Raw genomic sequence first — 115,343 nt, 5'->3', positions numbered from 1 at the left:
TCGTGTTTCATCCCCCTGCCAAAAATATTAGTCGTTTTGTAGTTCTTTATCTACCATTTCAAGTGCACTAAGTTCAGTTTGTAGTAAATTCCTGAACTTGTTAAGAAAAAGTTGATACCTTTTTTTAAGCTCACCATATTCATATGTTATTTGCAAAACTTTGCTATTTGCTTCTTCTATCATCTTTGAAGCCTTCATCTCGGCTTCTTTGATTATTGTCTCAGCTTTTTGATATGCCACCTTTTTAATCTCCTCTGCAGTTGACTGTGCAACAATCAACGTGTTTTGAAGGGTCTCTTCAATTGTCTTATAGTTTTGAATGTTCTCATTCAAAAGTGCAATCTTGTCTTTGAGCTCTAAGTTTTCCTTGTACAAAGCCTCATAATCTTTTAAAACTTGGTCCAAAAACTCTTCTACCTCTTCAACACTGTACCCGCCTATATACACCCTTTTAAAGGTCTTAGATTCAATATCTTGAGGGGTTAACATCAATATTTTACCTCCGCATAAAAATTATGAAAATCTCAAAACTTCTATACTAATTCTTCCCTTTTTCGTAGTGGACAATACCTTTTCGATTTTGAGTCGCCCATGATGACGTACCGAAACCAAATCACCTTCCTTAACAGCATACGAAGGTTTATCAATGTATACCCAGTTGACTGCTACTTTCATCTGTCTGATTAAATCTGCTGCTTCTTCTCTTGAAATTCCAAAACCGTGGCTTATTACACTGTCAACTCTGAGCGATGCAACTGTATAAACAACTCTTTTACTATTATTGTTGATAAACCATTTTATATCGATTTGACCATTTCCAACAATACTGCATTTTACTTTCTCATTGCCCATTTTGTCTATATTTGTTACAACATATGTTGCAATTTCATCTTTTACAAACACAAGCGCGCCATTTTCTTTGACCAGAATGTCACCTATTTTGTCTCTTTTGAGTCCGTTTCCAATAAAACTACCCAAAATTTGTCTGTGAGAAAGGTTATTCTTAGCTTCAATTAAAATTATTTGTATTGGATATGTGAGATTTTCTGTATATTCTTCAAAATCTCTGTTAAAAAGAGCCAATATATTTCTTTCGCTGCCTTCATACCCGCCCCAACTTCTGTGTAGAATATGATTTTGATTCTTTAGTAGGACCTCGACTGCATACTTTATTGCAAATGGTGAAAGAAAGTCAGAATATTCAATTCCCCAGCTAAGCTTTTCTATCAAGTTTTTGAGTTTCAGCACTTCATGCTTGTTCTCTTCGGGAATATAAGTCATAGCCTGGTGCCCCATTTTTCATATTAATATTATGAGAAGTAGTCGCAAAAGCCATCTTAAAACTTCTAAAAGAATTATAGCAATCATAGGAGAAAAGTCAATAAAACCTATCCAAATGTACCGTGAAGCTACCCTTCTCACAGGGTCAAGAATGGGATTCACAATAGTACCTAATATCCTTCTGTATTTATTGTATGGGTCGACTATTACCCATGACAAAATTGCATCAACTATTATACAAAATTCAACAAATGAAATTGCCTTGTCTGCAAGTCCAAATAAAAATCTTATCATAAAACTCCCCCAAAAATTTTGTCTTGATTACTTCAACCAGGCAAATACACCTTTCGACCTGAACTCTTCTTTGAGCTGTTCATCAACCTCTAAATCAATACTTCTTGGAACAACAACAAATATCTTTTTGCTCACCTTATGAATCTTGGCATCCAGAACATAAACAGCCCCGCTTACAAAATCAATTATTCTTTGTATATGCTCCTCTGCTACTTGTTCTAAATTGAAAACAACTATTTTGTTTTCTCTAAGAGCATCGCAAACCTTAACAACCTCATCAAAGAGTTTGAGATTGTATACTGTAACTTCTGTCTGGTTTGCTTTTCCGATTGTCACTACCTTTGGCGTTTCATGTTTTGGTTTTGCATTTTCATCTTTTGTTTTTGAAACCTCCTGAGGCTTGTCCTCCTCTTCAATCTCAATGCCAATAAGGTTTAAAAATTTTCTTTGAAGGTTATCAAACATGACCAAAAAACCTCCCTTATTATTTTTTTGGTCTTTCCCCAAAGATTTTAGTTCCTATTCTAACCAAGGTGGCACCCTCTTCTATTGCCACCTCAAAATCGCCACTCATACCCATTGACAGCACTTCAATGTTAACATTATTATAATTTAATTTCTTATATTTTTCAAAGATTTCTTTCATCTTTCTAAAGTACACTCTTAATTTCATTTCGTCATCTTCGATTGGAGGTATTGTCATAAAACCCTTGAGAATGACATGGGAACAATTACTGATCTTTTCAATCAAATCATCTACTTTCTCTATACTAACTCCACCCTTTGACTCTTCACCACCTATGTTTATTTCTATCAGCACATTACATGCTTTTCCTGCTTTTGCACATCTTTTTTCAAGTTCATCAATTTGTTGAGGACTGTCAACTGAATGAATGAGACTTACTTTATCATAAATGTATTTAATCTTGTTTGTTTGAAGCCTTCCTATAAAATGCCATTCAAGATAAGGAAGTTCTTGAAACTTTGGCAAGAATTCTTGTACCCTGTTCTCACCAAAAATCCTTAGACCAAACTGGTTTGCAAGCTTTATAGTCTCAACATCTACCCCTTTGGTTGCACCAAGCAGGCTTACCTCATCTGGCTTTCTACCAGCTCTTAAACAAGCCATTTCAATTCTTTCCATTACATCCTCAATATTTTTTTTAAGCGTCTCTTTGTCAACCATAAGTCATCACCCAGTTTATTCAAATATAATTCTTCCAAAATGCCCTCCAGCACCAAATTTAACGGTGTAGTCTTGATTCATAAATCTTACAAGTTTTTGAGCCACATTTTCATCAATGTTATAATTCTTAAAAGTACCATTATTTAGAGATTTGATAAAGTTTATCTCATTTCCAAAAACATCAATTATTTTTTGGAATGTCTTTTGCCCAAATCCCTTTACAAGTTCAAAAGGGAATGTGTAAAAATAAGGTGGTTTTTCAATAGGATTTTCTGTCCTGCAAAGCCAAGAAATTCTGTCCTCAACACCAATTACAATGTCTCTACTTTTGCAAAATGGACATAATATTGCATTTTGGATTTTTAAATTAAATGAACTGTTACATCTATTGCAATACGATTTATGATATTTTCCAAGTTTTGGGTTTATGCCATAGTTTGCCTTTATTCTGTTTTCCTTTAAACTTTTTATAACATCTTTTGCAGAAACATTTTCAACCTCAATTTCGTTAAACTCTCTTGCAATATTTTTTAAAGAATGAGCGTCTGAGTTAGAAAGAAGACTCCTTTTTTGGACATCGCAAAGATAACTTACCATTTTTGAGTCTGCAGAAAGACCAAGCTCTATTGAAAAAACCTCTATCTTCTTAAAAACCTCCTCAACTCTTTGTGCGACTGAATAAAAACCTTTATATGGTGTAAATGCATGTGCAGGCACAGTTAAAAGTCCAAAAGATGATACAATCTTTTCAAATTCACTAATTTGGCCTCTGAAGACCGGGCAGCTAAAATCAATTTGATTAAAGTAGGTCTTAATTATTTTTCTAAAGTCTTTTAACTTTTCATAATCTTCGAAAAAGACAAGACAGTGAAAATCATTTGAACAAAACCTCAATTCAATCTCGGCTGCAGGTATTATCAAAAGCCTTTCAGAATACAAGCTTCCATCTTTCAATTCAAGCTTTCCTTTATCTAATAGCTTATCAGTTTCTTCAATTACATCCTTGCAAAAAAAATCGACAATACCAATCACATTAAGTCCTTTTTCATCTTTTGCTGTTTTTATAATATTCTCCAGTGTAAGGGTTTTTGAAGAAGGTACCTTTATATACCTTCCATTAGAAAATCCAATGTGGACGTGCAAATCGGCATATACCCTCATTTTATCAAACCTTGCTCCTGCAAATACATATTTGCAAGAAGAAGTCCTATTATTGTCTTTGCATCCCTAATCTCACCTTTTTTGACCATCAAAATAGCATCATTCATCTTAATTTTTAGTACTTCCACAAATTCATCAGCATCTGTATGAACCTCTCCTTTGAAAAGGCCTGTTGCAAGGTATACATGTATTACTTCGTTTGAAAATCCAGGCGTTGTATAAATCTCGGTAAGTTTTATTAATTCGCTTGCTTTATAACCTGTTTCTTCTTCAAGCTCTCTTTTGGCACATTCGAGTGGATTTTCGTCTTTGTCAAGCTTGCCTGCAGGAAGTTCTATTATTACCTTTTCAATTGGTTTTCGAAACTGTTTTACAAAGATGACATTGTTCTCATCATCGACAGGAACAACTACAGCTGCACCCGAGTGAAGTACAATAGCACGCTGAGAGATATTGCCGTTTGGAAGTAAAACCTTGTCCACTTTTAATGATATAAATGAACCGTCATATATCAATGTAGAGTCTATGGTCTTTTCATAAAAATCCATCTTTATTCTTCATCTCCTTTTAAGTTTTGTCGAAACAAATTCAGCTGTAGCAAAAAGTTCTAAAAAGTATTCACAATCTTGCTCATAACTTCTCCCCATTGTGCTCATGATTGACTTATATTTTTCAACTATCATTTTATCTATTTCGTTTACCACAGCTACAGTATGCTTTGCACGATAATTGTTTAATGTCTTATATATTTTTGCGAAAAATATTTTATCCTCGAAATCAAAAATTGGAATTTCTACGGAACAATTGACATAATTTAATATTGTAAGAGAATGATGACTTATAAATCTGTGCCGCTGTCTTTTTTCATTTTTCGATACTCTCACAGGAAACACTACTCTACCGCCAAATCTAACTACATCCTCAATAACATGGACAGCCTTGTAACTACTGAAACCAAACTTTGTTCCTGTTCCCACAATTCCGGGCAGGGGAGAAATTATAGCAACATCACATCCCAAGCTTTGAGAAAAAATGAGAGAATTTATTTCGTTTATACATTCAAATTCACCATTGAATGCTTCCTGGCATGTTATTATGTAGTCTACAAATTTGTTTTCTTTTAAAAATTCTAAGTTATGTGAAAGCTTTGCATTTAACATTCCCCAGTCATTTAATATAACAGAAATCTTTATTCCTTTTACTTTTTCTTTAAGGTAAATACATAGAGGCAAAAGCATGCTGTGAAGCTCACATACAATAACAATTATATCATTAAAATTTGGAACTTTATCAAAAAGGTCAGGATTTTTTTCTTCTTCTGTCAACACAGAAAATTGCAGCGGCGTGTATCTGAGCTTCATTATATGACCTTTTGACAGGTTTTTAAAAGCATCAAAAGGTAAAATATAATCATACCCACCCGTTCCAAGCTGAAGCACTCTTGCTGTTGTATTCACTAAAACCTCTTGTCCCTCTTCTACTTCGTGATTTATATCCAAAAAGTTTACAGCAATGGACACATCGCCGTCGTGATATTTTACTTCAACATACTGGCAAAATCCTGTGGTATTTATCTTTCTTGTCACAATCCCTTTTTTTATTTCAAACACTTTATCTTATTGCTCCCCTTTTATCATACTTCTTGCAATTCTATCACAAAGATTATTAAGTTCATTGTCAGCATGGCCCTTTACTTTCTCAAAAGTTACTTTGTGAATTTTCATAAGCTCTACAAGTTCATTCCACAAATCAATGTTTTTGACCTCTTCCTTTTCAGATGTCTTCCATCCATTTTTTTGCCATTTTTCTATCCAATTTTGATTGACAGCATTTACAATATAAGCAGAGTCTGAATAGATTACTACTTTGCATGGTTCCTTCAACGCCTTTAGAGCTTCCACAACCGCTTTGAGCTCCATTCTGTTATTGGTTGTATACCTTTCAAAGCCTTTTAACACCTTCTTGATTCCTTTGTATATGAGTATAGCACACCATCCGCCTGGTCCAGGATTTCCGCTGCAAGCACCGTCGGTGTAAATTGTCACTTCTTTCATCACTTTAACACCTACAATATATTTTTGGCTCTTTCATATGCTTTGAGTATCCCATCTATTATTGCTCCTTTTACTGCTCTTCTTTCAAACTCCACAAGCCCTTCAATTGTTGTACCTCCAGGAGATGTTACCATATCCTTTATCTGTTGTGTAGTTAACATATTATTTTTCATGTTAACAACAGTACCTTCAAACAATGCCAAGACCAAGTTTAAACTTTCTTGTCTTGAAAATCCGAGTTTGACTGCTGCATCTACGCAGCTTTCAATAAAGTGTGCAACAAATGCTGGACCACTTCCAAATAAAGCTGTTATTGCATCCATATGTTTTTCATCGGTAGCTATAACCTCACCCATATTTTTAAATAGGTAGAATAATTTTTCTTTTTCGTCATCTGATACCTTTTCAGAAAAACATATTCCCATAACGCCTTTCTGTACGCTTATATTTACATTCGGCATTACTCGCACTATCTTTTTGTCCCCTACAACCTCTTTTATTTTTGAAATTGAAATTCCTGCTGCAATAGAAACTATTATTTTTTCAGAAATACAATCTTTTATTTTCTCAAGCACATCAAAGATGTCTTTTGGCTTTACAGCAATTATGATTATGCTGCTGCTTTCTACAGTCTCAATTTCACTATTCATCTTGGTGGCAGCATAAACTTGGGAAAACCTATTAGCCTTGTCAAGGTCTATGTCATAGCAAAAAAGATGAGCTTCAATAGATTGTTTTATTGAATGTGCGATTGAACTTGCCATGTTTCCGCAGCCAATTATTCCTATCTTCATTTTCTTTTCACCTCAAGTATAAATTCCTTTATTGTTGAAACCTTCAAAATACCGAATACAAATGTACACATAAAATATACACATACACAACAAGTTATCATAACTACACCTTCGATAAAGACAGAGGATTTGAGAATGTTAAGTATTGCTCTGCCTACAATAACCATTATAACACTTGAAAGGACAATATAAAACATCTTTAGCATATTAAAATGGGCAAAACTAAAGGATTTTAACTTATCTAAGTTTATCACAAACACCACAAAGTAACACATGATATTAGCTAAGACAAGCCCTGATATGTTTAGATTGTATATTACAATAAACACAAACATGCATATAATCTTTATAATCAAACCCGTCAGGATACTTTTTACAGGTGCTACAAAATGTCCAGTTGCTTGCAGCACCGACGTTGTAAACTGAACAAGAGAGATTAAGATGGTAAGAAAAGCAGAGATTTTTAGCACGCTATCCCCTGTTGCAGCGTTGAAAAATACAATTTTGAATATGGTATCAGAGAAAAAATAAAACGCTGCACAACAAGGTAGTGTCACAAGAATGATGTACTCAAAAGCAGTGCAAATGAGCTCTGTTTTTTCTTTTTGCTGTTTTGCAGCCACAACATATGAAACTATGCTCACAGCCATTGACACACTGAATGTAAGTGGCACATGTATGAGAGTCATTGCCTTTCCTGAAAATATTCCAAACAGCTGTGAGATTATTCTATCCTGATACCCTCTTATATGCATGAAATATGGAAAAAGCAAAGAGTCAACAATTGATATTACTGACATCAAAAATGACGACAGTGAAAAATAAATAGTAAGCAAAAGAATATTTTTAGATTCTAAGATTATATCACGGTATACTTCTTTATTTTCGGTATTGTTTTTGGTATTATTTATAATCTCATCTTTTTGCAAAGCAAAAACAAGATAGATTAAAGAAAATAAAGCTCCCATACTGCTTCCTGCAAGTGCCCCTGCAACCGAAAAGTGCACCCCTTTTTTTAAGAGAAAAATGCATATCAAAAGGCCAAAGCAAACTCGTCCTATCGACTCTATTATTTGCGAGATTGAAACAATAGTCATCTTTTTGACACCGTTAAAATACCCTCTGTATGATGATTGTACAGAGACAAGAAAAAGTGCAGGTGCTAACGACAAGTATGGAATATAAGCCTCTTGTGGCCACTTGAAGATTTCTATAATCTTTTTGGATAAAAACACATATGCAAGTGAAAATATAAAAGAAATAGCTGTTATAACAATCAAACTTGTGTAAAATGTGAGTTTACAAGCCCTGTAATCTTTTTCTGCATGAGAGGAGGAAATCTGTTTTGATACTGCGAGTGAAAAACCTGTCATTGTAAAAGTCAAAACTGTAGTATAAATGGGATAAGGCAGCTGATACAACCCTATCCCATAATCGCCAACAATATTTATAAGAGGAAGTTTTAAAAATACACCAACAAACTTTGCAAAAAGTGACCCCACTGTTAAGATGATTGCTGAATATATTAATCCTTTTTTCATAAACTTAAGCTTTCACATCAAATTGTTGTTCCATATTAAAAGTGTATGTAAATTATCCTGTTTTAAATCCTCGTTTATTTTGCTTGGGAAGACTTCTTTATCTTGAGTCTTAACTTGTCGCTTATCATGGCTATAAATTCAGCGTTAGTAGGCTTTCCTTTATCCTGTGACGTGGAATACCCGAAATATTTATAAAGTGTTTCTGCCTTGCCCCTTGTTGCTGAAATCTCTATTGCATGTCTTATTGCTCTTTCCACTCTGGTTGGTGTGGTGTTGTATTTCTCTGCAATCATAGGGTACAAAACCTTTGTGATACCATTTAAAAGGTCTGCATCCATAGTGGCTAAAACAATTGCATCTCTCAAAAATTGATACCCTCTCACATGTGCAGGAATTCCAACCTCTTTTAGAATTTCTGTGACCTCGGCTTCTATGTCTAATTCGCTTACAGGTTTTTTCTCGGCAGGTTTTGAAAAATTTATCTCTGCAGTCTCTGACTTTGAAGATGTACTGATTAAAAGTTGTCTCACTCTTTCTATCATAATATTCAAATCAAAAGGTTTAACAAAGTAGTATAGAGCTCCCATATTAATTGCTTTTTGCGAAATATTTTCCTGACCAACTGCAGATATGACAATTATGTTTGGGCGTTTTTCCACACTTGAAAGATTTTCTATTACACCAATTCCATCAAGGTACGGCATTATGATATCCAGCATCAAAAGGTCCGGTTTCTTTTCTTCAACAACTTTTAAGGTTTCAATACCATCGTAAGAATTACCAACCACCAAAAAATCTGGCTGGGAATTGAAAACTTCTGTTAAAAGCATGTTAAATTGTCTGTTATCATCTGCAATCACTACTTTTAACTTTTCCATATATCTCCCTCATTTTGATGTGTTATATACATAAAAATTCAACAGCTAACCGAAACTTCCTTTTAGTATTTTTAAATAAATTTATTTGATATATTTTGTGATATTTAGCATATTATCAATAAAAACACCGTATCCTCTTTCTGGTTCTTGCAAAAAAACATGAGTAATAGCTCCGACAAGTTTATTATCCTGAATAATTGGAGAGCCACTCATTCCTTGAACAATTCCAGATGTGAGCTGAAGAAGTCTTTTATCAGTAATCCTTATAACAAATGCTTTTGTCGAATTTCTATAAAGAGGCAAAATTCTTTCTATTTTTATTTCAAACTTTTCAATATTCCCTGAAACTTCACTTAAAATATATGCACTACCTACGTGAATATCCTGAAGTCGGGCAATCTCGATACTTTGAAGGCTATCCCAAAAACCATTTTGAATTATTTTACCATAAATCCCGTATGGAGTATTAATAATCACATCGCCAACTACACAGTTTTCATTGATTTTGCCAACAACTTCGCCAATCTCACTTTTATCGTTTTTTCTTATATCAACTATTTCGGCTGAATAAATTTGTCCCTCTTTCACATCCAGAAGAATACCTGTGTCTATGTCTGATATACCATGGCCAAGAGCACCAAAAACCTTTCTTTTGGTATCTACAAATGTAACTGTTCCAATGCCACTTGTACCATCCCTGACCCACAGTCCTATTTTGTATACACCTTCGTTACTTAGAAGTGGTTTTACTTTGAACTGTTTATAGGTTTGTCCTCTTTTGATTACAAAAACTAAGGACTTGCCACCTGATGAGTTTATGATTTTAAAAAGCTGATTGCAGTCTTTTACCTTCAGCCCATTTACATATACAATCTTATCACCTATTTGGATACCTGCTTCTTTTGCAGGAACTCGTGAAGTTGAATTACTACCATTACTTACGTAAGAATATCCTATAACAAGTATTCCATCTGTCATAAGCTTGATTCCTATAAATTTCCCAGAAACCCAGACCTTGTTTGATTCAAGAATAGAGATTCTTACCTTTTTGAGCGGTATTGTACCAATTTTTAGCTCGCATAAAACTGAAGAATGCTTCTTTGGAATATAAATCTTATTTGTTCTGTAAAGAAATTTTATTTGTGTTCTGGTTTGAACATTTGAAGGACTTAGATTAACATTAACAAAAATAGGAGTTTTAATAGTAATAGCTTTGTCTGAGCTGTAACAAGTAAGACAATCAGGAGTAATGTAAAGATAGATGACTAAAAAGGTGGTAATTAGAATATAGAAAAGAAAAAGTCCACCCGCCAGTTTTTTCAATTGTTTAACACCTGTCAATTTAAAATTTCTAATAAATTATCCTCTCCACTACCCTCTTAAAATATTCTTGAATACTTCAAATAAACTGAGATTTTAACTGCTTTGCATGAAGAAGAGAACTTTCTGTAACATTTTCTCCAGAAAACATTCTGGCAATCTCTCTTAACTGTTCATTCCCTTCAAGCTTTTTGATATTTGAGATTGTAAAATTATCTTTAACTTCTTTATATACGTAATAATGTGTATCTGCGGCAGCAGCAACCTGGGGCAAATGCGTAATACATATAATTTGGTGTTTCTTTGATAGTTCTTTTAAAAGTTTTGCAAGTCTGTTGGCAACAACTCCACTCAGTCCGCTATCTATCTCATCAAAGATAATCAGCTCTATATCGTCTTTTTCTGCCACAATAGATTTTATTGCAAGCATTATTCTTGAAAGTTCCCCGCCTGAAGCAATTGTAGAAAGTGGCTTTAGCTGCTGACCAACGTTTGTTGATATCAAAAATTCTACTTCGTCAATTCCTTCTTCGTAAAGCTCTCTTTCAAGAAAATTAATATAAAAACTTACATTCTTCATTTCAAGTTGGGAAAGTATCTCTAATACCTTTTTTTCAAACTCCTCAGATTTTCTCCGCCTGATATTCGACATCTTCTTAGAAATTTCCTCAAGTCTTTCTTTAGTTTTGCTCAAATACTCTTTTAGTTCAAAAGCTTGTTCGCTACTACTCCTAATTTTTTCCCTCTCTTCTAATAAATTTTTTCTGTACTCCAGTATCTTTTCGATTGTGCTTCCATATTTCTTCTTTAATCTGTTTATTTTATCAAGTCTGTCCACTATTTGTTCTATTTCATCTTTATTCAATTCGTAGCTCTGGCTTTTTTTGGATATAGAAAATGAGATGTCTTCTATTTCATAATACACGTTGTTCAGTCTTTCAGATATTGCCTCAAATTCCTTGTCAAACCTTGAATTTTCGTTAGCAAGTCTGATACACATCTCAAGAGAGTCTATAATTGTATTATTGATAGTATCAAGCATTTTTTCACTGTTGTGCTTGAGTTTCCAGCTGTTTTGGATAATCTCTTTTCTTTTTTCAAGCTCTGTATCCTCACCTATTTGGGGTTTTACGCTTTCAATCTCATTTATTTGGTAGTTTAGTAAATCAAGTTGTCTTTCCCGCTCTTCTTCTTTTGTTATTATCTGTTCATAAAGCCTTTTTTTCTCTTGGTAATCATGGTACAAATCCTTATATTCAGCTTTTAACTCTTCAAGTTCTCTCCCACAGAACCTATCTATGTACAAAAGTTGAATCCTTTTATCGTTTAAAAGATGAGTCTCATTCTGGCCATGAATTTCAAATATATGCTTAGTTATTTCTCTTAATGTTGAGAGTAATACAAACTGATTGTTAACCCTGCAGATGTTTTTGCCACTGCTGTACACTTCACGACTAACAATCAAATAATTGTCTTCAAGAGAAATTCCCATCTGAGTCAATCTCTCAATAGTACTCTTTTTTTCGATTTCAAAAACTGCAGATACGCAGGCCTTTGTACATCCTGTTCTTATAATTTCTTTTTTGAATTTTGTTCCAAAAAGCAAAGATAAAGAATCAATGATAATAGATTTACCTGCACCAGTTTCACCTGTTAGTATAGTCAGACCTTTGTCAAATTCAATGTCAAGTCTATCAATTATAGCAATATTTTCGATTAATAATCTTTTTAACATGATATCTACTCACCTTGGCTTATTATAGCTTTTATCCTCTCAACTATCTTATCAGCTGCTGCACTGCCTTTAGTTGCTATGAAAATGGTATCATCACCTGCAATTGTTCCCACAACCTCAGGCCAACTCAACGAATCAATGGCAGCAGCAGCACCCTGTGCAGCACCTGTAATTGTCTTTATAATAACCAAGTTATCAGCAGTGTCATATTTGACTATTGACTCAGAAAAGACCTTGATAAGTTTTTCGGTAATATTTGCTTCTGGACCTGATAAAACTGCATATTTGTACTTTCCTGTTTCAGTCAAAACTTTGGTAAGTCTTAGCTCTTTTATATCTCTTGAGACCGTAGCCTGTGTCACATCATATCCAAGTGCCTTGAGTCTTTCAACAAGCTCTTCCTGTGTTTCTATATCTTCATTTTGAATTATTTCTAAAATCTTCTGTTGTCTCTCAGATTTCATAGCAAAATTTCACCTCTATCCTTTTATATTACTCTTTTATTTTTTCTCTAAGAATTTCATAAAAGTTCCTTTGCTTAAGCCTTATAAGTTTTAAATTGTGTTGAGAAATCTTACATTCAACAAATTCTTCTGGCGCAAGCTCATCTACAAATCTGCCATCTACTACTACCTGAACATTTTCAGAAGATGAATTTTCCACTTTTATAGTTCTTGCGCTGCCAAGTACAAGACTTCTTGAACTCAAAGAATGAGGACAAATAGGGGTGACTAAAATCACCCCCAGCTGTGGCTCAACTATAGGTCCACCTGCCGAAAGTGAATATGCAGTCGACCCAGTAGCTGTTGCAACTATAATACCGTCACTTCTATACTCCTGGGCAAACACACCGTCAATGTAAAGACACAGGTCCACTATGTTAAAAGTATTTCTGACAATACAAACATCGTTCAGAGCAAAGAAAACCTTCTCTTTTACCTTTGCTTCAACAATGTGTCTCTCTTCAATAAAATACTCTTTTTTTAACAGATTGAAAATTGCCTTTTCAATATCATCTCCTACCTCTTCAGTAAGATACCCCAGCCTTCCACAGTTAATGGCAAGAACTGGTGTTGCTTCTTTCGAGGCCTTTTCAACCACATTCAGAAGTGTGCCATCTCCTCCTATTGTGATAAGGAGGTCAAAATTTTTGGTTTTTTTGTTCTCTTCATTTACCAGTAGCCAATTAACGCCGTTCTGGTTAAAAATGGATACAATATTTTCTAAGATCTCACTGCTACGTTCTTTTTGAAAATTTACAAAAATTCCAACTTCCATTTGCAAAACCATACTCCTTTATTATTGCCCAAACAAATTGTTTATTTAACCAGCTGGCCAGGAAAATTTTCTGCCGCCAAGTAAGTGAAAATGCAAATGGTCAATAGTCTGGCCACCATCAGCTCCACAGTTTACCACAATTCTATATCCTTTTTCATCAATTTCAAACTTTTTTGCCAATTCTTTTGCTACAACAAATACATGACCTATAAGTTCTTTGTGGTGCTGCTGTACATCATTTAAATTTTCTATATGTGTCTTAGGAACAATAAGGATGTGCACGGGTGCAGTGGGATTTATGTCTTTAAAAGCACAAACAAGCTCGTCTTCATACACAATCTCAGATTGAATTTCTTTATTTAAGATTTTACAAAAGATACATTCACTCATTTTTGAGCACTCCCCTTTAATATATCTTTCAAAATATTCTCAGCTGTCTGCACTGCCATATCTATCTTCGATATATCATTTCCACCGCCTTGGGCAAAATCTGGTCTTCCACCGCCTTTTCCACCAAGCACTGAGCATATTTCTTTTACCACTTTTCCACAATCAACTCCCTTTTTAACTGCCTCTTTTGAACATGACATGAGTACAGTAACCTTACTACTCTGCTCTAAGATATTGAGCACAATTGCTTTTGAATCTTTTTCTTTAATCTTGTCAGTAAGAAGTTTTACATAATCCATATCGTCAGTCTTTTTTCTGTTTACAATCAACTTGAACTCACCATAATCAACCGCTTTACCAAAAAGCGATGAAAGTTCATTTTCAACAACCAAAAGTTTATATTTCTCTATCTCGACTTCAAGGTTCTTTATTTTGTTCTCAAGCTGTTCTATCTTCGATATTATCTCAGAATCAGTGCTGGCTTTCACTTTGCTTCTTAACTGTTTTAACGTCTGCTGAGTATTTAGAATAAACTCATAGACCTTGTTTCCAGTAATTGCCTCAATTCTTCTAACACCTGCAGCTACACTCGACTCAGATATTATCTTAAACATTCCTATCTGACCCGTGTTATCCACATGTGTTCCACCGCACAGTTCCATACTAAAATCGCCTATTTTTATAACCCTTACCACATTTGAATACTTCTCGTCAAACAGAGCAGTTGCACCCATCCTCAAAGCACTGTCCAAATCTGTTACAATCTTTTCAACAGGGATAGCCTGTTGAATAATGTTATTGACCATCTCTTCAATTTCAATTAGCTGCTCCTCGGACAGTGGCTCATAATGAGCAAAGTCAAATCTGAGTCTGTCAGGGGTAACCTGTGAACCACTTTGTTGTGCGTGTTGTCCCAATATTTTCCTTAGTGCACTGTGCAAAAGATGTGTTGCTGTATGGTTCTTCATCGCAGCAAGTCTTAGCTCTTCGTCCACTTTAGCAACCACACTTGACAAAACAGTTATCTCACCTTTTAAAACTTTTACCTTATGAAGAATTGTTCCCCTTGGTCCTTTCTTGACATCTAAAACCTCTGCTAAAACTCCTTCACCTTCTAAAATGCCCTTATCTGCAACTTGTCCACCACTTTCTGCATAAAAAGGAGTTTTGTCTAAGATAACAAAACACACATCTTCCTCTTTTGCATATGCTGGTTCTTCATTGTCCAGAAAAATCTTTAGTATCTTCGCCTCTTGTTTTAAAGTATCATAACCAACAAAAATTGTTTCAATATCCTCATCAATGACAATGTTTATATCCTTCCACCCAGCATTTTCAAGTTCTTTTTGAGCAGCTCTTGCCCTTTCCTTTTGCTGCTGCATAAGCTCATCAAATCTCTCTTGGTCAATAATAATCCCCTTTTCTGCAGCTATCTCTTTTGTGAGGTCAAGAGGAAATCCGTAAGTGTCGTACATCTTAAATGCAATTTCACCATTTAAAACTGTTTCCTTGTTCTTTTTAAGCTTCTCAATCTCACTCTCAAGTATCTCAAGCCCAACATCAATTGTCTGATTGAACCTGCTCTCCTCGTTATAGAGCACTTTCTTTATATACTCAGCTTTTTGAACAAGTTCCGGATACGGATTTTTGTAAGACTCTACAACCGTGTCTACAATGAGGTGCAGGAACGCTTCTTTTTTACCAAGCATCCTACCGTGTCGTGCAGCACGCCTTATAAGCCTTCTCAAGACATACCCTCTTCCTTCGTTTGAAGGCAAAATACCATCACCAATCATGAACACTGTGCCGCGAATATGGTCTGTGATGACACGAACCGATACATCTTTTTCTGCATCTTTTCCGTAGTCATAGCCTGTGACTTCACATACCTTGTCACGAATAGCCTTCACTATATCAATGTCAAAAAGAGAGTCAACCTCTTGCATAATTGCTGCAATTCTCTCAAGCCCCATACCTGTGTCAATATTTGGATTTTTTAACCTGTGGTATACACCATTTTCATCCTTATCAAACTGAGTAAAAACAAGATTCCAGAACTCAACAAATCTGTCACAATCACATCCGATACCGCAAGTGGGCCTGCCACAACCCTTTTCCTCGCCTCTATCAAAGTATATCTCAGAACATGGTCCGCAAGGTCCTGTTCCTATTTCCCAGAAGTTATCCTCTTTACCCATTCTTTTGATTCTATCTGGCTCTAAGCCTACCTCTTTGTGCCAAATTTCAAATGCCTCGTCGTCTTCCTCATATATTGTAACCCATAACCTCTCTCTTGGAAGTTTTAAAACCTCTGTAACAAACTCCCACGCCCAGATAATAGCTTCTCTCTTGAAATAATCACCAAACGAAAAATTACCCAGCATTTCAAAGAAAGTAGCATGTCTTGCTGTTTTACCTACTCTATCGATATCTGGTGTTCTTATGCATTTTTGGCATGTGGTAATCCTTCGGCGAGGAGGTTCTTCAATTCCCAAAAAATATGGTTTTAATGGTGCCATTCCAGCGTTTATCAGAAGAAGACTCTTATCATTTTTAGGAATAAGCGAAAAACTTGGCAGTCTCAAATGACCTTTTGATTCGAAAAATTGGAGAAATTTTTCTCTTATCTCGTCTGTAGACATGTACATCTTTCAATCAGCCTTTCCTTTTGATATTTTTTAGAAGGTAGTTTTTATAATTTTTCAATACAATCAAAATTTTATTAAAGCCAAATTACAAAGTCAACAATATTCACTCAATCTTCTCAGATTTTATCCTTTTCATGATATTAATAAATATAATTTTTATTACTGCAGCAATAGGAATAGCAAAGAACATTGCAATAAACCCAAATATTTTGTTTGCTAAGATTATAACTATAATTATGGTAAGAGGATGAAGCCCGACTTTTGAACCAATAACTCGTGGGGATATGATAAAACTGTCAACTTGCTGAAGTAGGACTAAAAAAATCACAACCAATATAGCCTTTATGTAAGAGTCAGAAAGTGCTATTATCACTGCTGGAATACTGCTAAATATTGGTCCAAAATAGGGAATCAAATTGCCAATACCAGTTATTACACCCAAAAGAGCTGCATATCTTACAGAAAGCAGAGAAAATCCTACAAAGCTGAGCAGTCCAACTATAAAGGCATCAAGAAGCTGCCCTCGAATATACTGATGAAGAACCCTATTTATATCAACAAAGATATAAAGTCCTTCTTTTCTGTATTTCTCGGGTAATAACCATTTTATCCACATGACTAACCTTTTCCAATCCCTCAGGATATAAAAAGATATAATAGGAATAAGAAGATAATACAAAATGTTAGAGGAAATACTCTTTACAATGTTTAAAAATATTGATAATGTTTGTTTGGAAATTCCTTCGATATTGATTGAATTAGCGTTTAGTATTTCTTTAATATCAATGTTTAGTTTATTCAAAAGTTTAGAATCAATCTCAAAAAACCATTTTTGAATTAGTATTATATAATCAGGAATGTTTTGGATAAGCTGCTTAGTTTCGCTAACAAATAAAGGAATAAAATATACAAATACCATAATGGTGATACCAAAGATTATTGCAAACGAAATCAGGATTGAGATATCTCTTGACCGAATCTTTGTTTCTAAAAAATCTACGCAAGGTTTTAAGAGATATGACAAAAATAGTGCAATCAAAAATGGAATCAGAATCGGCCAAAATGCCTTCATATTAGTAAAAAAATAGATAACAATTGCAATTAGAGCTATGAACAATATATCTGTAAAATATCTTTTGACCAATTTTATTATGTGCACTTTTTAACACCTCAAATAGAATTATTCTTATCCCTTAAAATATTAAAAAAGTAGGGAAGAAAACCTTCCCTATCACAAAAGCTTATTTAGCATAGCCATCAGCTTTTTAGTAATCATTCTTTTTAAAAGTTTATTTTTCATTCTCCTTGGAGATGCCTGGGACAGCATGGCAGATATAATCCCGCCTACTATGCTTCCTATCAATACATGTTTTGCAGAAATTCTTTTCAAGATTTCACACCTCAGCTTAATATTTTATTTTCTCTTAATATTATTTCCTCAGGGCTCAATATTATTTTTTTATTTTTTATATAACTCCAAATACTCTCTGAAACCTGATATTCTACAATTTTAAAGTTCTCTGCGTTAAATATAATGTCAATTACAATCCCTATCAAAAACCCATTTTCGTCTATTACTTCTTTCAAAAAAATTTCTTGTGCTCTTAAAAATGGAAAGCTGTCAATGGAAGTATGAATGCTGCGGACAATCATAAGTTGATTGTTTATAGACTCAATGTCCTCTGTCGGCACATATGCGCACGATGGTATTTTAAATGAATTTTTGACTCGTACTTTAAACCCAATCACCTTGTCATCTCTGAGTAACATGTCTTCTACTTTTCCTGTTATCTTGTTATCTAAATTAAGGACGGGTTTGTTTTTCAAGATAGAAAATGAAATCTTCATAGGCTCTTAAAAGATCAAATTTTATTGTTCTAACTTTATATTCTTCACAAAATCAGCGAGTGTTATCACAAAGTCTTCATTATGCTCAGTATCTATGTTTTCTTCTTCGTGCAAATCTTTTAAAGACAACGCAATCCTTCGCTTTTCTTCATCAATCTCTATAACCTTTGCTCTCAAGCTATCTCCAACTTTATACAGGTTATGTGGTCTTTGGTTGTATCCAAGGGGAATATTTGAAACGTGAACAAAACCATCAACATCATGTTCTGTAATCCATACAACAAGTCCAAAAGGTAACACCTTTGTCACTTCACAGTCAACAAGCATTCCCAAATACAAGTTTTTAATCTTTTTTATCCACTCATCATCTTGAGTCTTTTTTACGCTAAGATAAATCTGTTTTTTATTCTTGTCTATATCAAGAATCTTCACCTTGACTTTTTCGCCAAGTTCAAATAATTTTTTAATTCCTGCACCTTTTTTCAAATATCCAATTTCACTTGCAGGTACAAAACCTCGTAGGTTCTCAAAATTTACCACAATGCCTTTTTCTCTTATCTCAACTACAGTGCCCTCGTATTCTCTGGAAAAATCTAAAGAATTAATCTGTTTAATAAATCTCTCCTCTTCTCTTTGTTTTAACAAAGATTTTCGACTTCCAAAAGCGATCTTTTTTTCTTTGCTGACATCTGTGATTTCTATTTCAAATATCTTTCCTATATCAGAAGTTTGAACATCTTCACCCCACTGAGAAATTGGCACATAAACATTTGTACCTCTAAAATCACAAACAATGCTTTTTTCTTTAATTGACTTAACAATTACTCTTACAGTTTCTTTATTTTCATATTTTGAAAGCAGCTCTTCAAACCCGTGAAGTATATCTGCCCGATACTTTGATAAAACCACATTTCCTTCTTCATCTGACTCTTTTATCACTACTGCTTCAATTACCTCACCTATCTTAAACAGGTCCTTCAAATTTACATTTCCATTCTTGATAACCTCGTCTTTGTAAATTATACCCTCTGCCTTGTAACCAATATCAACAAGTAGATAATCTTCCTCAACTTTTATTATCCTGCCATTTACAACTTCACCTCTTTGCACTGTCAAAAAGCTTCTATCAATAAGTCTCTCAAAATCTTTCAGATTCATCTCATTAAACTTTTCTTCCAGATGTTTTACCACCTCTTCAATCTGTTCAGGAGAAGTGGAAGCACCTGCTGTCACCCCAATGCTTTTTATATAGCTATCTAATTTTATTGAATCTAAATCTTCAACTTTTTCAATAAAAAATGTGGGTTTTATCTCCTTCAGAAGCTTATACAATTTGTTGGTATTAGAACTTTTCTTATCACCGACCACCAACATTATGTCTACATGCTGGGCAAGCTCTTGTGCTTCCTTTTGCCTGTTTATTGTTGCTTTGCATATGGTATCGAACACTTTATAATTTGTATGAGACTCTAAAAATTCTCTTATTTCACTCCATTTTTTTCCGTCAAACGTGGTCTGACAGACAACTGCAGCTTTGCCTTCAATTTGATTAATCGCTTCTTTTACTTTTTCAATGCTATCTACAACAAAACATTTTCTATTATTTCCAACATGCCCAACAATTCCTTTTACTTCAGGATGGTTCATATCTCCAACAACAATTATATCATACCCGTTCACTGAATGTTCCATTACAATCTCGTGAATCTTTTTAACATATGGGCATGTAAAGTCATAAACTTTATCTGCCCTTTTTTCAATCTCGGCATACTCCTCCATTGAAACACCGTGAGAACGAATAAAAATTATATCTTCTTTCCCAATTTGCTCAATATCCTCTACAACTTTTACACCTAAATCTTTCAATTTATCTATAACATAACTATTATGTATTAACATTCCATACACCTTTATAGATTTTCCCTTATTTGCTTTCGCCCATGCCAAAACGCCTTCTACTGCCCTTTGAACACCAAAACAAAATCCAGCGCTTTGCGCAACCTTAATAATCATTCTTTTTACTTCCCCTCTTCCTTTATTTTAGGATAAGTTCTTTAATTTCATTCATAATTGTATCAACAATCTCTTGATTATCCATACTATTATCTCTAAATTCCATTGGCCTTCCGATTCTCACTTTTATCCTACCAAATGGAACTACCTTTCCAGAAATACCAACTGGTAAGACCTTTGCACCTGTTGCTTTAATTACAGTTGCAACGCCTTTTTCACCTTTTAAAATAATTTCTTTTGTCCTGTTTCTTTTTCCTTCTGGGAAAATACCCAGAATATTGCCAGACCTTATAACCTCTATAGCTTTTTTTATTGCTCCAATATCGCTTTTGCCACGCTTGACAGGGAAAGCTCCAAAAGCTTTGATGATTGGTGCAAGCCACCATATTTTAAAAAGTTCACTTTTGGCCATAAAATATACTCGCCTGTCGAATATAAGTATAATCAAAACTGGATCAAGATAACTTCTGTGATTTGCGCAGATAATAAAAGGACCTTCTGGTATATTTTCTTTCCCTTCAACTCTTATGAAAAAGATACACTTTAAAATGATAAAAGCAACCTTCCGAATAAGGTTGAGAAAAAAATTATACTTCATTTTTGACCACCTTGTAAAAAAGCTCTAAAACCTTTTGCAAGACCTCTTCAATTGAAAGAGAAGTCGAATCTATGACAATGGCATCCTCAGCTACTCTCAAAGGGGCAAACTCTCTTGTCATATCATTTTGATCCCTTTTCTTTATTTCATCTAAAAGTTGATAGTAATCTACATCATAGCCTTTTTGCTTCAGTTCCAAAAACCTTCTCTTTGCTCTTTCCTCTGCCGTGGCTGTTAAAAAGATTTTTAGCTCAGCATTTGGTAGAACATGAGTTCCTATATCTCTTCCGTCCATTATAACCCCTTTTTGTTTTGCTAATTCTTGTTGCATCTTTACAAGTCTTTCTCGTACTTCTCTTATTTTTGACACGTCAGATGCATACATTGAAACCTCGGGCTGGCGAATTTTTTCTGTGACATCTTCACCATCTAAAAAGACAAGCTGCCTGCCATCCACAAGTTTTATTTGTATATCAGTTGAGTTTAAAATCTCAACAATTTTTTTTCTGTCATGCGGAGAGATATTGTTCTTTAATACTTTGAGCCCCACAGCTCTGTACATTGCCCCTGTATCAATATGAATATATCCAAGCTGGCTTGCTAAAAGCTTTGAAATTGTACTTTTTCCTGCTCCTGCAGGACCATCAATTGCAATGTTAATCTTCTTCATAAATCTTCACCTTTCTCGCAAGTTAAGTCTTCCCTGAGTTTTGTTGCTTCTTTCAAATAAACATGTTTAGGAGTAAAGCTATTATCTCTTTGGACAAGCATAAGAAGCCTAATACATCTACTTAGCGCTCCTTCAATGTCAAGCTCTTGAGCACATATAAGAGGAATATCCACAAATCCCATGAGTCTTGCTGCATATGCTGGAAAAGCCGATTTTAGGTCTTTGGTCATTGTAAACAAAATAAAAACAATCTCTTCTTTTTTAAGATTGTTTCTAAGTATAATTTCATTCAAAAGTTCTTGAGTACATTTGACAATCTCCTCTTTGCAATCATTCTCAACAGTTGTAGCACCTCTTATTGCAAAAACCAAGATTATTCCCCCTACTAATTCTTTCATCTTTTGCACAAAAACTTTTATATAACTCTATGACCAAGTCCTATTGCCACCTCATTTAAATGTAAAAGTCCTATCCCAAAAAATATGGCAACTGCAACATGCTCTTCAAACCTTGCAATGCCAATCTTCCCACCCACATTAAGGCCAATTGCTTTTTGCATAATTTGAGATATTGCTTCTCTTGTTGCTCCTGCAACAGCTCCTTCCTCTTGATGTACCTCGTTTATAACACCTTCTCTCTTGGCAGCAACAACTGCTTTTTCAACAATTTTCATAACAGAGGTTATAAATTCTCCACCAAAATCTACTGCTGCACATCTTATTCCTATTTTAGAAAAATCTTCTTGAATCTTCTTTTCTTCTTGTCTATTCTGGCTCAAGGCCATCAAAATAGCTGCTCTTGAAACATCCTTGCTACCAAACTCTTTTTTTTCCACCACTTTATATACCCCACTTTTTATTTAAATTATTGGACGAACGTGTTCTGATGTTAAATGAGACATATCATTAAGAAGACTTAACATTGTCCTTTCTCCTTTTATATCAACAATACTCAAACTTGCATTCCCAATCCAGCACTTTTTGTAAAAATCAAGAGGAAGGTTCAAAAGATGTATGATTGAAAGTTTTACTATCCCACCGTGAGTAACAACTACAATATTACTATAATCTTTCTGCAAAACCTCATCATAAAAACTTTTAACTCTTTTCATAACAACATTGAGATTGCCTTCACCTGGGAATATGGCCTTATCGGGATTGTCTTTCCACATCAAGTATGTCTGAGAGTATTTCTTTTCAAGCTCCTCAAAGCTCAAACCTTCCCACTCGCCAAAATTTATCTCATTGAGTTTTTCAGAAGTTTCAAATAAAGTTTGGGGATGATAAGATTTTATATAACTTGCCGTAGTATAAGCCCTTTTTAATGTACTTGAAAATATTATATCAATCTTCTTATTTTTAAGCCTCTCAGCAATCTTTTTTGCCTGTTCAATACCAGTTGAATTAAGCTCTGTGTCAATTGAACCTTGAACAAGGTTGAGCTTATTCCAGTCAGTCTCACCATGTCTTACCAAATAAATTCTTTTCAAGCTGCATCACCTGTTTTCCTTTTCATATACCTGAAACTCGTCCCATATTTCTTCAAGTTTTTCAAGTGTCTTTGCAACCTCTTCTTTTTTCCTAAGACCTGTCGCAACAATTAATGCGTTTATTACACTCAGCGGTGCTACCAGCGAATCAGCAAACGACACCATATCACTTCTGCAAATAAGAACATAGTCACTGTACTTACATAGAGGTGATATTTTGCTATCTGTAAGTGAAACTATCTTAGCACCCTGTTTTTTTGCATACTGCAAAACCTTTAAAGTGCGCTTTGAATACCTCGGGAAACTAATACCAATTATTAAATCATCACTTGTAATTCTAAATACCTGTTCGAAAATATCACTGATGCCACTTGTTGTGATAACCTTGACATTGTCCAAAATCATATTTAAATAAAAACCTAAAAAATCAGCCAATGCTGCTGAACTTCTAATTCCAATAATGTATATCCTTTTTGCATTTACTATCTCATCCACAACATGGTTGAAAACATTTTCGTCTATCTGTTCTAATGTCTGCTTTATCTTGTCCATGTCAGAAAGGAGAACACTTTTTAAAACCTCTTTTTCGTTTATTCTACTTGCAGAAAGTTCTACCCTTTGCACTGACGTAAGCTTGCTTTTCATAAGCTCTTGTAAAGCTCGCTGGAACTCAGGGTAACCTTCAAAACCAAGCCTCTCAGCAAATCTTACAACAGTGGATTCACTTACACCAACTGAATTGCCAAGCGCAAGTGCTGTCATATATGCTGCTTTTTCTCCATGTTCTAAAATAAACTGAGCAATTTTTTTCTGCCCTTTACTAAACTCTGGCATAAGCTCAATTATCCTTGCTTCTAAATCATAAGTCATTTTGCATTTCTCCTTATGTTTGGTATATACTTATAACAATCTTATTGTGGTTTCTTGAAAGCCCCACAATAATATTTTTGTCTTTCAAACTTTTATTAAGAAAATCTATTATTTTATAGATTGGAACATTTTCTTCAAATTCCATTGAAGAGATAAGTTCAAGCTTTTCGTTTTCCATTTTTAAATCCCACATCCTATTCGTTTTTTGTTATCTTTTTAATTAATTATATCACAATGCTTATATTCTTATAAGAGCATTTTATAAAGAAAAAAAGGAAGAACACTATTTTATGTCCTTCCTTATTTTACACAGGATACACTTTGTTACCCTGAACAAGATCAGCGTCAACCTTGTATTTTTTTGCGAACCTTAATTTGAAAAAATTTTCTGCAAGTTGAGGGAATAAACAGTAAGTTACCACATCAGTATCATTTTCAATATACTCCTTAATCTTTTCTTTTGCATTTTCAAGCTCTGGCAAAATCAAATCTGCAGGTCTGCAGGTTATCTCTTTTTCGTCTTTCAAGATTTTTCTTTTTACCTCTTCATTCACAGGAGCTGGAGGTTTCCCATACTCACCTTTAAAATATGCTTTTGTTTCTTTTGTGACAAGTTTGTATCTCTCACCTGCTATAACATTCAAAACAGCTTGTGTTCCCACAATTTGACTCGTAGGAGTTACAAGTGGCGGATATCCAAAATCTTTTCGAACCTCAGGTACCTCTTTTAAAACCTCATCTAACTTGTCTTCCTGCCCTTGTTCTTTTAGCTGAGAAATAAGATTTGATAGCATTCCACCAGGTATTTGATAATGAAGAGCGTTTATATCAACACTTAATACTTTCGGGTCAAGAAGCCCTTTTCTTATATATTCTTCTCTGAGTACTTTAAAATATTCGCTTGCCTCGTTGATCTTTTCTAAATCAAGTTTTGGAGCATATTCTGTATTTTCAAGTGCATATACAATTGTTTCGGTTGGAGGCTGGGATGTGCCCAGTGCAAGCGGAGATAAAGCCGTGTCAATACCATCCACACCTGCTTCGACAGCTTTCAAATATGTCATTGATCCAAATCCTGTGGTGTAGTGTGTATGAAGATGAATAGGAAGTTTTACCTGCTCTTTTAACGCTTTTACAAGTTTATAAGCATCAAATGGAGAGAGAAGCCCAGCCATGTCTTTTATACAAATTGAGTCTGCCCCAAGTTCTTCTATTTGTTTTGCCAAATTTACATAGTTTTCAATAGTATGATAAGGTGAGACAGTGTATGATATGGCAACCTGGGCATGTCCTTTTTCTTTTTTTGTTATTTTTAGAGCCATTTCAATATTCCGGATGTCATTAAGTGCATCAAATATTCTTATAATATCAATGCCATAGTATATGGCCTTTTTTACAAACTCTTCAACAACATCATCAGAATAATGTCTATACCCAACAAGATTTTGTCCTCGAAGAAGCATCTGGAGCTTTGTCTTTTTAAAAGCAGTTCTCAGTCTTTTTAATCTTTCCCATGGGTCTTCATTGAAAAACCTCAGACACGCATCAAATGTAGCACCGCCCCAGCACTCAACCGAATAATAACCAACTTGGTCAAGCACAGGAGCAATCTCAAGCATCTGTTCAGTTGTCATGCGGGTTGCAATGAGTGACTGATGAGCATCTCTGAGTATTGTTTCTGTTATTTTTACCCCCATTATTTTTAAAACCTCCAGAAAATTTTTCTTACTCTATTTCAAATAGCAAATCTCCTTTTGCTACCTTCTGCCCTTCCTTTACATGTATTCTTTTAATTTTTCCTTTGACAGGTGCAGTTATTTCATTTTCCATTTTCATGGCTTCAAGAATTAAAACAGGTTCATTTGCATCAACAACATCACCTTCACTTTTTAGCAGCCTTACAATAGTACCCGGAAGCTGGGCAACAACCGAATTTTTATCAGAAGAAAGTACAGGGCTTTGTTTTGTTTTATCCTCATGTTTTTCCTGTTTTGGCTCAAAATGGCCAATCTTAGGCCTTGGCACGACAGAAGTAGCATTTTCAACTCCTATTTCTTCCACTTCTACAACAAATTCTTGGCTATTGATCTTCACCTTGAACTTTCTCATCACAAGCTTTACCTCCATCTATAAAACATCTGTGACTGATTGAGCATCATTTCTCTTGCACCTTTGACCCACTTGTTTTGCTGTTTAGTTATGTTGGTAATTTTATATTGACCTTCACCCATCACAATGTGCAGACATGCACAAATACAAGCAAGTTCTTCTTTTGTAATGGTTGAAATAGTACTGACCTGAGCATACATTTTTAAAACACTCTCCTTTTTTTACAAAAATACATTTTATAATGGAATATTGCCATGCTTTTTTGGGGGCCTTTGCTCTCTTTTTGTAATGGAAATTTTGAGCGCCTCAATGATTTTGTTACGGGTAAGCTGTGGCTCAATCACATCGTCAACATACCCACGGGCAGCTGCAATGTATGGATTTGCAAACTTTTGAGTATACTCTTCTATCCTTCTTTTTCTTTCCTCTTCGGGATTTTGAGCGCTTTGTATCTCTTTTCTAAATATAATATTTGCTGCGCCATCTGGTCCCATAACAGCTATCTCGGCAGTTGGCCATGCAAACACAAAGTCTGCACCAATGTGTTTGCTGCTCATTGCAATGTAAGCCCCACCATATGCTTTTCTCAAAATTACATTTATCTTTGGAACTGTTGCCTCTGAGTATGCATACAAAACCTTAGCCCCATGACGAATTATTCCATTGTGCTCTTGGTTAACACCTGGCAAAAATCCAGGCACGTCTGTAAATGTTATTATGGGAATATTAAAAGCATCACAAAATCTTACAAATCGTGCTATCTTGTCAGACGAATCATAATCAAGCACTCCAGCGTTCACTTTGGGCTGATTTGCTACAATTCCTACGCTAAAGCCCCCTATTCTACCAAATCCTACAACAGCATTTTGAGCAAAATAAGGTTGTACTTCTAAAAATTCTTGGTTGTCTACTACTTTATAAATTATTTCTTTTACATCATAAGCTTTGTTTGGCTCTTGCGGAATTATATTTTCGAGCTCGGGAACAAATCTTTTTTCTGAATCAGATGACATTATAAAAGGTGGGTCTTCCATGTTATTTGAAGGTATAAACGACAATAAATACTTTATCATATCAAGTAGGTGATACTCATCCTCTGCAATAAAATGAGCAACTCCACTCTTTGAGCTGTGAGTGTAAGCGCCACCAAGCTCTTCAAAGGATATCTCCTCTCCAGTCACAGCTTTTATAACCTGAGGTCCTGTAACAAACATTTGGCTGGTTTTGTCCACCATAAAAATAAAATCCATAATAGCAGGAGAGTATACAGCTCCACCTGCACAAGGTCCCATTATAGCTGCAATTTGTGGAATTACACCTGATGCCATGGTATTTCTATAGAAGATTTCACCATATCCTGCTAATGCATCAACACCTTCTTGAATTCTTGCACCACCAGAATCATTTATACCTATCACTGGACAACCATATTTTAATGCTAAGTCCAAAACTTTACAAATCTTTTTTGCATGCATCTCGCCAAGAGAACCGCCTATCGAAGTAAAATCTTGAGCATAAACAAAAACTTTTCTGCCATTGATTGTTCCATAACCCGTTACAACACCATCACAGGGGACAAATGTATCTTTCATATCAAATTCTTGACATCTGTGTTCAACAAACATATCTATTTCATTGAAGCTTCCAGGGTCAAGTAAATATTCTATTCTCTCTCTACAAGTAAGTTTTTTGCTATCATGCTGTTTTTTTATTTTATCTTCTCCACCAAGCTTTAGTATTCTTTCTCTCTTTTGCTTGAGCTCTCTGAGCTTGTTTGTCATTAAAAATCCTCCTCAAAGGTGATTTATCATGTAGTATTAATATCTGGTATTAATATATTATGCTAATTTCTATTTTATAACATCCAAATATTTTTAGCAAGAAAAAAATTGAAAAAACAAAATGAGGGTGTGGACTTTGAAAAAGTACTATTTTATAAGTGGTCCACACCCTGTTATTTTTTAATGCATAATTTATACTTTTTATTCAATCATCAATATCAGCTCTCTTACTATCTTTGCAGCAAGTAGTGCTGTTCTATCAGAAATATCATAATATGGAGCAACCTCTACTATGTCTGCTCCTATTATGTTAAGGTCTTTTAATTTAAGTAAAATCTCAAAAAAGTCTGAAGATAAAATTCCGCCTGGTTCTGGTGTTCCTGTACCAGGGGCAAAAGCCGGATCAAACACGTCTATATCTATCGAGAGATATACCTTCTTACCATTCAAATCTTTAATAACATTATTAATATCATTCCACTTGTTGATAAAATAAAGATTGCTATCTCTTCTTGCAAATTCAATCTCTTCTTTAGACCCCGACCTTATACCAAACTGGTATATATTCTTAAAACCTATTACCTCACCCACTCTTCTCATAACAGTTGCATGCGAAAACTTTTCGCCAAGATACTCCTCTCTCATATCAGCATGAGCATCAAAGTGAAGAACATAAAACTCTTTACCATTTGAATTTGCCGCCGCTTTTATGAGAGGAAAGCTGATTAGATGTTCACCGCCTAAGAAAATAGGAACTTTATTATCTTCAAACAACTTACAAGCAAACTGGTATATTGTCTCAATACTTTTTTCGATATTTCCAAAAGGAAGCTCTAAATCTCCCATATCACAAAAGGTCTTATCATACAGGCTTTTGTCTTGATAGATAGAATACTCTTCCAGCTCTATTGACACTTCTCTTATTTTTGCAGGAGCAAAACGCGAGCCAGGTTTAAAGCTTACTGTGAAATCCATAGGAATTCCTGCTAAAACTATGAGACTATCTTCGTACTTCTCTGAAGCACATAGGAAAAAGGGTTTGTAGAGATTAAAACTCATTCATTTTAACCCCTTTTTTACTTTATAATTTCTTGAACAAAAGTTGGCAGTGCAAATAGAGCTTTATGCAACTCTGGATTGTAATACTTTGTATCAATCCTTTTTATCCTTGAAACATCTACCTCAAGTGGGTCATACTTTTTAGAACCAAGAGTAAAACTCCAAAGTCCGCTCGGATACGTTGGAATAAATCCAAGATAAAGTCTTGTTATTGGGAAAATGGACTTCACAGCGTGAAATACATTTTTTATCAGGTCCTGATCATAAAAAGGCGACTCGGTCTGTGCAACAAAAAGCCCATCTTCTTTTAAGCATTCAAACACTGCCTTATAAAAACTATCTTGAAAAAGTCCCACTGCAGGACCAACAGGGTCTGTTGAATCCACAATTATAACATCAAACATATTTTTGTTCTCGGATACAAATTTTATTCCATCGGTTATAATGACCTCTGCCCTTTCATCATCAAGCGCACAACTTATCTCAGGAAGGTATTTCTTGCTTGCTTCTATAACTTCTCTATCAATCTCTATTAAATATGCCTTTTCAACCTCGTCATGTTTGAGAATTTCTCTAATAACTCCTCCGTCTCCCCCACCTATGACAGCAACCTTTTTGGGATTTGGATGGGTGAATAAAGGAACATGAGAAATTAACTCATGGTAACAAAATTCATCTGCAATTGTTGTCTGAACAGCACCGTCCAGTACAAGCATCCTGCCAAACTGTTTTGTTTCAAGTATTGCTAAGTCTTGGTATTGAGTCTTTGCTGTGTAGATGGTTTTTGTTATCTTGCATGTAAATCCCAAGTCAGGAGTCTGTTGCTCGGTAAACCAAAGTTCCATCTCAGCCAATTTCTATTTACCTCCTTGCCGAAAACTTTAAACAACAGTGAATATATTACAATATCCGAAAAATAAATTCAAGTTATTAATTTTTTCGCCCTAACATATCTATTAAATTTAAAAGTGTATTTTTTTCAATAACCTTTGAAAACGAGATGTGTTCAGATAAAACATTGAGTCCGAAAACAACTACAAACGCAACCCATATCAAAGGCGAATTGTAAGTTTTTGAATAGCTATTTGTCAAAAACAGAAAGAACAGATACCCTATCGCATTAGAGCCGGCATCTCCAAGCATATAAAATTCTCTTAAATCACCTATGAAAAACGGAATGGTTAAAGCAAAAAGCACAACTGCCGTACTGTCAAAATGCATAAAAAAACTCAACAACATAACAAATATCCATAGCACTTTTATGCATCTGCCAGGTCGAAGGTCAAACAGGTTAAAGAGATTAACACACAGTGAACCGAAAATAGCATAAAACACTGATTCGACTATTTCTTTTTGCAAAATGACGCTTGACATAAAAATTACAACTGGCACTGACACCATTTTTAATAGTCCAGTTGAAAATTCACCATCTTTTATAAATCTTATAACATGTCCTTTAAAACCTTTGCTTTTATTGTCACCAAAAATGTCGTCCAACAAACCTATAAAGGATATGAACCACATCGAAATAGCTAAAACTAACCATTTTGCATTTGAATTATGAAAAAATATCTGTAATAAATATATAACCCAACTCAGCGACAAAATAATCCCCATACAACACGGGATTTTCTTACCTCTAAAATTTTCTTTCAACAAAAGATTGTATTTTTTAAGATAAAAAGTGGAAAGAATTAGCATCGCTATTTCGAAACCACAAAAAATTAAATAATCCTTTACCAGATTTTTCACGCCCTCCATTTAGTAATAAAAACCCAAAATATATCCTTCATCTGTCGAATTTTATGTAATAAATCTTTCAAACTTTTTCCCTTTTCGTCGTGTGAAAAATCAAACTCAACCTCTTTTATCTCATAACCCATCTTAATAAAATCAATTAACATTGAAATATCTACTCCATATCTGTTAGGAATATATTTAATATCTTTTAAAGCAGAAAATGGAATTATCCTCTGACCACTGAGACAATGATCAACCTCTTTTCTGGTATAAATTCTCACTACAAACTTAGCAAACTTTTTGACAACTCCAAATCCCTTTTTTCTCACTTTTACAGGATAACCAATTACCACTTGTTTATCATTTAGAATAAATACGTTCTCGCAAAATGCTTGCAGATCTTCTTTATTTACTTTTATATCTCCATCTAAAAGTATTATTTTATCAAAATTCTTGTTTTTGAGATATTCAAATGCTGTTTTAAGAGCCGCACCTTTGCCTTTGTTTTTATCATGTTTTAGTATAGTACACTTATCACACTTTAGTAAATTTTTTTTCTCAGAACCATCATCAATAACAAGTATATTTTTTATAAACTTTATGTTAGATAAGTCCAGAAGAAGCTTTTCAAGAGATTGTGGAGGATTATATACAGGAATTACCACAACTATATTCAATTGTTTTCTTCCTCTCGTAAGAAGTTTGCAAACACTAACTCTATTGAATAATATTTGCAGACTGTAAACTTTGATATTGTTCAATCAAACTTTCTCTTCTTTTTTTCAATGAATTTTCAGAAACATCAATACTTGTAAAAGTATTAGGCATCAGAAGGTTTGCTTCTTTTTTAATACCATAATTGCCATTTCCGCCTCTTATAAGCTCAATAAGTGAAACTTTTCCAGTCAGTTCATCAACGTTATCAACTGTATCTAAGCCCATGCTTTTGTACTTTTCACAATAGTTTATCTCACTGTATGATTGCTCAACCCCAATAATGTTGAGATCATTTATATTTCTCAACTTTTCAATAAATCTTCTATCAATTGCGTTAAAAGTATCGTTCTGAATGGTATTTCCACCTGCTATTAAAATTGTATCGGCAATTTCTCCTGATAGTCTATTTATTTCTGTATATCTTTTTTCTGTAAGTTTTGATAAAAGTTCACCCTTCATATCAAATACCGCATACAATATTAGAGTATTTATTGCATCTTCCGGAAGTTTGTATTCCGGAAAATCGTTTGTCTTGTTATTCAAAACGTCCACAAACGTCCGTTTTATTTTAACAATTCTTGCTAACTTTATTTGGTTTTTTCTCAAAAAATCTATTAGGTCGTTGTATGAATAATCTGTTGATGTTAAAATGAGACTCACAACTGCATTACTTTTGCATGTTTTAAGATATGCATTTACAAGAGTGTTATTTATTTTTCCCAGTTGATTTATTTGTGTTTTGTACTCATCGATCTCTTTTAAAAGCCTGTCATTTTCTTTTTTTAACTCAACTAAATTCTTATCTATAAAGCTTAACTGCTGCTGAAACTGTTTTTGAACAAATTTTTCACTATTTACAGAAAATCCAATAAGAATCCCAACTCCAAGAGCAACAAAGATAGAAGCAATAGTAATAACGAAATACTTTATACTCACACCATTCATTCTTTCCTACCTCAAGATTACTCTCAGTTTTAGTTGAATTAAATAGAAAAAGTATTGAAAAGGCGGAGTTACCATCAGGATTGCAAGTATAGGAATAAGTGCAGAAAACAACAAAACCCCAATATACTTGAAACTTACCTTTTCAGTATAAAGCTTGGATACACCTCTTGCATCCACAAGCTTTGAACCTATTTTTAGCCTGACCAGAAAAGTGCTTGACATTCCTTTTCGACCTTTCTCTAAAAAATCAAGCATACTGCTGTGAGAACCAACCGAAACTATAAGTTCTGCCCCCTTTTCATAAGCCAAAAGCAAAGCAACATCTTCACTCGTACCAGGGCATGCTATTGTTTTTGCCTTAAGTCCTAAAGCCTGTATTTTTCTTAGCCCTGGTGCATATCCATTTGGATATGAATGAACAATTATCTCGTCACATTTGTAAAGACTTTCTTCAGATACACTATCCATATCCCCAATTATAATGTTTGGTCTTATCTTTTCCTCAAGCAATGCATCAGCAGCGCCATCAACTGCAATCACAACTGGTTTTACCTCTGTAATATAACCTTTTATTGCTTTTATATCTTTTTTAAAACTGCTTCCTCTTGTCACAACAAGTACATGTCTGCCAGCAATTTTAGTTGAAATATCAGGCATTTCAAATTGTCCTAAGATAAATCCTTTTTCTTTTTTTGCATACTCCAATGTATTTTCTATAAAATCTTCCAAAAGATTTTCCATTTCTTTGAAACTCTTTTGATAAAATGATTCAAATTCTTCTTTAGTAAGATATTTTGCAATGCATAGATAATTACCATTTAAAAATATCTTATCATCTTCGATTTCTACAACGTCCCCTTCTCTTATTCGATTAAATACATCTTCCCCTAAATTATCAATTATGATCACATCATGTGCAAGAAGAATCTTTGCACCAACTGCTGGAAATTTCCCTGTAAAAGATTTAGCACAATTGATTACAACCCTCACTTTTTTCTCCAAAAGAGAATATGCAGCTACCTCATCAATATCCTCGTGCATTATAACAGGTATTTCACCTGGTCTTAGTCTTCTTACCAAGTTTTTAGTTCTTCTATCAACTCTAACCTTCCCTTTTATCATCACTTATCACTCTTGTTTTTTTGCAATTTTGGATTTACAATTTCACGCCATGATAAGTCTCCTCTATCAAGAGCTTTTATCAAAAGTTCGGCTGTTGCAATGTTTGTTGCAAGAGGAATATTATGGACATCACAAAGACGCAAAAGTGCATTTACATCTGGCTCATGAGGCTGAGCTGTAAGTGGGTCTCTTAAAAATATCACCATGTCAATCTGATTGTATGCAATCAACGACCCTATCTGTTGGTCCCCTCCGAGCGGACCTGGAAGAAATCTATGAACCTCAAGTCCTGTTGCTTCCTGAATTAATCTTCCAGTGGTTCCTGTTGCATATAATGTATGTTTTGACAGTATAAACTTATAAGCTATTGCAAACTGAACCATGAGTTCTTTTTTCTTGTCGTGGGCTATAAGTGCTATATTCATTCTCTTCACCTCAAAACATAGTTTTTATATTTTCCTTATAAATGCTTTGCACTATTCCAAGTGATGCCATGGAAGTAAGCATCGAACTTCCACCATAGCTTACAAAGGGCAAAGGAATTCCAGTCACTGGCATTATCCCAAGAGTCATTGCAATATTGACAAACATCTGAAAACCAAACATTCCTGCAACTCCAGCAACAATATAAGAACCAAGTTTATCTTTACAAGTGGATGCTATTTTAATAAGACTCAATATAAGCAGTGCATATATCACTATTATAATTATACATCCTACAAATCCAAGTTCTTCACCTGCTACGCCAAATATAAAATCAGATTCTTTAACTGGAAGATAATCAAGTCTGTTGATTGTTCCCATAAACAAACCTTTCCCAAATACTCTTCCTGACCCTATAGCTATCTGAGAGTATATTACCTGCCATCCTTTTCCCATCGGGTCAAGCTGGGGATTCAAAAATATTCTTATTCTATCTTTTTGATATTCATGAAGAACAAATTCCCATGCAATAGGAATAAAAATCAATAGTGCACCAATTGCTGCATAGAAATATCTCAAGTCCAGCCCTGCAACAAATAAAATTGTAGCAATTATGGCGATGAACACAGAAGCTGTTCCCAAGTCAGGTTGTTTTAAAACAAGAACTATAGGAATTGCAGTGAAAATTAATGCTTTTACCAATGTTTTGAATTTATTAATATTTTCCTGCATTGTAACAACTTTTGCAAAAAATATTACCATGAGCAATTTAGAAATCTCAGACGGTTGAAACGAAAATGGTCCAATTTTTATCCATCTCTGACCACCAAGCACATTTATACCTTTTATGTCTACATACAAAAGCAGACTAACCATTATCATATAAATAATAACATAAAAGTTTGCAAATATTCTATAGTCAATTAACGAAAAAATGAAGTACAAGCTCAGTCCCAAACAAAACCAGATGACTTGCGAAATGACCAATTTATATTTTCCTGTCTCCAGAACATTAGTTGCACTTGCAATTAGAATAAAACCAGTAAGACAAAGAATTATCACTAAAATGGTTAAAAAAGCATTGAACCTTTTTTTTATCGTTTGTTCGTTTTTGACTATCATTTTAGTCGTCAGCCTCGTTGTTTAAAATCTCAGTTTTCTTTACAGATTTTATAGGAATGTTGGCAATAAGTGCAGGAACAAATTCGCCTTTCTGCTCAGACGGTGTTCTGGTTATTTGAATTTCCAAGAGCTTGTCGTCAATCACTATGTATTTTTGTATAGCTTTTAAGATTTCATTTTTTATCAACTCTAAAAGTTCTGGAGACACGTTTGCCCTGTCGTGAATAATAACAAGTTTTAGCCTCTCCTTTGCAATGTCTTTTGAAGCCTGTTTGTTAAAAAACTTGTTAAAAAATTCAAACATTCTTATTCCTCCTAAGAATTATTTAACCCAAAAAGCTTTTTTAGCCTGCTCAAAAATCCTAAATTTTCTTCTTCATTCACAATAGGAATATTCTCTCCCAAGATTCTTCTTGCTATATTTCTATACTCTTGTCCTGCTCTTGATTTTTCATCCATTACAACAGGTTCTCCTTTGTTAGTAGATATTATAATCTTTTCATCGTCAGGTATTATTCCAAGAAGTTCTATCGAAAGAATTTCAAGAATATCATCAATATCCATCATATCTCCACGTTTGACCATATCAAATCTTATCCTGTTTATAATAAGCTTAGGATTGTGCAGTTCATATGCTTCTAAAAGACCAATAATCCTGTCGGCGTCACGTACAGCAGATACCTCCGGGGTTGTTACCACAATTGCTTTTTGTGCACCTGCAATTGCATTTCTAAAGCCTTGCTCAATTCCTGCAGGACAGTCAATCAAGATAAAATCAAAATCGTCCTTCAACTGTTCGCACAAAGCTTTCATTTGCTCAGGCGAAACAGCAGTTTTGTCCTTTGACTGGGCAGCAGGAAGTAAGTAAAGTCCATCAAACCTTTTATCCTTAATTAAAGCCTGTTTTGGTTTGCATCTTCCTTCTACAACATCTACAATGTCAAATACAATTCTGTTCTCAAGTCCCATAACAACATCTAAATTCCTAAGACCTATGTCAGCATCAATCAAAAGAACCCTTTTCCCCAAAACGCTTAAATATGTTCCTACATTTGCAGTAGTTGTTGTCTTCCCAACTCCACCTTTGCCAGATGTAATTACATAAACCTCTCCCATCTTCTAAAACTCTCCTTTTTTGGTTATTTTAAAATTGTGTAACAGGCTTAACGACTATCACATCATTTTCTATATAAGCTATCTCAGCAATTGATTTTTCACGTTTATTTTCTTCATCAGGTGATCTTGCAATTATATTGGCAATCCTAATTTGAACAGGGTCCATCTCAAGCGCAAAAACAACAGCATTTTTGTTCCCTGAAATGCCTGCATGTGCAATTCCTCTGAGAGCTCCCAGGACAATAATGTTATTTTTAGATATAACCTCAGCTCCTGGATTAACATCCCCTATAATTATTAGATCAGACTCTGAGGTTATAACTTGTCCTGAACGCAGAGTACCTTTATGCACCTTTGCATTGAGCTTTTCTTCTTTTATATCTTCAACTCGTTCCTCTGAAGTTGAAATAAGATTATGAAAACTAATCTCATCCCATGGGAATATTATATCATGCACCCCTCCAAATGTCTTCATTATTTCTATTAGTTTTTGTAACTCATAACTATTAAGTCTTCTCCCAATAAACTGAATAGGAATTTCATATCCCGAAAAGAAATTTTTTCCGTTTATAACTTTTTGCTTAAAATAGTCACAGATTATATCAAAATCACAACTGCTGTCTAAAATCACAGCTATTCCTTTCCCAAACCCTTTCAAAACAACAGGTTCGTTCAAAATAAATCCTCCCCCTTTATTGCAACTTTTTCTCTTGTTGCTGAGGTAAATCAAAATAGGCATCTATTATATCCCTTGCAACATATGCTGCATATGAACCATGTCCACCGTTTTCCAAAATTATAGCAAAAGCAATCTGGGGGTCATCATAAGGTGCAAAACCAACAAACCAAGCATGTGCAGCCGATGAGTTTGAATACTGTGATGTTCCTGTTTTCCCTGCCACTGTAAACGGCAAATCCTTGAATGCTTGTCTTGCAGTTCCACCCTCTTCACTTGTAACACTTTTCATTCCTTCAAAAACAGCCTTTTTTGTTGATTCATACATCTTCACCTTGCTTAGTACTTTTGGTACAGACTTATAGATGATTTTCCCATTGGCATCCACAATCTTGTCTATGAGGTTCACCTGATATCTTGTCCCTCCATTTGCAACAGTTGCAATAAAACTTGCCATCTGAATTGGTGTAAATGCATTTATAGACTGACCAATAGCTGCTAAAACGGTATCACCTGGATACCAAGGTTGATTAAATATTTTCTTTTTATTTTCTTCATTTGCAAGTATACCGTTCGACTCACCATCAAGCTGGATGCCAGTTTTGCCACCAAGTCCAAACAGTGTAGCGTATTTATCAATTCTTTCTATTCCAAGTCTTCTACCTGTCTCGTAAAAAAACACATTACAAGAGACCTTTAATGCATCTTCGACGTTCACCCATCCATGGGTCGTGTGGTATCTATTCCATATCCAGCAGGCAGGTGTAAATCCTGATTTTGCATAGTACAAATACCTACCTGTATCCAATATTTTTTCATCCGGCTTGATGACACCTTCCTGAAGACCTGCAATTGCTGTCAGTATCTTAAAAGTTGAACCAGGAGGATATACCCCGGCAATTGCTCTGTTAAACATTGGCCTTGTAGGATCATTAATCAGCTTATACCATTCGCTTGCAGTGATGCCTTTTATAAATACATTAGGATTATATGAAGGATAACTTGTGAGAGCAAGAACATTGCCTGTTTTGATATCAATTACTACCGCTGCACCACTGTTTGCTTTTGGAAATTTTTCACCATAATCACCGTTTCTTATCTTTTGTAAAACTTTTCTGAGCGATTCATAAGCAACTTTTTGAAGTTTAGAATCTACGGTCAGATAGACATTTGCACCCTTTGTTGGCTGTTTTTCTATCTTGACATCATTTATCCTTCCAAACTTGTCAACCTCGATGAGCTGAAGTCCATCTTTACCACGTAAATAATCTTCGCACCTTTTTTCTATTCCCTCAACACCAATTAAACTATCCTGGGAGTATCCTTTGTCTTTTAGCTTTTCGTATTGTTCTTGAGTTATTTTACCTATCCTTCCTACCACAAACGCATTGTATATTGCATCCTTATAAACTCTCACTGCCTTTGCTTCTATGTTTACAAATGAAAACTCTCTACGTCTTTCTTCAATCTCAGCAATTGTCTTCATGGAAATATCAACTGCAATTGTAACAGGTTGATACATTTGATAATAGTTATAAAATAGCATATCCTCAATAGCCATGACCTGAAGAGTTGTTTGTAAGTCAAGATTTTCTGGAATATAAAATTTCTTTCTCAAAAATTCAAAAGCTTGCTGTGCAGAAAAATTCAAGGGAATGTCTCTGTCTTTTTTCCATTGTATTTCTACTTTTTTTGCAAGTTTCTTGTCTGTAATACCAAAGTTAAATCTGATTGGATTTATGTCAATTTTAAATTGATTTATAATTTTGTCTCCATTTTTATCTAAAATGTTCACAATTTCTATTATCTTTTTTGTGAAGTCTCTTTTTTGATTTTTTGTTCGAAGCTGCTGAGTTTTCATAATCTGGAGAACATAAGCAGGTCTGTTATCAGCAAGTGGTCTGCCATTTCTATCATAGATAATACCCCTTGGCGCTTCCAAGCTTGCTTTTTGCATTAATTTCTTTTCTGAAAGCTCATAGTAATAATCTCCCTTTATAATCTGCAAATAACTCAATCGCACAACCAAAATAAACACAAGACATATAAAAAGTATGTATAAAAAAGTCCACCTGTTAAATACATTTTTATCTCTTAACTTTTCTATAAATAACATCTTCATTCTTCTTTCAAATTTCTCCCCTTTTTGAGTTTCAGTAAGTATTTACTCTCTCTCGACACAGTAAAGTAAATGAATATTCCAAATATTGAATTTAGTATAAATTGAATTATAGAATTACTCAATAATACTGAAAGAACTGGTATTTCATTGAAAGCAATACCTATTGCAGTATATTGTGATAAATTTAGGAAAAAGATGTAGATTAAAAGAAATAAGAGAAATATCTCAACTCTTTGCAGATAAATCTTCTCCTTTAGTCTATTTGAGATAATTACAAGTAAAACCATTAAAAAGAGGTTTAAGAAAAAGTTGTTTGTAAATAAAAAACAAAAAACAAAAATGATAAACAGATTAGCTATTATTGCATCTAAAAAATCAAAAAATACAGCGTTACTAACAATGAGTGGTAAAAAAAGTAATACAGTGTTTCCTTTTATTTGAATAACCTCTTGCAGCACTGTTTGAAAAATAATGGCAATAACAATATTTATTCCATGTAAAATAAACTTATTCTTGAGCAATTTACTTAACACCTACCGATAAATTTATATCTTTTACCTGTTTTATTACCATCACATATTCTACGTTTTCGATGTCAGCTAAAGGTTCTATTAAAATGTTTTTAGTAAGCTCAAACTTGTCGTTTTTTATCTGCACAACCCTGCCAATTGCAATTCCTTTTGGAAATATCTCTCCCATCCCAGAGGTTATAACGATATCATTAATTTTAATCTTTGAATCTTTCGAGATATACCTCAACTCACATAATCTCTTTGATAAAAGATTGACACTACCTCTTACAACACCAATTTCCCGTGTACGAACAACCATAGCAGATGCTGAAAAGTCAGGGTCAAGCAGCGTCACTACTTTTGCCCAGTTCGTTCCTGTATCCACAATATATCCTATCAGCCCCTGATTGTTGATAACGACCATGTTTTTCTTTACACCATCTTTTTCTCCTTTATCTATGATAAAAAAACTAAGCCATGCTTCTTGAGCCCTCTGAACAACCCTGGCAATCTCAAAACTTGCAGCCACCCCAATTTGTTCTTTGAGCCCTAAAAGTTCCTTTAATTTTATATTTTCACTTTTTATCTCCTCAATAGTAATTTTATCAGTCTTTAGTTTATTCAGCTCTTCTTTTAATCGCTTGTTCTCAGCGATGATTTGGTTGAGATGAAGTATCCCGCTTATATATTCTCTTATATCTCTTATAACCTTAACTACTTGGGAATTTGCAGGAATATATCCCTCTTTCAATTTTCTCGAGACAATATTTGAATCATAGTTTTTGAGGGATATTACAGTTGCAGCTATACTAAATAAAAATGCAAACAAAACAATAATAGTTAATAAAATATTTTTTTTCAATATATTTCATCCTCCACTACCTTGAGCTCCTGTTAATCATTACCTTTTGCAAGGTTTCAATTTCTTCCAATGCTTTTCCAGCACCTAATGCAACACAATCAAGAGGTCTTTCAGCTATATGAACAGGAAGACCAGTTTCTTTGCTTATAAGTTTGTCAAGCCCTTTTAAAAGCGCACCACCACCTGTTAGCATAATCCCTCTTTCCATAATGTCTGCTGCAAGCTCTGGTGGAGTTTTTTCAAGAGTTTGTTTTATCGCATCAACAATTGCCATAACAGGTTCCTTTAAAGCATCTCTTATTTCTGTGGATGAGACCTTTATTGTCTTTGGAAGGCCTGTTATAAGGTCTCTTCCTTTTATTTCGTACCACTCTTCCTTTTCAAGAGGATATGCAGAACCAATGTTTATTTTTATCTCCTCTGCAGTTCTGTCGCCTATCATTAAGTTGTATTCCTTCTTTATATAGTTTGAAATTGCTTCATCAAACTCATCTCCAGCAATTCTGAGGGATTTACTGGTGACAATTCCACCTAAGGATATCACAGCAACCTCTGAAGTGCCACCACCAATATCTACCACCATGCTACCAGACGGCTCCTCAACAGGAAGACCCGCACCAATTGCTGCTGCCATAGGCTCTTCCATTATATAAACCTCTTTTGCTCCTGCCTTGTAAGCCGATTCTTCCACAGCCCTTCTCTCAACTTCTGTTACACCTGATGGAACACATATTACAACTCTTGGTCTTAAACCAAGAAACGATTTTTTGTATGCTTTTTCCATAAAATACTTTAACATAACCTGAGTTGTATAAAAATCAGCAATAACTCCATCTTTCAATGGTCTTATTGCTACAATGTTGCCAGGTGTTCGGCCAATCATCTCTTTTGCTTCATTTCCAACCGCTAAAATCTTTCCAGTGTCTTTTTGAACAGCCACAACAGACGGTTCATTCACAACAATGCCTTTTCCACGTAAATGTACAAGAGTGTTTGCAGTGCCCAAATCAATTCCCAAATCTCTGTAGAATGATTTTAGAAGTCCCATCACAACTCTCCTTTCATTAAGTCATATCCAAGTTTTTGTAGCATGATGTTTAGCCTGTACAAAGGAAGACCAACTACATTGTAAAAACAGCCATCTATCCTTTCAACAATTAAGCTTCCAAAACCTTGGATTGCATACGCCCCTGCTTTATCAAAAGGTTCTTTTGTTGAGATATATCTTAATATCTCCTCATCGGACATATGCTTTATATAAACATTACTTTTTTCGTATTCTACCAAAATTCTCTCCCTTGGTCCATCAATTATACATACACCGGTGTAAACACTATGCCACTTACCACTTATTTTTCTGAGCATCCAGAAAGCTTCATCTTCATTTGAGGGCTTCCCAAGAATAACTCCTTCAACAAACACCAGAGTATCAGCTGCAATAACCAAAAAATGTTTATTTTCTTCCCTAAGTTTATTAAAAACCTCTTGTGCTTTCTTTTTAGCAAGCTGCATTACATTTTCTTCAACCGAAAGACTTTGATCTATACTTTCATCAATGTTTGATGGAATTATTTCAAACTCAATACCAAACTGCTTTAAAAGCTCTATTCTTCTGGGTGATGAGGATGCAAGAATTAATCTTTTCAATTTTGCTAAATCTAACCCCTTTCCTCTATTGTAGTGAATTTTGCGCAGTCTTTCTTGGCTCTCTGATATTCTATTATATCATTAATATGTTACAAAAAAAATAACTTTTGATAAAAAAAGAAGCTGGCAAATCAGTATTACCAGCTTCCTTTTCTTAAGGTTTAAATTAAGATCAGTATAGTGGTCTTTTTTTATAGTGTGTATGCAGAATATGATGAGCTTTTTCACTATTTGGATGGTCTAAAAACTCTTCATATAATCTTTTTACAGCAGGGTTTTCATGAGACTTTCTTATTGGCAGGGACCTATCTTCGTCGTATATTGCGCTTGCTCTGAGTTTTGCAACATCTACTTTTTCTTTTACCTTTGCAGGAACAATTGGCTGTCCACCACCCATTATGCAGCCACCGGGACATGCCATAATTTCTATAAAATGATACTCTTTTTCTCCGTTTTTGACCATCTCAAGAAGTTTTTTAGCGTTTGCAAGACCATGTGCAACAGCTGCTTTAATCTTCATAGTGCCAACATCAATCTCAGCCTCTCTTATTCCTTCAAGGCCACGAACTTGAGTAATTTCGACATTTTCAAGTGTTTTTCCTGTTAGCACTTCATATACAGTTCGCAGTGCTGCTTCCATTACACCGCCTGTTGTTCCAAAGATGACACCTGCACCTGTTGCATCTCCCATTGGGTCGTCAAAGTGGCTATCTGGCAAGTTCACAAAGTCAATTCCCGCTTCTTTTATCATTCTTGCGAGCTCTCTTGTCGTCAATACTGCATCAACATCTGGATATCCACTTGCAGCAAGTTCTTCTCTTTGAGCTTCGAATTTCTTAGCGGTACATGGCATGACAGATACAACAAACATATTCGCAGGGTCAATTCCCATCTTCTGTGCAAAGTATGTCTTTAAAATAGCACCAAACATCTCATGTGGTGATTTGCAAGTTGATAAGTTGTCTAAAAATTCTGGAAAGTAGTGCTCACAGAACTTTATCCAGCCTGGTGAACATGAGGTTATTAGCGGTAACTTACCACCGTTTTTAATTCGGTTAATAAGCTCTGTACCTTCTTCCATAATGGTAAGGTCTGCGCCTGTGTCTGTATCAAATACTTTGTCAAACCCAAGCATCTTGAGAGCAGTTACCATCTTGCCGGTAACTCTTGTACCAATTGGTAGTCCAAACTCTTCACCAAGTGCAACTCTCACAGCTGGGGCCGCTTGAACAACAACATATTTGTTCTTGTCTGCTAAAGCCTTCCATACAATGTCTGTTGAGTCTTTCTCTCTTAAAGCTCCAACTGGGCAAGCCTGAATACATTGACCGCACATTGTACATGCAACATCATTCAAACTTCTGTCAAATGCGGTGGATATAACTGTTCTGAAACCTCTGTAATTTGCATTAATAACTCCAACCTCTTGAACATTCCTGCAAACATTTATACATCTTTTGCAAAGTATACATTTATTTGGATCTCTTACAACAGAAGGTGAAAAATCATCGAGAGGTCTTCTTATATTTTCACCTTCATATCTAATCTGCTTAACATTTAAATCTTCTGCGAGTTTTTGAAGTTCACAGTTTCCACTTCTGACACATGTCAAGCAGCTCCTGTCATGATTTGAAAGAATAAGTTCAAGATTAACCTTTCTTGCTCTTCTTACCCTTTCACTGTTTGTGATGACCTCCATGCCTTCTGACACAGGATAAACACAAGCAGCCTGCAAGCTTCTTGCCCCTTTTACTTCAACAACGCACATTCTGCAAGCACCAATTTCATTTATACCTTTTAGATAACAAAGGGTTGGAATCTCAACTCCTGCTTCGCGTGCTGCTTGAAGCACTGTATAATCCTTTGGCACCTGAATCTTCTTGCCATCTATTGTTATATTCACCATTTCCATTTGTCATACCCTCCTTTGATTATGCCTTCTTGGAGATTGCTTTAAACGGACACTTCTCTATGCAAACACCGCATTTAATACATTTGCTCTGATCAATCTCAAAAGGCTTTTTAATCTGTCCTGTGATAGCATTTGCAGGACAATTCTTAGCACATATGCCACAACCTTTGCAAAGGTCTTTATCTATCACAATCCTGAGCAGTGCCTTGCAAGCACCTGCTGGACATCTTTTTTCTTTTACATGCGCTTCATACTCATCTCTGAAATATCTCAGCGTGCTTAAAACAGGGTTTGGTGCAGTCTGACCAAGTCCGCAAAGAGCACTGTCTTTAATTGAGTATGCAAGTTCTTCTAACTTTTCTAAATCCTCTTCTGTGCCATTTCCGCTTGTTATCTTCTGCAAAATTTCAAGCATTCTTCTTGTCCCTATTCTACATGGTGGACATTTTCCGCATGACTCGTCAACTGTAAATTCTAAAAAGAATTTTGCTATATCAACCATACAGGTATCTTCATCCATTACAATCATACCGCCAGATCCCATCATTGTACCAAGTGCAGTCAAAGAATCAAAGTCAATTGGTGTGTCCATGAGCGATGCTGGAATACATCCACCTGATGGTCCACCTGTTTGAACTGCCTTAAATTTCTTGCCGCCAGGAATTCCACCACCAATATCCTCAACTATCTCTCTTACAGTTGTTCCCATTGGTACCTCAATGAGACCTGTATTGTTAACCTTTCCAACAAGTGCAAAAACTTTTGTCCCTTTGCTCTTCTCTGTTCCAATTGATGCAAACCACTCTGGTCCCTTTAGAATTATCACTGGAATGTTTGCGTATGTCTCAACGTTATTAAGTAAAGTAGGTTTTCCCCACAAACCTTTTACAGCTGGGAATGGTGGTCTTGGTCTTGGTTCTCCTCTGTGCCCTTCAATTGATGTCATCAGCGCTGTCTCCTCACCGCAGACAAATGCACCAGCACCAAGCCTTATCTCGATATCAAATTCAAATCCTGTGCCGAGTATATTCTTACCCAAAAGTCCGTACTGTCTTGCTTGTTCAATAGCAATTTCTAATCTCTTTACTGCCAATGGATACTCTGCTCTGACATAAACGTAACCTTGCTTTGAACCAATTGCATATCCAGCGATAGCCATTGCTTCAATTACAGAATGCGGGTCACCTTCTAAGATGCTTCTGTCCATGTACGCTCCTGGGTCACCTTCGTCTGCGTTGCAAACAACATACTTAACATCACCTGGAGCTTTTGCTGCAAACTCCCATTTGAGTCCTGTTGGAAATCCACCGCCACCTCTTCCTCTAAGACCTGACCTTTTTACCCAGTCAATCACCTGTTCAGGTGTCATTTCTGTAAGAACCTTTGCCAAAGCCTTGTATCCATCATATGCAATATATTCTTCAATATTTTCTGGATTTATAACACCGCAGTTTCTAAGAGCAATTCGCATCTGTTTTTTATAGAATTTAACCTCATTTAATGATTTTATCTGACCTTCTTCTATGGATTCTTTATACAAAAGCCTCTTTACTATTCTTCCTTTTAAAAGATGCTCTTCCACAATCTCTTTTACATCAGAGTCTGCAACTTTGCTGTAAAATGCTCCTTCAGGATAAACAATTACAATTGGACCTTCCGCACAAAGACCAAAACATCCAGTGCGAATTACCTGAACTTCATCTTTTAGGTTTTGTTCTTCTATTTCTTTAATGAAAGCATCATAAATTTTATCTGACCCACCTGATGTACAACCTGTCCCACCACATACAAGAACATGCGATCTGTACAATGGCATGTTAGCCTTCCCTCCTTTTAGTTATTTGCTTCTTTATTTTCTTCATAGCCAATTGTATACTCATAAACCGGCTTTCCATTTACCAAATGCTCTGCAACAACCCTTGTGACCTTCTCAGGCGTCATCTTGACATATGTGACCTTTTCTTTATTTGGTTCATAAACCTCTACAATTGGTTCATACTTGCAAAGTCCAATACAACCAGTTTGAACAACTGTAACGTTTTTTAAATTTCTTTTTTGAATCTCTTCAATAAATTTTAGCATAACAGGTCTTGCACCTGCTGCTATTCCACATGTTGCCATACCAACAACAACTCTTATACCTTCGCCTTGCTGTTTTCTGAACTCAAGCTCTTCTAACGCTTTTTTCCTTATTTCTTCAAGCTCTTGAATAGATTTAATCATTTATTATTTGCACCTCCGGTTAAATTTGATAAACCTCTTTCTAACTGACCACGTATAAAGTCAAGAACGCTCAGAGTATTTAAAGGAACATTATTGCCCAAAATCTCTCGAATGCTTTTCGTATCAAAAGTAAATTCACTTTGATTGTTTCTGTAACAAAATGTAAAATCTACATTTGGTGCTCCACTTATAAGTGCAAGTAGGGTCTCTGCAATATTTCTAAGAGGAGGTCTGTCTATATGAGAATGTTTCAGTTTTAGCACTATTTTAGTGCCTCTTTCGAGCCTTTCAATATCAAAGCTTCCTTCACAGTCCATTGCAAGTTGTTTTGCTAAAGAAAGACCAAGTCCTACTTTTCGCGTTTTTCTTGTAGTGTAAAAAGGGTCTGTTACTTTATCAATAACATCCTTGGGAATACCTCTTCCGTTATCCTCTATTGTAATGGTAAAAAGGTCCTCTTTCAAATCTTCGACAATTTCAATCTTAACTAAACTTGCACCTGCTTCTATCGAATTTTGAACAAGGTCAAGGATATAAAGCGAAATCTCGTTCAATTATATCACCTTATATTTTCTTACCATTGTCAATTTGTTAAGTTAATATCTTGACAAAATATCTTTAACATCATCCACACTCAATTTCCCGTAAACAGTATTGTCAATCACAACAACTGGAGCAAGTCCGCAAGCTCCTAAGCATCTTGTCGCTTCAATCGAAAATTTTCCATCTTCTGTTGTTTCACCTACATCAATCTTTAAAAGTTCTTTTAACTTATCCAAAATTTTATCTGCACCTTTAACATAACAAGCTGTACCCATGCATACACTTATCTTATGGTCACCTGTCGGCTTTAACGTAAAGCGCGTATAAAATGTTGCAACACCGTAAACCTCCGCCATGGGTATATTGAGTCCTTCTGCTATTCTTTTTTGAACTTCATAGGGCAAATATCCAAAAAGCTCCTGTGCCTCATGTAAAACTGGAATTAAAGCCCCTCTTCTTGATTTATTTTTTTCAATAATCTCATCAAGTTTTTTGAAATTCTCTTCTGTCAGATTCTTACCCTGGCAACAAGACATAAATCTGCATCCCCCTTCTATTGTTAGAAATTTAACATATGGAGTTAAAACCACTGTTAATATTGTAGCATACAACGGGTTATAAATGAAGTATAAATTTTGGAGAATTTAATTGAAAAATATTGTATACAGTATATCACTTTCAATAAAAAATTCCCTTTCATTTATCTCCCATAGATGATGGGCATCTGAGGAATGGAGAAAAATATAATCTTTGTTTTGAGGGAGAAACTTGGTAAATTCTATTTCATTGGTGCCAGATAACTCTAAAAAGGTCAAATTAGTTAGCTCTTCAGGCAAAAAACCAAGCCTTCCAATTACACCAAAAGATTGTCTGTCTATATGAGCAGGTATAAAAACCATGTTGTAGAATTTGGAAACCTCATAAACCTGTTTTAAGTTTAGAGTAAGTGGTTGGAGAAGAAGTTTTTCATAGCTTCCAATTATATTGTCCTGTGTATCAACAATGTATTGATTACCATAAATATCTTCTCTAAGCTTAACAAAAGGTAAATGTTTGTCAATAATGCCCTGAAATTCTCTGATAATTGAAACATCTTTGTGCTTAAAATACAGCAGAACATGAATCTCCTCTTCTGTTTCAATCTCAATTCCAGGTATAAACAGAATGTCAAGTAAACTTGCCACTTCTAAAAAATTTTCAAGGTTTAATGTGGAGTTATGGTCTGTAACAGATATAACATCTAATCCCTTTAACTTTGCCATATTTATTATATTATGTGGTGTCATATCATTATCTGCACACGGAGAAAGCAACGAATGAATATGAAGGTCATAATAAAGCTTCATTTTTATCTTCCTTTTCTTTAAGAATCAACAACCTTGCTGTTTCAAAATGTGAAAGTTCTGTTGTAAAAATTGGAATTTGCTGCTCTATTGATTTTTGAAGCATATCAGCGTCGGGCTTTACTCCTTCTGTCAAGATTATTGCTTTTACTTCTCTGAGAGTTGCTATAGCAACCACATTTACATTGTTTTGAATGGTAATCCATATACTATTGTCCTTAATATGCGATATTGCAAAACTTAAAACATCTCCAATGTATACATTTTCATACTGTTCATCCTTTACAGTCCCATTTGCCAATTCAAAATACCTGCATAAATCTAAAATGCTTGGCACTACTCATCATTCCTTTCAAGTGATGGTGGTAGTTTATTTGAAAGCTCAACCATCTTGTTTGCGAGCTCTTTTATGCTTTCTCTGAGAATAAAAATACAATCTGTATCATTGGCAAAACCACGCACTATATCCTCGGCAAGAGTTTTGCATGTAGGTGAACCACAAGCACCACAGTCCAAACCCGGAAGTATACTTAGGATATTATTTGCCTTTTCAAACTTTTCTATAGCTCTTTCAATATCAGAGTCAAGTTCAAGCACAGGATTTGTCTCCAACTCTTTTTCAAAAAGAACATCCTCAAGCCTGAGAGAAAAACTATTAATAATTTCCGCTGTCCACGCTGAAAGACTCTCTTCTTTGTCTTTTAATTTGGAAGACAATCTTTTAATACGATTTTTGGCAACATACGGATTTTCTACTGCAAGAGGCCCTCCAACACACCCACCAGTGCAAGCAAGACCTTCAAAATATGTGATGTCTTTGAGCCTGCCATTTTCAATCTCTTCTAAAACTTTAACTACGTTGTGAATACCATCAACGTTTATATACTCTTCAATTTCCAACGCCAAGCTTTCGCCACCTGATGCTGCCCATCCAATACCTTTGCCTGAGGTAATTGAAAGAGGCTTTATAACTTTTATTTCTCTTAGCTTACTTCTTACAAGTCCATAAATATCTTTTATCGCTATTACTCCATCCACGTATGAACGCTCAAAACCAAGAGGATTATTTATATATGTCATCTTTGCTGCACATGGAGATATAAAAAAAGCGCCTATTTTGTCTTCATCAATTCCTTTTTCTTTATGTATCTTTTTCTTAGCAATATATGCAGCAACTTCCATAGGTGAAGCAATTGGCAGAATATTCTCGATTAAGTCCGGAAATTTTGTTTGAATAAGCCTTACAACTGCTGGGCATGCAGAGGAAATTACTGGTTTTTTGTTTTTATCAGAAAGAATAAACTGCTTTGTAAAGTGGGTTACTATCTCAGCTGCTTTTGCTACCTCAAATATATCATCAAACCCAAGGTTAAGCAAAGCATACAGAAGCTTATTCACATCATCAACCTCAAACTGAGCGTAAAACGAAGGGGCTGGCAGTGCAACTTTATATTGAAATTTATTGATTTCCTCTAAACTGTCAGTAATGGCATATTTCGCATGGTACGGGCATGTCCTTATGCATTCTCCGCAGTCTATGCACCTTTGGTCAATAATCCTTGCTTTTGAGTTTCGAACTCTAATGGCTTCAGTTGGACATCTTTTAATACAGTTTGTACATCCTTTACATTTTTCTTTGTCAAGCATTATAGAATGTAAATTTTTCATTTATTATTCACTTCCCTAAATATTAAAGATAGTCATTTATTGTAAATAACCATATATACCCTTGTACCTTTTCCTTTTTGTGATTCAATCTCAAAATAATCTGAATACTTCTTCATGTTTGGAAGACCCATACCTGCTCCAAATCCCAAGTTTCTTATCTCTTCTGGAGCGGTGGAATATCCTTCTTTCATAGCAAGCTCAATATCTTCAATGCCAGGTCCATCATCTTGAGCTACTATTTCAATCTTATCTTTTGAAATTACAGCTTTTAAAATCCCACCAATAGAATGTATAACAATATTCATCTCTGCTTCATAAGAGACAATTGCAACTTTTTTAAGTATCTCTGGTTTTACACCAAGTTTCTTTAGAGTCTCCTTAATCTTAGAAGAAGCTTCCCCTGCTAATATAAAATTACCTGGCTCAATCTCAAATTCCAGCTCAAGCAGCATCTTTCTCAGCAGCACCTTTCTTTCCCAAGTCCGTTTTCATAAAGTATTCCACATGCTTGAAACATTGGATAGTCAGTTCCAAGAAGAGCTATACACTTTTCTTTTGCAAGTTTTAACATTTCTTCAGATGGTTGTTTCCCTCGAACAATTATCACAGCTTTTATATCCATCATCTCTGCAGTCCTTACCACTTGAGGATTTACAAGACCTGTCAATAAAATCACCTTTTCTTTTACAAATGCCAAAACGTCACTCATAAGGTCAGAGCCACATGCATTTAAAAATTCTTCGTTACATAGATCTTCAGGCTCGAAATAAACCCTGCAATTTAAAAGTTCCTTAATCTTTGTTAATTTCATAACAAATAACCTCCAAATTTTTACTTTTTCTGACCAAATGTTTCAAAGGCTTGGTTGACAATTTCTTCTATCGTAATGTCAACTATGTTATTTTCGGTCTCATCTTCCATTTTAATATAGAGAAGATACTCTATATTCCCCTCTGGCCCTGTGATTGGCGAATATGTCAAACCCTTGATTGAGATTCCGAGAGAAAAATAGTGATCAATTACCTTTTTGATCACACTTTTATGAGTTTCCTTAGACTTTACAACTCCTCTTTTTCCAACCTCCTTTCTTCCTGCTTCAAACTGGGGTTTTATTAGTAAAATACCTTCTGTGCTGTTCTCCATGAACTCTTTTACCTTCTCTGCAATTAGGTTCAAAGAAATAAAGGAGACATCGCATACTATAATATCAATTTTATCCTGAATACTTTTTCTGTCAAAGTACCTAAAATTAGTCTTTTCAAAATTTACTACTCTCGGGTCCTCTCTTAACTTCCATGCAAGCTGACCATATCCAACATCAACACAGTAAACCTTTTTAGCGCCATGTTGGAGCAAACAGTCTGTAAACCCTCCTGTTGAAGCACCAATGTCAAGGGCTATTTTGCCTTCAACCGAAATTTTAAAAAAATCTAAAGCCTTTTCAAGTTTAAGACCGCCTCTACTGACATATTTTAGTGGCTCTTTAATTATTATCTGGCTCCTTTCATCTATCATTTCCCCTGCTTTTTCTATTTTTTGATTATTCACATATACGTTACCACTCAAAATTAACGCTCTTGCCTTTTCACGTGATTCTACTAGACCTTTTTCAACAAGAAGTAAATCAGCCCTCTTTTTCAACTCTCTATCAGCTCCATAACAATTTTTGTTAAGTTTTCTCTATCCATCCCGAGCATAGAATAAAGCTGAAAAATTGAACCATGAGGAATAAATCTATCAGGTATAGCTATGTGCTTAATCTCTACTGATTTTTCTTCAGCTATAATACTTTTTATTTTTTCACCAAGTCCACCGATAATACTGTTGTCCTCTACAATTAAAATCTTTTTATGTGTATTTACTATTCTTTTTATAATCTTGGTATTCAAAGGTTTTATAAATCTTACATTTACCAGTGTTGCATCCAACTTGTTTTTGCTAATAATATCATACAACATTGAAACATGTCTTCCAATAGAAAATATAGCCAGATTCACTCCTTCTTTTAATATCTCTGGTTCAGAAAGTTTAATTTCATCGTAAAGACCAACTTGCTTACAGCTCCCGCGTGGATACCTTATTGCAATAGGGCCGTCCTGGTAGAAAGCTGCAAATTCCAACATCATTTCAAATTCTTTTGTATCCTTTGGCACCATCAATGTCAAGTTTGGAATTAGGCTCAAATACGATATATCAAAACTTCCATGGTGTGTTTCTCCATCCTCGCCTACAAGACCTGCTCGGTCTACACAGAAGACCACATTCAAATTTTGAAGACACACATCATGAATAATCTGGTCAAAAGCTCTTTGCAGGAAGGTTGAATATATAGCCACAAATGGTTTAAATCCCTCTTTAGCAAGAGCACCTGCAAAAGTGACCGCATGTTCCTCTGCTATTCCAACGTCAAAAAACCTTTGAGGATACATCTTTGCAAACCTGCTAAGACCAGTACCATCTGGCATTGCAGCGGTAATTGCTAATATCTTTGGATTGCGCTTGGCAAGCTCGCAAAGCTTATCACCTAAAACCTCAGAAAATGTCTTTGAAGTATTGTCAGATAAGTGATTTCCTGTTTCTATGTCAAATGGTGGAACACCATGGAATTTTTCTGGAAATCTTTCAGCATGTTCATATCCTTTACCTTTTTGTGTAACAACATGAACCAAAACAGGTCTTTCAAAATCTTTAACACTTTTGAATACCTCACAAAGTCTTTCTATATCATGACCGTCAATAGGTCCATAATATTCAAATCCAAGAGCTTCAAACAAAGTCCCAGGAAAGAAAAAATATTTTAAACTTCCTTTTACTTTTCTCACAAACTTGCTTAAGTTTTTACCAACAATCGGAATTCCTTCTACCAAACTATCAGCAGCCTTTTTCAATTTAAAATAACGTGGTTTTGTTCGTACCTTTGATAGATATTTTGCAATCGCACCAACATTTTTGGAGATTGACATGTCATTGTCATTCAAAATAACAAGAAGTTTACCATTATATCTGCCTGCATTATTGAGCCCTTCATATGCAAGTCCTCCAGTTAAAGCTCCATCTCCTATTACCGCAATCACATCGTAGTCTTCGTTTTTAAGATCACGTGCAACTGCAAATCCCAATGCAACAGAAATAGAAGTAGAACTGTGTCCAGTATCAAACGAGTCATAAATGCTTTCTTTTGATTTTGGAAAACCGCTCAAACCACCAAATTTCCTTAAAGTGTTAAATTTTTGCTTTCGTCCTGTCAAAATCTTATAAACATAACATTGATGTCCTACATCCCACACAATTTTATCTTTTGGTGGATCAAATACTTTTAACAGAGCAAGAGTTAGCTCAACAACTCCCAAATTTGCCGCCAAGTGTCCACCTGTATTGGCGATGTTATACAACAGAAATTCTCTTATTTCTTCAGCAAGTTCATAAAGTTCAGATATACTCAATCTTTTTATATCTTCAGGATAGTTTACTTTTTCTAATATACCCAATACCTCTCACTTCCCAAGTTACATTTTTAAAAATATTCCAAGTACTTTTCCACATATTTTTACAATCTCATTGCTCTTTTGGATTGCAAAATATTTTCCGATTGACTTGCCAGATATTGTTATAGCAGCAACTATTGCAGTCAGAAGTATAGAAAGAAGAATGGGATTGGCTTTGCTATTTTTTGCCATATAAAATACAATACTTGCAGAAAGTGCTCCACTCAATATTCCGCATATATCTCCTATAACATCGTTGCAAATAGAAGACACTTTGCTTGCATTTTTTATGAGCCATACACTCACTTTTGCCCCTTTTACTTTCTTTGCAGCCATCGCGTGAAAAGGAACCTCATCAGCTGCGGTTGTAGCAATCCCTATTATGTCAAAGATTATCCCTAATAAAATTATGCAAAATAAAAGTATAAATGAAATTATTACAGGTAATCTTTCTGATACATAGCTTGAAATGTAGTTTAGAGTAGCAGACAATAAAAACGATAAAATAAACAATTTTAATGTCCATTTGAAATATTCTCGTTTTCTATTCTGAATTTTTTTCTTATTTTTCATTTTTCATCTCCTAAGACATACTATTTGAAAAATACATAAATTTATTGGGATAGGGTGATTTTACGAAGGGTAAATTTTGCGGCTTAAGGTCTGGTAGGATTTCCCCCAAACTTACCTCCCGTCGCCAGGAGGCGGTTTCCCTTTAAAAGTTTGGGTGTGCGGTTGCCCAACACACAACCAGATCGCCACTTAGTCCGCACTTTAATCCCCTTCGTAAAGCCAAATACTTGGCACAGCCTAGGAGCTTTCCTCGACAGAGGGCATGCTTTCTAGCCTCTTTTGCGAAATAGATTTCAGGCCCCAAGACCTTCCTAAAAACGGGCCCTATTTTTAGGAAGGCCGGAAATTCGGCCATCCGTCTATTCCGCTCAAGGCAGGCTACACTACCCCAAGCACATCCTTTTTTAAAAGGACGCACCTGGCAGTAGGTTTTACTAACGCACAAAAAGCTTCTTTCTTTTTGTGCGTTAGCCTCCACGGGAAAAGGGTTGCATCCTGCATGCCATTGCAGGACTCCCTTAACCCTTACTCCCAGCTCCAACCCCTGACTGGGCGTCAGAAGCCGGAACCAGGAACTTCATCGGTGTGCCCTTTGGCGGATTTTTAGGCCCGCCTTCGAAAGCAGCCACTCTGACTAGGATACTGCATCACCCTATCCCATTTAACATTCTTGGATTATTCAGTTTTCAGAATATTATTATATCACAGCTTTTGTTTTGCTTCAAATCATTATTGTGGCAATTAATATTCCAACTATAGCTCCTGCAAAGACTTCTGTAGGTTTGTGACCTATGAGCTCTTTTAGTTTATATTGAGGCTTGTAATGTGGTGAAAGATACATCTCAATTATTTCATTTAAAGTCTGTGCCTGTTTCCCAGCCTCTCTTCTTACTCCTGCTGCATCGTACATTACAATTAAAGTGAATGTTAATGAAATAGCAAAATTGGTTGAACTAAATCCATCTATAAGTCCTACAGCAGTTGAAAGCCCACATGCAAACGCTGAATGAGAACTTGGCATTCCTCCAGAGCTTATAAACCATTTAAGATTAACTTTTCGTGTCATGATAAATGCTATCACAATCTTTAAAAACTGTGCAACAAACCAGCTGACAACACCAACCTCAAGCGCCTTATTCTTTAAAATCTCTAACACAACCTCTTTCATCTTTCCATCAACCAATCCTCTTGAGATTTGCATATGACAGAAGCAACCTCTTCTGACCAATCTCTTCAAACTCTACTACTACCTCTTTCATATCGTCTGAAAGCCAAATAACCTTCCCAACTCCAAACTTGCCATGCTTAACCTTGCTCCCCACATGCAGATTGCTACTTGATATATTTTCTTCCTTACCATTTTTGACGGCAAAATTCCCTTGAATTTTAGTAATAGGATTGTGAACAACCTGAATGTACTTCTGCGGAATCTCTTCAATAAAACAAGACCTTTGTCGTGAAGAAAACTTGCCAAATACTCTTCGATTGTTAGCATATGTCAGAACAAGAAGCTTTTTTGCTCTGGTAATTGCAACATAACACAGTCTTCTTTCTTCTTCAAGTTCCTTTTCAGCATCAATGGGTTCTTCTGCCCTAACAAGTGGAAACAATCCTTCTTCAAGTCCTGTGAGAAAGACAACTTCAAATTCCAATCCTTTTGCAGCATGAACTGTCATAAGTGAAACTTTCTCTTCTTTTTGAGTATCTTCATCTTCAGAACTCAAAGTAATAGAGTTCAAAAAATTTTGCAAGGTTGGCTCTTCATTTTCTTCTTCAAAAATAGCTGCAGTGCTTATAAGCTGTTCAATATTTTTAGCTCTTTGAAACTCCTCTTCACTTTTGCTACTGAGCAAACTTTCTAAATACCCTGTCTTGTCAAGCACAAGTTTAATGGTCTGAGTTACAGACAAATTTTCTGCCTCAGCTTTTAAATCTTCTATTAACAAAGTGAACCTATTCAGCTTTTCATATATCTTCTTGTCAAAATCAATCTTTGCTCGCTCGAGTAAAACTGTATACGCTGAAACGCCATACTCTTCACTCAAAACTTTTATTTTCTCTAAAGTACTGTTCCCAATTCCTCTTCTGGGAACATTGATAATCCTAAATAGACTCAAATCGTCATGCGGATTTGTGATAAGTCTCAAATAAGCAATTATATCTTTTATTTCTTTTCTTTCATAAAATCGCAAAGCACCTACAACTTTATAGGGTACAGAATAAGCTGAAAGTGCATTCTCAAAGTTTACAGATTGAGCATTTGTTCGGTAGAGCACTCCTATTTCTGAGGGGGAAATCCCGCTTTCAATAAGATTTTTCACACTCGATGCAACAAACTCCGCTTCATTTACTTCGTCAAAAGCTGAGTACAGAAAAATCTTTTCGCCATCAATGTTATCTGTCCACAATTTTTTAAATTTTCTGTAATTGTTGTTTTTTATAACCTCATTTGCAGCTGATAGTATTATCTTTGTAGACCTGTAGTTTTTTTCTAATTTTATCACCTTGGCATCGCTAAACACCTTTTCAAATTCCAAAATATTTTTTATATTTGCTCCTCTGAAACTGTATATACTTTGGTCGTCATCACCGACAACACAGACATTTCTGTGTTTCTGTGAAAGTAAATAAATAAAATAAAACTGAGCGCGATTAGTGTCCTGGTACTCATCTACCAAGATATATTTAAACTTGTTTTGATATTTCTCTAAAATATCAGGGTTTGTTTCAAAAAGAACTACAGTGTAATACAAAAGGTCATCAAAGTCAAACGCATTGTATTCTTTCAGAAGTTTATTATAAAGTTTATATACTTCAACAACACGACCATCAACATTACCGTATCTGTATACATCAGAAGGCCCAATTAACTGATTTTTGAAATTGCTAATCTGCCTTGATACATATCTGATATCAAGCCTCTCTGTGTCGATGTTTAGCTTGTCAAAACACTCTTTCAAAAGCTGGTTTCTATCCTGTGCATCAAATATTACAAAGTTGTTTGAAAACCCTATATTATGAGCTTCCATTCTCAAAATCCTTGCACACGCAGCATGAAAAGTAGACACCCACATCTCTGAAAATGATTGGGTGCTAACAAGCCTTTTTATTCTTTCTTTCATCTCATCAGCAGCTTTGTTTGTAAACGTAATTGCAAGGATATTAGCCGGATTTGCTAATCCCATATTCAATATATATGCTATTCTATATGTTATGACACGAGTTTTCCCTGAACCTGCACCAGCCAATACTAAAAGCGGCCCTTCTGTTGAAAGAACCGCCTCTTTTTGCTGATCATTTAATTCTTTTAGCCATTCCATATCTTTCTACTCCCGCAAACTTATATTGTAGTTTTTAAGCTCATCTAAAATCTTCTCTTGAATCTGGTTAATATCACTATCTGAAAGTGTTTTTAATTTTGACCTGAAAACTGCTCTATAGGCATAGCTTTTGAAACCTTGCTTTATTTGTTGTCCCTTGTAAACATCAAACAGACGAAACTCTTCTAAAATGTCAGAGCTATATTTTTTGAAAATTTCTTCAATAACCCTGCTTTCTACATCATCTGGTACAACAAATGCATAGTCTCTCTCAATAGCTGGATATTTCGGAAGTTGAACATACCTCTTTTCTTCCTTCTCAGCCTCAAGCAGCTCATCTATAAAAAGTTCTGCATATACAACTCTTACAGGTATGTCAAATCTTTCTAATATATCCGGATGGACTTCTCCAATGTAGCCTATGAGAAAACTTTCCTCGGTATAAATCTTTGCTGAACGTGTAGGATGCAAATTTGAATTTTGATGTTGCGATGAAAACTTAACATCTTTTATTCTAAGCATGTCAAAAAGATTTTCAAGTACACCCTTTAAAGAATAAAAATCCTGAGCCGAACTTCCTATTGCTAAAACAAGTTTTTCATGCGGAAGTTTTTTATTAGATTTTTTAAATACTGTAGATAGCTCAAATACTTTTACGTCTTTTATATTTCGGGATATATTGAGATAAACTGTTTTTAATACAGAAGACATAAGCTGCATTCGCATGATAGAAAAATCTTCACCGAGTGGATTTAAAATCTTGACAGCATCATCCAAGTTATACCCTTTTAAAATCTCATAAACTTTTGGCGATTCAAATGAATATGAATAAATTTCATAATAACCACTGTTGGCAAGAAAAATTTTTATATTGTTTACTATTTTTTGCTTTTGGGTGAGACCAGACGAAATAGCACTTCCCATGAAAACCCTTGAAGGTAGTTTATCATATCCATATATTCTTATAACTTCTTCAGAAATGTCAGCCATATCTTCAATGTCAGTCCTAAAAGGTGGTGCTATAAATACATCTTTTACTTCGTCATATTTTATTTCAAGTCTGCTAAGAATATTCACCACTTCATCTTTTTCAATTCTAAGACCAAGAAGTTTTTCTATATATGAAAAATCAGCTTTTACTTCTACTTGCTGCCATGGGTCAACATAGGTATCTACAGCTCCTTTTACAATCTCGCCTGCTCCAATTTGTTCAATCAAAGCGCACGCTCTTTGAATTGCGAGTTCTGCAAAGTATGGGCTCAAACCTTTTTCAAACCTGTTTGAAGCCTCTGTTCTAAGCCCTAAATATCGTGCTGTCCTTCTTACCATTGCGGGATTAAAAGTTGCAGACTCTAAAAGTACAACTTTTGTACTCTCATCAACTTCAGTATCTAATCCTCCCATCACACCTGCAACTGCTATGGCTCTGTTTTCATCTGCAATAACAATGTCAGATGACCGCAAAACCCTCTCTACACCATCAAGAGTTATAATCTTTTCACCATCACTTGCAAGTCTTACAAAAACATTTCTGCCACAAATCTTGTTGAGGTCAAACGCATGAAGAGGCTGACCCATCTCGAGCATTACATAATTTGTCACATCGACAATATTATTTATTGGTCTTATACCGCAAGCCACAAGTCTTCTTCTTAGCCACAGAGGTGACTGTTCAATCTTTATGTTTTTTATAACTCTTCCGATATACCTTCTGCAAATCTTTTTATCCTGAATTTCAATATTATCTATATAATTTTTTATCAATTCATCTGTCTCTTTGAAACTTACATTTGGAAACTTCAGAGGTTTGTTTAAAATAGCAGCTATCTCTCTTGCAATACCCACAATGCTCAAACAGTCGGGCCTGTTTGAGGTTATCTCAAAATCAATTATCACATCATCTATTCCAAGTGCAATCTTTATGTCATTCCCTATCATGCTGTCATCCATACCTTCAAGTATAAATATACCATTCTCATCAGCATATGGAAACTCTCCGCGGGTAAGTCCAAGCTCTTCCAGCGAACATAACATTCCTTCCGATAATATTCCCTTGAACTCAAGAACATCAATTGTTTTACCATTTTCTAAGACAGCACCTGGTTTTGCTACAGGAACATATAAACCTTCTTTTACATTCTTTGCTGCAGTTATTATTGTAAGTATTTTATCTTTTATATCTACTTTACAAACAAAAAGATTCTGGTTATGAGGGTGCAAAGAAATTTCTAAAATCTTACCCACTACAACATTTTTAATATTCTCAAGTCTCTTCTCATATCCCTCAACCTTTGTTCCGCTCATAGTAAGTTTATCAACAAGCTCATCTACCGAACAATCTATATCAACATAACTTTTCAACCATTCTAATGAAACCTTCAATATTCTTCACTCCTTCTGTATAAAGTTTTATCTGAATTGTTTCAAAAATCTCAAATCATTTTCGTAAAAGAGCCTAATATCCTCAATCTCATATCTCAAAAGTGCTATTCTTTCAACACCCATACCAAATGCAAAACCAGTATATATATCTGGATCAATCCCACAGTTCAAAAGAACCTTTCTGTGAACCATTCCTGCACCAAGTATTTCTATCCAACCTTCACCCTTACATGTTCTACATCCTTTCCCACCACAGAAGATACATGAAATATCAACCTCGGCCGAAGGTTCAGTAAACGGAAAATGATGTGGTCTGAACCTAACCTTGGTCTGTTCACCAAAAAATCTCTTTGCAAACACTTCAAGTGTCCCTTTTAAATCAGCCATTGTAACACCTTTGTCAACAAATAGTCCTTCTATTTGATGAAAAATAGGAGAGTGTGTGCTATCTACCTCGTCCGACCTGTACACCCTTCCAGGAGAAATTATTTTAATTGGAGGCTTTTTACTTTTCATAACCCTGATTTGAACAGGGGAGGTATGCGTTCTCAAAAGTACGTCTTCAGAAATATAAAAAGTATCTTGTGTATCTCGTGCAGGATGGTCAGCTGGGATATTAAGTGCTTCAAAGTTATAATAATCAAGCTCTACTTCTGGTCCCTCCGCAATTTCATACCCCATATTTAAAAAGATTTCTGCTATTTCATTTTGAACCTGAGAAAGAATATGAATGGCTCCTATTTCCACTCTTTTGCCAGGTATAGTAACATCAATGCGTTCACTTTGTATCCTCTTTTGCTTCTCTTCCTCTAAAAACCTTTTTCGCTGGATAGCAATGCTTTCCTCAAGGTACTCTCTCAGACTATTTAATTCTTTTCCCACTTGAGCACGAATTGCTGGTTCAAGTTTTGATAGTTCTTTTAACTTACTTTTCAAAATGCCTTTTTTACCTAAATATTTGACCTGAAAATCTTCAAGTTCCTGTAAACTTTTGATTCTTGATAGTTCTTCTATGCATTGGTTTTTTAAATTTGCTATGTCAGTGTTCAATCCTACACACCACCTTTTTGTATTTTTTATTGAATTATTTCTCCTTTAACATATTGTCTATAAGCCTGTGTAATCTTAACTTTGTAAATTTCCCCATGTACTATCATATGACTTTTCCTTATTAGAGTACGGATATAATTTCCTGAATACCCTTCATAATATCCGTCAAAATCAGAATCCTGTTCAATCAAAACTTCTAACGTCTTCCCAACAAACTTACTATGAAATTGATATGAAAGGCTTGCTGCCACTTCTTTCATTATCTTGCTTCGTCTTTCTTTTTCTTTGCTATCTACTTGGTTTGGCATCTCATATGCTTTAGTACCCTTCTTTGGAGAAAACCTGAACACGTGAATTCTTGAAAAACCTATTTTCTGAACAAAATCTAAAGTAGCGTTAAAATCTTCTTCTGTTTCGCCCGGAAAACCCACTATAATATCAGTAGTAAATGCTACATCATCCCATTTTTCTCTTATTCTATCTACTATACTTTGATACTGTGCTGTAGTGTAATGTCTGTTCATAAGTTTCAATATTTTATCACTGCCACTTTGAAGGGAAAGATGCAAATGATGGCACAGTTTGTCAAAACTAAGTAACCTCTCTATAAATTCACCATTCATTATAACCGGTTCTAATGAACTCAGTCTGATTCTTTTAACACCTTCAATCTTATTTACCCTCTCAATAACATCTATAAGTGTAACCTTCTCATCCAAATCCTTCCCATAAGATGAGATGTTAATTCCTGTAATAACAAATTCTTTGTATCCCTTCTGAACAAGCCTTATAACCTCTTCTTCTATACTTTTTAAACTTCTGCTTCTAACTGCTCCCCTTGCATACGGGATTATACAATAAGAACAAAACTGGTCACAACCTTCTTCTATCTTTATGAAAGCACGGCTACGCTCATTAAATTCTGATATCTTAAGCTCTTCAAATGCTTCTCTTTTATAATCTTCATTTATTGCTACAATTTTCTTTTTGTCCTCCAAATATTGTCTAACATAATCAACAATCTTTTGTCTATCTTTTGTTCCAATTATGATATCTACATCTTCTATCTTTTCAACCTCTTGGGGATACACTTGCGGGTAACATCCCATTACAACTACGATACTTTGCGGAGAAAGTTTTTTAGCCTTTTTTATTGCCTGTCGTGATTTTCTATCGCTTATGTTGGTAACTGTACAGGTATTTATCACGTACACGTCTGCTTTGCTGTCAAAGTCGACAATCTCAAACCCGCTTTCTTTAAAAAGTTCAGCTACTGCCTGGGTTTCATACTGATTGACCTTACATCCAAGTGTATAAAAGGCAATCTTCAATTTAATTTGTTCACCTCCACATTTAAGTTATATTATAATATTTAGCAGCCAATTAGTGAAGAGCTAAAAATATATCTTTAATTGTTATTTTTCTATGAAAAAAGGGTATAGAAAATGTGTAAGGAGTTAATTGATTTAAAGCTCATAAACATGATATGATAAATAATGAGTATTATTTTTGTTGTGAAGGGAGGAATTTAAAATGAAAACAGTAACAGTAAAGCTGAACACAATTGATGCTGTCAAGAACTTTGTCAACATTGTTAGCAAGTACCCATTTGATATTGACCTTACATCAGGAAGGTATGTTGTTGACGCAAAATCTATCATGGGTATATTTAGTTTGGACCTTAGCAAACCAATTAAGGTAGAAATTCATTCAGACAACTGCGATGAACTGCTCAAAGAGCTTGAACCGTTTATGGAAAAATAAGAAAAAATAAATTTAGCGTGGATTTTTCGTCCACGCTAAATTTATTTAATTCTATTTTCAAATAATTTTTCTTTTATTCTGTCCCATAAAGACTTTCTTGGACATTCTTGTAATGCAACAAGTGGGAGGCTCTGTTTTTCATTTTTAAGATACACATTCAACCTACCAATCACCTTGTTTTTTTCAATAGGCGCTTCTGCTACCTGCAAAATTACATCTAATTTTGGCAAACAACTTGATTCCACTACCCAATAACATTTATATGTTGTTCCAACTTTTACCCAATCACTTTTTCCGTTTTTAACTTTTACATAACCCATTTCATCAGGTAGTAGTTTTACCACTTTAAAGTTGTTATAACAATAGTTGAGAATCTTTTGCGTATCATTCCACATATCCGGAGCATTCAAAACCACACATATGACTCTAAAATCATCTCTGCAAACAGAAGTGACAAGACACCTACCCGCCTTTTTTGTAAATCCAGTTTTTACACCATCAGCACCAGGATATAATCTTAACATCTTGTTTTTGTTTCTTAGAATTCTATTGTAAGGTCTTGTAGTCCATGGTACTTCTATATCTTTGGTTTTTACTATCTGTCGAAATATTGGATTTCTCATAGCGTATGCGGTAAGTTTTGCAAGGTCGTGAGCTGTTGTATAATGCTGACCTTGTTCCAAGCCATGTGGAGATGAAAATACAGTATTTGAAAGGCCAAGATCTTTTGCTTTCTTGTTCATAAGTTTAACGAATCTTTTTACATCACCAGCTGTTGCTATTGCCAAGGCGACAGCAGCATCATTCCCAGAAGAAAGCATAAGTCCATATAAAAGGTCTATTATTTTCAGTTTTTCTCCTTTTTCGAGGTACATAGATGACCCTGGAACTCCCACAGCCTGTGGCGGAATTTCAATTTCTTTATTTACATCACAGTTTTCTAACACCAGGATTGCTGTCATTATTTTGGTTGTGCTTGCCATTGGAAGTTTTAAATCCTTGTTTTTTTCAAAGAGAATCTTCCCTGTTACCCATTCAATAGCTATTGCAGATTTAGAGCTCAGTTGTGGTAAATTCTTTTTTTCATTTGCATAGCATATCTTACCAAATGCTGTAGTTATTATTAATGCAAATATAAGAACAAATACCCTTGCTTTCATTACAAATAAACACCCCCACATCTAATTAGTATGCCCATGGATGTGAGGGTATATGTATTTTTATCCTTTATTATAAATTCTTTTGAAAGTTTCTAACATAGTCTTAGCAGAATCTCCTCCTAACCTTTCTATTAAAGCATTTGCCAGAACATACGCAATTGCCGCTCTCATGACAATACTTCCTGCCGGCACAGCACATATGTCAGACCTTTCTACTGCTGCCTCAGCAGGTTGAAATGTTCTTATATCTACACTTTTGAGGGGCTTATATAGAGTTGGAATTGGCTTGAAAGCAGCCCGAACAACAATATCCATGCCGTTTGAAATTCCGCCTTCTATACCACCTGCATTGTTTGTCTTTCGATAAAAACCTTTCTTATCATCATAATAAATTTCATCATGAACTTCAGAACCAAACCGCCTTGCCGCTTCAAATCCCATACCAATTTCAACACCTTTTACAGACTGAATACTCATTACAGAGTGAGCAATCTGGGCGTCAAGTTTTCTGTCCCAGTGAACATGGCTACCAATACCATATGGAACATTTTTGCAAATTACCTCAGCAATCCCCCCCACGCTATCACCTATTTGTTTTGCTATATCAATCTCCTCTTTCATCTTCATTTCAGCTTCCTTGTCAATACAAAACAGATCTGAAGAAGATAAAGCCTGTTCAAAAAGTTCTGTGTCATCAAATGAATACGATTTTGTAAGCCGTACCCTACCAATCTCAACAACGTGGTTGTAAAGTTTAATGCCAAACATTTTCAAAAGTTCTTCACAAACAGCTCCAACTGCTACTCTTATAGCAGTTTCTCTTGCACTGGCTCTTTCCAATACATTTCTTGCATCATCAAACTCATATTTTAAACAACCAGCCAAATCTGCATGACCAGGCCGTGGAACTGTCACTTTTTTGGTATCTACATCACACTGCGTTGCATCCATAAAACTTCTCCAGTTTTCGTAATCCCTATTTTCAATCATCAATGTAATAGGGGCTCCTGTGGTAAAAGAGTTTCTGACTCCTGATAAAATTTTTACTCTGTCCTTTTCTATTTCCATTCGCTTCCCTCTTCCATAACCCCTTTGACGTAGTTGTAAAAGATGGTTTATATTTTCTATATCTATTTTTACATGTGCAGGAAATCCTTCTATTATGGCTATCAAAGCTTTTCCATGTGTTTCACCAGCATCTAAAAATCTCATTGTTTCACCTCAGTTTCTTTTGTTTTTTGTATCAAACAAATTACCCTTCTTAAATATAATGATAATATACTAAGCATTATCGTTTTTGAGTAGGTAGAAAAGATGAAAAGAAGACTTGTTCGCATACTTTTTACATTATTAGCAGTTTATATTATCTTAAGCATATTTATCATTAAAAATTCGGATAAACATATATACGTGTACCACGAGCCTTCCAATTTATCCATCCGCTATGGAGAATCACAATATTCAGTGATAGTACAGAATATAAAAGTAAGTCTTGAAAAAGTGACAAAAGAAAAATTTTATATCACATACTCTCAGATTACCAGAAATCAGAGTTACTTTGGTTTAACACTTATCATAGAGAACTTAGAAAAAAAGAAGATTAATAAGACTGCCTTTGAATATATTTACATTGAAGATACAACCACAAAACAAAAATACTATCCAATTCCTTATTTTGAGATAGAAAATTTTCCTCAAGACCAACCTCTGTTGTATAAAGCAAAATTCTACGCTAAATTTCAGCCCTTGCCACATGATACTCATACAATAAATATCTACTTTAAATTTGCAGGTAAACTGTTTACTCTTAAAAACGTTGATATAAGATAAACTTTCTCTTTAGTAATCGTTCAACGCAAGGCTGAGAAGGTACCTCAGCTCTTCTAAATTTGAATTGAGGGCAAATAACCTTTCTGGAGAAATAGCAGAGTTTTTTATACCTTCTTTTAGTCTATCCAGTTCATATTCAATATCCTCAATCTGAGCAAGTACTGAAAGATTGATAAATGAAGGAAGTTCTGAGAACAACCTTTCACTTTGTGCAACGTACTCAGGTGCAATTTCATACATCTCGCCACGCGCAGGCACAATGACATCAGTGTTAAACCTGTTTTGGAGCTCCTTAGCAAATTCGAGCTGAACTTCCTTCTCGCCATGGACCACAAAAATCTTCTTTGGTTTTTGATTCATCTGTTCAATCCACGAAAAAAGCCCACTTTTATCTGCATGACCAGAATATGCCTCGATATACTCTATCTTTGCTCTTACTTCTACCTCTTCACCAAATATCTTTACCTTCTTCTGTCCATCCAAAAGCCTTCTTCCCAGCGTGTTTGGTGCCTGATAACCGACAAAGAGCACAGTGTTTTTCTCATTCCATAAATTATGTTTAAGATGATGCTTTATTCTTCCTGCCTCACACATCCCACTTGAAGAAATTATTATACAACTTTTGTCATACTCATTTAACCATTTTGACTCATCCACAGATTTTATAAACCTCAAATTAGGTGGCTCAAGAGGATATATACCATTTTTTATAAACATAGCTGCCTCTGTATCAAAATAATCTATATGTTTTTTGTAAATGGCAGTTGCAGAAGTTGCAAGTGGGCTGTCAACAAAAATCTCTACATTTCTTATAATTTTAGCCTCTTCAGAATCAGTGCTAATTTCTTTTGCAATCTCATATAATATTTCCTGTGTTCTCCCAACTGCAAAAGATGGAATTATAACCTTTCCACCATTTGAAATAGTTGTACTAATTATATTTATAAGTTTTTTAGATTTGTTTTCAACGTCTACATGAAGCCTATTGCCGTAAGTACTTTCAATGAACAGATAATCGCAATCATCTATTATTGTAGGGTCTTTCAAAATAGGAACATTTCTGTTCCCTAAATCACCAGAAAAAACAAGTTTGTACTCCTTACCATTTTCTTTTATATAAAGCTCAACTATAGCTGAACCAAGCATGTGTCCTGCATCTTTAAAAACAAAACTCAAATTTTTGTCTATTTGAATTTTCTGCCCATATTTCACGCCTCTGAAATGTTTTAAAACATTTTCTGCATCTTCTAAGGTATAAAGCGGCACCAGTAGCTCTTTTCCTTCTCTTTTCCTTTTTCTATTCTTCCATTCTATCTCGCTCTCCTGAATATGAGCGCTGTCTGGCAACATAATACTACACAGGTCCATTGTCGCATCTGTTGTATAAATTACTCCTCTAAAGCCATCCTTGTAGAGTTTTGGAATTCTTCCACTATGGTCAATATGGGCGTGAGAAAGAATGACAAATTCAATTTCTGACGGATTAAAAGGAAATGCTTCATAGTTGAGCAGTTCTTCAGTCAAACCACCTTGAAACATACCACAATCTACCAGAAATTTTTTGCCTTCAAGATCAAAAAGGTAGCATGAACCTGTCACACTTTGAGCTCCACCTATGAAAGTTATCTTCAAATTTTCTCTCTCCTCTCATTCAAACTTAACCTTACCATACTGCGGGACAATCTCAAACCATGTGTTCCCTTTTAAAAGCTTAATCTCTTGCCCATTTTCATCTTTTAATATAAATGAATTTTTCATATTAAATTCATAACTTATTGGAATAGTTTTTCCCATTTGCAGAACATACCCTTTTCCTTTTGAAAAATCCACTTCCTGTCTACCTTTGTCATCGTTTTTTATTGTGTCATAGTGAGCAAAAATTATTACTAAGTTTTTTGCAGTCAGTACAGCACCTGTCTCTTTGTTGAGATGAGGTTTTTCTTTTATAAACCTTTTGTAAACTTTTTTCTGTTCATCATATTCATATCTTACATAATACCATCCTGAAAAAGTAATTTTTATTTTGGTGTTTTCTGAATTCCATTTATTCACTACTTCATCTGTTAAAGGATATGTTTTGTAAGTTTTCTGCATTTTGTAACCCTTTTTATCAAAAAAAGCTGAAAGCTTCTCCATAGAAGAATAGAGATTATGCGGTGCTTTTCTATCTGAGGTCCTGAAGAAAATTCCGCCACCTGTGTAAATAGCATCAATATGAGGTATAAAATTCTGTTTGAAAAGCCTGTAAGCTTGTGGGCTACCACCACAGTGTACAAAGTAAGCATTAAGTGACTTTGCTATCTGCATAAAATACGGTCTTGCACTTCTTATAGGACCTACTTTTTTAGGATATGTATGGTGATATATTGCCATAATTCGTGTTGCTCCACCCTCAATCAAAGCTTCATAAAGGTACTCAGCCTGATCTAACGAAGATTGAGGGATTGCTCCTGGTTCGTTATTAATCATAACTGCGATTACTTGATGTTCATCTTTTTGGTAAATGGCCTCTCCGGTAAATTTGCAAAGATAGTCAAATTGTTCAGTTTGAGCATTTTTCTCCTTTTCTTTTTTGTTTACTTGCAAAGCTTTATCTGCTTTTGAGATATTAACTTTTTGAGTATTTTTCTTACCACACGCTGATAAAGAAAAAAGTAGTATTCCTACTATTATAAGTGTTAGAATCTTTTTTAAACAAGGTCTTTTCTGGCATTTCATAAAGGTCCCTCTTTCACTTTATTTTGAATATCAAAAGCGTTACAAGGATTCCAATAAGTGCACCTACAATTGTTTCCCAAACTGTGTGAATCTTTGCTTCTATCCTGCTCTCAAGTACCAATAAAGCCATAAAAACAGCAAGTGACACTATAATGAGGTTGTTTGTGAGCATTAAAATAGCAGTTGCCGCAGCAAAAGCTAAAGCAGTATGACCACTTGGCATTCCACCTTGCATGAATTTTGTTCTGTTTGTAACAGCTTTTACAACTATTATCACCATTGCTACAATTATAAGGGATAAAAACACTACATGAAAAGAAATACCTCTTATATGTTTAAGTGTTAATTCTATTGGTAGCTTTATTTTATCATAAAAAAGAAAATACCCTATGGTTAATGACATCAAGGCAGACACCAAAACAGCTCCTGCTGCTACGTCTTTTGCAATTTTTGCTTTCGGTTCAAACTCTTTTGCTATGAGGTCTATAGTATTTTCTATTGCAGTGTTTATAAGTTCTGTTGCAATAACTAAACCAATACAAATTAGTACTAATACTGTTTCGATCTTATTAAGTTTAAAGACAATAGTTAAAAAGAGAATTGTAAAAGCTATTATAAAGTGAATCTTCATATTTCTTTGAGTCTTAAAAGCAATTATTATTCCATTTATTGCATTGTCAAAACTCTCCAGCAAGGTTCTTCTTTTGTTCATCTTGTCAACCCCATGCTCTGTAAAATTTGCTCTTCATACTCCCTCATTACTTTTCTATCATCCTCTTCTATGTGGTCAAAACCCAAAAGATGTAAAACAGAATGCACAGTTAAATATGCAATTTCTCTTTCCAATGAATGCCCAAATTCTTTCGCCTGCTGTGCTGCCTTTTCGATTGAAATTACAATGTCACCAAGAGGAATTTCATCTTCCATAATCACTATATCTTCTAAAAGCTTCCCATTTTTAAATTCGAATATAGGAAAAGATAGTACATCTGTTTCTTTATTGACATTTCTATAATTTCTATTGAGTTCCTTTATGAAGCTGTTATCAACTATGAGTACACTTATTTCAAAGTTCTCTTCTTCCAAGAAAACCTTAATGGTATTTACAATCGACTCTTCAATTATCTTTGAAATGTGTTGGTCAATATCAACTTTATCTTGCTGATTTTGAATGAATATTTTCACTTCTTACCATCACCTCATCTGATTTGTTTGAAGAATCTTCAAATATATTATAACTAACCCTCTTGTGAAAAACACCAGTCAAAACCTTGATAAAATTTTCCAATATAATTTCAAGTTCTTTAAATGTCAAATCGCTGTTATTTAGCTGCCCATCAAGAAGTTTTTCTTGAATTACATTTCTTATAGTAGCTTCAATCATCTGAGGCGTCGGAGAAGAAAGAGCCCTGACAGCTGCTTCAACAGAGTCAGCCAACATAACAATTGCAGCTTCTTTGCTCTGTGGAATTGGTCCATCATACCTAAACTTTTCCTCACTCACTTGCTGATTTTGACTTAGCGCTTTTCCATAAAAAAATGCCACCTTAGTAGTACCATGGTGCTGTTTTATAATGTCAAGAACCTGTCTTGGCAGCCTATATTCCTTCCCAATCTCCACACCATCTTTTGTATGTGAGATTATTATAAGAGCTGAAAGAGTAGGAGTTATCCTGTTGTGAGGGTCTTCTTCAATAATCTGATTTTCCTTAAAATAAAAAGGTCTTTTTAGCTTTCCTATGTCGTGATAATAAGCGCCTATGCGGGCAAGAAGATAATTTCCACCAACTGCTTCACATGCAATCTCGGCTAAATTCCCTACTATTAAACTGTGATGATAAGTACCTGGAGCTTCAAGTAAAAGTCTTTTAAGTAATGGATGGTTGGGATTAGAAAGTTCCATAAGTCTAATCGGGGTGGTAAAATCAAATAAGTACTCCCACACAGGCAAAGTTCCATACGCAATAATAAACGAAAGTGCCGTACCAATAAAAGAGTTTGCTGAAGTGGTCAACACCTCAGCTTCATTCATTTTAAATACTAATTCAGTTGACAAAACAAAAAGTGAGGATATTAAACTGGCCAAAAATCCGTGGGATATAAATTGAAGCCTATTGTTAATACTGTGTGATACAATTGCACACAAACTTCCTGTCACAAAAAGATGAAGAGCAAAACTAAGGTTATTCATTCCCACAATTAGCAGGGTTACAATTGAAAGTATTACATTAAAAATTATCGAAACTCTTACATCAATCAAAAGCGAAATCAAAATAACTCCTACAAAAGCCGGCACAGCATATGTTGGTATGGGAAGAAGAAACTTTATTAAAAGAAGATTTAGAGCTATAATGGCACTTGTTGCTGCCATATCCCTGCAGTTGTCTATAAATTTTCTTTCAAAAAGATATAAATACACTCCCATTATGAGAGAAAGTATCAAAATTAATAAAATTGCAGCTGATAAATCACCGTCTATTCTAAATTTAGAATATTTTATTTCAGGATTAAAAAACCGAAAAATTTTATTCCAAATTATAGGTGTTTCTTTTCTTTTAGACAGTGCTATCAATAGCGACGAGGTCCCAAAAAAAGAGAAAAAAAGAATAAATCGATAATAATAAATCCTTTTTCTCTCATGCCATCGTTCAAAAATTTTTAACATGGTCTATGCTCTTTGTTTCTCCTTTCGTTTTTCTTCATACCTATTGTAAGCATTAATAATCTTTTGAACAAGTTGATGACGAACAACGTCTTGATAAGTCAAAAAAACAAATTCTATTCCTTCAATATCCCTAAGTATCTTCGTTACCTGAACAAGTCCAGACTCAATCCCACTTGGTAAGTCAATCTGAGTAATATCACCAGTCACCACTGCCTTTGAGCCAAAACCAAGTCTTGTCAAAAACATCTTCATTTGCTCTGAAGTAGTGTTTTGTGCCTCATCTAAAATTATAAAAGCATCATCTAAGGTCCTTCCACGCATGTATGCAAGCGGTGCAACCTCAATTACTCCTCTTTCCATATACCGTTGGTAGGTTTCTGTGCCAATTAAGTCATGAAGTGCATCATAAATTGGTCGCAAGTATGGGTCTACTTTTGTTTGCAAATCTCCAGGTAAAAATCCTAATTTTTCACCTGCTTCAACAGCCGGTCTTGTAAGAATAATTTTGCTTACCTCTTTCTTTTTGAGGTAATGAACAGCCATTGCCATAGCCAAGTAAGTCTTACCTGTACCTGCAGGTCCAATGCCAAATACAATTGTATTGTTCATAATTGCATTTATATATCGTTTTTGGCCAAGAGTTTTAGGTTTTACCTGTTTGCCTCTGTGAGTTATAAAGATAACATCATTTTCTAAACTTCTTATTTCTTCATCTTCTAAAGTCTCTACTATATAACGTATAGTATGTTCATCAATATCTAATTTTTTCTTCTCCATGTCATGTAATATTTTTATCGTTTTTTCTGCTTTACTTATATTTTCTGGATTATTGCCTATGATTTTTATACCATTGTCTCTAAACACAATATTTACATTCAAAAGCTCTTCTAAAGTCTTAACTTTAGAATCAAACTCACCAAATATATTCCAAAGTTCTTGGGTGTCTTCAATGCTTAAAGTTGAAATGAGTCTTTCTTCCAAATATTTCTAACCTCCTAAGATTTTATTTTTTAACGCCAATCTCTTCTAAACATTCATAATTTCTTTGGCATTCAATTTTCCTTATCTCACCTTTTTGCTTTATCACTTTTATATATGTGCGAACTGACAAAACATTTAATATCTTCTTATTTTTTGTAAGTGACATAAACTTTTGGTCACATTCTCTTTTAACCTTTTCCTTTATTTGATCAAACGTAGGCACAAATCTTTTTAGCTTGTATCTTTTGACTTCATACACTCCCACCCAAATAGCCAAAGGTGAAAGTTTATACTCTTTTATTTTAATTTTATCACAATTCTCGTTTTTAGTAACTATATTTTTAAGTTTGATTTCATAATTACCAACTTTTATGTATGGTACTGTTGCTTTTGAAATATATTCTTTTTGATATAAAGGAATAGTAAAATCTGCAGGGACGGTGTAAAATGTGATTCCTTCAATTTGGGCATTTGCATCTTCAAAATACTCAATTCCATCCTTGGAGAACACTTTATTATCTACAAGAAGCTGCCCATATACTACAGTATCACCTTCTTTGACAAGTAAATTCCCAGATTTTAAGATTATTCTTTTAATAATTCCGCTACTTGCTGCAAATATCCGTCCTTTCTTGTTTTCTATTTCTGCCATTTCTCTTTTTACATACTCTACAAACAGACGAACACCTTCTTTTTTTACATTTACCCACATTAAATCACCTAACTCAGTAAGAAGTTTTCTTTCAAGTATTTTTTCGTCAATTTTATTTTTCAGTATAAATGGCTTTATATTGTACTGGTAAAGTTTTTCTTTTATTTTTTCATTTAACAACATATCTGCAGAACCATGGTTTAAAATAGCTATGTCAAAAATAAACTGATTAAAAACTATTAAAATAAAAATACATACTCCAACTGTAATTACTTTCCATAACGTTAGCTCCTTTAAATAAAAATACATTCCATTTTTCTCTAAAATGCTTATTTTGCACTTTGTTTTTTTTGCTATCTTTATTACTTTTTTAAAAATTTTGGTTGATATACCTATAATTATGGTATTATTCTGTTTAGAATACAGTTTAAGTAAAATCTTATTGAAAATAAGCATATTTAAAAATTTGTTTAAATTCTCTCCTTCTACTTTTAAAACAAGTCTTCCACTGCACATCTTTCAATCACTTCTCCCTTGTTCGGGATCAAAAAAATATTTTACATATTTTATTCTTCCGCTTATAATAATTGTTTCGCTGTCCATTCTTTCAATTACAAGTTTATCTCCTTCAATTGCAAGAGGAGATATATTTGTGTTTATTTTAACAAAAGTGTCTTCATAACAAATGAGTCCTTTATGGTTCTCAATAATAATTTCTTGGTCACCAATTAAAGTAATTCTTGGCTGGTCTGTTATAACTTCTTGGGGAAACTGAGATAACAAAGCAAACTGCTTTAAATTTTTCTTTGATATCTTCGGCATAAATGCCCTATTTAAAAATTAAGGTTCACCTCTATTTTATTTTCCCTCAAATTTTTTTATAACTTATCCAAAATAAAAAAGTGACCTTCTGCTTTTGCATCAAGAAGGCCACTTTTTATCTTTCAATCTTTCAATTATTTTATTTATTGTTGTAAATATTTTTTAACAATCTCACTTACAACTTTTCCATCTGCTCTGCCACTTACCTTTTTCATAACCTCTTGCATTACTTTGCCCATATCTTTTATTCCATTAGGTTTTATAATTTCTATAGTTTCCTTTACAAGCTGCTCTATTTCTTCTTCGCTGAGCATGGGTGGAAGATAAGAAGTCAAAATTTCAATCTCTCTATTCAACTCATCAATCAAATCCTGTCTGCCACTTTTTATATATTCAGGTAAACTATCTTTTCTCTTCTTAATTTCCTTAGCAATGACACTCAGAACTCCACTATCGTCAAGAACCACCTTGTTGTCCTTTTCAAACTGCAATATTGCAGCTCTCACCATACCAACAACATTTTTTCTAACAACATCCTTTTCTTTCATAGCAGTTTTATAATCTTCAAGGAGCTTATCTTTGAGACTCAACAAAAACGCCTCCTACTCCTTATCTGCGCTTTCTCCTACGTGCAGCTTCTGATTTTTTCTTTCTTCTAACGCTTGGGCTTTCATAGTGCTCTCTTTTTCTGAGTTCAGCTAAAACCCCAGCTTCTGCACATTTCTTTTTAAATCTTCTGAGGGCACTATCGAGTGATTCATTCTCACCCACTCTTACTTCTGACATCAATTTCCCTCCCCTCAAACCAGGCTCAAAAACACTACCTCAGGATTATGGTATTATTATAACTCACTTAATTAAGATATGTCAAACAGTTTTAAATATTACAATTTGTCTTCAAACCACAGCTTTTCAAAATTCAAAAACAAATCCCTGTTTTTTTTCTGCAGATTTATTGGTTTAAAATTTTTATCAACAAAGGCATGTTCAGTAAAACCTGTTGCACACAAAACTCCATCCTTTTTGACTTGATAGTAAAATTTTATTCTTGTAGGTGTTAAATTATTAACCTTTGCACTCACCGTTATCTTATCTTCGTAAAAGCAAGCTCTCTTAAAATCGCAAGAACAGCTTATAAGTGGCAGGTACACTCCCAGCTCATTTTCAATCTGCGAATAGCATATACCAACCTTTTTTATAAGTTCTGTACGAGCTGCTTCGAACCACACAAAATAATTTGAGTGATGCACAATACCCATTCTATCTGTTTCTGCATACCTAACTACTAATTCTATTTCTATCATTATTCGTTACCCCTATATAAACTTTTATTCTTCTATCTTCTGCTCTCCACTAAATACTATTCCTTTTTGAGTATCAATTGTAACTACAATCCCTGTTTTTAATATCTCCAATGCATTTTTAGCATCTGTTATTACAGGGATATCAAGTGCAGCACCTACAATTACTGCATGAGAGTTCTGTCCACCCTCTTCTGTGATAATTCCCGAAGCCCTTTTCATATAAGGTATAAACTCATTATTTGTCTGGCTTGTAACTATTATATCTCCATCTTCAAAATTCTGCTTAAGTTCATTAATGCTTTTAACAACGCATACCCTGCTTGTTACCTTTCCGCTTCCCCAACCTCGCCCTTCAACCAAAACATGTCCAACGACATGAACTTTAAGTATATTTGTTGTTCCACTCACGCCAACAGGAACTCCAGCAGTAATGACGACTAAATCTCCGTTTTTTACAATCTTGGATTTTACAGCTATCTCAACAGCATGGTCAAATATATCATCGGTCGAACTTTTGTATTCTGCCAAAAATGGATACACACCCCATGACAGATTCAGCTGTCTCCTAACCTTCTCACAAGGTGTGGTTGCAATAATCGGACAAGCAGGTCTGAATTTTGAAACCATTCTTGCAGTGTTACCTGACTTTGTTACAGTTATAATAGCTTTTGCACCAAGGTCATGTGCAGTTGTACAAGTTGCGTGCGAAATAGCATTTGTCACATTAACTGGCATATCAAATACCTGAGATTGAAATCTCTTGATATAATCAATCTGATTTTCCACTCTTTCGGCAATCTTTGCCATTGTAGCAACACTTTCAACAGGATATTTGCCCATTGCCGTTTCGCCAGAGAGCATTATTGCAGAAGTTCCATCAAATATGGCATTGGCAATATCGCTAACCTCTGCCCTGGTAGGTCTTGGATTTCGTATCATAGATTCAAGCATCTGTGTTGCTGTTATGACAGGCTTTCCTGCTTTGTAGCATTTTTCAATGAGCATTTTTTGAACAAGGGGGACTTCCTCAAAAGGAAGTTCCACCCCTAAATCTCCTCTTGCAACCATAATTCCATCTGCAACTCTTATTATTTCGTCGCAGTTTGCAACACCTTCTTGAGTTTCTATCTTGGCAATTATTAAAATGTCCTTTCCACCATTTTTGTTCAGAAACTCTCTAATTTCAACAACGTCACTTGCCTTTCTTATAAATGAAGCTGCAATAAAATCTACATCATTTTCTATCCCAAACAGAATATCCTCTTTATCCTTCTGGGTAAGTGCAGGAAGCCTAATGGGTATACCCGGTACGTTTACCCCTTTCTGGTTGGTTAAGACTCCTCCATTTTTTACCTTGCAGATTATATTCTTTTCTGTCTTGTCCTCAACAATAAGCTCAATAAGTCCATCATCTATCAGGATTTTATCACCTGGTTTTACATCCTCAACAAGTTCTTTATAAGTGATACTAACAATCTCTTCATTTCCCAAGATTTCTTCCACAGTCAGAACAAATTTCTGACCTTCTTTCAATTCTACTTTGCCATCTTTAAAAAAACCTATTCTTATCTCTGGTCCTTTTGTGTCAAGCAAAATGGGAATAGGCTTGTCAAATTCTTCTCTTATTTTTTTTACCATGTCAATCTTTTTCTTATGCTCTTCATGAGTACCATGAGAAAAATTTAACCTCACAACATCCATCCCATTTTCAACAAGTTTTCTTATTATCTCCTCTGAGTCGGTCGCTGGACCTAATGTACAAATTATTTTTGTTTTTCTCAAACTTAAACCCTCCATAAAAAGTTATAAAGAAAGGATAGTAGCTAAATTGTACATGTATTCATCAATTGTCTTTTGCATAGAAAGTGCTTCGTCAATATCATAATCAACAATCTTTCCATCCTTCATTGCAATTATCCTGTTCTGCTTCCCTTCCTTGATAACCTCAACAGCTTTTGCCCCCATCAAACTTGCAACAACTCTGTCATACGCAGTAGGCGAGCCACCTCTCTGAATATACCCAAGGATGGTCGCTCTTGTCTCTATTCCAGTCGCTTCTTCAATCTCCTTTGCAAGCTCTGTTGCTCCACCAATTCCCTCAGCCAATATGATCAAGTTGTGAAGCTTTCCTTTGTTTTTTCCATCAATTATTCTTCTTATTATCTCATCCTTGTCAAGACCTTTTTCGGGAATTACGATCGACTCAGCACCGCCTGCAATGCCACTATAAAGAGCAATATATCCCGCATGACGTCCCATTACCTCAAGAATACTAACTCTTTCATGAGAGGTTGCTGTGTCTCTTATCTTGTTAATTGCATCCTGGACAGTATTCAATGCTGTATCAAAACCAATAGTGTAGTCTGTACATGCGATATCATTGTCGATAGTTCCGGGAATTCCAACAACGTTGATGCCAAATTTACTTAAGTCTCTTGCCCCTCTGAAAGACCCGTCTCCGCCAATTACAACAAGAGCATCTATTTTAAAGATTTTACACATTGAAGCAGCTTTTTTGAGTCCATTTTCTGTCATAAACTCAGGAGACCTTGCAGTCAAAAGGATTGTTCCACCACGTTGGATTATATCTGAAACAGACCTTAAGTTCATCTCAAAAATATCGCCTTCAATAAGACCATTATAACCTCGTCTTATACCCATTACTCTAAATCCATAGTATATACCAGTTCTCACAACAGCGCGAATAGCAGCATTCATTCCTGGTGCATCGCCACCACTTGTCAAAACACCAATAGTTCTCACTTCTGGCATATATTCTGTTCCCCTTTCTTTTTAGTTTAAAATCCTTTTTCAATTATTATGTTGTGTGCTTCATTGAGCTCTGTTTCTGGCACTATTATCTCAAAATAACCTTCTTTCCCTTCTTGAGAAATAGATTTAACCTTTGCAAGAATCCCTACCTTCTCAAGCTCCTCTTTGATTTTGTTAGCAATCTCACTATTTGAGGTTATATAAACAACTTCCCACATAAAAACACCTTCTACACCATCATTTATTCTGGGACTCTGAAACAATAAGCCCAAACTTTGTATAGATCTCAGCCCTACCTCTTACCTTAATTGCCGACGTAACTTCAGTAAACTGAGCAAGTAAAACTTCACCACTGTCAAGTTTCTCTGTGTGATGAAGTTTTGTGTCCTTGCCTCTTGTAAGCCCTATGACATTTACTCCGTTTTCAAGTGCTTTGACCACTATATAGTCACCATTTTTGTATTCGTATACATTTTCATTTTCCATATTTCATCTCACCTCTTTTCAAATATTATAACAAAACGGTCTAAAAATCAAGAATCTATATCTTCTATCCAAACATTTTCATCGCCAAACCACTCTTTGAGCTGTTCAATCACAGTAGGATTTATTTCTATACATAAGTTTGACTTGGAAATTAGCCTTTTTTGATTATAATAAAGAACTATTTTTGACTTTCCTGAAAAGAACTTTATAAATGCTAAGAACTTTTTTGACTTTAATATTGTATCATCACTTACCCTTATTGCGATTGCTTTTTCACCGCTTCCCTGACCTTCCTGATGCTTCTCACCCAACCTGTCTACTTTTTGAGCAATAACTTTTACTCCTTCATCCTCTCTGAATGTTGCCTTTGCCTCCATTATCACAACCATATCTTCCTTTATCAAATGAGAATACTTCTCATAAACGTTAGGAAAAAATAACACCTCAACAGAGTCTGTCAAATCCTCTAATTTTGCAAATGCCATTGTCAGGTTGTTCTTTGTAAGTTTTACTTTTACTTCTTTTAATATTCCACACACAAGTATTTGTTCAAATTTGTATTCATCTTCTTCAGACATAGCAGATATCTCAGAGAGAGGAGTTATATTATATTTTGAAATTTCCTCTGTATACTTTTCAAGCGGATGACTGCTTATATATACTCCAATTGTATCCTTTTCCATTTTCATGAGTTCCTGGGCAGTTGGTTGAGGCATATTTTTGTATACAAAACTTTCATTTTCGTTACCGGATATCTCAAAAAAACTAAACTGATTTGCATTCTTCTTTTTAGTTTGTTTTATAGCAAGAATATCCTCTACTGAAGCTAAAAGCGAATTTCTATTTAAACCTGTAAAGTCAAATGCACCCGAACGTATCAAATTTTCAATAATCCTTTTGTTTACAGTATTTGTATCAACCCTCATTATAAAGTCATATAAATCCTTAAATTCTCCTTTTTTCTCTCTCTCTTTTAAGATGTGGGCAATGACATTTTCTCCCAAGCTTTTTATAGCTCTTAGTCCAAACCTTATACTATTTCCTTCAATTGTAAAGTCATAACTACTTTTGTTTATATCAGGTGGCAAAATAGATATTCCAAATTTTCTGCACTCTTCAATATACATTCCAACCTTCTCATTCGAGTTCATAACACTTGTAATTAAGCTTGCCATAAACTCGATGGTATAATACTTTTTCAAATATGCTGTCTGATATGCTAATATAGCATATGCGGCAGCATGTGATTTGTTAAATGCATAACTTGCAAAATCTTCTATAATGGCAAAAATCTTTTCAGCTGTTTCTTTATCTATTCCATTTGCCATAGCTCCTTCAATGAATCTGTCCTTTTCTTCCATCAGTATATCGGCTTTTTTCTTTGCCATTGCTCTTCTCACAAGGTCAGCTCTTCCAAGCGAATATCCAGCAAGTGTTCTGAAAATTTGCATAACTTGTTCTTGATACACAATACATCCATAGGTGACATTCAAAATTGGCTCAAGGCTGGGATGGAGATATTCAATTTTTTCTCTGTTATTCTTGTTTTGGATATAAACTGGAATCTGGTCCATGGGGCCAGGTCTAAATAGGGAAATTCCTGCAATAATATCCTCTAAGTTTTCAGGTTTGAGTTCTTTCATAAACTGTTTCATGCCACTGCTTTCAAGCTGGAACACACCGTTTGTGTTTCCTTCTGATATAAATTCATAAACATTTTTGTCATTATAGTCTATCCTGTCTAAATCAATCTCTATGCCTCTATTTTTCTTCACAAGCTCCAACGTATTTTGAATTACAGTAAGTGTCCTTAACCCAAGAAAATCCATCTTCAAAAGTCCAAGTTCTTCCAACGTTGTCATTGGAAACTGAGTAACAATAGCATCATCTGTCCTTGCCAACGGCACTAAATCTGTAATTGGACAACTTGAAATCACAACACCGGCAGCATGAACAGACGCATGTCTTGGCATACCTTCAAGATTTCTTGCTGTATCAATTATTCTTCTCACTGTATCATTTTGTTCATAAATCTTTTTAAGGTCATGGTTTATCTCAAGTGCCTTGTCAATGGTCATCCCTGGAGAAAACGGAATCATCTTTGCAATTTCGTCCACCTGAGAATATGGAACTCCCAGAACCCGTCCAACATCTCTGATTGAAGCCCTTGCTGCCATTGTTCCAAAGGTTATTATCTGACTCACTCTATCCTCTCCATATTTGCGAGTGACATAGTCAATCACTTCCTGTCTTCTTTGATAACAAAAGTCGATGTCTATGTCAGGCATAGATACTCTTTCTGGATTTAGAAATCTCTCAAAAAGAAGGTCATACTTTATTGGGTCAACATTCGTAATACCCAGACAATATGCCACAATACTTCCCGCTGCAGAACCTCTACCAGGACCTACCATTATGTTGTTTTGTTTAGCATAGTTTATAAAGTCCTGAACTATTAAAAAATATTCGACAAATCCCATATCTTTTATCACTTGAAGTTCCATCATAAGCCTGTCATATGCAGCTTTGTCGTCATTTTTATATCTCTTTTTGAATCCTTCTAAAGCCAACTCTTTAAGGTATTCAAATGCGTCACTTTTGCCTTCTGGCAGTTGAAATTTCGGAAGGTTAATCTTACCAAACTCAAACTCAACATTACATTTTTCAGCAATCTCCAACGTGTTTTTCAGTGCTTCCGGAATGTAACCAAAAAGCTGTTGCATCTCTTCGGGTGACTTGAGATAAAATTCATCAGTTGGAAACTCCATGCGATTAGAGTCACTTATAGTTTTTCCTGTTTGAATGCAAAGCAAAATATCATGAAGGTTTCTATCTTCTCTCCTCAAATAATGAACATCATTTGTTGCCACAAGCGGAATTTGATATTTTTTTGATAGCCTCATAAGTTCATTATTTACAAATCTTTGCTCATCAATGTAATGATATTGAAGTTCAAAGTAAAAGTTTTCTCCAAACACCTCTTTATAAAAATTAATTGCATCATACAGTTTTTCCTTTTGCTCTCTCAAAATCAGTTTAGGAATCTCCCCTGCAAGACAACTTGTAAGAGCTATAAGTCCTTTTGAATATTTGCTCAAGACTTCTCTGTCAACCCTTGGTTTATAGTAAAATCCTTCAACAAATCCAATTGAAACTATCTTGGAAAGATTTCTGTAGCCATCATTGTCCATAGCAAGAAGGACAAGATGGTGGATATCATTGTCGATATTTGGTTCTTTATCAAAGCGAGTCCGTGGAGCTAAATATACCTCACATCCAATTATAGGCTTGATACCATTTTCCTTGGCAGTTTTGTAAAAATCTATAACACCATACATTGCTCCATGATCAGTTATTCCCACAGCGTTCATATTTAAATCTTTTACTCTTTCAAAAAGCCTATCAATCCTACAAGCTCCGTCCAACAAACTATACTCAGTATGAAGGTGAAGATGAACAAAACTCATTTCTCTTTTGCACCTTTCTTCTTTCCTGGTTTCATATCTCTAAATCATCTAACACATCAACAATATAATAGTGGAAATTCAAAGCCAAATCTATATCCTTGCGAAATGCAAGCCTTTTACCTTCACTATCATAAAAAATTCTAACAATTGGCCTTGATGGAAACTTGGGGTTATTGTGAACAACTATTCCTTTTTCTCGAGTATTGAGTACAACCGGTGTACCAATTTGAAAAAGAGAAATAAATGTGACAAACTTGGAAACGATATAACTATCAAAATGTGTTGAACATGAATTTAGCAAATATTCAATTGCCATGTGAGGTTTTAATCGCTTTCTAAACTCTCTGTCACTAACTAAAGCGTCAAACACATCTGCCACAGCTACAATTTTAGCCATTTGCGGGATTTCATCTCTGGTTTTGCCAAAAGGATAACCACTGCCATCCAATCTCTCGTGATGAAAAAGTGCAATCTCTGCAACATTTTGGTCAAATTTGTACTCAGAGCTTAAGATATCATATCCAACAATTGTGTGCATCTTTATCATCTCATATTCCTTTTCCTGAAGAGGTCCTCTCTTACTTAAAATATTTCTGGGAATTTTTATTTTACCAATATCGTGAAGTAAAGTGCCCATACCAAGTACCATGAGTTTATCAAAATCATATCCCAGCTTTATCCCAATCAGAATTGAGAGCACTGTTGTGTTGAGTGAATGAAAAAGTGTGTAGTTCCCAACTGTACGTATATCACACAGGTTTAAGATAACCTCTTTTTGGTTCAAAAGAGAAGAAATTATTTTGCTAACAAGCTCCTTTATTTCAGGAGTAATCTCTTGCGTATTTATATATTTTGACGTAAAAACACCATTTACAATCTCAAATGCTTTTTCTTTTATCTCTTTGGTTATAACATCCTCTATGTAAATCTCGGTATTGTCATCTACAATGTAAATGTCATAAACTCCAAATTCTTTTAACCTTTTTATAACACTATTTGTGAGTTTCTGACCACTTGCAATTAAAACTTTGCCATCCTCACTGTATATGTCCCGTGCAAGCACCATACCCTCTTTTGCATTTTTAAGTAGTATCCTTCTCATCACATTCTCCCCTATATGCATTTTTTTGCAACAAGACAAGCCTGTCAGTCACAATTACATCAAGCTTTACGTCGTGCTCATTTGCTTTGATTCTTTTTACCTTTTGAAAATGGTATGCAATCCCAACCTTCACACAATGTTGGGCTACCTTTTTCAAAAACCTATCATAGTAACCTTTGCCAAACCCCACCCTGTTTAAATCTTTGTCAAACGCAACAATAGGTACTATACAGACATCTATTTGTGATGGAGGTATCTGCTGCTTGCTTGACGGCTCCAAGATACCAAGCTTATTTCTGTGAAGCTTATTCTCTCTTTTATACTCACACGCCACCATTTCTGCACTATTTACAATCTTAGGCATACAGACCTTTTTATTTTTTTTGATAAGATATTCAATAATTCTTTTGGTATCAACTTCATATGGAAGGCTCATGTAAATGAAGACGGTTTGAAACTCAAGGGTTGAAAGAAGTTTTTTTAGGTTTCTGTATACCAATATATCAAGATATAACTTTCTCCTTGGTTCAACTAATTTTCGCCTGATTCCGATAACCTTTCTTATTTTTCGTTTGACCAGTTTTTATCACCCTTTTCTATTAATTTATCATTTTTTCATTACAATTAAAATACCTTTTATGTACCCAAAGCAAAATAGCCCTGAAAATAAATCAGGGCTATTTTGTTAGTCTTGGTTTACAACTTTTCTATTTCTATAATACCCACAATTTGGACATACCCTGTGAGGAAGTTTCATCTCATGACACTGTGGACACTCTGTAAGATTTGGAATTTCCAATTTCCAATTTGCTCTGTGTTTGTGTGTTCTTTGTTTTGACCATCTTCTTTTTGGTTGTGCCATTTCATTTTACACCTCCTTTTTCTCATCTGTCTCAAGCTCATTAATAAGTGTTTTTAAAATACTCAATCTTGGGTCAATATCATCTTTTTCACATGAACATGAACTCACATTTAGGTTTGTCCCGCACACAGGACAAAGCCCTTTGCAGTCTTCCTTACACAGGTACTTCATCGGCAGATACAGAACAATTGTTGCAATTATACTATCATCAAATTCAATGACATCATCTTCAAACTTAATTACCTCATCATCTGTAGTGTCTTCTCTATTTGAGTACTCTTCATAAAAAGGAACGTCAACTTCAACATAAGCATCATCTGTGCATCTGTAACATATAGTTTTTAGTTTTGTTTTAACATTGCCACTGACCTCAATTAAATTTCCCTTCTTTGTAGCAACTCCGTAAAAATAGATAGGTTCTACAAAAAATAAAATATCACCTCTAAATTCAAGCTTTTCCCAAGATTCACAAAATTCAAACTCTTCAGAGTCACCATTTGTTTTTAACTTTGATACATCTAATCTCATCTTTACAGTCACCTCGTATCATAACGGTTGTATTATAAACTTTTATTTGAGTTTTGTCAATTAATTTATTGCACTGTGATAGAATCCTTAATACTCTCGAATATCTTCTCCCCAATACCGTTTACGTTTTTTATCTCTTCAATACTTTTAAATGGTCCATGCTTTTGTCTATATTCTATTATCCTTTCAGCAAGTTTATCACCAATTCTATTAAGAGTTTTCAACTCTTCTTTGGTAGCAGTATTTATGTTAATTTTTCTTTCATCTTCAGAAATAGTTTCTTGTTTTGTTCCACCCGTTGAAGAAGACAAACTACTTTGCGACTGCACTTCGCCTATCTTTGGAATATAAATCTTTTGCCCATCAGAAATTTTCTCAGCAAGATTAATTGAATTCAGGTCACTTCCAGGTAGAGCTCCACCCGCCAAAACCAAGGCATCGTTTATTCTGCTGCCTGGTAAAAGCTCATAAACTCCTGGATTTTTTACGTTTCCGCACACATAAACAATGCATTTTTGCTGAAAATCTTGAATATTTGTCTCAGCTGTTTCTTTACCTTCATTGTTCGCAATGTCATTGTCGCCTTCTTGCGACTCAATGGTAACCACTTCCCCAGTGCTTTTGTCCGAAAGACCATTGTGCGTAAAATACTGGTATACATTGAGCATAAGAAGTACACCAATAATCACAATCATAACCTTTTCTCTTTTTGTAAATACAGGCATCTTATTTCACCTTCTTTTTTTTTGGTTATGGTATTTGATAAATAAATAAAAAGTTTTGCCAGAAGCTTAGTGTAAAATATTTATAGGACATTGGATGGAAAAAAGCTCCCTCCTCTTGGTAGAAGAGAAAAAATGAAGTAGAATATAATGATGAAAAAATAAAAAAAGAAAAAGGAAAAACAAACCAAAGGAGGGAGCAAAATGACTGAAAATATTGTATCAAAAATAGAAGAACTTTTAAAGACTTTTGAGGAAGGATTAGAGAAGATAGTGAAAAGGGAGAAGGATTTAGCGGAATATTCAATTGAACTTAAGAAGCAGTTAGACCTGATAGGCAAGGAGATGATAAAGGAAGCATGTGAACTTATAGATGAATCATTGAAAGAAAACGAAGAGAGGAAGAAGAGGTATGAAGTTGTGAGGAGAGACAAGAGGGGTTTAAAGACAATATTTGGTGATATTGAATATGAGAGAACATATTACAAAGATAAGGAAGGCAAAGGATATGTTTATTTAGTTGATATAGTTTTAGGGATAGAGAGATATCAAAGGATAGACAATGCGGTAAAGGGAGCGATAATAGAGAGAGTAGTAGACATGTCATATGAGAAGGCAGCAAAGGAAGTATTAGGGGAGGATAGGATTAGTAGACAAAGTGTAATGAATATTTTGAAAGGGATAGATAGTAAAGAATTAGATGAAATCCAGCATAGCAAGAGTGTAAAAGGAGAGAAGAAAGTTGTAAAAGAGCTTTATATCGAGGCGGATGAAGACCATATTTCATTACAGAATGGGAAGAAAGAGATAGCGAAGCTTGCTTACATAAATACGGGATATAAGGAAGAGAAGGGCGTTGTTATTAGGAAGGAATTAAAGGATTTGCATTATTTTAGCAGTGTAAAAGAGGATGCAGATGATTTTTGGGCAAAAGTGGGTAAGTATATTGAAGAGAATTTTGAAGTTGAGAAGATAGAAAACATATATCTTTTAGGAGATGGAGCTAATTGGATAAAGAAGGGATTAGAGTGGATAGATGGAGCGGAATTTGTATTAGATAAGTTTCACTTAACGAAGGAGATAATGAAAATAGCAGGAGGGGATAGAAAATTATTTAATGAGATTTTGAAAGCATTAAGAGAGAAGGATAGAGAGGGATTTGAGGCATTAGTAAAAGAAAAGATGGAGGAGGTAAAAGAAGATGAGTTAGCTAAGAGGAGGATAAAGAAGGGAAGGAGATACATACTTTCGCACTGGGATAATATAGTATTAGAAGCAGCGAATGTTAATATAAAGGGATGTAGTGCAGAAGGGCATGTAAGTCATGTATTAGCAGAGAGGATGAGTTCAAGACCAAGAGGATGGAGCGAAGATATAGCGGAGACCATGGTAAAGTTATTGAGTTTAAAATATAATGGTTTTGAACTTATGAATGTATATTTAGAGAAGATAAAAGCCAAGAAGTCAGAAAGGCAAGAAGTTAAAGAAATAGCAAAAGGAATTATAAAGAACGGGAAAAGAGTACGAAAAGGTACGGAAAAGTGGAATAATATACCAGTTATAGCAAATGGTAAAGTTAACCAGTTACGAAGAGCATTAAAGTCTTTGATTAGTTGTAGCTTCTATAATGCAGGTATATTCTGATAAAAATTTTTTCCTACAAACTCTTGACACTATCGCCAGAAGTCCAGCAATTGACATAAAAGCTGGTCATAATATATACTTATTTTATCACATGCACACAAATCTTTTGAAGGCGGTGACAGTATTTAATGTCTCAGTTTCTAAAAAAGGTAGCCTTATATCTAATTATTTCAGCTCTTTTTTTTGCAATACTTTTTACATACCCCTTGTATACATACTCACAGCAAGAGTCCACAGACAAACTTGGCTTGAGCGCAAAGTCAGCCATTTTGGTTGAAGCACATACGGGGCAGATTTTATTTGAAAAAAATTCTAATTTAACATGTTTTCCTGCAAGTACTACCAAGGTTCTCACAGCACTTGTTGCTATATCATATGAACATAATCTTAACAAGATATTTAAAGTTTCTTCAAAAGCAACAATGATTGAACCAGGAAGTAGCAGTTATTATTTGAATCCAGGTGAGACTATATCTTTCCAGGACCTTCTTTACGCAATGCTTTTGATATCTGCAAACGATGCAGCTAATGTGATTGCTGAAAATATATCAGGTAATATCCCCGCATTTGTTGAGAAAATGAACCAGTATGCAAAAAGTATTGGTGCCGAAAATTCTCATTTTGTAAATCCTAACGGACTTCACTCTCCTCAGCATTATACAACTGCTTATGATTTGAGCCTTATTGCAAGACAGGCTTATCAAAATGAAATTTTGAGAAAGATATTTTCTACAGTTGAATATAGAATAACCACTGCTTCAATGCATAAAAAACCTGAGTGGCAGATAATTTATAATATAAATAAGCTTTTGCGAAAAAACTCTAAATATTATTACCCATATGCAACAGGAATAAAAACAGGTTATACAGCCCAGGCAAAAAGATGCTTAATTGCCTCCGCTAAAAAAGACAACATAGAACTTATTGCTGTTATTCTCTCTTCTGAAGATGCTTTTTCAGACGCAATTAAGCTGTTTAATTATGGCTTTAACAATTTTAAAAGAGTGAAACTTTTTTCAGAACATCAAATTGTCGGAAAGGTATTAATAGACAAAACAAACCACAAATGGCTGGATGGATATCTCAAAACCCCTGTTTATGTTCTTCAAAATGTTTATTCACCAGCAGAATCTGATTTAACATACACTATAGACTTTTTAAAGGACCTAAAACTGCCAATATACAAGGACACAGTAATCGGAAATGTGTATGTGTACAGCAGGGGATACCTCATCAGTTCCATTCCTGTTCTTTCATATGAAAGCTACGAAATGCAAACTTCAAAAAAAATTTTACAAAACGTAAAAAAGGATTTGATAAAGGGTACTAAGCTTGTTATAGAAATCTTGGCAGTAGTTGTTTTATGTGCGTTTCTATTTACAGTAATAACTATAATCAGGTTTAAGCGAAAAAAAATGAAACTAAAACTCAGGTCAACAAAAACAATAGATTTTACAACACTGCAAAAAAGAAAATTAAAATAAAGAGGGCACATCTCAAAATGCCCTCTTTATTATTTCACCACAATGTTAACAAGTCTATTTTTCACATACACAAACTTGACTATTTCTTTCCCATTCAAAAGAGCTTTAAGTTTCTCGTCACATATAACTGCCTGTTTCACTTCTTCTTCTGTCATATCCACAGAGATGTTCATCCTTGACCTTACCTTGCCATTTATCTGAATAGCAATCTCTACGTTCTTTCGAACAAGAGCAGCTTCATTGTACTGAGGCCAGTTTACCTCTTCAATATCATTACCATACCCCATAATCTCCCATAGCTCACATGCAATATGAGGCGTAAATGGATAAATCAATATCAATAAATTCCTGAGTGTATCTTTAATTAAATCTTTATTTAATTTGCCACATTCTTTGTACTCATACAAGAAATTCAAAAGCTCCATGATAGTACTGATAGCAGTATTAAAATTAAACCTCTCTGCTATATCCTCTGTAACCTTTTTAATTGTATAATTTAATCTATATCTTAGTTCATCGTCAAGTTCAGACTCACCAATAAGATTATCATCTGCAAGTTTGTCTTTAAGTTCTATATAAAGTCTCCACAGCCTATTTAAAAACCTAAAACATCCTTCAACCCCTTGGTCTGACCACTCCAAATCTCTCTCTGGTGGTGCAGCAAAGAGTATAAACAACCTTGCTGTGTCAGCTCCATACCTTTCTACTATGTCTTCAGGACTGACTATATTTCCCAGTGATTTTGACATCTTTGCTCCATCTTTTAACACCATGCCTTGGGTCAAGAGGTTCTTGAAAGGCTCTTCAAAAGGTACATAGCCAAGGTCATATAGCACCTTTGTAAAGAACCTCGAATACAGAAGATGCAATATAGCATGTTCAACCCCGCCAATATACTGGTCAACAGGAAGCCAGTAAGAAACAAGCGATTTTTCAAAAGGTTTTTTATCATTTTTGGGGTCTGTGTATCTAAAATAATACCACGATGAACATATAAATGTGTCCATTGTATCAGTTTCTCTCTTTGCAGGCTTCCCGCACTTCGGGCATGTAGTGTTGACAAACTCTTCACAATAAGAAAGTGGTGACTGACCTGTTGGTTTAAATTCAACATTGTAAGGTAATAAAACAGGCAAATCTTCCTCTGGTACAGGAACAATTCCACATTCTTCACAATATACAATGGGAATTGGAGCTCCCCAATAACGCTGCCTGGATATTAACCAGTCTCTGAGTTTATATGTGACACACGCCCTGCCAACACCTTTTTGTTCCAGGTACTGTGTTATCTTTTTCATAGCTTCTTTGTTATTAAGCCCATTAAAAATTCCAGAATTAATCAAAACACCTTCGTCTTCATAAGCACTCTGAAGATTTTCAATGTCAATACCTTCACCTTTTATTACAACTTTAATTGAAAGATTATATTTTTTGGCAAACTCAAAATCCCTCTGGTCATGGGCTGGGACACCCATTACAGCCCCTGTTCCATAATCAACCAGTACATAATTTGCAATGTATATTGGCACTCTTTCACCTGTTAGAGGATGAATAGCATATCCACCCGTAAACCTTCCTTCTTTTTCTGTTTCTGTAGAAGTTCTTTCAATCTCATTTAGATATTGCATCTTTTCGATAAACTCAAGACATTCTTTCTCTTGAGGTTTCCCTGCTATTATCTCCTTTGTTAAAGGATGTTCTGGAGCCAAAACAAGGTATGTGACGCCAAAAAGAGTATCAGGTCTTGTTGTAAATACTTTTATTTTTTTACCCAAACCCTCAATTTCAAACTCAATCTCTGCACCTTCACTTCTTCCTATCCAGTTCTTTTGCATTATCTTTACCTTTTCTGGCCACCCATCAAGCTTTTCTATATCACGAAGAAGTCTTTCTGCATAATTGGTAATTCTGAAAAACCACTGCTCTAAATCTTTTTTACCAACAAGTGATTTACATCTTTCACATCTACCATTTACAACCTGTTCATTTGCAAGCACTGTCTCACACGATGGGCACCAGTTTACATATGATCTCTTTCTATAAGCAAGCCCAGCTTTATAAAACTGCAAGAACATCCACTGAGTCCATTTATAATAATCTGGATGGCATGTGGCTACTTCTCTATCCCAATCATAGCTAATTCCAAGTTCCATAAGTTGCCTTTTCATATTTTCAATGTTTGACCACGTCCAGTCAGAAGGATGAATCCCATGCTTTATAGCAGCATTTTCAGCTGGCAATCCAAAAGCATCCCAGCCCATCGGGTGCAAAACGTTGTAGCCTTTTAATCTCATAAATCGAGCAAATACATCACCAATCGAATAGTTCCTCACATGTCCCATATGAAGTTTTCCTGAAGGATATGGAAACATCTCAAGGACATAATATTTGGGTTTTGAACTATCCTCTGATACTTTGTATTTGTTCTGTGAAAACCATTTTTGCTGCCATTTCTTTTCAATTTCTTTAAAATTATATTCCATTTCTCATACCCCCATTGATTTTTCATTTGAAATAGTTTGTTATTACTACAATGCTGCAATCTCAACCTTTTGAGCATCTATCCACAATCGTTCAAGGTTATAAAATTCTCTCTCTTTTTCATGGAAGATATGAAGAATTATATCACCAAAATCTATAACAACCCATCTGAAACTTTCTTTGCCTTCAATTCTCAAAATATGCATTGGTTCTTTTTCCTCTATCTCATCCACAATGGCTTTTACATGTTGAACATTCGAAGCACTGCATATAATAAAATAGTCAGCTATTATTGTTAGCTTTGAAATGTCCAAAACCACTATATCCTGAGCTTTTTTATCAGATAGAAGTTTTACAATCTCATATATTTTTTGTTCCAATTTGCTTTTTTCACCCCTTTTTTATTTTATTTTAATATAAATATCATACTTTTCCTCATAGTCTGGTGAATAAACCACCTGAAAAGTTGAAAGGTCAATATCATTTTTTAATTGTTCAAGATATTTTCTGTTAATTCTCTTTAGCTCAATTGTAGAATTTTGAATACTCTTTTGACTCTCCAACCCAACATTTATATATCCTTTTGATTCAAGCTCGCTTTTGAGCAAAGCTGCTTTTTCACTGCCAGTTTCTCCTATTACTTTTATTCTGATATCCTCCTTTATTATTTCTGGTTCATTTAAATCTTTAACAAGCTGCTTACATTTCCCTTCATCCAATATATAGTAAGAAACTTTATCAATATACTTGGGATATCCCGGTAATACAGCTGTCATTATATTTTGACTACTGAATTTTCCTGCATTTTGGACAAACCAAACCATCTCATTTCTTGTAAAATTGTGGTCAACGTACTTTGTTGCTGTCTGGATAATACTTGGAAGTTTTATAAGGTTTTGTGGCTTTAATACCTTTTCAATCAAAGCAAACACAAATTTTTTCTGCATCTCAATTCTACCCAAATCTCCGCCTCTACCATACTCTTTGCCATTTGAATTGTGTCGCCAGCGCAAAAACTCAACTGCCTTTTCTCCATCCAAATGTTGAAGACCAGCAGGAATATCTATAAAAAGCTCTTTGCCTGGTGTTGTATCTTTGTAATATAAATGAAAAGGAACTTCAACATCCACTCCACCAACTGCATCAACAATTTTTTTGACCGCTTCATAATTTAGAGCCACATACCTGTCAATTTTTATACCCAGAAGATCTTCTACAGTTTTTATGGCCAATTTTGACTTGCCAAATGCATATGCAGCATTGATTTTTGAATATCCTTTTATGCCCTCTATTTTTACTCTTGTATCCCTTGGAATAGAAATAATAATTGGTTGGAAATCTTTTTGTATACGTACAAGCATTATAGTGTCTGACCTTCCACCTTCTTTTTCATCTCCTCCAAGAACCAAAATGTTCATCGGCAAATTATTCTCAAGCCCGCTTGTTTCAGTATTTGTAACCTTTTCAATTAGACTATTTATAATTGGCGGAAGTGTCTTTGTATTTTTATAATACAAAGCTGTTACAACAATAAGCAAAAATATAACCGCTACAGTAGCTAAAAAAGATGCCAAAAACATCTTTGCTTCTTTTTTGATTCGTATCTTCTTCACTTTACTTCCCCGCTTTCTCGTAATATAAGCCAATTTCTTGCATAAATAGTATTGGGATGTATTAATCCACCACGGTCGATTACATACTTTAAAGTATTATCCATAGCCATTACAACTGCTTTTTCTAAATTTTCAAACGATTTTTCTCTGAGCCTCTCTACATGTTCGAATTGTCTTGAAGGCTCAATCAAATCTGCCACATATATTATCTTTTCTAACTTTGACATATTTTCTCTTCCCGTTGTATGATATGCAATAGCATTTAAGATGTCAACATCTTCTATTCCAAAGAGCTTTCTTGCTAAATAACTTCCAGCAGGACCGTGCAAAAGCTCTATTTGACTTCGCATAATGTTATCTATAACTATACCAGATTTCAACGCACAATTCAACAACTGCTGCCTATCAAGGCACTTTGCAACATCATGAACAAGACCTGCAATCATTGCTTTTTGCGCATCTTCATCAAACCTTTCAGCAAGCTTTACTGCACACTCCATTGTTCCAATCGAATGCACATACCTTTTCTCATCCAAAAGTTCTTTTAATTTATCTTTAATCTGTTCAATTTTCACCTTTTGAAAAGCCCCTTTCTCTTAATATATTCTTCCACCTTTGGATGAACCATATATCTTATACTTTTGTCCTGAGAAATTAGTTTTCTTATCTCTGTTGAAGATATATCAATAACAGGCATCTGAATCAAAGTAATATCTTGAGCATATTTAGAAGAAAGCTTTTCTATTTCCTTTTTTATCGCACACAAATTTCTTTCTCGTGGAAGAACAATAAGAGGGTATCTTTTCAGAATTTCTTCAGCCTTGTACCACTTCACTATCTCTGACAGATTGTCACTTCCAATAATGAAATATACTCTTTCATATATAGATGAAAAATACTCAAGTGTATCTATTGTCCAGCTTGGGTTACTTTTTTTGATTTCAAAATCGCTTATATCAAAATATGGATTATCTTCTATTGAAAGCTTAACCATTTCAAACCTGTCGAACGCATCTGCTACATCCTCAACTTTGTGCGGAGGATGTCCATTTGGAACAAATATAACCTTTTGCACTTGTGAAAAATTTAAAACATACTGAGCCATAATTAGATGTCCAATGTGAATAGGATTAAAAGTACCTCCAAATAAAGCTACTTTCATTCACAGACTCCTTGAAAAATTCTTCATATCTAAGATATTATAATAAAATAAATCCCTTTAAATCTCAAGAAAATTTAAATTAGCTCATTGCATAATTATTCATTTGGGTGTATAATTTTATAAAACCAATTAAATAATGTGAAGGGAGATAAATAAAATGAAACTGAACAAAGTTGTCTTGGCATATTCAGGTGGACTTGATACCTCTGTAATCATTCCCTGGCTTAAAGAAAACTTTGACTGTGAAGTAATTGCGGTGGTTGTTGATGTTGGACAGGAAGATGACTTTGACGCCATAAAAGAAAAAGCTTACAAGACAGGTGCTTCAAAGGTTTACATTGAAGATGCAAAAGAAGAGTTTGTGAATGAATATATATTCCCCACTTTAAAAGCTGGAGCTATTTATGAGGGAAAATATCTGCTTGGAACATCAATGGCAAGACCTTTAATCGCTAAAAAACTGGTCAATATTGCAAAAAAAGAAAACGCTGATGCAATAGCACATGGGGCAACTGGAAAAGGAAACGATCAGGTAAGATTTGAAGTGACAATTAAAGCGCTTATGCCACAAATAAAGATAATAGCTCCATGGCGAATTTGGAATTTAAAATCGCGCGAGGATGAGCTCAATTATCTTACCCAAAAAGGAATTGATATTCCTTTTAAAAAAGAAGAAAGTTACAGCATGGACGGGAACATATGGCATCTTTCTCATGAAGGGCTTGACTTAGAAGACCCATGGAACATGCCTGACTTTGATAAGGTACTAAAGATTACAAAAAATCCCCTTAAACTTGCTGATTTACCAGAGACTGTGGAGATTGAATTTGAAAAAGGAATACCTGTGAAAGTAAATGGTCAGCAAATGGGTGGAGTTGAACTTTTGAAAACTTTGAACAAAATAGGATCAAATCATGGAATTGGTATTGCGGACATAGTTGAAAACAGGCTTGTTGGAATGAAATCGCGCGGCGTGTATGAAACCCCTGGTGGAACAATTCTTTATTATGCTCACAGGGAATTGGAATATCTCTGCCTTGACAGAGCTACTTTACACTTTAAAGACATGGTTGCAATTAGATTTGCTGAACTTGTTTATGATGGGCTTTGGTTTTCACCGTTAAGAGAAGCACTTTCAGCATTTGTCGACAAAACCCAAGAGGTTGTAAATGGCACAGTAAGGTTGGTACTATATAGAGGTAATATCTACTCTGCTGGTTCAAAATCACCAAATTCGCTATATATCAAAGACCTTGCAACCTTTGAAGAAGACCAGATGTACAATCAAAAGGATGCGGAAGGATTTATAAACCTGTTTGGCTTGCCTTTGAAGGTATTTGGAATGGTGAACAGAAAGGAGGATGAGTAATCTGAAACTCTGGGAAGGCAGGTTCTCAAAATCTACAGCGCAGATTTTTGACCTTTTTAATGCTTCTATTATGACTGATATAAAACTCTTTGAATACGACATTCTTGGATCTGTTGCACATGTTAAAATGCTTGCAAAGTGCAATATTATCCGTGAGGATGAGGCAAAACTTATCATAGATAGTCTCTATCAAATATTAGAAGACTTTAAATTGGGTAAAATTGTATTTGGAATTTCTGATGAAGATGTACACATGCTGATTGAAAAAGAGCTCATTAAAAGAATAGGAGAGGTTGGCAAAAAAGTCCATACAGCCAGAAGCAGAAATGATCAAGTTGCTCTTGATGAAAGATTATTTTGTCGTGAAAAGAATTTGTATCTTCAAGAACTAATAAAAACGCTAATAAATACCATCACAACCTTAGCTGAAGAAAATATCGATGTAATTATGCCAGGGTTTACTCATCTGCAAAAGGCCCAGCCTATACTTTTTTCTCATTATATTCTTGCATATGCTCAAATGCTAAAAAGAGATTTGTTAAGACTTAGACACAACTACAGTATGACAAATTCCAGCCCGCTTGGCAGCGCTGCTTTGGCAGGAACCACATTTGAAATAGACAGATTTTTTGTAGCAAGTGAACTCGGTTTTGAAAGTGTTACAGAAAACAGTGTCGACACTGTCTCTGACAGGGATTTTATACTTGAAATGTTATTTTCACTTGCCATGATTCAGATGCATTTGTCACGACTTGCGGAAGATTTTATTATTTTTAATACTGATGAATTTAAATTTATTGAACTTGACGATAGTTTCTGTTCAGGCAGTAGTATTATGCCTCAAAAGAAAAATCCTGACGCTTTAGAGTTAATACGTGGTAAAACAGGAAGAGTATATGCAGACTTAATTGGACTTTTAACAGTACTAAAGGGTTTACCTCTTTCATACAACAAAGATTTGCAGGAAGACAAAGAATTCTTATTTGATTCAATTGAAACAGTAGAAATGAGTTTAATAGTAATAAATGAAATACTTAAAACTCTTAAAATTGACAAAGAAAATATGGTTAATTCCTGTAAATCTGGATTTATCAATGCAACAGACCTTGCAGATTACTTGGTGACAAAAGGAGTACCTTTTAGAGATGCCCACTTTATTGTAGGAAACATTGTAAAGTACTGTATTGAAAGCGACAAAACATTGGAAGATTTATCGTTAGAGGAATATAAAAGATTTTGTGAGAAGATTCAAGAGGATGTATATCAATTTATAAAGATTGAAACCTGTGTAAACCGCAGAAAAAGCTATGGCGGAACTTCGCTGGAGAGTGTAAGAAAACAAATTGATAATCTAAAGGAATTTTTGAATAAGTTAAAATGATATATTTATTTAATTTGACATTATACAAATTACAATAAAAAAGAAAGGTGGCATATTAGTTTTTTGCCACCTTTCTTTTTCGCAATTTTATATATTTATATAGGTCACATTTTTTAATCATTCCTGGATGACTATGCATTTGAAGAAGTCTCTTCCTTCTTCTCCTCTACCTCTGGCTCTTCTGTAATCTCGCTTACATCAATTACTGCAACAACCTCATCTAAATCTTCTGTTATTTTGATTCCCTCTGGAAGTTTTATGTCTTTAAGCTTTATAGCTGTAGGCTTTTCATAGGCCATCAAGTCAATTACCAAATGCTCCGGAATATCCTTAGGAAGACCTTCTATTTCAACTGTGTCCATCTGTCTTTGAAGCACAAGTCCTCTTGATTTCAAAATCTCTGCGTTCTCAAATATAATTGGCACCTCAACATAGATAGGCTTGTTTTCAGAAAGTATTTGAAAATCCACATGAATTATATTCCCTTTTGTATAATGTGTCTGAACCTCTTTTATAAGAGCAGTTCTCTCTTTTCCATCAATTGAAATCTTTATCTTACCAGCCAAACCTTTTTGATGATATAATTTTTCAAACTCCTTTTTAGAAACATAACCAGGAAGGCTCTTTATGTCATCACCATATGCAACAGCAGGGATATAACCTTCTTTTCTGAGTTTGTTTAAATTGCTCTTTGTAAATATGTCCCTTCTGTTGTAGACAAGTACTGGTTCCATAAAGAAGCAACCTCCCTTCGCATATTAAATTTTCGCGCAGTATTATATATTATACACTATCTTTGTTGTTGCTGTCATCATCTTTGTCGGAAGAAAGTTCAGCATTTTCTTGACTTTCGAGCTGCTCTTCATTTTCCTTTTGGGGATTGAGATATATTCCAAAGATATAGTTTGTGTAGAAATTTTGGGCAAGCCCAATTATGCTCACCCATATTAAGGGATAAAGAAAAAGCACAAGTAAAAATCGTGTAGCAAATAAAAGTAGGAAAGGAATTAGCCATACTGTTACTAATAACAAAAACATTCCAATAGTATGAGGAAGTTTTAAAATGGTGAATATAAAAGCATTTTTATAAATGTGTCTCACTTTCAGGTTGTATGTTACCATCATAGGGTAGATATATATGTGCATCATGAAATAGACAAAAAGTGTGAATACTAAAAAATACTTTATAATTCCAACACTGGGATATTTAAGACTTTGAATTGAGTAAAATCGTATAGCTACCGAAAATACCCATAATATTAACAAGTCTACAATAAAACTAATTATTCCTTCTTTGAAATTCTTTTTTGTATGCTCAAAAAAATCACTTGTAACCCATGCATGTTCTTCTCTTGCAAAGTTTCTCACAATATACGTAAAACCTGCAGTTGTTGGCCCTATACCAAACACCATAAATCCACTTAAAAGTGTCAAACCAAAAGCTGTCATCAAAAAACCTTGTAGCGACTGAACATCTTTTACATTTCCAGCTCCTTTAGTTGCAGACTGTATAATAGGAGCTAAATAATTGGCAATAATAAGATAGAGCAATACTAATATTGGTAATGAAACAAGAAAGTATAATATATTTAACCAGCACAGTTTCCAGAATTTCCTTGCAAGCACTTCAAAAAACACTATAAACTTTGATTTTGGAGGCTGGTTTTCCGGCACACCCGGACCAGGCTTTGTATAGTCAAAAAATCCAAAAAATCCTGCCACTAAAAACTTCCCCCTTACTCTGCCGTCTCAAGCTCAAATAAAATGTTATCAACCATCCTCTCGACTTCTTCAATGGCAAGACCTTTCGCAAGCCCAAGCTCACTTACTAAAATCTGTTTTGCTGTGTTGAACATCATCTTTTCATTTGTCGAAAGTCCTTTTACTTTTTCTCTCATTGCAAGCATCTTTAAAACTTCTACTACACAGTAAATATTCCCGCTCTTTAGCTTTTGCTGATTTTCTCTTATTCGCTTGTTATAATTTCCGCAGCCATTTATGTCAACCTTAAAACTGTTATCTTTCAAAAGCTCAAATACTCTGTTTGCTTCCTCTTCAGATATCACGTTACGAATACCAATCTCTGACGCGCTTTTGACAGGAACTAGTACCTTCATTCCATTGTACAATATCTTTACCACATAATACTTCTGAACACTATCGAAAACCTTCTCCTCAACTATCTCAACTATCCTGCCTGCTCCATGCAAAGGGTGTATTATAGTATCTCCCACCTTATACATTCATTGCCACCCCATGCTATCTTACAATAACTTTACATAAATAAAGTATATCCAATTTAAAAGTTTTTGTCAAAAATTCTTCCTATCTGCCCTGACTATAAACATCGCTGTTTACATCTGAGGCTGCAGACGATGAAAAACCACTTTGGACTGAAGAATTCTGATCTTGATTTTCGTACAAGCTTCGTTGACTATTTGTGGGTGGCAAAGTTTGCTGACCTTCCAGTACTTGCGAAGATTGCTGAACCTTAGCAGTAGTATCCCCAGTTGAAGGATTTTCTGAATTTTGTGCGGGCAAGGAATTATCAATTGAACTACTTTGTTGAGTTTGTTCTTCTGTTTTTTTCTGGTTTTCTTGGTTGGTAGTCTGTAAATTTTGATTTATAGTTTTCTTGGAAGAATTAGTATTTTTATGTTTTACAATCCGTGGTACATATTTAAACCTTTCAGGAAGCTGAAGGTCTATTTCAATGTCATAGCCAAGTAGGTCCTTTACAAGCTTTTTTATCCCTTCATAATCTGGTTTCCAGTAGCTCACTCCCGCATAGTTAAAATAAGTGCCAGGAATACTCTCAAATACCATGTCTTCTTTATTTATGCTCTGGGCAAAATAAGCAAGCGATGTTATCTGTTGAAGAGAAAGATTAGTAAAAAAGTGTTTTCTTATCTTCCAATATATTTCTGGCAATTTTATTATCTTATTACTCTCTTTCAGCTGTTGGAAAACCGAAAGAATTAATTCTTTGTCTCTTCTTATTCTGTCAATGTCACCACCTGGAGTTTTTCTCCAAAGAGCATAATAAAGAGTTTCTATGCCATTCAGTTTTTGATACCCCGGTTTTAAATCAATGTCCACCCACTTTGTCTTTACCCTCACTGGCACTTCAACATTGACATAAACACCTCCCAATATGTTTACAACTTTTCTTATAGCATCAAGGTCAAATCCGACATAATAATCTACCGGCATCCCACCCAAGAGCTTACTCACAGTTTCCATTGTATATATAAAACCTTCTTTTTTTTCTCCTCCTCCATAACCAAATGCACTGTTAATCTTATCCCATTTTTCAACTTTGTATATTTGTGTAAGTGTATCTCTTGGAATAGAAATTCCTTTAACTTTTTTATCTTTGAAATTAATGTTTATAAACAGAATTGTGTCTGTTCTGTGCATATCGTACACTGTCCTGTTGCTTGCCTTGTCAAGTCCAACAATCAAAATATTTACACTATTGTCGTCAAAAGGATATTTTAAAGAAGAGTTTTTTGACACCTGTGATTTTTTCGTAAAAACCCTCTCAATATGTTTTGCATCAATAACAAAAACTTTGTAAATATACCCACACACAGCTATGCATATAATCAAAATCGAAGCTATAATTGAAATCATAATCTTTTTTTTCCTTGCTTTTTCCATACCAATCTTGTTTCCCCTTTCCCCGCACTTTTCAATACCCTATAATTCTTTCATAAAATTGAAAAAGCTTTTCCTCTTCCTTTGCCCAGTTGTACTTTTCTATAAACGCCTTGTAACCATTTAATCCTTTCTTTATTATTTGGTCTCTGTTGTTGTAAAAAAATAATATAGCATTTTTGACATCCTGAATATCTGTAGGGTCAACTAAAACACCACAGTCAGCTTCTTCTATTATTTTCCTCCAAAGTTCAAAGTTCGAAGCAACCACAGCTACCTTTGCAGCCATATATTCAAAAAGTTTCAAAGGAAGTGAAGTTTTATACCGCGAAAGAGGCAAAAGAGTCACAAACCCAACATGAGAACCTTTTAGAATTCCTGGAATATCTTTTTTAGGCACTCTTCCCCATATCCTTATTCTTTCATCTTCGTATTTCTTTATCTCTTCAAAGTATTTTTGATTTTCAGCAGGACCAACAATGTCTAATCTAATGTCAAGTTCGTGCAAACTTTTCACTGCTAAAATCAAGTTTGTTATCCCTCTGCTCTGCGAAACGCTTCCTATATATATAAGGTTTAAGGTTCCATCAACAGTGCCATCTTTTTCTTCCAAAAATGTCTCAGCAACAGGATAATTTTTGATAACCTCCTTGTTCTTGCAATTAAATTTTAAATATATGTCTTCTGTAACAGTCACAACACCGTCTAAAAGTCTGCTTATAGTTTTTTCGGCCAGATTAAAAAGTATTGAAAACAACATGGTAAACGGCTCTGGAAAATACTTCCTGTCTCTAAAAGCTAAAGGATAGTCCTCATGCACGTCGTATATCACTTTTTTCTTTAAGAAAAACTTAAAGTACAAGGATAAAACCAAAAGGTCAGGGTCATGAAAGTGAATGATGTCAGGTTTAAATTCCTTAATTATCCTTATGATTTTTAAATAATTTTTATATCTCTTTGAGCGTGGCAATTTGGGAAGCCCGAAAATCTTTATTCGGTCCACTTCAAAAAATTGCTTTTCTGCAACAGCACATAGGGCTGTTTCATACTTTTTCGAAAGACTCTTTGTTATTTTGCTAAACACTCTTTCATCATCCCATGGATGAGCAGATGACAAAACCAGCACCTTTTTCAAGCTCAAGACTCTCCTTTTTCTTCTTTTGACTTTACTAAAACAAACAGCGAAAGTGCAAATATAAACCACATTACCCTCATCTCTATCATCTTCGATGAACTTATGCTTGATATAAAAAATGCAGAAATAGAGCTTATTAAAGGGATTGTTGGTAGGTTTAAAGTATTACTGCTCTTTTTTATTTCAAAAAGATTGTAAAGTATATAGACTATCCAAATAAGATACAAGATGAATATTACCACGCCGTAACACACAAGAACATCCAAAAACCAATTATGAAGTTCAACATTTACAGTATACTGTTTTACCTTTTCCATCAAAACCCTGCTGTTGCCTGAACCAACACCAAAAAAGAGGTAGTCGTATAAAAACGAAAGACCATACACAATCAAAAGCTCACGCCGTACATTAGAGGAAAGAGAAGTCTGCGAAAAATCAGCAAGCGAAGAAATCTGAATTTTTATCATTTCAACTGCCTTATTAAACGCTCCAAAATCCAGTCTAAAACCTATTATAAGCATTAAAAAAATTAAAAGTATAGCTCCATATTGTAGAAGACTCTTTTTCAGGTCTTTATCTGTTAAAAGAAAATAAATAATCAAAGTTATCAAAAATCCTATGTAATTTGCCCTACTTGTTGTAAGAATTAAAAGAGGAATAACCAAAACTGTGCCTAAAAAGGCTGTCCATTTTCTGAAAAAATTATTATTCTTCTTGTTTACTGCAACGGCTAAAATAAATGGCAAATATAAAACCAAATATGTTGCAAAATCGTTTGGATTTGTAAAAAAGGTTGAGGGTGTTCTATGAAGATTATATAAAGGTACCTTAGATGTCCACAAATGTTTGTCAGTAATTACTTCGAAATAGCCTACAGCAAGATGGATGATAAATGAAATTAATATTATGTTTTCAATTATATTCCATCTAAGATATTTTGAGTAATACATAAATATCAGTATCACAAATATATTGACGGTTAAAAAAATCTGGTCCCTCACTGCACTTTTTATATCCTGAGCCCATAAAAAACTTAAAAGTGAGTAGGCACACCACCCTATTAGAAAAAAAGTCGAAAAGTTAAGAAAACTCTTCAGCTCAATTCCATTTAATACTATGTCGATAAAAATGAGAAAAAACAAAAATGCCAAAAATATTCTATATGCAAAAAGGTAACTTAGCTTTGGATACGCAAGAGTACTCCCAAAAAAACCACTCAAAAAGGTCAAGTACAAAATAGCTGGAATAACCTGCTGCTTCAATCTAACTCTAAAAGTATTTTCCATCTATAGCTCTCCACCTTTTAAATCTGTAAATAGGCAAGAAAAGATAAAATGTATATAGCATGTTAATTAATAGCATCCTACTATTTGTAATTTCAGCCATATCAAACATCTGAAAAATGGTTATAAGAATAAATCCAATAAAAATATTTCTATCATATTCTTCTTTGTGTTTAAAAAAATTATATGCAGAAAGAAAAACCGAAAAATAAACTATAAAAACTAAAATCATATATCCTATTATACCATATTCAATAAGGGCATTTAAAAACAAATTATGTGCCGAGTGAAGGGCAACTAAACCAGGCGCTTTTAACTTTCTAAAAAATAGCTCAAATTGACCTGCGCCAATTCCTTCAAACAGGCTTCTGTGTGAAAAATATCTCAAAACAAACTCAATCACAAAAACTCTCTGCCCAACAGCCGTTTTAGGATTTGTTACATCACTTAAGCTTGGAATTCTATAGAGAATCTTAGGAAGGAAAATAGTCAATATACCAGCTACTGCCAAGAAAACCTTTAAGATATTTTTTCTAATAAGGTAAATATTTATAAGAAAAAACTCGAATATATATACTACAAACCCTGTCCTTGAACCAGAAAGTAAGATTTCTATAAATATTAAGAACGATACCAAAAGTTTTGACTTTTCATCTTTCAACTTGTTTATCACAAGTGGGTAAACCATAACTAAAAAAAACGCAAATGTGTTTGGATTAAAAAAGATTGAAATAGTTCTCTCTCTCAAACTCTTGAAAGCTATATAGTACAAAAATTCAAAAATACACACAACTGAAGCAATTGCTAATAAAAACAACCATATTTTTTCTATTTTCAAAATAAAATTTCCGTTACATGAAATGAGAAAGACATAAAACAATGCTGGGAATACAAAAGCATTTATTATACCTATAATAGCCTTGTCCTTGTTTAAACTTACATTTAGTAACAAGAGAGAAATCAATGCAAGGCTTACATAAAAAAACATAGGAACAAAATTCAAAGCATCAAATCTTATTTTTGGTTTATAGATATAAAAGGATATAAAAAATAACGCCAACAAAAATAAATATACAGGAATATACGAATACCTAACAAACTGCACAGTAGTAGCAACACCTGCAGCAACCAAAAATTCATACTTATTGGTTTTCAAGTAACTGTTCAGCCGGTACATCTTTTATCTCCCTTGCAGGATTTCCCACAACAATTTTTCTTGGCATGACATCTTTTGTAACAACGCTGCCAGCACCAACAAATCCTTCTTCTCCAATCACTTTTCCAGGAAGCACGGTGGCATTTGCACCAATTCTGCCACCTCGTTTTACTGTAACACCTTTGAAATACTTTACCCTATCCTTCCCTCTTCCAGCAAAATTGTCATTTGAGGTCACAACACACGGTGCAATAAATGCCCAATCCTCAATTGTTGAAAGTGCAGTAATATATGCATTTGTTTCTATTTTACAATAACTACCAATAGTTGTCTTATTTTCTATGCTAACACCACGACCTATAATGGTTTGCTCACCAATACTTACATTTTCTCTTATTGTCACAAGATCAGCTATAAAGACATTGTCTGAGATTACAGCACCCCTGTAGATTATGCTATTTGCTCCAATCTTGACGTTGTTACCTATTTTAGCGGGTGGAAGAACAATTTCTTCTGTGGTCTTGCTCGCAATAGCCTTTTGAGGTGACTTTCCTATAATTGTCCCGTCAGAAATTTCGACATTGTCACCTATAATACTTCCTTTTTTTATAATTACATTGTGACCAATTCTGCATCCGTTACCTATCTTAACATCATCTTCTACCACAACAAAATAGCCTATTTCCACGTCCTCGGCTATTTTTGCTTTCTCACTTATAAATCTCATCTTACCAACCTCTGCCTTTCATAAGCTTTTTTCATATCCATTGTCGAAAAGTTAGTAAGTGGCAGTTTTATTGGTATTTTTTCAATTGCAGATTTATAAATACCCAGGATTATCTCAAGCGACTTTTTACCTTCCTCTCCAGTTACCAGTGGATTTTCTCCTCTTTTGATGGCTTCAATAACATTCTTGATAAAAGGAGTGTGACCAAACCCGTATACATTGTCTGGATTTTCGGTAAACTTTTCTAAAGCCTCTTTTTCATCCTCATCAGGCACACGCCACACAACAATTCTGTTAACCGATGTACCACCAAGCACTGCTGTTCCTGTTTGACCAAATACACTGAGCGTCTCTTCCAAATTTGAAGGCCAAACACATGTAGTCCCTTCAACAATACCTCTTGCTCCACTTTTGAATTTCAAGATGGCAAAGCCTGTATCCTCTGCTTCAATAGGTCTTAAAAATGTTTCTATGTCACCATAAATCTCGTCAACCTCAGAACTTATTATCCATTGCAAAAGGTCAATGTTGTGGGTGCATTGGTTCATAAGTGCACCGCCATCTTGTTCCCATGTTCCTCTCCAGCTATCTTGCCTGTAATATTCATCGTTCCTATTCCATCTAATGCTTGCAACGGCGTACAGTATCTTACCGAATTTGCCACTATCAATAGTACTTTTAAGTTTTTGCACACTTTTGTTAAACCTGTTTTGCAGACATACACTAAGTACCTTCTTCTTTTCTCTTGCTTTTTTAATCATCAAATCTGCATCTTCTATCGAAAGTGCCATAGGCTTTTCTACAATCACATGCTTGTTAAAATCTAAAGCAACAAGTGTTTGCTCAGCATGGCAGCCACTGTATGTCGCTATATCAACTATGTCACATTCTTGTTCTTTTAACATCTTTATATAATCTGTATATATGGGTATATCCTTTTTTATTTCAATTCCTTTGGTTGCAAGCAGTTCATAATACTTTTGTCTTGTCCTCAAAGCTTTTTGGCTATCTAAGTCACAAAAACCCACAACCTCAAGCTGGTCATAGTTGTTAGCATAAGCCTCAGCATGTTTGAATGATATTCTCCCACACCCAACAAGACAAATTTTTAACTTCTCCATCAACAAATCCTCCATTACGTTGAATTTTTTATAGTTTATAAACCTTGTCAGATTTTATACCTTTTGTAGCGTTTCTTGTATCAAAAATGAGATTAGCATTCTCTACGATAAACTTATAATCATATTTTGAGTGGTCTGTTGTGATAACAACTATATCATACTTTTTGAGCGACTCTGCTGTAAAATCTACCGATAAATATTGTTTGCCATTATAAGTAAAACTCGGTACATATGGGTCATTGTATTCTACCTCTGCATTCTCTTTTTCAAAAATCTCAATAATTTTCAATGCAGGTGACTCTCTTATATCATCAATATCTTTTTTGTATGCCACACCTAAAATTAAAATTTTTGAACCGTTCAAAGGTTTTTTGAATTTGTTGAGAATTTTCATAACTCTTTCAACCACGTACTCTGGCATATAGTTGTTTATCTCGCCAGCTATTTCAATAAGTCTTGTATGATAATCATATTCACGCGCTTTCCAAGTAAGATAAAATGGGTCAATCGGTATGCAATGGCCACCAAGCCCCGGTCCGGGATAAAATGCCATAAATCCATATGGTTTTGTCTTTGCTGCCTCAATGACCTCCCAAATGTCAATGTTCATCCTTTCGCACAAAATAGCCATTTCGTTTACAAGCGCAATGTTTATATTTCTGAAGGTGTTTTCCAAAATTTTTTCCATTTCTGCAACTCGTGGGGAACTGACCCTGAATACTTCTCCTTCCAACACATTTTCGTAAAGTCTTGCGGCTATCTCAGTACATGTTTTTGTTACCCCGCCCACAACCTTTGGTGTGTTCTTTGTGTTATATACCTTGTTGCCTGGATCAACTCTCTCAGGTGAAAAAGCTAAAAAGAAATCTTCACCGCATTTTAGCCCACTTTCTTCCAAGATAGGTTTTACCACTTCTTCAGTTGTCCCCGGATATGTAGTACTCTCTAAAACAACCAACATTCCTCTATGAAGGTATTTTGCAATCTCCCTTGTAGAATTCACAACATATGAAATATCTGGCTGTTTGTATTTATCAAGTGGAGTGGGAACGCATATAGCAACAGCATCAACATCACTAATTTTGCTGTAGTCAGTTGTGGCAAAGATTCTACCTTCCTTTACAAGATCAGCAAGTTCTTTGTCCACAACATCGCCTATATAATTTTGGCCTCTGTTTACCATGTCAACTCTCTTTTGCTGTATATCAAATCCAATAACCTTGTACCCTGCTTTTGCTTTCTCGACAGCCAGTGGAAGTCCCACATACCCAAGCCCCACAACTCCAATCACTGCTGTTTTGCTCTCAATCTTCTCAAGAAGTTTTTGTGCAATTTCATTCATTATAAACTCCCTCCAAATTGATTTATTGAAGTTGTTATATACTCTATTTCTTCATCAGTCAGTTCAGGAAACATTGGAATTGCAAATGACCGTCTGCATAGCCTTTCGGCAACCTCAAAGTCACCTTCTTTATGTCCTAAAAAGCTCAAAGCTTTGGTTAAGTGCAACGGCACAGGATAATATATGCCTGTTGCAATTCCTTTCTGAGCTAAATATTCCATTATAAGATCTCTTTTTTCATGTTGGAGAATATATAGATGATATATGTGTCCAAACTCAAAATTATTGCACTTTTTTGGGGTAACAAGCCCATCGAGCTTTAGCTCTTGAGAAAACTTTTGAGCTATTTCTATTCTCCTTCTATTCCACATGTCAATATATTTAATTTTCACAAGTAATATAGCTGCCTGCACCTCGTCAAGTCTGCTGTTAAATCCTATCATCTCATTGTAATACTTCTTTTTAGAACCATGCTGTCTGAGCATCCTTGCTTTTGAGGCAATCTCGTCAGAATCTGTTACAATCAGACCACCGTCGCCAAACCCGCCTAAGTTCTTTGTGGGAAAGAATGAAAAACATCCCACATCTCCAATTGTACCAGCTTTTTTTCCTTCAAATTCAGCACCAAATGCTTGGCAGGCATCTTCGATAATATACAAGTTATACTTTTTGGCAATTTGTACTATTTTCTTCATGTCACACACTTGACCAAATATATGGACAGGAATAATAGCTTTTGTGCGCTCAGAAATCTTCTCTTCTATCTTTTCAGGGTCTATGTTGTACGACAGAGGGTCAATGTCAACAAAAACTGGTTTTGCACCCACTCTCACTATTGCCTCAGCTGTTGCAAAAAAGGTAAAAGGAGTGGTTATAACCTCATCACCTTTTCCTATACCAAGGCTTTCAAGTGCTATGACAAGGGCATCTGTACCATTTCCAACACCTATTGCGTGTTTTACATTCAGATATTCAGCACACTTTTTCTCAAACTCTGCAACTTTTGGTCCTAAAATATACTGTCCGCTTTCAAAGACTTCTTTCACACGTTCTATTATTTCCTGTGAAATGCTTTTGTACTGTCTTTTCAAATCAATAAGCGAGATCATTTTTAAATCCTCATCTCCATTCTAATTTTGATATTTAGAAAAAATTATAAATTCTGGATAATATATTTTCTCTCTCTATATATTACATACAAAATTGCAACAATCACACCTGCCAGCATTCCAGCAACAACTCTTAAAGCCTTTTCAAACTTGCTACCAGCAGACTCATATACCTTTACTTTTCCATATTGATAAATGGCACTTTTCAAATCAATCACTTTGTTGTAATGACTATTTACCCACTTTATAAGACTTATAGCAGCTGAGATCTGGCTTAGCTGTTCTTGTTCACTTGAAGTCAAACTGGTCTTTTCATATTTGCTTCTTTCAAGCAAAAGCTCATCCAAAAGTTTTTGAGCAGCTTCTGACTTACTTTTCAAATCTGAGATTACCTGGTTATCCAAACTTTTGAGATATTCATTTAGCATATTCTGAGCAGCAGTCTGTGAATCTGCAACAGCTTTTACAACAACATAGTTTATACCGCTCTTTGAAGCTTTAGGTTCAATAAAAACCCCAAATCTCTCATCTTCACCATATCTGCTTGTGACATAGTCAATAAAAGGAGGGTTTAGCGCCACCATCTCTAAGTATTCTTTGTTCAAATCCAATGCAGTCACGTTGGAATACAGACCTTGCACCATATTGGAAACGTCGGGTGATGAAGTATTGAAGTTGAACGGATTTAAAAGATTATTATCAAGCCTTAGGTTTGTCTCAGCTGTCCACAATGTTTTTGTAAAAAATTGTACAACCACAGCTGATAGTATCAAAAATAATATAACTATTACTACTATATCCTTAATTCTCTTCTTGAATATATAAATCATTTTTGGCTTTTCTCCTTTCTATCTCTGGGTGATGAGTTTTAATGTGCCATCTGGGAATATCAGTGCAGCAATGTTGCCATTTTGTTCTGTTGTAAATATTTTAACTTTAAATTTCTCCAATCTCCTTATTGTGGATGAGTGCGGATGACCGTACGGATTGTCTTTTCCCACACTTATGATAGCCACTTTGGGATTTACCTTTTCTAAAAATAAACTTGAAGTTGCAGCATAGCTTCCATGATGAGAAACCTTCAAAACATCTGCCTTTATATCATGAACATTCCTTACTATGTCATATTCCACATTCTGTGAAATATCGCCAGTAAATAACACCCTTTTTCCCGCAAATTCAAGCATGACAACCACACTTGAATCATTCAAATCATCATAATCTTTAAGAGGTGACAAAAAAGTCAACGTAACACCATTTAATTTCAGTCTATCAAATGGTCTTGCAATTGAAATCTTTAGGTTCTTTTTCTTCAGTGCGTTTAGCATATCCTCAAATGTCTGAGTATTTGTTGTTTTATTTGTTGTATAAAATCTTTCTATGTCATATTTAGAAATAATCTTGTCCATATTGCCAATATGGTCCTCATGCGGATGAGTTGCAATCACCACATCCAATTTTTTGACATTTAATCTATCTAAGGTTTGTAAAACATCCTGTTCAGCAGAATTCGGTCCTGAGTCAATCAATACAAACTTATTTTCGGGTGTTTTTATCAGTATACTATCTCCCTGACCTACATCCAAAAAAAATACACTACATATTTGCTTATCTAAAAACTGGGCTGAATTTGTTCCCCAAAAGTCAGAAGTTTGAAATAGATACGAACATCCACTTAAAAAAAGAAAGAAAGCAATTGTTATTAAAAGAACATATACTGAAAATTTTCTTTGCATTACTTAAACTTCCTCCAGTGCACCTCAAAAAATCAGCAGTCTTTGAGCCTACTTTTAAAAGCTTTTATAAAACTTTTCATAGCAGAGGTAGCATCTGCTACAATCCCGTAATGAGCAATTTTAAAAATCTGCGCATCTTTGTTTTTGTTAACTGCTATTATGAGTTTTGGATTGCCAATCCCACAAATATGATGGGCTGCACCCGAAACACCAAAAGCAAAATATATCTGTGGTGATACAATCTTGCCACTTTGACCAATTTGATATTCTTTGTCAAGCCAGCCCATGTCAACAAGCGGCCGCGTGACACCCACCGCACCGTTTAAGATATTTGCAAGTTCAAAAGCATATTTTAAATTTTCCTTGTCTTTGATTCCCCTTCCTACACCAATAACTATTTTAGCACTTTCAAGTTTGTTATCAATATTCTGAGCTAAATTTTTTTCAATAATCTTAATTCTGCCAGAAAAAGGCTCAAAGTTCTCAAAGAGACTTTCAACAATCTCTACTTTACTATCAATGGTCTCAAAAGAACATTCAGCTACATTTTTTATTTTTAACGTAGCAAAGACAATAGAAGAATTTTTGACTAAAATCTCAGCGTTTATATTTCCTGCATATGCAGGCTTTAAAAAACTGTAGTTATGAGTACTCTCATCAAAAATAAGGTCTGTACAATCAACAGCAAACCCACATGAAAAGCGTGCAGCAACTCTTGCTAAAATTGACTTTATAAAATCGCTTGATATTGAAATGACAGCATGAGGTTTTATTGTATTTATATGCTGGGTTATAGCTTCGATGTAAGGCCATTCCCAGTCTGAAAAAAGTTCATTTTTACAGATAACAATTTGACTTAATGGAAGAGTCTTTAGGAAATTGATATCCTTATCTTCCACTTGTCTATTCGAATATAGGTATAAAATAATTTTTTTATCTTTAACTGTAATTCTGCTCTCAATGAAAGAAAGAAAAGAAGCAAGTTGTGAGATTTCATCAACATGATAAATTGCCGGCACAAATATCACATGTTCCATTTCTCTTTTTAGTCCCCCTTATGAAATTGAAGTTTTTTATAAGAATCTCATAACAAGGTTAGCTATACACTCTATTTGAGCATCTTCAATATCTTCATAGATTTCACATTTAACATCTTCAAAGCTTTGTTCAACAAACCTATTTACCGAGGTTTTTGAACCTTCTGCTCCTACTTTGCTAAAATCAAAGTTTTCTAAATCATCTAAACTAATAATTTGAGGAGTATAAGAAAGAGCTTTTATCATTAAGCTCAGTTTTGGAAGCCTGAGAAAAGCACTATCTTTCTTGACAGAAATCAGCGCAGGCAGTTTTACCTCAAACCTAAATAGTTGATTTTTAAATTTTCTTTCAATTTCAACGTGTTGCAAATCAGAAACTTTTATATTAGTCGCAAATGATATGTGAGGAATATTAAGATACTCTGCTATCTGAGGTGGAACAATAGATGTCTCACCATCTAAGGAAGACTCACCACACAGTATCAAGTCAAAATTGCCAAGCTTTTCAATAGCCTTTGCCAGCGCATACGCAGTAGAATACGCATCAGAACCAGCAAGTCTTTTATCACTCAAAAGCACACAGCTGTCACAACCAACCTCTATAAGTTCTTTTATTTTGCTTTCACACTCAACAGGACCCATTGAAAGGGTTGTGATATGAACATCTTTATTAACATCTTTTATTCTAAGAGCAAATTCTAAAGCGCTAAGGTCAGCAGGATTGTTCATCAAATGCTGAGCATTTCTTTTTATTGTCCTGGTTTCAGGATTATACTCCACCTTTTCCGGATCAACGACTTGTTTTATACACACAAGAATTTTCATCTTTCAAAAACTCCTCCTCAAGTCTTTAGGATTTTAATACTCTTTTATGATTTCAGAGGCAATAATATTTCTCTGAATTTGATTTGCTCCTTCAAATATCTGAGTCACTTTAGCATCCCTCATCATCTTTTCAACCGGATAGTCTTTAACATATCCATTTCCACCCATAATTTGAACGGCATCAGTAGTGACCTTCATAGCAACATCAGATGCAAAAACTTTGCACGCTGAAGATTCCTTTGAAAAATCCTTTGCACCACTATCAATCATTCGGCATGTTGAATAAAGCAGAGATCTTGCAGCTTCGATGTTTATGTACATGTCAGCAAGCATATGCTGAATTGCCTGAAAGGATGAAAGAGGTTGTCCGAACTGGACTCTTTCTTTTGCATATCTGATTGCATGCTCATAAGCACCTTGAGCAATCCCAACAGCCATTGCAGCCACTCCAGGTCGTGTCCTGTCAAACGTCTTCATTGCAATAATAAATCCTGTCCCTTCACGACCTAAAATATTTTCCTTGGGCACTTTACAATCTTCAAATATAAGTTCTGTGGTAGAAGATGCTCTTATGCCCATCTTGTCCTCTTTTTTACCGCAATAAAACCCTTCATATCCCTTTTCTATAATGAAAGCTGAAATTCCGCGTGGTCCTTTTGATTTATCGGTCACTGCAAAAACCACATACACGTCAGCTTCACCGCCGTTTGTTATCCAGTGCTTGCTGCCATTTAAAATATAATAATCTCCTTTTTTCTCTGCAGTTGTCTTTATACTGCTCACATCGCTTCCAGCATCAGCTTCTGTCAATGCAAACGCGGCTATCAACTCTCCTTTTGCTATCTTAGGTAAATACTTTTCCTTTTGTTCTTCTTTACCATAAAGAATTATGGGATATGCACCCAGAGCTGTTGCAGCGTATGATACCGCAACACCTGCACAATTTCTTGAAAGCTCTTCTACAACAAGGCACATTTCCATAACACCGCCACCAAACCCACCGTACTCTTTAGGAATGTATACACCAGTGAGCTCTGTGTATGCTAAAAGGTCCAATATATCTCTTGGAAATATGCCTTCTTTGTCATATTTTATTGCAACCTTTGACACGTATTCATCTGAAATCCTTTTTGCAAGTTTCTTTATAATCTTTTGTTCTTCACTTAAAAAATATTCCACCTTAAAAATTCGCCTCCTACTTTTGCAGTATCCTTCTTCATAGTTTATCAGATGAAATTCTTTATTGTCAAACATTCATACAATTTTTGCATTATTGAGTTTATTTAGTAACAATAATTATTGTATTTTGTGACTATTTTTTGATATCATACTTCATATAAAAAACTGTCCTGAGGAAGGGTTACAAAATGAGAGTTGCTGGTATTATAGTAGAATATAACCCTTTTCACAATGGACACTTATACCATTTGCAAAAGACAAGAGAAATAACAAATGCAGACATAGTTGTGGGCGTAATGAGCGGTAACTTTATTCAAAGAGGAGAACCTGCAATTGTAAATAAATGGGCAAGGACAAAGATGGCTATTTTAAACGGGGTAGATGTCATCTTTGAGCTTCCATTCGCATATGCCTGCAATAGTGCTGAAATATTCGCATATGGTGCAATATCCATTTTAAACCAGCTTGGTGTTGACTTTATTGTTTTTGGCTCAGAATGTGGTGATATAGACAAGCTTAAAGAAACTGCTAAACATTTAGCATTTGAAGAAGATGATTTTAAGTCAAGTTTGAAAAGTTATTTGAAAGAAGGGTATTCCTTCCCAAAAGCTCGTGAACTTGCTCTTATAAAAACATGCAAAACCAATATTGAATTTTCCTCTAACAACATACTTGGAATTGAATATATCAAATGGATTTATAGGCTAAATTCAAAGATTGAACCATTTACTATAAGAAGGATAGGTGCCTCTTATAATGACCCCAACCTCACACAAGACACATACGCTTCAGCTACTGCTATAAGAAGAAACATAAATAACCTCCATGCAATCAAAAATAAAATGCCATCTGTTTCTTATGAAATACTTTTAGAAGAATTTGAAAGCGGAAGAGGACCTGTAATTCTTGAGGATTACTTTAAGCTCTTTATCTACAACGCTATCGTTGTACCAGATTTTCTGAAGAACAAAATTGATGTCAAAGAAGGGCTTGAAAATAGATTTGAAAAGTATATTTTCAATTCTCCATCAGCTAAAAATCTTCTTGAGAATGTAAAAACTAAAAGATATACCCTTACAAGACTTCAGAGAATATTCATACACGCTATTGTGAGAAACAATTTTGACCAAAAAGCTCTTCTTTCCATTACACCTTATGTGAGAGTTTTGGGATTCAACTATAAAGGAAAAGAATATTTAAATAAGATAAAAGACAAAATTGAGTACATCACAAAACTAAATCAGCAGTGGTTAAAAAACCCTCAATACAAAGAGCTTCTTGAACTTGAAATAAGATCTTCAATGCTGCATGCCCTGCAATATAAAGATTTTCACAAATATCTGCAGACAGAATTTAAATCATCTCCTATCTATATCAGTTCAAGAAGCTAAATTCTTTAAGTTTTCTAACTCCTCTTCTGCCCTTTTCTTTCCTCTTTGATACGCCTTCTCTACATCAGCAAGGGTATATGGATTTATATCTTCAAGATTAATTTTTATGAGGTAATCAAAGTACCTCTGCTTAAGTCTGAGTATCTCTTCACCCATAATATCAATGGTAGTCATTATCATTTCAAAGATATTTTTAGGTTCTTTGAGCGAACTTTTACCTGAAACATCCACACCAACTACGAACTCGCAACCATTTTCTTTTAAAACCTTTCCCGGCACTTTGTCTACTACCGCTCCATCAACCAGCACAGTATCCCCTATTTTATACGGTGGAAGAACCCCCGGAATGGATATGCTGCTTCTTACAGCATCATATAAACTTCCCTCGCTGAAGACCACCTGCTCACCTTTTAAAAGGTCTGTTGCAACAACATAAAACGGATATTTCAAATCCGAAAACCTTTTATCTCTCAAAAAAAGCTTTAAAATCTCTTCAATATTTTTACCTGAAATGAGAGCATTTTTACTTACTTTAAAATCTATGAGTACGTCATTTCTTATTTGTTTTGCTACCTTATATATAAGACCAAGGTCATATCCAAGACAGTAAAATGCGCCAATAACAGCACCAATGCTTGAACCTGAAAAAGCTTCAAATTTAAACTCCTTTTCCAGCACTTCTATAACCCCTATGTGTGCAAATCCTCTCATTGCACCAGAACCAAGTGCAAGCGAAACTTTTTTCATTTTACCCTCCATACAGCAATAATATTTTAAGTAGAATACCATTTAAATATGTATTGGAGCAGAGCACTTGAGAGAGATATTTAACTTTACCGTAATAATATTATGTATACTTTATTTTTTATCTATGTTTTTAAAGCCTCAACTTATCATTCAGTCAACAACAAAATCAGTAATCATATGGTGGGAAAAAGTCCTGCCTTCTCTCTTTCCATACTTTTTGGTTATAAATGTACTTGTAGAATCAAAACTAATAAGCCATATTTCAAACATCTTCTTTTTGCCCTCCAAAAAGATATTCAAACTTTCATCAAATGGGTTTTTAGCAATGATAATAGGAATGCTAACCGGATATCCAGTCGGTAGCAAGATGGTATGTAACTTATATAGCCAAAAATTAATCAGTAAAAACGAAGCTGTAAGGCTCCTTTATTTTGTTAACAACTCTGGACCTCTTTTTATCATTGGAACGGTTGGAATCAATCTGCTCAGTTCTAAAAAGTATGGATATATCCTATTTTTTGCCCATATACTCGCAAGTTTGATAATAGCTTTTTGTACTTCTCGATTTGCACAAAGTGAAATACTGGCAGCTTCAGAACTTTACAAACCTTTAAATTTTGATATTGGCAAGGTTTTATCAAAATCCGTAAAAGATTCAATTGAGTCCATACTTATTATAGGGGGCTTTATAACTCTCTTTTTTAATTTAAATAACATCCTCGACTATTTTAAAATTTATCATTTAATATGTAATCTCTTTAAATTTGTAGGTGCAGATGCTACTTTAGTAAAAGGACTTTTATACGGATTTTTTGAAATAACAAACGGCTGTGTACAGATTAATACAAACCCTCTTCCTGTCTGGCAAAAATTGATAGCATCTGAACTCATTATTTCCTGGGGCGGACTTTCGGTACACTTTCAAACAATATCCTTTTTGAGTGCAGCAGGTTTGCAATCTTTCCACTATATTATTGGAAAATTAATTCAGTGTGCTTTATCTACAGCTCTCATTACTTTAATTTTTATAATTTTATCGCTATGAGTTTTTCTGCCTAATTTGGTCAATATTGTCATTTAGTTCTTTTACAATATTTTCAATTGTTTTCTTTGTCTGTTCCAAAAGCTCAATGGTATAACTCTGGGCCATGAGTCTATACTCTTTTGCATGTTCTTTTGCTTTTTGGATAATCTCCTCTGCCCTCTTCTCTGCTAATTTGACAATCTCTGTCTCATCTACAAGCCCTTTTACCTTGCTCTCTGCATCATTTATGATTGCTTCTGCTTCCTTCTGAGCTCTCTCTAAAATCTTCTTCCTCTCTTCCTTTGCCCACTTGACTTGAGAAAGTTCCTGCGGCAGCAAAAGCCTTATTTCTTTTATTATCTCTAATAGTTCATCCTTTTCTACCATAACCTTTGATGTAAA

Annotated in this window: 120 protein-coding genes (1 of these 120 cut by a window edge); 8 read left to right on the top strand and 112 right to left on the bottom strand. The window is 34.7% G+C overall.

Annotated features, from left to right (window positions below):
• Nucleotides 1-27: 27 nt before the first annotated feature.
• The 66 genes from ATHE_RS06730 to mtaB form a co-directional block, all read right to left on the bottom strand.
• Nucleotides 28-489, bottom strand: a complete 462-nt coding sequence (locus ATHE_RS06730; protein WP_013290501.1) for a DivIVA domain-containing protein — start codon at nucleotides 487-489, stop codon at nucleotides 28-30.
• Nucleotides 490-513: 24 nt separating this feature from the next.
• Complete coding sequence (locus ATHE_RS06725) at nucleotides 514-1,296, bottom strand: YlmH family RNA-binding protein (protein ID WP_015907818.1); 783 nt, start codon at nucleotides 1,294-1,296, stop codon at nucleotides 514-516.
• A gap of 3 nt (nucleotides 1,297-1,299) precedes the next feature.
• Nucleotides 1,300-1,575, bottom strand: coding sequence for a YggT family protein (locus tag ATHE_RS06720; RefSeq protein ID WP_015907817.1), 276 nt, complete (start codon nucleotides 1,573-1,575; stop codon nucleotides 1,300-1,302).
• Nucleotides 1,576-1,602: 27 nt separating this feature from the next.
• Nucleotides 1,603-2,040: a cell division protein SepF gene (locus ATHE_RS06715; RefSeq protein ID WP_015907816.1), complete on the bottom strand. Its 438-nt coding sequence runs from the start codon at nucleotides 2,038-2,040 to the stop codon at nucleotides 1,603-1,605.
• Between the two features lie 19 nt (nucleotides 2,041-2,059).
• Nucleotides 2,060-2,761: a YggS family pyridoxal phosphate-dependent enzyme gene (locus tag ATHE_RS06710; RefSeq protein ID WP_015907815.1), complete on the bottom strand. Its 702-nt coding sequence runs from the start codon at nucleotides 2,759-2,761 to the stop codon at nucleotides 2,060-2,062.
• Nucleotides 2,762-2,776: 15 nt separating this feature from the next.
• Entirely contained in the window at nucleotides 2,777-3,922 is a 1,146-nt protein-coding gene (locus tag ATHE_RS06705; protein WP_015907814.1) for an endonuclease Q family protein, read from the bottom strand.
• Nucleotides 3,919-4,470, bottom strand: a complete 552-nt coding sequence (locus tag ATHE_RS06700) for an NUDIX domain-containing protein (RefSeq protein WP_015907813.1) — start codon at nucleotides 4,468-4,470, stop codon at nucleotides 3,919-3,921. Before ATHE_RS06700 ends, ATHE_RS06705 begins: the two co-directional genes overlap by 4 nt.
• A 9-nt stretch (nucleotides 4,471-4,479) precedes the next feature.
• A complete protein-coding gene (locus ATHE_RS06695; protein ID WP_015907812.1) occupies nucleotides 4,480-5,532 on the bottom strand; it encodes a DUF3866 family protein in 1,053 nt (350 codons plus the stop codon).
• Nucleotides 5,533-5,538: 6 nt separating this feature from the next.
• The gene (gene rnhA / locus ATHE_RS06690; RefSeq protein ID WP_015907811.1) at nucleotides 5,539-5,976 is read right to left on the bottom strand and encodes a ribonuclease HI; all 438 of its coding nucleotides are present in this window, start codon (nucleotides 5,974-5,976) and stop codon (nucleotides 5,539-5,541) included.
• 11 nt (nucleotides 5,977-5,987) lie between these two features.
• A complete protein-coding gene (gene proC / locus ATHE_RS06685; protein WP_015907810.1) occupies nucleotides 5,988-6,770 on the bottom strand; it encodes a pyrroline-5-carboxylate reductase in 783 nt (260 codons plus the stop codon).
• Nucleotides 6,767-8,311 (bottom strand): putative polysaccharide biosynthesis protein, encoded by a 1,545-nt coding sequence (locus tag ATHE_RS06680; protein WP_015907809.1) that lies wholly within the window; start codon nucleotides 8,309-8,311, stop codon nucleotides 6,767-6,769. Before ATHE_RS06680 ends, proC begins: the two co-directional genes overlap by 4 nt.
• A gap of 74 nt (nucleotides 8,312-8,385) precedes the next feature.
• Nucleotides 8,386-9,189: a sporulation transcription factor Spo0A gene (spo0A, locus tag ATHE_RS06675; RefSeq protein ID WP_015907808.1), complete on the bottom strand. Its 804-nt coding sequence runs from the start codon at nucleotides 9,187-9,189 to the stop codon at nucleotides 8,386-8,388.
• An 81-nt stretch (nucleotides 9,190-9,270) separates the two neighbouring features.
• The gene (gene spoIVB / locus ATHE_RS06670; protein ID WP_015907807.1) at nucleotides 9,271-10,512 is read right to left on the bottom strand and encodes a SpoIVB peptidase; all 1,242 of its coding nucleotides are present in this window, start codon (nucleotides 10,510-10,512) and stop codon (nucleotides 9,271-9,273) included.
• 76 nt (nucleotides 10,513-10,588) lie between these two features.
• On the bottom strand, nucleotides 10,589-12,244 hold the full coding sequence (recN, locus tag ATHE_RS06665) for a DNA repair protein RecN (protein WP_015907806.1): 1,656 nt from the start codon (nucleotides 12,242-12,244) through the stop codon (nucleotides 10,589-10,591).
• Between the two features lie 5 nt (nucleotides 12,245-12,249).
• On the bottom strand, nucleotides 12,250-12,708 hold the full coding sequence (locus ATHE_RS06660) for an arginine repressor (RefSeq protein ID WP_013403283.1): 459 nt from the start codon (nucleotides 12,706-12,708) through the stop codon (nucleotides 12,250-12,252).
• Between the two features lie 28 nt (nucleotides 12,709-12,736).
• A complete protein-coding gene (locus ATHE_RS06655) occupies nucleotides 12,737-13,522 on the bottom strand; it encodes an NAD(+)/NADH kinase (RefSeq protein ID WP_015907805.1) in 786 nt (261 codons plus the stop codon).
• A 45-nt stretch (nucleotides 13,523-13,567) separates the two neighbouring features.
• Nucleotides 13,568-13,912 (bottom strand): histidine triad nucleotide-binding protein, encoded by a 345-nt coding sequence (locus tag ATHE_RS06650; protein ID WP_015907804.1) that lies wholly within the window; start codon nucleotides 13,910-13,912, stop codon nucleotides 13,568-13,570.
• Nucleotides 13,909-16,560, bottom strand: coding sequence for an alanine--tRNA ligase (gene alaS, locus ATHE_RS06645; RefSeq protein ID WP_015907803.1), 2,652 nt, complete (start codon nucleotides 16,558-16,560; stop codon nucleotides 13,909-13,911). Before alaS ends, ATHE_RS06650 begins: the two co-directional genes overlap by 4 nt.
• 103 nt (nucleotides 16,561-16,663) lie before the next feature.
• Nucleotides 16,664-17,719 carry an AI-2E family transporter gene (locus ATHE_RS06640; protein WP_015907802.1) on the bottom strand — a complete coding sequence of 352 codons (1,056 nt, stop codon included), beginning with the start codon at nucleotides 17,717-17,719 and terminating at the stop codon, nucleotides 16,664-16,666.
• Between the two features lie 72 nt (nucleotides 17,720-17,791).
• Complete coding sequence (locus ATHE_RS14775) at nucleotides 17,792-17,950, bottom strand: hypothetical protein (RefSeq protein ID WP_015907801.1); 159 nt, start codon at nucleotides 17,948-17,950, stop codon at nucleotides 17,792-17,794.
• An 11-nt stretch (nucleotides 17,951-17,961) separates the two neighbouring features.
• The gene (locus tag ATHE_RS06635; RefSeq protein WP_013430338.1) at nucleotides 17,962-18,387 is read right to left on the bottom strand and encodes a PRC-barrel domain-containing protein; all 426 of its coding nucleotides are present in this window, start codon (nucleotides 18,385-18,387) and stop codon (nucleotides 17,962-17,964) included.
• Nucleotides 18,388-18,429: 42 nt separating this feature from the next.
• Nucleotides 18,430-20,421, bottom strand: a complete 1,992-nt coding sequence (ispH, locus tag ATHE_RS06630; protein ID WP_015907799.1) for a 4-hydroxy-3-methylbut-2-enyl diphosphate reductase — start codon at nucleotides 20,419-20,421, stop codon at nucleotides 18,430-18,432.
• Between the two features lie 22 nt (nucleotides 20,422-20,443).
• Nucleotides 20,444-21,019 (bottom strand): lysophospholipid acyltransferase family protein, encoded by a 576-nt coding sequence (locus tag ATHE_RS06625; protein ID WP_015907798.1) that lies wholly within the window; start codon nucleotides 21,017-21,019, stop codon nucleotides 20,444-20,446.
• Nucleotides 21,009-21,689, bottom strand: a complete 681-nt coding sequence (gene cmk, locus ATHE_RS06620; protein ID WP_015907797.1) for a (d)CMP kinase — start codon at nucleotides 21,687-21,689, stop codon at nucleotides 21,009-21,011. Before cmk ends, ATHE_RS06625 begins: the two co-directional genes overlap by 11 nt.
• Complete coding sequence (aroH, locus tag ATHE_RS06615; protein ID WP_015907796.1) at nucleotides 21,686-22,060, bottom strand: chorismate mutase; 375 nt, start codon at nucleotides 22,058-22,060, stop codon at nucleotides 21,686-21,688. The genes cmk and aroH overlap by 4 nt, the downstream gene beginning before the upstream one ends.
• 44 nt (nucleotides 22,061-22,104) lie before the next feature.
• Nucleotides 22,105-22,527, bottom strand: coding sequence for a HutP family protein (locus ATHE_RS06610; protein ID WP_015907795.1), 423 nt, complete (start codon nucleotides 22,525-22,527; stop codon nucleotides 22,105-22,107).
• A gap of 21 nt (nucleotides 22,528-22,548) precedes the next feature.
• Nucleotides 22,549-23,178, bottom strand: coding sequence for a histidine phosphatase family protein (locus ATHE_RS06605; protein WP_015907794.1), 630 nt, complete (start codon nucleotides 23,176-23,178; stop codon nucleotides 22,549-22,551).
• A 6-nt stretch (nucleotides 23,179-23,184) separates the two neighbouring features.
• Nucleotides 23,185-24,048, bottom strand: a complete 864-nt coding sequence (locus tag ATHE_RS06600) for a MurR/RpiR family transcriptional regulator (protein WP_015907793.1) — start codon at nucleotides 24,046-24,048, stop codon at nucleotides 23,185-23,187.
• A gap of 13 nt (nucleotides 24,049-24,061) precedes the next feature.
• The gene (locus tag ATHE_RS14275) at nucleotides 24,062-24,226 is read right to left on the bottom strand and encodes a YpmA family protein (RefSeq protein ID WP_013430346.1); all 165 of its coding nucleotides are present in this window, start codon (nucleotides 24,224-24,226) and stop codon (nucleotides 24,062-24,064) included.
• 127 nt (nucleotides 24,227-24,353) lie between these two features.
• Nucleotides 24,354-25,745 (bottom strand): oxaloacetate decarboxylase subunit alpha, encoded by a 1,392-nt coding sequence (locus tag ATHE_RS06595; protein WP_015907792.1) that lies wholly within the window; start codon nucleotides 25,743-25,745, stop codon nucleotides 24,354-24,356.
• 28 nt (nucleotides 25,746-25,773) lie between these two features.
• Nucleotides 25,774-26,157, bottom strand: coding sequence for an acetyl-CoA carboxylase biotin carboxyl carrier protein subunit (locus ATHE_RS06590; RefSeq protein WP_015907791.1), 384 nt, complete (start codon nucleotides 26,155-26,157; stop codon nucleotides 25,774-25,776).
• 8 nt (nucleotides 26,158-26,165) lie between these two features.
• Nucleotides 26,166-26,357, bottom strand: a complete 192-nt coding sequence (locus ATHE_RS06585) for a hypothetical protein (protein ID WP_015907790.1) — start codon at nucleotides 26,355-26,357, stop codon at nucleotides 26,166-26,168.
• A gap of 36 nt (nucleotides 26,358-26,393) precedes the next feature.
• The gene (locus ATHE_RS06580; RefSeq protein WP_013430349.1) at nucleotides 26,394-27,938 is read right to left on the bottom strand and encodes an acyl-CoA carboxylase subunit beta; all 1,545 of its coding nucleotides are present in this window, start codon (nucleotides 27,936-27,938) and stop codon (nucleotides 26,394-26,396) included.
• 201 nt (nucleotides 27,939-28,139) lie between these two features.
• The gene (gene speB, locus ATHE_RS06575; protein WP_013430350.1) at nucleotides 28,140-28,997 is read right to left on the bottom strand and encodes an agmatinase; all 858 of its coding nucleotides are present in this window, start codon (nucleotides 28,995-28,997) and stop codon (nucleotides 28,140-28,142) included.
• A 17-nt stretch (nucleotides 28,998-29,014) separates the two neighbouring features.
• A complete protein-coding gene (gene speE / locus ATHE_RS06570; RefSeq protein ID WP_041727377.1) occupies nucleotides 29,015-29,842 on the bottom strand; it encodes a polyamine aminopropyltransferase in 828 nt (275 codons plus the stop codon).
• Nucleotides 29,843-29,927: 85 nt separating this feature from the next.
• Nucleotides 29,928-30,758: a hypothetical protein gene (locus tag ATHE_RS06565; protein ID WP_041727144.1), complete on the bottom strand. Its 831-nt coding sequence runs from the start codon at nucleotides 30,756-30,758 to the stop codon at nucleotides 29,928-29,930.
• Nucleotides 30,746-31,414 (bottom strand): glycosyltransferase family 2 protein, encoded by a 669-nt coding sequence (locus tag ATHE_RS06560; RefSeq protein WP_015907787.1) that lies wholly within the window; start codon nucleotides 31,412-31,414, stop codon nucleotides 30,746-30,748. The genes ATHE_RS06565 and ATHE_RS06560 overlap by 13 nt, the downstream gene beginning before the upstream one ends.
• A 40-nt stretch (nucleotides 31,415-31,454) precedes the next feature.
• Entirely contained in the window at nucleotides 31,455-32,399 is a 945-nt protein-coding gene (locus ATHE_RS06555) for a copper transporter (protein ID WP_015907786.1), read from the bottom strand.
• 6 nt (nucleotides 32,400-32,405) lie between these two features.
• A complete protein-coding gene (steA, locus tag ATHE_RS06550) occupies nucleotides 32,406-33,521 on the bottom strand; it encodes a putative cytokinetic ring protein SteA (protein ID WP_015907785.1) in 1,116 nt (371 codons plus the stop codon).
• Complete coding sequence (gene mgsA / locus ATHE_RS06545; RefSeq protein ID WP_011917393.1) at nucleotides 33,521-33,946, bottom strand: methylglyoxal synthase; 426 nt, start codon at nucleotides 33,944-33,946, stop codon at nucleotides 33,521-33,523. The genes steA and mgsA overlap by 1 nt, the downstream gene beginning before the upstream one ends.
• Nucleotides 33,947-33,956: 10 nt before the next feature.
• The gene (gene rodA, locus ATHE_RS06540; protein WP_015907784.1) at nucleotides 33,957-35,066 is read right to left on the bottom strand and encodes a rod shape-determining protein RodA; all 1,110 of its coding nucleotides are present in this window, start codon (nucleotides 35,064-35,066) and stop codon (nucleotides 33,957-33,959) included.
• Nucleotide 35,067: 1 nt separating this feature from the next.
• The gene (gene minE, locus ATHE_RS06535) at nucleotides 35,068-35,370 is read right to left on the bottom strand and encodes a cell division topological specificity factor MinE (RefSeq protein ID WP_013430357.1); all 303 of its coding nucleotides are present in this window, start codon (nucleotides 35,368-35,370) and stop codon (nucleotides 35,068-35,070) included.
• Nucleotides 35,371-35,381: 11 nt separating this feature from the next.
• Complete coding sequence (gene minD, locus ATHE_RS06530; protein WP_015907783.1) at nucleotides 35,382-36,182, bottom strand: septum site-determining protein MinD; 801 nt, start codon at nucleotides 36,180-36,182, stop codon at nucleotides 35,382-35,384.
• A gap of 28 nt (nucleotides 36,183-36,210) precedes the next feature.
• Entirely contained in the window at nucleotides 36,211-36,858 is a 648-nt protein-coding gene (gene minC, locus ATHE_RS06525) for a septum site-determining protein MinC (RefSeq protein ID WP_015907782.1), read from the bottom strand.
• Between the two features lie 16 nt (nucleotides 36,859-36,874).
• Complete coding sequence (gene mrdA, locus ATHE_RS06520; protein WP_015907781.1) at nucleotides 36,875-38,980, bottom strand: penicillin-binding protein 2; 2,106 nt, start codon at nucleotides 38,978-38,980, stop codon at nucleotides 36,875-36,877.
• A 522-nt stretch (nucleotides 38,981-39,502) separates the two neighbouring features.
• A complete protein-coding gene (mreC, locus tag ATHE_RS06510; RefSeq protein WP_015907779.1) occupies nucleotides 39,503-40,354 on the bottom strand; it encodes a rod shape-determining protein MreC in 852 nt (283 codons plus the stop codon).
• Between the two features lie 16 nt (nucleotides 40,355-40,370).
• Nucleotides 40,371-41,402 carry a rod shape-determining protein gene (locus ATHE_RS06505; RefSeq protein ID WP_015907778.1) on the bottom strand — a complete coding sequence of 344 codons (1,032 nt, stop codon included), beginning with the start codon at nucleotides 41,400-41,402 and terminating at the stop codon, nucleotides 40,371-40,373.
• A complete protein-coding gene (locus ATHE_RS06500; RefSeq protein ID WP_015907777.1) occupies nucleotides 41,402-42,001 on the bottom strand; it encodes a Maf family protein in 600 nt (199 codons plus the stop codon). The genes ATHE_RS06505 and ATHE_RS06500 overlap by 1 nt, the downstream gene beginning before the upstream one ends.
• Nucleotides 42,002-42,173: 172 nt before the next feature.
• On the bottom strand, nucleotides 42,174-43,913 hold the full coding sequence (locus ATHE_RS06495; protein WP_015907776.1) for an NADH-dependent [FeFe] hydrogenase, group A6: 1,740 nt from the start codon (nucleotides 43,911-43,913) through the stop codon (nucleotides 42,174-42,176).
• Between the two features lie 19 nt (nucleotides 43,914-43,932).
• Nucleotides 43,933-45,729, bottom strand: coding sequence for an NADH-quinone oxidoreductase subunit NuoF (gene nuoF, locus ATHE_RS06490; protein ID WP_013430366.1), 1,797 nt, complete (start codon nucleotides 45,727-45,729; stop codon nucleotides 43,933-43,935).
• Between the two features lie 17 nt (nucleotides 45,730-45,746).
• Entirely contained in the window at nucleotides 45,747-46,136 is a 390-nt protein-coding gene (locus ATHE_RS06485; RefSeq protein WP_013430367.1) for a (2Fe-2S) ferredoxin domain-containing protein, read from the bottom strand.
• The gene (locus ATHE_RS06480) at nucleotides 46,133-46,690 is read right to left on the bottom strand and encodes an ATP-binding protein (protein WP_015907775.1); all 558 of its coding nucleotides are present in this window, start codon (nucleotides 46,688-46,690) and stop codon (nucleotides 46,133-46,135) included. The genes ATHE_RS06485 and ATHE_RS06480 overlap by 4 nt, the downstream gene beginning before the upstream one ends.
• Before the next feature lie 42 nt (nucleotides 46,691-46,732).
• Complete coding sequence (nuoE, locus tag ATHE_RS06475) at nucleotides 46,733-47,215, bottom strand: NADH-quinone oxidoreductase subunit NuoE (protein WP_013430369.1); 483 nt, start codon at nucleotides 47,213-47,215, stop codon at nucleotides 46,733-46,735.
• A gap of 108 nt (nucleotides 47,216-47,323) precedes the next feature.
• Nucleotides 47,324-48,025, bottom strand: a complete 702-nt coding sequence (locus ATHE_RS06470; RefSeq protein WP_013430370.1) for a PHP domain-containing protein — start codon at nucleotides 48,023-48,025, stop codon at nucleotides 47,324-47,326.
• On the bottom strand, nucleotides 48,009-48,359 hold the full coding sequence (locus ATHE_RS06465) for a DRTGG domain-containing protein (protein WP_015907774.1): 351 nt from the start codon (nucleotides 48,357-48,359) through the stop codon (nucleotides 48,009-48,011). Before ATHE_RS06465 ends, ATHE_RS06470 begins: the two co-directional genes overlap by 17 nt.
• Nucleotides 48,359-49,690, bottom strand: coding sequence for a [Fe-Fe] hydrogenase large subunit C-terminal domain-containing protein (locus ATHE_RS06460; protein WP_015907773.1), 1,332 nt, complete (start codon nucleotides 49,688-49,690; stop codon nucleotides 48,359-48,361). Before ATHE_RS06460 ends, ATHE_RS06465 begins: the two co-directional genes overlap by 1 nt.
• Before the next feature lie 32 nt (nucleotides 49,691-49,722).
• On the bottom strand, nucleotides 49,723-50,142 hold the full coding sequence (locus ATHE_RS06455; RefSeq protein ID WP_015907772.1) for an ATP-binding protein: 420 nt from the start codon (nucleotides 50,140-50,142) through the stop codon (nucleotides 49,723-49,725).
• Between the two features lie 5 nt (nucleotides 50,143-50,147).
• Nucleotides 50,148-50,501 (bottom strand): hypothetical protein, encoded by a 354-nt coding sequence (locus tag ATHE_RS06450; protein WP_013430374.1) that lies wholly within the window; start codon nucleotides 50,499-50,501, stop codon nucleotides 50,148-50,150.
• A gap of 20 nt (nucleotides 50,502-50,521) precedes the next feature.
• Nucleotides 50,522-51,331 carry a TlyA family RNA methyltransferase gene (locus ATHE_RS06445; RefSeq protein WP_015907771.1) on the bottom strand — a complete coding sequence of 270 codons (810 nt, stop codon included), beginning with the start codon at nucleotides 51,329-51,331 and terminating at the stop codon, nucleotides 50,522-50,524.
• Nucleotides 51,328-53,178, bottom strand: coding sequence for a 1-deoxy-D-xylulose-5-phosphate synthase (dxs, locus tag ATHE_RS06440; protein ID WP_015907770.1), 1,851 nt, complete (start codon nucleotides 53,176-53,178; stop codon nucleotides 51,328-51,330). The genes ATHE_RS06445 and dxs overlap by 4 nt, the downstream gene beginning before the upstream one ends.
• An 18-nt stretch (nucleotides 53,179-53,196) precedes the next feature.
• Nucleotides 53,197-53,748: a hypothetical protein gene (locus ATHE_RS06435; RefSeq protein ID WP_015907769.1), complete on the bottom strand. Its 552-nt coding sequence runs from the start codon at nucleotides 53,746-53,748 to the stop codon at nucleotides 53,197-53,199.
• 721 nt (nucleotides 53,749-54,469) lie between these two features.
• Nucleotides 54,470-54,949 carry a divergent PAP2 family protein gene (locus ATHE_RS06425; protein WP_015907768.1) on the bottom strand — a complete coding sequence of 160 codons (480 nt, stop codon included), beginning with the start codon at nucleotides 54,947-54,949 and terminating at the stop codon, nucleotides 54,470-54,472.
• A complete protein-coding gene (locus tag ATHE_RS06420) occupies nucleotides 54,924-57,068 on the bottom strand; it encodes an ATP-dependent helicase (protein ID WP_015907767.1) in 2,145 nt (714 codons plus the stop codon). The genes ATHE_RS06425 and ATHE_RS06420 overlap by 26 nt, the downstream gene beginning before the upstream one ends.
• Before the next feature lie 6 nt (nucleotides 57,069-57,074).
• Complete coding sequence (gene pheT, locus ATHE_RS06415; protein ID WP_015907766.1) at nucleotides 57,075-59,450, bottom strand: phenylalanine--tRNA ligase subunit beta; 2,376 nt, start codon at nucleotides 59,448-59,450, stop codon at nucleotides 57,075-57,077.
• Nucleotides 59,451-59,477: 27 nt separating this feature from the next.
• Nucleotides 59,478-60,500 (bottom strand): phenylalanine--tRNA ligase subunit alpha, encoded by a 1,023-nt coding sequence (gene pheS / locus ATHE_RS06410; protein ID WP_013430381.1) that lies wholly within the window; start codon nucleotides 60,498-60,500, stop codon nucleotides 59,478-59,480.
• Between the two features lie 26 nt (nucleotides 60,501-60,526).
• Complete coding sequence (gene mtaB / locus ATHE_RS06405; RefSeq protein WP_015907765.1) at nucleotides 60,527-61,831, bottom strand: tRNA (N(6)-L-threonylcarbamoyladenosine(37)-C(2))-methylthiotransferase MtaB; 1,305 nt, start codon at nucleotides 61,829-61,831, stop codon at nucleotides 60,527-60,529.
• Nucleotides 61,832-62,033: 202 nt separating this feature from the next.
• On the opposite strand from mtaB, the gene ATHE_RS06400 reads away from it, so the two are divergent.
• A complete protein-coding gene (locus ATHE_RS06400) occupies nucleotides 62,034-62,264 on the top strand; it encodes an HPr family phosphocarrier protein (RefSeq protein ID WP_013403334.1) in 231 nt (76 codons plus the stop codon).
• Nucleotides 62,265-62,305: 41 nt separating this feature from the next.
• Here the strand turns inward: ATHE_RS06400 and ATHE_RS06395 are convergent, their stop codons facing one another.
• Nucleotides 62,306-63,424 (bottom strand): D-alanyl-D-alanine carboxypeptidase family protein, encoded by a 1,119-nt coding sequence (locus tag ATHE_RS06395; protein ID WP_015907764.1) that lies wholly within the window; start codon nucleotides 63,422-63,424, stop codon nucleotides 62,306-62,308.
• Between the two features lie 60 nt (nucleotides 63,425-63,484).
• Nucleotides 63,485-64,636 (bottom strand): chorismate synthase, encoded by a 1,152-nt coding sequence (gene aroC / locus ATHE_RS06390; RefSeq protein WP_015907763.1) that lies wholly within the window; start codon nucleotides 64,634-64,636, stop codon nucleotides 63,485-63,487.
• Nucleotides 64,637-64,738: 102 nt separating this feature from the next.
• Between aroC and ATHE_RS06385 the strand changes: the two genes are divergently transcribed.
• Nucleotides 64,739-65,254, top strand: a complete 516-nt coding sequence (locus ATHE_RS06385) for a hypothetical protein (RefSeq protein ID WP_015907762.1) — start codon at nucleotides 64,739-64,741, stop codon at nucleotides 65,252-65,254.
• Between the two features lie 9 nt (nucleotides 65,255-65,263).
• Here ATHE_RS06385 and ATHE_RS06380 read toward each other — a convergent pair whose 3' ends face one another.
• From ATHE_RS06380 to ATHE_RS06280, 21 genes are all read right to left on the bottom strand, one after another.
• Nucleotides 65,264-66,886: an MBL fold metallo-hydrolase RNA specificity domain-containing protein gene (locus ATHE_RS06380; protein ID WP_015907761.1), complete on the bottom strand. Its 1,623-nt coding sequence runs from the start codon at nucleotides 66,884-66,886 to the stop codon at nucleotides 65,264-65,266.
• A 15-nt stretch (nucleotides 66,887-66,901) separates the two neighbouring features.
• A complete protein-coding gene (locus tag ATHE_RS06375) occupies nucleotides 66,902-67,972 on the bottom strand; it encodes a DUF3048 domain-containing protein (protein ID WP_015907760.1) in 1,071 nt (356 codons plus the stop codon).
• A 13-nt stretch (nucleotides 67,973-67,985) separates the two neighbouring features.
• On the bottom strand, nucleotides 67,986-68,684 hold the full coding sequence (locus ATHE_RS06370; protein ID WP_015907759.1) for a diacylglycerol kinase: 699 nt from the start codon (nucleotides 68,682-68,684) through the stop codon (nucleotides 67,986-67,988).
• Complete coding sequence (gene ybeY, locus ATHE_RS06365; protein ID WP_015907758.1) at nucleotides 68,681-69,157, bottom strand: rRNA maturation RNase YbeY; 477 nt, start codon at nucleotides 69,155-69,157, stop codon at nucleotides 68,681-68,683. The genes ATHE_RS06370 and ybeY overlap by 4 nt, the downstream gene beginning before the upstream one ends.
• Complete coding sequence (locus tag ATHE_RS06360; RefSeq protein WP_015907757.1) at nucleotides 69,126-70,637, bottom strand: HD family phosphohydrolase; 1,512 nt, start codon at nucleotides 70,635-70,637, stop codon at nucleotides 69,126-69,128. The genes ybeY and ATHE_RS06360 overlap by 32 nt, the downstream gene beginning before the upstream one ends.
• Nucleotides 70,638-70,640: 3 nt before the next feature.
• Entirely contained in the window at nucleotides 70,641-71,618 is a 978-nt protein-coding gene (locus tag ATHE_RS06355) for a PhoH family protein (RefSeq protein ID WP_015907756.1), read from the bottom strand.
• Between the two features lie 22 nt (nucleotides 71,619-71,640).
• Entirely contained in the window at nucleotides 71,641-72,786 is a 1,146-nt protein-coding gene (locus ATHE_RS06350) for a sporulation protein YqfD (protein WP_015907755.1), read from the bottom strand.
• Nucleotides 72,787-72,789: 3 nt separating this feature from the next.
• Complete coding sequence (gene yqfC, locus ATHE_RS06345) at nucleotides 72,790-73,092, bottom strand: sporulation protein YqfC (protein WP_015907754.1); 303 nt, start codon at nucleotides 73,090-73,092, stop codon at nucleotides 72,790-72,792.
• 143 nt (nucleotides 73,093-73,235) lie between these two features.
• Nucleotides 73,236-73,682 (bottom strand): GatB/YqeY domain-containing protein, encoded by a 447-nt coding sequence (locus ATHE_RS06340; RefSeq protein ID WP_041727137.1) that lies wholly within the window; start codon nucleotides 73,680-73,682, stop codon nucleotides 73,236-73,238.
• Between the two features lie 19 nt (nucleotides 73,683-73,701).
• On the bottom strand, nucleotides 73,702-73,878 hold the full coding sequence (gene rpsU / locus ATHE_RS06335; RefSeq protein WP_011917352.1) for a 30S ribosomal protein S21: 177 nt from the start codon (nucleotides 73,876-73,878) through the stop codon (nucleotides 73,702-73,704).
• Between the two features lie 98 nt (nucleotides 73,879-73,976).
• Nucleotides 73,977-74,396, bottom strand: a complete 420-nt coding sequence (locus ATHE_RS06330) for an acyl-CoA thioesterase (RefSeq protein ID WP_015907752.1) — start codon at nucleotides 74,394-74,396, stop codon at nucleotides 73,977-73,979.
• Between the two features lie 24 nt (nucleotides 74,397-74,420).
• Nucleotides 74,421-76,178 carry a pyruvate kinase gene (gene pyk, locus ATHE_RS06325; protein WP_015907751.1) on the bottom strand — a complete coding sequence of 586 codons (1,758 nt, stop codon included), beginning with the start codon at nucleotides 76,176-76,178 and terminating at the stop codon, nucleotides 74,421-74,423.
• Between the two features lie 21 nt (nucleotides 76,179-76,199).
• Nucleotides 76,200-77,168, bottom strand: coding sequence for a 6-phosphofructokinase (gene pfkA / locus ATHE_RS06320; RefSeq protein WP_013403349.1), 969 nt, complete (start codon nucleotides 77,166-77,168; stop codon nucleotides 76,200-76,202).
• Between the two features lie 26 nt (nucleotides 77,169-77,194).
• Nucleotides 77,195-77,386, bottom strand: a complete 192-nt coding sequence (locus tag ATHE_RS06315) for a hypothetical protein (protein ID WP_015907750.1) — start codon at nucleotides 77,384-77,386, stop codon at nucleotides 77,195-77,197.
• A 19-nt stretch (nucleotides 77,387-77,405) separates the two neighbouring features.
• On the bottom strand, nucleotides 77,406-77,654 hold the full coding sequence (mtrB, locus tag ATHE_RS06310; RefSeq protein ID WP_013403351.1) for a trp RNA-binding attenuation protein MtrB: 249 nt from the start codon (nucleotides 77,652-77,654) through the stop codon (nucleotides 77,406-77,408).
• A 47-nt stretch (nucleotides 77,655-77,701) separates the two neighbouring features.
• Nucleotides 77,702-81,121: a DNA polymerase III subunit alpha gene (locus ATHE_RS06305; RefSeq protein WP_015907749.1), complete on the bottom strand. Its 3,420-nt coding sequence runs from the start codon at nucleotides 81,119-81,121 to the stop codon at nucleotides 77,702-77,704.
• 31 nt (nucleotides 81,122-81,152) lie between these two features.
• Nucleotides 81,153-82,223 carry an HD-GYP domain-containing protein gene (locus ATHE_RS06300; RefSeq protein WP_015907748.1) on the bottom strand — a complete coding sequence of 357 codons (1,071 nt, stop codon included), beginning with the start codon at nucleotides 82,221-82,223 and terminating at the stop codon, nucleotides 81,153-81,155.
• A complete protein-coding gene (locus ATHE_RS06295; protein ID WP_256861659.1) occupies nucleotides 82,204-82,788 on the bottom strand; it encodes a 5-formyltetrahydrofolate cyclo-ligase in 585 nt (194 codons plus the stop codon). Before ATHE_RS06295 ends, ATHE_RS06300 begins: the two co-directional genes overlap by 20 nt.
• Before the next feature lie 120 nt (nucleotides 82,789-82,908).
• A complete protein-coding gene (gene rpmF / locus ATHE_RS06290; protein WP_013403355.1) occupies nucleotides 82,909-83,085 on the bottom strand; it encodes a 50S ribosomal protein L32 in 177 nt (58 codons plus the stop codon).
• Between the two features lie 6 nt (nucleotides 83,086-83,091).
• Nucleotides 83,092-83,613 carry a YceD family protein gene (locus ATHE_RS06285; protein WP_015907746.1) on the bottom strand — a complete coding sequence of 174 codons (522 nt, stop codon included), beginning with the start codon at nucleotides 83,611-83,613 and terminating at the stop codon, nucleotides 83,092-83,094.
• 65 nt (nucleotides 83,614-83,678) lie between these two features.
• Nucleotides 83,679-84,338: a helix-hairpin-helix domain-containing protein gene (locus ATHE_RS06280; RefSeq protein WP_015907745.1), complete on the bottom strand. Its 660-nt coding sequence runs from the start codon at nucleotides 84,336-84,338 to the stop codon at nucleotides 83,679-83,681.
• 201 nt (nucleotides 84,339-84,539) lie between these two features.
• Between ATHE_RS06280 and ATHE_RS06275 the strand changes: the two genes are divergently transcribed.
• Together ATHE_RS06275 and ATHE_RS06270 are read left to right on the top strand one after the other, a co-directional pair.
• Nucleotides 84,540-85,979 carry an ISLre2-like element ISCbe4 family transposase gene (locus ATHE_RS06275; RefSeq protein ID WP_015906731.1) on the top strand — a complete coding sequence of 480 codons (1,440 nt, stop codon included), beginning with the start codon at nucleotides 84,540-84,542 and terminating at the stop codon, nucleotides 85,977-85,979.
• A gap of 128 nt (nucleotides 85,980-86,107) precedes the next feature.
• On the top strand, nucleotides 86,108-87,463 hold the full coding sequence (locus ATHE_RS06270; RefSeq protein WP_015907744.1) for a D-alanyl-D-alanine carboxypeptidase family protein: 1,356 nt from the start codon (nucleotides 86,108-86,110) through the stop codon (nucleotides 87,461-87,463).
• 29 nt (nucleotides 87,464-87,492) lie between these two features.
• On the opposite strand, the gene leuS is transcribed toward ATHE_RS06270, so the two are convergent.
• The 5 genes from leuS to nadD are packed head-to-tail and all read right to left on the bottom strand — an operon-like array spanning nucleotide 87,493 to nucleotide 92,719.
• On the bottom strand, nucleotides 87,493-89,946 hold the full coding sequence (gene leuS / locus ATHE_RS06265; RefSeq protein ID WP_015907743.1) for a leucine--tRNA ligase: 2,454 nt from the start codon (nucleotides 89,944-89,946) through the stop codon (nucleotides 87,493-87,495).
• A gap of 45 nt (nucleotides 89,947-89,991) precedes the next feature.
• Nucleotides 89,992-90,324, bottom strand: a complete 333-nt coding sequence (gene rsfS, locus ATHE_RS06260) for a ribosome silencing factor (RefSeq protein ID WP_013430404.1) — start codon at nucleotides 90,322-90,324, stop codon at nucleotides 89,992-89,994.
• A 21-nt stretch (nucleotides 90,325-90,345) separates the two neighbouring features.
• Nucleotides 90,346-91,557 (bottom strand): LCP family protein, encoded by a 1,212-nt coding sequence (locus ATHE_RS06255; protein WP_015907742.1) that lies wholly within the window; start codon nucleotides 91,555-91,557, stop codon nucleotides 90,346-90,348.
• Nucleotides 91,554-92,132, bottom strand: coding sequence for a bis(5'-nucleosyl)-tetraphosphatase (symmetrical) YqeK (yqeK, locus tag ATHE_RS06250; protein ID WP_015907741.1), 579 nt, complete (start codon nucleotides 92,130-92,132; stop codon nucleotides 91,554-91,556). Before yqeK ends, ATHE_RS06255 begins: the two co-directional genes overlap by 4 nt.
• Entirely contained in the window at nucleotides 92,129-92,719 is a 591-nt protein-coding gene (gene nadD, locus ATHE_RS06245) for a nicotinate (nicotinamide) nucleotide adenylyltransferase (RefSeq protein WP_015907740.1), read from the bottom strand. Before nadD ends, yqeK begins: the two co-directional genes overlap by 4 nt.
• Nucleotides 92,720-92,876: 157 nt before the next feature.
• Between nadD and ATHE_RS06240 the strand changes: the two genes are divergently transcribed.
• Both ATHE_RS06240 and argH read left to right on the top strand, forming a co-directional pair.
• Nucleotides 92,877-94,088, top strand: coding sequence for an argininosuccinate synthase (locus ATHE_RS06240; RefSeq protein ID WP_015907739.1), 1,212 nt, complete (start codon nucleotides 92,877-92,879; stop codon nucleotides 94,086-94,088).
• Nucleotide 94,089: 1 nt separating this feature from the next.
• Nucleotides 94,090-95,469, top strand: a complete 1,380-nt coding sequence (gene argH, locus ATHE_RS06235) for an argininosuccinate lyase (protein ID WP_041727376.1) — start codon at nucleotides 94,090-94,092, stop codon at nucleotides 95,467-95,469.
• A gap of 131 nt (nucleotides 95,470-95,600) precedes the next feature.
• Here the strand turns inward: argH and ATHE_RS06230 are convergent, their stop codons facing one another.
• The 16 genes from ATHE_RS06230 to ATHE_RS06155 form a co-directional block, all read right to left on the bottom strand.
• On the bottom strand, nucleotides 95,601-96,203 hold the full coding sequence (locus ATHE_RS06230) for a 50S ribosomal protein L25/general stress protein Ctc (RefSeq protein WP_015907737.1): 603 nt from the start codon (nucleotides 96,201-96,203) through the stop codon (nucleotides 95,601-95,603).
• 49 nt (nucleotides 96,204-96,252) lie between these two features.
• On the bottom strand, nucleotides 96,253-97,191 hold the full coding sequence (locus tag ATHE_RS06225; protein ID WP_015907736.1) for a YesL family protein: 939 nt from the start codon (nucleotides 97,189-97,191) through the stop codon (nucleotides 96,253-96,255).
• A 14-nt stretch (nucleotides 97,192-97,205) separates the two neighbouring features.
• Complete coding sequence (locus ATHE_RS06220; RefSeq protein WP_013430412.1) at nucleotides 97,206-97,712, bottom strand: CarD family transcriptional regulator; 507 nt, start codon at nucleotides 97,710-97,712, stop codon at nucleotides 97,206-97,208.
• Nucleotides 97,713-97,794: 82 nt separating this feature from the next.
• Nucleotides 97,795-99,132, bottom strand: a complete 1,338-nt coding sequence (locus tag ATHE_RS06215; RefSeq protein ID WP_015907735.1) for an LCP family protein — start codon at nucleotides 99,130-99,132, stop codon at nucleotides 97,795-97,797.
• Nucleotides 99,133-99,163: 31 nt separating this feature from the next.
• Nucleotides 99,164-100,264, bottom strand: coding sequence for a glycosyltransferase family 4 protein (locus ATHE_RS06210; protein ID WP_015907734.1), 1,101 nt, complete (start codon nucleotides 100,262-100,264; stop codon nucleotides 99,164-99,166).
• 2 nt (nucleotides 100,265-100,266) lie between these two features.
• Nucleotides 100,267-101,550, bottom strand: a complete 1,284-nt coding sequence (locus tag ATHE_RS06205; RefSeq protein WP_015907733.1) for an O-antigen ligase family protein — start codon at nucleotides 101,548-101,550, stop codon at nucleotides 100,267-100,269.
• Entirely contained in the window at nucleotides 101,534-102,724 is a 1,191-nt protein-coding gene (locus ATHE_RS06200) for an O-antigen ligase family protein (protein WP_015907732.1), read from the bottom strand. Before ATHE_RS06200 ends, ATHE_RS06205 begins: the two co-directional genes overlap by 17 nt.
• Nucleotides 102,690-103,430 carry an acyltransferase gene (locus tag ATHE_RS06195; protein ID WP_015907731.1) on the bottom strand — a complete coding sequence of 247 codons (741 nt, stop codon included), beginning with the start codon at nucleotides 103,428-103,430 and terminating at the stop codon, nucleotides 102,690-102,692. Before ATHE_RS06195 ends, ATHE_RS06200 begins: the two co-directional genes overlap by 35 nt.
• Nucleotides 103,427-104,551, bottom strand: a complete 1,125-nt coding sequence (locus ATHE_RS06190; protein ID WP_015907730.1) for a Gfo/Idh/MocA family protein — start codon at nucleotides 104,549-104,551, stop codon at nucleotides 103,427-103,429. Before ATHE_RS06190 ends, ATHE_RS06195 begins: the two co-directional genes overlap by 4 nt.
• 28 nt (nucleotides 104,552-104,579) lie before the next feature.
• Nucleotides 104,580-105,893, bottom strand: coding sequence for a nucleotide sugar dehydrogenase (locus ATHE_RS06185; protein WP_015907729.1), 1,314 nt, complete (start codon nucleotides 105,891-105,893; stop codon nucleotides 104,580-104,582).
• The gene (locus tag ATHE_RS06180; protein WP_015907728.1) at nucleotides 105,893-107,002 is read right to left on the bottom strand and encodes a DegT/DnrJ/EryC1/StrS family aminotransferase; all 1,110 of its coding nucleotides are present in this window, start codon (nucleotides 107,000-107,002) and stop codon (nucleotides 105,893-105,895) included. The genes ATHE_RS06185 and ATHE_RS06180 overlap by 1 nt, the downstream gene beginning before the upstream one ends.
• Before the next feature lie 44 nt (nucleotides 107,003-107,046).
• Entirely contained in the window at nucleotides 107,047-107,832 is a 786-nt protein-coding gene (locus ATHE_RS06175) for a hypothetical protein (RefSeq protein WP_015907727.1), read from the bottom strand.
• An 18-nt stretch (nucleotides 107,833-107,850) separates the two neighbouring features.
• The gene (locus ATHE_RS06170; RefSeq protein WP_015907726.1) at nucleotides 107,851-108,738 is read right to left on the bottom strand and encodes a ComEC/Rec2 family competence protein; all 888 of its coding nucleotides are present in this window, start codon (nucleotides 108,736-108,738) and stop codon (nucleotides 107,851-107,853) included.
• Nucleotides 108,739-108,770: 32 nt separating this feature from the next.
• Complete coding sequence (locus ATHE_RS06165; protein ID WP_015907725.1) at nucleotides 108,771-109,775, bottom strand: electron transfer flavoprotein subunit alpha/FixB family protein; 1,005 nt, start codon at nucleotides 109,773-109,775, stop codon at nucleotides 108,771-108,773.
• A gap of 36 nt (nucleotides 109,776-109,811) precedes the next feature.
• Nucleotides 109,812-110,600, bottom strand: a complete 789-nt coding sequence (locus tag ATHE_RS06160; protein WP_015907724.1) for an electron transfer flavoprotein subunit beta/FixA family protein — start codon at nucleotides 110,598-110,600, stop codon at nucleotides 109,812-109,814.
• A gap of 33 nt (nucleotides 110,601-110,633) precedes the next feature.
• Nucleotides 110,634-111,779, bottom strand: a complete 1,146-nt coding sequence (locus ATHE_RS06155; protein ID WP_015907723.1) for an acyl-CoA dehydrogenase family protein — start codon at nucleotides 111,777-111,779, stop codon at nucleotides 110,634-110,636.
• A gap of 188 nt (nucleotides 111,780-111,967) precedes the next feature.
• On the opposite strand from ATHE_RS06155, the gene ATHE_RS06150 reads away from it, so the two are divergent.
• Nucleotides 111,968-113,170 carry a nucleotidyltransferase gene (locus ATHE_RS06150; RefSeq protein WP_015907722.1) on the top strand — a complete coding sequence of 401 codons (1,203 nt, stop codon included), beginning with the start codon at nucleotides 111,968-111,970 and terminating at the stop codon, nucleotides 113,168-113,170.
• On the opposite strand, the gene ATHE_RS06145 is transcribed toward ATHE_RS06150, so the two are convergent.
• A complete protein-coding gene (locus ATHE_RS06145) occupies nucleotides 113,159-113,917 on the bottom strand; it encodes a patatin-like phospholipase family protein (RefSeq protein ID WP_015907721.1) in 759 nt (252 codons plus the stop codon). The two genes, ATHE_RS06150 and ATHE_RS06145, sit on opposite strands and share 12 nt — an antisense overlap.
• A gap of 67 nt (nucleotides 113,918-113,984) precedes the next feature.
• Between ATHE_RS06145 and ATHE_RS06140 the strand changes: the two genes are divergently transcribed.
• A complete protein-coding gene (locus ATHE_RS06140) occupies nucleotides 113,985-114,962 on the top strand; it encodes a nucleoside recognition protein (RefSeq protein WP_015907720.1) in 978 nt (325 codons plus the stop codon).
• On the opposite strand, the gene ATHE_RS06135 is transcribed toward ATHE_RS06140, so the two are convergent.
• Nucleotides 114,957-115,343, bottom strand: the 3' portion of a protein-coding gene (locus tag ATHE_RS06135; RefSeq protein WP_013430429.1) for an ATPase. Its footprint extends 72 nt past the window's final position; only the last 387 of its 459 coding nucleotides appear in the window; its start codon lies off the right edge, out of view; its stop codon occupies nucleotides 114,957-114,959. The two genes, ATHE_RS06140 and ATHE_RS06135, sit on opposite strands and share 6 nt — an antisense overlap.

Origin of the sequence: Caldicellulosiruptor bescii DSM 6725, assembly GCF_000022325.1 — a bacterium.
In the GTDB taxonomy this organism is placed as follows: Bacteria; Bacillota; Thermoanaerobacteria; order Caldicellulosiruptorales; family Caldicellulosiruptoraceae; genus Caldicellulosiruptor; species Caldicellulosiruptor bescii.
The sequence above is the reverse complement of the archived record's forward strand: the minus strand, read 5'-3'. Positions and strand labels throughout refer to the sequence as shown.

Excerpts from the sequence above, each read along its gene's own strand:
- ATHE_RS06580 (WP_013430349.1), bottom strand. The coding sequence starts at position 27,938 with ATGACAAACAAGCTCAGAGAGCTCAAGCAAAAGAGAGAAAGAATACTA.
- ATHE_RS06300 (WP_015907748.1), bottom strand. The coding sequence starts at position 82,223 with ATGAGAAGGATACTACTTAAAAATGCAAAAGAGGGTATGGTGCTTGCA.
- alaS (WP_015907803.1), bottom strand. The coding sequence starts at position 16,560 with ATGTACATGTCTACAGACGAGATAAGAGAAAAATTTCTCCAATTTTTC.
- ATHE_RS06240 (WP_015907739.1), top strand. The coding sequence starts at position 92,877 with ATGAAACTGAACAAAGTTGTCTTGGCATATTCAGGTGGACTTGATACC.
- ATHE_RS06200 (WP_015907732.1), bottom strand. The coding sequence starts at position 102,724 with ATGTACCGGCTGAACAGTTACTTGAAAACCAATAAGTATGAATTTTTG.
- ATHE_RS06215 (WP_015907735.1), bottom strand. The coding sequence starts at position 99,132 with ATGGAAAAAGCAAGGAAAAAAAAGATTATGATTTCAATTATAGCTTCG.
- mrdA (WP_015907781.1), bottom strand. The coding sequence starts at position 38,980 with ATGAAGATGTTATTTATAGAAAAGTTAAGAGATAAAAATGTATTTAAC.
- ATHE_RS06565 (WP_041727144.1), bottom strand. The coding sequence starts at position 30,758 with ATGGAGGGCGTGAAAAATCTGGTAAAGGATTATTTAATTTTTTGTGGT.
- ATHE_RS06655 (WP_015907805.1), bottom strand. The coding sequence starts at position 13,522 with ATGGAAGTTGGAATTTTTGTAAATTTTCAAAAAGAACGTAGCAGTGAG.
- steA (WP_015907785.1), bottom strand. The coding sequence starts at position 33,521 with ATGATAAAAGGGAAGGTTAGAGTTGATAGAAGAACTAAAAACTTGGTA.
- ATHE_RS06455 (WP_015907772.1), bottom strand. The coding sequence starts at position 50,142 with ATGCTGCTTGAGCTGGAATTTGAGATTGAGCCAGGTAATTTTATATTA.
- ATHE_RS06350 (WP_015907755.1), bottom strand. The coding sequence starts at position 72,786 with ATGTGCAGTGGAAGACTTGTTTTAAAAGTAGAAGGAGAGAATTTAAAC.
- speE (WP_041727377.1), bottom strand. The coding sequence starts at position 29,842 with ATGGAACTTTGGTTTACCGAGCAACAGACTCCTGACTTGGGATTTACA.
- rpsU (WP_011917352.1), bottom strand. The coding sequence starts at position 73,878 with ATGTCAGAAGTAAGAGTGGGTGAGAATGAATCACTCGATAGTGCCCTC.
- ATHE_RS06270 (WP_015907744.1), top strand. The coding sequence starts at position 86,108 with ATGTCTCAGTTTCTAAAAAAGGTAGCCTTATATCTAATTATTTCAGCT.
- rnhA (WP_015907811.1), bottom strand. The coding sequence starts at position 5,976 with ATGAAAGAAGTGACAATTTACACCGACGGTGCTTGCAGCGGAAATCCT.
- ATHE_RS06495 (WP_015907776.1), bottom strand. The coding sequence starts at position 43,913 with ATGGAAATGGTGAATATAACAATAGATGGCAAGAAGATTCAGGTGCCA.
- ATHE_RS06160 (WP_015907724.1), bottom strand. The coding sequence starts at position 110,600 with ATGAAAATTCTTGTGTGTATAAAACAAGTCGTTGATCCGGAAAAGGTG.
- ATHE_RS06395 (WP_015907764.1), bottom strand. The coding sequence starts at position 63,424 with ATGAAAGCAAGGGTATTTGTTCTTATATTTGCATTAATAATAACTACA.
- ATHE_RS06180 (WP_015907728.1), bottom strand. The coding sequence starts at position 107,002 with ATGATCTCGCTTATTGATTTGAAAAGACAGTACAAAAGCATTTCACAG.
- ATHE_RS06470 (WP_013430370.1), bottom strand. The coding sequence starts at position 48,025 with ATGAAGCTTTATTATGACCTTCATATTCATTCGTTGCTTTCTCCGTGT.
- ATHE_RS06150 (WP_015907722.1), top strand. The coding sequence starts at position 111,968 with ATGAGAGTTGCTGGTATTATAGTAGAATATAACCCTTTTCACAATGGA.
- ATHE_RS06170 (WP_015907726.1), bottom strand. The coding sequence starts at position 108,738 with ATGCAAAGAAAATTTTCAGTATATGTTCTTTTAATAACAATTGCTTTC.
- cmk (WP_015907797.1), bottom strand. The coding sequence starts at position 21,689 with ATGAAGAAGATTAACATTGCAATTGATGGTCCTGCAGGAGCAGGAAAA.
- minD (WP_015907783.1), bottom strand. The coding sequence starts at position 36,182 with ATGGGAGAGGTTTATGTAATTACATCTGGCAAAGGTGGAGTTGGGAAG.
- ATHE_RS06400 (WP_013403334.1), top strand. The coding sequence starts at position 62,034 with ATGAAAACAGTAACAGTAAAGCTGAACACAATTGATGCTGTCAAGAAC.
- ATHE_RS06595 (WP_015907792.1), bottom strand. The coding sequence starts at position 25,745 with ATGGGGGTAAAAATAACAGAAACAATACTCAGAGATGCTCATCAGTCA.
- ATHE_RS06195 (WP_015907731.1), bottom strand. The coding sequence starts at position 103,430 with ATGAGATTTATAAGTGAGAAAGCAAAAATAGCCGAGGACGTGGAAATA.
- ATHE_RS06190 (WP_015907730.1), bottom strand. The coding sequence starts at position 104,551 with ATGGAGAAGTTAAAAATTTGTCTTGTTGGGTGTGGGAGAATATCATTC.
- rodA (WP_015907784.1), bottom strand. The coding sequence starts at position 35,066 with ATGATAGTCAAAAACGAACAAACGATAAAAAAAAGGTTCAATGCTTTT.
- ATHE_RS06275 (WP_015906731.1), top strand. The coding sequence starts at position 84,540 with ATGACTGAAAATATTGTATCAAAAATAGAAGAACTTTTAAAGACTTTT.
- minE (WP_013430357.1), bottom strand. The coding sequence starts at position 35,370 with ATGTTTGAATTTTTTAACAAGTTTTTTAACAAACAGGCTTCAAAAGAC.
- ATHE_RS06585 (WP_015907790.1), bottom strand. The coding sequence starts at position 26,357 with ATGTATGCTCAGGTCAGTACTATTTCAACCATTACAAAAGAAGAACTT.
- ATHE_RS06715 (WP_015907816.1), bottom strand. The coding sequence starts at position 2,040 with ATGTTTGATAACCTTCAAAGAAAATTTTTAAACCTTATTGGCATTGAG.
- ATHE_RS06590 (WP_015907791.1), bottom strand. The coding sequence starts at position 26,157 with ATGAGAAAGTTCAAGGTGAAGATCAATAGCCAAGAATTTGTTGTAGAA.
- nuoF (WP_013430366.1), bottom strand. The coding sequence starts at position 45,729 with ATGCCATTGTACAGATCGCATGTTCTTGTATGTGGTGGGACAGGTTGT.
- mtrB (WP_013403351.1), bottom strand. The coding sequence starts at position 77,654 with ATGGAAAATGAAAATGTATACGAATACAAAAATGGTGACTATATAGTG.
- recN (WP_015907806.1), bottom strand. The coding sequence starts at position 12,244 with ATGTTAAAAAGATTATTAATCGAAAATATTGCTATAATTGATAGACTT.
- ATHE_RS06650 (WP_015907804.1), bottom strand. The coding sequence starts at position 13,912 with ATGAGTGAATGTATCTTTTGTAAAATCTTAAATAAAGAAATTCAATCT.
- ATHE_RS06725 (WP_015907818.1), bottom strand. The coding sequence starts at position 1,296 with ATGGGGCACCAGGCTATGACTTATATTCCCGAAGAGAACAAGCATGAA.
- aroC (WP_015907763.1), bottom strand. The coding sequence starts at position 64,636 with ATGAGATTTTTAGATGCTGGTGAAACACATGGAAAAGCTTTGATAGCC.
- ATHE_RS06700 (WP_015907813.1), bottom strand. The coding sequence starts at position 4,470 with ATGGATTTTTATGAAAAGACCATAGACTCTACATTGATATATGACGGT.
- ATHE_RS06230 (WP_015907737.1), bottom strand. The coding sequence starts at position 96,203 with ATGGAACCAGTACTTGTCTACAACAGAAGGGACATATTTACAAAGAGC.
- ATHE_RS06185 (WP_015907729.1), bottom strand. The coding sequence starts at position 105,893 with ATGAATGAAATTGCACAAAAACTTCTTGAGAAGATTGAGAGCAAAACA.
- ATHE_RS06720 (WP_015907817.1), bottom strand. The coding sequence starts at position 1,575 with ATGATAAGATTTTTATTTGGACTTGCAGACAAGGCAATTTCATTTGTT.
- pfkA (WP_013403349.1), bottom strand. The coding sequence starts at position 77,168 with ATGCCAGAAGTGAGAACTATTGGTGTTTTGACAAGTGGTGGCGATGCA.
- ATHE_RS06435 (WP_015907769.1), bottom strand. The coding sequence starts at position 53,748 with ATGAAAAATAAGAAAAAAATTCAGAATAGAAAACGAGAATATTTCAAA.
- rpmF (WP_013403355.1), bottom strand. The coding sequence starts at position 83,085 with ATGGCACAACCAAAAAGAAGATGGTCAAAACAAAGAACACACAAACAC.
- ATHE_RS06600 (WP_015907793.1), bottom strand. The coding sequence starts at position 24,048 with ATGACTTATGATTTAGAAGCAAGGATAATTGAGCTTATGCCAGAGTTT.
- ATHE_RS06705 (WP_015907814.1), bottom strand. The coding sequence starts at position 3,922 with ATGAGGGTATATGCCGATTTGCACGTCCACATTGGATTTTCTAATGGA.
- ATHE_RS06625 (WP_015907798.1), bottom strand. The coding sequence starts at position 21,019 with ATGAAGTATAATTTTTTTCTCAACCTTATTCGGAAGGTTGCTTTTATC.
- ATHE_RS06555 (WP_015907786.1), bottom strand. The coding sequence starts at position 32,399 with ATGAATGGTGTGAGTATAAAGTATTTCGTTATTACTATTGCTTCTATC.
- yqfC (WP_015907754.1), bottom strand. The coding sequence starts at position 73,092 with ATGCCGAAGATATCAAAGAAAAATTTAAAGCAGTTTGCTTTGTTATCT.
- speB (WP_013430350.1), bottom strand. The coding sequence starts at position 28,997 with ATGAGTTTTAATCTCTACAAACCCTTTTTCCTATGTGCTTCAGAGAAG.
- ATHE_RS14275 (WP_013430346.1), bottom strand. The coding sequence starts at position 24,226 with ATGGAAAACGAAAAGCTTGAACTTATCTCTTCAATGGAATTTGAAGAA.
- ATHE_RS06505 (WP_015907778.1), bottom strand. The coding sequence starts at position 41,402 with ATGGGACTTCTAAAATCATTCTACAGAGATTTGGGAATTGATTTGGGC.
- ATHE_RS06330 (WP_015907752.1), bottom strand. The coding sequence starts at position 74,396 with ATGATAGAAATAGAATTAGTAGTTAGGTATGCAGAAACAGATAGAATG.
- ATHE_RS06485 (WP_013430367.1), bottom strand. The coding sequence starts at position 46,136 with ATGATTAAATCTATTCAAGAGCTTGAAGAAATAAGGAAAAAAGCGTTA.
- ATHE_RS06370 (WP_015907759.1), bottom strand. The coding sequence starts at position 68,684 with ATGAACAAAAGAAGAACCTTGCTGGAGAGTTTTGACAATGCAATAAAT.
- ATHE_RS06305 (WP_015907749.1), bottom strand. The coding sequence starts at position 81,121 with ATGAGTTTTGTTCATCTTCACCTTCATACTGAGTATAGTTTGTTGGAC.
- ATHE_RS06315 (WP_015907750.1), bottom strand. The coding sequence starts at position 77,386 with ATGTGGGAAGTTGTTTATATAACCTCAAATAGTGAGATTGCTAACAAA.
- ATHE_RS06220 (WP_013430412.1), bottom strand. The coding sequence starts at position 97,712 with ATGTATAAGGTGGGAGATACTATAATACACCCTTTGCATGGAGCAGGC.
- ATHE_RS06385 (WP_015907762.1), top strand. The coding sequence starts at position 64,739 with ATGAAAAGAAGACTTGTTCGCATACTTTTTACATTATTAGCAGTTTAT.
- leuS (WP_015907743.1), bottom strand. The coding sequence starts at position 89,946 with ATGGAATATAATTTTAAAGAAATTGAAAAGAAATGGCAGCAAAAATGG.
- ATHE_RS06375 (WP_015907760.1), bottom strand. The coding sequence starts at position 67,972 with ATGAAATGCCAGAAAAGACCTTGTTTAAAAAAGATTCTAACACTTATA.
- ATHE_RS06460 (WP_015907773.1), bottom strand. The coding sequence starts at position 49,690 with ATGAAAAATTTACATTCTATAATGCTTGACAAAGAAAAATGTAAAGGA.
- ATHE_RS06285 (WP_015907746.1), bottom strand. The coding sequence starts at position 83,613 with ATGAGATTAGATGTATCAAAGTTAAAAACAAATGGTGACTCTGAAGAG.
- ATHE_RS06145 (WP_015907721.1), bottom strand. The coding sequence starts at position 113,917 with ATGAAAAAAGTTTCGCTTGCACTTGGTTCTGGTGCAATGAGAGGATTT.
- ATHE_RS06450 (WP_013430374.1), bottom strand. The coding sequence starts at position 50,501 with ATGAAATTAACAAAGATTAAGGAACTTTTAAATTGCAGGGTTTATTTC.
- ATHE_RS06680 (WP_015907809.1), bottom strand. The coding sequence starts at position 8,311 with ATGAAAAAAGGATTAATATATTCAGCAATCATCTTAACAGTGGGGTCA.
- ATHE_RS06205 (WP_015907733.1), bottom strand. The coding sequence starts at position 101,550 with ATGGAAAATACTTTTAGAGTTAGATTGAAGCAGCAGGTTATTCCAGCT.
- ATHE_RS06730 (WP_013290501.1), bottom strand. The coding sequence starts at position 489 with ATGTTAACCCCTCAAGATATTGAATCTAAGACCTTTAAAAGGGTGTAT.
- mgsA (WP_011917393.1), bottom strand. The coding sequence starts at position 33,946 with ATGAATATAGCACTTATAGCCCACGACAAGAAAAAAGAACTCATGGTT.
- ATHE_RS06165 (WP_015907725.1), bottom strand. The coding sequence starts at position 109,775 with ATGGAACATGTGATATTTGTGCCGGCAATTTATCATGTTGATGAAATC.
- nuoE (WP_013430369.1), bottom strand. The coding sequence starts at position 47,215 with ATGTCTTGTTGCCAGGGTAAGAATCTGACAGAAGAGAATTTCAAAAAA.
- spo0A (WP_015907808.1), bottom strand. The coding sequence starts at position 9,189 with ATGGAAAAGTTAAAAGTAGTGATTGCAGATGATAACAGACAATTTAAC.
- ATHE_RS06710 (WP_015907815.1), bottom strand. The coding sequence starts at position 2,761 with ATGGTTGACAAAGAGACGCTTAAAAAAAATATTGAGGATGTAATGGAA.
- ATHE_RS06360 (WP_015907757.1), bottom strand. The coding sequence starts at position 70,637 with ATGTTAAAAATTTTTGAACGATGGCATGAGAGAAAAAGGATTTATTAT.
- nadD (WP_015907740.1), bottom strand. The coding sequence starts at position 92,719 with ATGAAAGTAGCTTTATTTGGAGGTACTTTTAATCCTATTCACATTGGA.
- proC (WP_015907810.1), bottom strand. The coding sequence starts at position 6,770 with ATGAAGATAGGAATAATTGGCTGCGGAAACATGGCAAGTTCAATCGCA.
- ATHE_RS06420 (WP_015907767.1), bottom strand. The coding sequence starts at position 57,068 with ATGGAATGGCTAAAAGAATTAAATGATCAGCAAAAAGAGGCGGTTCTT.
- ATHE_RS06425 (WP_015907768.1), bottom strand. The coding sequence starts at position 54,949 with ATGCAAATCTCAAGAGGATTGGTTGATGGAAAGATGAAAGAGGTTGTG.
- ATHE_RS06280 (WP_015907745.1), bottom strand. The coding sequence starts at position 84,338 with ATGCCTGTATTTACAAAAAGAGAAAAGGTTATGATTGTGATTATTGGT.
- ATHE_RS06660 (WP_013403283.1), bottom strand. The coding sequence starts at position 12,708 with ATGAAATCTGAGAGACAACAGAAGATTTTAGAAATAATTCAAAATGAA.
- ATHE_RS06175 (WP_015907727.1), bottom strand. The coding sequence starts at position 107,832 with ATGATTTATATATTCAAGAAGAGAATTAAGGATATAGTAGTAATAGTT.
- ispH (WP_015907799.1), bottom strand. The coding sequence starts at position 20,421 with ATGATTATTAAGGTTGCGCAAAGCGCTGGATTTTGTTTTGGTGTTCAA.